Source organism: Vibrio sp. S12_S33 (assembly GCF_963889785.1).
GTDB classification, from domain to species: Bacteria; Pseudomonadota; Gammaproteobacteria; order Enterobacterales; family Vibrionaceae; genus Vibrio; species Vibrio aestuarianus.
This window is the reverse complement of record NZ_CAWPQZ010000014.1, coordinates 1-88,037: the sequence shown is the minus strand read 5'-3', so window position 1 is coordinate 88,037 and position 88,037 is coordinate 1. Positions and strand designations below refer to the sequence as shown.

General features: G+C 42.2%; 80 protein-coding genes, 11 tRNA genes and 3 pseudogenes. 39 read left to right on the top strand and 55 right to left on the bottom strand.

The features are described from left to right. Positions 1-168: 168 nt before the first annotated feature. From AACW06_RS09035 to AACW06_RS09025, 3 genes are all read right to left on the bottom strand, one after another. Entirely contained in the window at positions 169-2,040 is a 1,872-nt protein-coding gene (locus AACW06_RS09035) for a methyl-accepting chemotaxis protein (RefSeq protein ID WP_192074811.1), read from the bottom strand. A gap of 209 nt (positions 2,041-2,249) precedes the next feature. Then, a complete protein-coding gene (locus AACW06_RS09030; RefSeq protein ID WP_192074810.1) occupies positions 2,250-3,332 on the bottom strand; it encodes an AI-2E family transporter in 1,083 nt (360 codons plus the stop codon). Further along, positions 3,333-3,560, bottom strand: coding sequence for a sulfurtransferase TusA family protein (locus tag AACW06_RS09025; protein ID WP_192074809.1), 228 nt, complete (start codon positions 3,558-3,560; stop codon positions 3,333-3,335). A 197-nt stretch (positions 3,561-3,757) separates the two neighbouring features. Here AACW06_RS09025 and AACW06_RS09020 point away from each other — a divergent pair, with 197 nt between their 5' ends. Genes AACW06_RS09020 through AACW06_RS09005 form a run of 4 tightly spaced genes read left to right on the top strand, consistent with a single transcriptional unit; the run spans position 3,758 to position 6,592 of the window. Next, a complete protein-coding gene (locus AACW06_RS09020) occupies positions 3,758-5,212 on the top strand; it encodes a beta-barrel assembly-enhancing protease (RefSeq protein ID WP_443263161.1) in 1,455 nt (484 codons plus the stop codon). Between the two features lie 23 nt (positions 5,213-5,235). Next, positions 5,236-5,586, top strand: a complete 351-nt coding sequence (arsC, locus tag AACW06_RS09015; RefSeq protein WP_192074807.1) for an arsenate reductase (glutaredoxin) — start codon at positions 5,236-5,238, stop codon at positions 5,584-5,586. Next, positions 5,583-6,158, top strand: coding sequence for an NAD(P)H:quinone oxidoreductase (gene wrbA / locus AACW06_RS09010; protein WP_192074806.1), 576 nt, complete (start codon positions 5,583-5,585; stop codon positions 6,156-6,158). The genes arsC and wrbA overlap by 4 nt, the downstream gene beginning before the upstream one ends. Next, positions 6,155-6,592, top strand: coding sequence for a DUF2069 domain-containing protein (locus AACW06_RS09005; RefSeq protein WP_192074805.1), 438 nt, complete (start codon positions 6,155-6,157; stop codon positions 6,590-6,592). Before wrbA ends, AACW06_RS09005 begins: the two co-directional genes overlap by 4 nt. A gap of 91 nt (positions 6,593-6,683) precedes the next feature. On the opposite strand, the gene AACW06_RS09000 is transcribed toward AACW06_RS09005, so the two are convergent. Beyond that, complete coding sequence (locus tag AACW06_RS09000) at positions 6,684-7,904, bottom strand: DUF2066 domain-containing protein (RefSeq protein WP_192074804.1); 1,221 nt, start codon at positions 7,902-7,904, stop codon at positions 6,684-6,686. Between the two features lie 189 nt (positions 7,905-8,093). Between AACW06_RS09000 and AACW06_RS08995 the strand changes: the two genes are divergently transcribed. Next, entirely contained in the window at positions 8,094-9,353 is a 1,260-nt protein-coding gene (locus AACW06_RS08995) for a uracil-xanthine permease family protein (RefSeq protein ID WP_192074803.1), read from the top strand. Positions 9,354-9,399: 46 nt separating this feature from the next. Here AACW06_RS08995 and ybaK read toward each other — a convergent pair whose 3' ends face one another. The 8 genes from ybaK to hemA all read right to left on the bottom strand — a co-directional run bounded on the left by ybaK (position 9,400) and on the right by hemA (position 17,375). Then, entirely contained in the window at positions 9,400-9,876 is a 477-nt protein-coding gene (gene ybaK / locus AACW06_RS08990; RefSeq protein ID WP_192074802.1) for a Cys-tRNA(Pro) deacylase, read from the bottom strand. A 104-nt stretch (positions 9,877-9,980) separates the two neighbouring features. Beyond that, complete coding sequence (ushA, locus tag AACW06_RS08985; RefSeq protein WP_192074801.1) at positions 9,981-11,642, bottom strand: bifunctional UDP-sugar hydrolase/5'-nucleotidase UshA; 1,662 nt, start codon at positions 11,640-11,642, stop codon at positions 9,981-9,983. 399 nt (positions 11,643-12,041) lie between these two features. Then, positions 12,042-12,893 carry a 3-deoxy-8-phosphooctulonate synthase gene (gene kdsA / locus AACW06_RS08980; protein ID WP_176313897.1) on the bottom strand — a complete coding sequence of 284 codons (852 nt, stop codon included), beginning with the start codon at positions 12,891-12,893 and terminating at the stop codon, positions 12,042-12,044. Between the two features lie 23 nt (positions 12,894-12,916). Then, on the bottom strand, positions 12,917-13,726 hold the full coding sequence (locus AACW06_RS08975) for a SirB1 family protein (protein ID WP_192074800.1): 810 nt from the start codon (positions 13,724-13,726) through the stop codon (positions 12,917-12,919). Between the two features lie 18 nt (positions 13,727-13,744). Next, positions 13,745-14,128 carry a SirB2 family protein gene (locus AACW06_RS08970; RefSeq protein ID WP_192074799.1) on the bottom strand — a complete coding sequence of 128 codons (384 nt, stop codon included), beginning with the start codon at positions 14,126-14,128 and terminating at the stop codon, positions 13,745-13,747. Between the two features lie 11 nt (positions 14,129-14,139). Then, positions 14,140-14,994, bottom strand: a complete 855-nt coding sequence (prmC, locus tag AACW06_RS08965) for a peptide chain release factor N(5)-glutamine methyltransferase (RefSeq protein WP_192074798.1) — start codon at positions 14,992-14,994, stop codon at positions 14,140-14,142. A gap of 4 nt (positions 14,995-14,998) precedes the next feature. After that, positions 14,999-16,087, bottom strand: a complete 1,089-nt coding sequence (gene prfA, locus AACW06_RS08960; protein WP_053311917.1) for a peptide chain release factor 1 — start codon at positions 16,085-16,087, stop codon at positions 14,999-15,001. Between the two features lie 28 nt (positions 16,088-16,115). Then, on the bottom strand, positions 16,116-17,375 hold the full coding sequence (hemA, locus tag AACW06_RS08955) for a glutamyl-tRNA reductase (protein ID WP_053311918.1): 1,260 nt from the start codon (positions 17,373-17,375) through the stop codon (positions 16,116-16,118). Between the two features lie 162 nt (positions 17,376-17,537). On the opposite strand from hemA, the gene lolB reads away from it, so the two are divergent. The 13 genes from lolB to AACW06_RS08890 all read left to right on the top strand — a co-directional run bounded on the left by lolB (position 17,538) and on the right by AACW06_RS08890 (position 23,124). After that, positions 17,538-18,152 carry a lipoprotein insertase outer membrane protein LolB gene (gene lolB, locus AACW06_RS08950; RefSeq protein ID WP_192074797.1) on the top strand — a complete coding sequence of 205 codons (615 nt, stop codon included), beginning with the start codon at positions 17,538-17,540 and terminating at the stop codon, positions 18,150-18,152. Then, entirely contained in the window at positions 18,149-19,015 is an 867-nt protein-coding gene (gene ispE, locus AACW06_RS08945; protein WP_192074796.1) for a 4-(cytidine 5'-diphospho)-2-C-methyl-D-erythritol kinase, read from the top strand. The genes lolB and ispE overlap by 4 nt, the downstream gene beginning before the upstream one ends. A 59-nt stretch (positions 19,016-19,074) precedes the next feature. Next, positions 19,075-20,019, top strand: a complete 945-nt coding sequence (locus tag AACW06_RS08940) for a ribose-phosphate pyrophosphokinase (RefSeq protein ID WP_053311928.1) — start codon at positions 19,075-19,077, stop codon at positions 20,017-20,019. 146 nt (positions 20,020-20,165) lie between these two features. Then, positions 20,166-20,756: an aminoacyl-tRNA hydrolase gene (pth, locus tag AACW06_RS08935; RefSeq protein WP_192074795.1), complete on the top strand. Its 591-nt coding sequence runs from the start codon at positions 20,166-20,168 to the stop codon at positions 20,754-20,756. A 10-nt stretch (positions 20,757-20,766) separates the two neighbouring features. Then, entirely contained in the window at positions 20,767-21,858 is a 1,092-nt protein-coding gene (gene ychF, locus AACW06_RS08930) for a redox-regulated ATPase YchF (protein ID WP_192074794.1), read from the top strand. 292 nt (positions 21,859-22,150) lie between these two features. Beyond that, positions 22,151-22,227: transfer RNA gene (locus AACW06_RS08925), tRNA-Met, on the top strand. A gap of 51 nt (positions 22,228-22,278) precedes the next feature. Next, positions 22,279-22,363, top strand: a tRNA-Leu gene (locus AACW06_RS08920). A 25-nt stretch (positions 22,364-22,388) separates the two neighbouring features. Then, positions 22,389-22,463, top strand: a tRNA-Gln gene (locus tag AACW06_RS08915). A gap of 77 nt (positions 22,464-22,540) precedes the next feature. Further along, positions 22,541-22,617, top strand: a tRNA-Met gene (locus AACW06_RS08910). A gap of 45 nt (positions 22,618-22,662) precedes the next feature. Next, positions 22,663-22,747 (top strand) — tRNA-Leu (locus AACW06_RS08905). A gap of 23 nt (positions 22,748-22,770) precedes the next feature. Further along, a tRNA-Leu gene (locus AACW06_RS08900) sits at positions 22,771-22,855 on the top strand. A 25-nt stretch (positions 22,856-22,880) separates the two neighbouring features. After that, positions 22,881-22,955: transfer RNA gene (locus AACW06_RS08895), tRNA-Gln, on the top strand. 84 nt (positions 22,956-23,039) lie between these two features. After that, a tRNA-Leu gene (locus AACW06_RS08890) sits at positions 23,040-23,124 on the top strand. A 134-nt stretch (positions 23,125-23,258) separates the two neighbouring features. Here AACW06_RS08890 and AACW06_RS08885 read toward each other — a convergent pair. The 15 genes from AACW06_RS08885 to AACW06_RS08815 all read right to left on the bottom strand — a co-directional run bounded on the left by AACW06_RS08885 (position 23,259) and on the right by AACW06_RS08815 (position 39,324). Next, positions 23,259-24,401 carry a flagellin gene (locus AACW06_RS08885; protein ID WP_192074793.1) on the bottom strand — a complete coding sequence of 381 codons (1,143 nt, stop codon included), beginning with the start codon at positions 24,399-24,401 and terminating at the stop codon, positions 23,259-23,261. A 643-nt stretch (positions 24,402-25,044) separates the two neighbouring features. Then, a complete protein-coding gene (locus AACW06_RS08880) occupies positions 25,045-26,184 on the bottom strand; it encodes a flagellin (RefSeq protein WP_168521389.1) in 1,140 nt (379 codons plus the stop codon). A gap of 397 nt (positions 26,185-26,581) precedes the next feature. Then, a complete protein-coding gene (gene flgL, locus AACW06_RS08875) occupies positions 26,582-27,775 on the bottom strand; it encodes a flagellar hook-associated protein FlgL (RefSeq protein WP_192074792.1) in 1,194 nt (397 codons plus the stop codon). Positions 27,776-27,785: 10 nt separating this feature from the next. Further along, positions 27,786-29,660 (bottom strand): flagellar hook-associated protein FlgK, encoded by a 1,875-nt coding sequence (flgK, locus tag AACW06_RS08870; protein WP_192074791.1) that lies wholly within the window; start codon positions 29,658-29,660, stop codon positions 27,786-27,788. A gap of 138 nt (positions 29,661-29,798) precedes the next feature. Then, positions 29,799-30,704, bottom strand: a complete 906-nt coding sequence (gene flgJ / locus AACW06_RS08865; protein ID WP_192074790.1) for a flagellar assembly peptidoglycan hydrolase FlgJ — start codon at positions 30,702-30,704, stop codon at positions 29,799-29,801. Positions 30,705-30,714: 10 nt separating this feature from the next. Next, positions 30,715-31,806, bottom strand: coding sequence for a flagellar basal body P-ring protein FlgI (locus AACW06_RS08860; RefSeq protein WP_192074789.1), 1,092 nt, complete (start codon positions 31,804-31,806; stop codon positions 30,715-30,717). 47 nt (positions 31,807-31,853) lie between these two features. Beyond that, entirely contained in the window at positions 31,854-32,633 is a 780-nt protein-coding gene (gene flgH, locus AACW06_RS08855) for a flagellar basal body L-ring protein FlgH (protein WP_168521383.1), read from the bottom strand. A 23-nt stretch (positions 32,634-32,656) separates the two neighbouring features. Next, complete coding sequence (gene flgG / locus AACW06_RS08850) at positions 32,657-33,445, bottom strand: flagellar basal-body rod protein FlgG (RefSeq protein ID WP_053310983.1); 789 nt, start codon at positions 33,443-33,445, stop codon at positions 32,657-32,659. A gap of 21 nt (positions 33,446-33,466) precedes the next feature. Beyond that, complete coding sequence (gene flgF, locus AACW06_RS08845; RefSeq protein WP_053310982.1) at positions 33,467-34,216, bottom strand: flagellar basal-body rod protein FlgF; 750 nt, start codon at positions 34,214-34,216, stop codon at positions 33,467-33,469. A gap of 196 nt (positions 34,217-34,412) precedes the next feature. Beyond that, positions 34,413-35,717: a flagellar hook protein FlgE gene (gene flgE, locus AACW06_RS08840; protein ID WP_168521381.1), complete on the bottom strand. Its 1,305-nt coding sequence runs from the start codon at positions 35,715-35,717 to the stop codon at positions 34,413-34,415. 29 nt (positions 35,718-35,746) lie between these two features. Then, positions 35,747-36,454, bottom strand: coding sequence for a flagellar hook assembly protein FlgD (gene flgD / locus AACW06_RS08835; RefSeq protein WP_192074788.1), 708 nt, complete (start codon positions 36,452-36,454; stop codon positions 35,747-35,749). A 17-nt stretch (positions 36,455-36,471) separates the two neighbouring features. Continuing rightward, complete coding sequence (flgC, locus tag AACW06_RS08830; RefSeq protein WP_192074787.1) at positions 36,472-36,888, bottom strand: flagellar basal body rod protein FlgC; 417 nt, start codon at positions 36,886-36,888, stop codon at positions 36,472-36,474. 4 nt (positions 36,889-36,892) lie between these two features. After that, on the bottom strand, positions 36,893-37,288 hold the full coding sequence (flgB, locus tag AACW06_RS08825; protein WP_053310978.1) for a flagellar basal body rod protein FlgB: 396 nt from the start codon (positions 37,286-37,288) through the stop codon (positions 36,893-36,895). 271 nt (positions 37,289-37,559) lie between these two features. After that, positions 37,560-38,387: a protein-glutamate O-methyltransferase gene (locus AACW06_RS08820; RefSeq protein ID WP_053310977.1), complete on the bottom strand. Its 828-nt coding sequence runs from the start codon at positions 38,385-38,387 to the stop codon at positions 37,560-37,562. 10 nt (positions 38,388-38,397) lie between these two features. After that, the gene (locus AACW06_RS08815; RefSeq protein ID WP_192074786.1) at positions 38,398-39,324 is read right to left on the bottom strand and encodes a chemotaxis protein CheV; all 927 of its coding nucleotides are present in this window, start codon (positions 39,322-39,324) and stop codon (positions 38,398-38,400) included. An 80-nt stretch (positions 39,325-39,404) separates the two neighbouring features. Between AACW06_RS08815 and flgA the strand changes: the two genes are divergently transcribed. The 3 genes from flgA to AACW06_RS08800 all read left to right on the top strand — a co-directional run bounded on the left by flgA (position 39,405) and on the right by AACW06_RS08800 (position 41,054). Next, entirely contained in the window at positions 39,405-40,148 is a 744-nt protein-coding gene (gene flgA / locus AACW06_RS08810; protein ID WP_192074785.1) for a flagellar basal body P-ring formation chaperone FlgA, read from the top strand. 127 nt (positions 40,149-40,275) lie between these two features. Next, the gene (gene flgM / locus AACW06_RS08805; protein WP_192074784.1) at positions 40,276-40,596 is read left to right on the top strand and encodes a flagellar biosynthesis anti-sigma factor FlgM; all 321 of its coding nucleotides are present in this window, start codon (positions 40,276-40,278) and stop codon (positions 40,594-40,596) included. A 32-nt stretch (positions 40,597-40,628) separates the two neighbouring features. After that, positions 40,629-41,054: a flagella synthesis protein FlgN gene (locus AACW06_RS08800; RefSeq protein ID WP_053310973.1), complete on the top strand. Its 426-nt coding sequence runs from the start codon at positions 40,629-40,631 to the stop codon at positions 41,052-41,054. A gap of 69 nt (positions 41,055-41,123) precedes the next feature. Here AACW06_RS08800 and flgP read toward each other — a convergent pair whose 3' ends face one another. Together flgP and AACW06_RS08790 are read right to left on the bottom strand one after the other, a co-directional pair. Beyond that, complete coding sequence (gene flgP / locus AACW06_RS08795; RefSeq protein ID WP_192074783.1) at positions 41,124-41,555, bottom strand: flagellar assembly lipoprotein FlgP; 432 nt, start codon at positions 41,553-41,555, stop codon at positions 41,124-41,126. 9 nt (positions 41,556-41,564) lie between these two features. After that, complete coding sequence (locus AACW06_RS08790; protein WP_053310971.1) at positions 41,565-42,200, bottom strand: FlgO family outer membrane protein; 636 nt, start codon at positions 42,198-42,200, stop codon at positions 41,565-41,567. Between the two features lie 161 nt (positions 42,201-42,361). On the opposite strand from AACW06_RS08790, the gene AACW06_RS08785 reads away from it, so the two are divergent. Together AACW06_RS08785 and AACW06_RS08780 are read left to right on the top strand one after the other, a co-directional pair. Next, a complete protein-coding gene (locus AACW06_RS08785) occupies positions 42,362-43,495 on the top strand; it encodes a flagellar assembly protein FlgT (protein ID WP_192074782.1) in 1,134 nt (377 codons plus the stop codon). A gap of 54 nt (positions 43,496-43,549) precedes the next feature. Next, positions 43,550-43,626: transfer RNA gene (locus AACW06_RS08780), tRNA-Arg, on the top strand. Positions 43,627-43,816: 190 nt separating this feature from the next. On the opposite strand, the gene AACW06_RS08775 is transcribed toward AACW06_RS08780, so the two are convergent. The 6 genes from AACW06_RS08775 to AACW06_RS08750 form a co-directional block, all read right to left on the bottom strand. After that, positions 43,817-46,000: a DEAD/DEAH box helicase gene (locus tag AACW06_RS08775; RefSeq protein ID WP_192074781.1), complete on the bottom strand. Its 2,184-nt coding sequence runs from the start codon at positions 45,998-46,000 to the stop codon at positions 43,817-43,819. Between the two features lie 2 nt (positions 46,001-46,002). Beyond that, positions 46,003-46,944, bottom strand: a complete 942-nt coding sequence (locus AACW06_RS08770) for a HamA C-terminal domain-containing protein (protein ID WP_192074780.1) — start codon at positions 46,942-46,944, stop codon at positions 46,003-46,005. Between the two features lie 250 nt (positions 46,945-47,194). Continuing rightward, positions 47,195-48,739, bottom strand: coding sequence for a replication endonuclease (locus tag AACW06_RS08765; protein ID WP_192074779.1), 1,545 nt, complete (start codon positions 48,737-48,739; stop codon positions 47,195-47,197). A 243-nt stretch (positions 48,740-48,982) separates the two neighbouring features. Further along, positions 48,983-49,225 carry a helix-turn-helix transcriptional regulator gene (locus AACW06_RS08760; protein ID WP_192074778.1) on the bottom strand — a complete coding sequence of 81 codons (243 nt, stop codon included), beginning with the start codon at positions 49,223-49,225 and terminating at the stop codon, positions 48,983-48,985. A gap of 71 nt (positions 49,226-49,296) precedes the next feature. Beyond that, positions 49,297-50,190, bottom strand: a complete 894-nt coding sequence (locus tag AACW06_RS08755) for a hypothetical protein (RefSeq protein WP_192074777.1) — start codon at positions 50,188-50,190, stop codon at positions 49,297-49,299. Between the two features lie 146 nt (positions 50,191-50,336). Then, the gene (locus AACW06_RS08750; RefSeq protein WP_192074776.1) at positions 50,337-51,569 is read right to left on the bottom strand and encodes a tyrosine-type recombinase/integrase; all 1,233 of its coding nucleotides are present in this window, start codon (positions 51,567-51,569) and stop codon (positions 50,337-50,339) included. Between the two features lie 161 nt (positions 51,570-51,730). Here AACW06_RS08750 and AACW06_RS08745 point away from each other — a divergent pair. Next, positions 51,731-51,826, top strand: a tRNA-OTHER gene (locus AACW06_RS08745). A gap of 202 nt (positions 51,827-52,028) precedes the next feature. Further along, the gene (locus AACW06_RS08740) at positions 52,029-52,535 is read left to right on the top strand and encodes a Fe3+-citrate ABC transporter substrate-binding protein (RefSeq protein ID WP_053311008.1); all 507 of its coding nucleotides are present in this window, start codon (positions 52,029-52,031) and stop codon (positions 52,533-52,535) included. A gap of 222 nt (positions 52,536-52,757) precedes the next feature. Here the strand turns inward: AACW06_RS08740 and AACW06_RS08735 are convergent, their stop codons facing one another. From AACW06_RS08735 to AACW06_RS08720, 4 genes are all read right to left on the bottom strand, one after another. Continuing rightward, positions 52,758-53,720 carry an OmpA family protein gene (locus AACW06_RS08735; RefSeq protein WP_192074775.1) on the bottom strand — a complete coding sequence of 321 codons (963 nt, stop codon included), beginning with the start codon at positions 53,718-53,720 and terminating at the stop codon, positions 52,758-52,760. Between the two features lie 235 nt (positions 53,721-53,955). After that, positions 53,956-55,383 carry a glutamate--tRNA ligase gene (gene gltX, locus AACW06_RS08730; RefSeq protein ID WP_192074774.1) on the bottom strand — a complete coding sequence of 476 codons (1,428 nt, stop codon included), beginning with the start codon at positions 55,381-55,383 and terminating at the stop codon, positions 53,956-53,958. Between the two features lie 106 nt (positions 55,384-55,489). Beyond that, positions 55,490-56,092, bottom strand: coding sequence for a YccT family protein (locus AACW06_RS08725; RefSeq protein ID WP_192074773.1), 603 nt, complete (start codon positions 56,090-56,092; stop codon positions 55,490-55,492). A gap of 74 nt (positions 56,093-56,166) precedes the next feature. After that, positions 56,167-57,318 carry a porin gene (locus AACW06_RS08720; RefSeq protein WP_053310966.1) on the bottom strand — a complete coding sequence of 384 codons (1,152 nt, stop codon included), beginning with the start codon at positions 57,316-57,318 and terminating at the stop codon, positions 56,167-56,169. 500 nt (positions 57,319-57,818) lie between these two features. Between AACW06_RS08720 and AACW06_RS08715 the strand changes: the two genes are divergently transcribed. Both AACW06_RS08715 and AACW06_RS08710 read left to right on the top strand, forming a co-directional pair. Further along, a complete protein-coding gene (locus AACW06_RS08715) occupies positions 57,819-60,536 on the top strand; it encodes a heavy metal translocating P-type ATPase (RefSeq protein ID WP_192074772.1) in 2,718 nt (905 codons plus the stop codon). Between the two features lie 2 nt (positions 60,537-60,538). Then, entirely contained in the window at positions 60,539-60,994 is a 456-nt protein-coding gene (locus tag AACW06_RS08710) for a DUF411 domain-containing protein (RefSeq protein WP_192074771.1), read from the top strand. Between the two features lie 67 nt (positions 60,995-61,061). On the opposite strand, the gene AACW06_RS08705 is transcribed toward AACW06_RS08710, so the two are convergent. Further along, positions 61,062-63,713, bottom strand: a complete 2,652-nt coding sequence (locus tag AACW06_RS08705; protein ID WP_192074770.1) for a beta-N-acetylhexosaminidase — start codon at positions 63,711-63,713, stop codon at positions 61,062-61,064. A 438-nt stretch (positions 63,714-64,151) separates the two neighbouring features. On the opposite strand from AACW06_RS08705, the gene AACW06_RS08700 reads away from it, so the two are divergent. After that, positions 64,152-65,012: a TraB/GumN family protein gene (locus AACW06_RS08700; RefSeq protein WP_192074769.1), complete on the top strand. Its 861-nt coding sequence runs from the start codon at positions 64,152-64,154 to the stop codon at positions 65,010-65,012. Positions 65,013-65,072: 60 nt separating this feature from the next. Here AACW06_RS08700 and AACW06_RS08695 read toward each other — a convergent pair. Continuing rightward, a tRNA-Pro gene (locus AACW06_RS08695) sits at positions 65,073-65,149 on the bottom strand. 255 nt (positions 65,150-65,404) lie between these two features. Between AACW06_RS08695 and AACW06_RS08690 the strand changes: the two genes are divergently transcribed. The 3 genes from AACW06_RS08690 (at position 65,405) to rluF (ending at position 67,379) form a co-directional block, all read left to right on the top strand. After that, entirely contained in the window at positions 65,405-65,545 is a 141-nt protein-coding gene (locus AACW06_RS08690) for a DUF3149 domain-containing protein (protein WP_010319399.1), read from the top strand. A 145-nt stretch (positions 65,546-65,690) separates the two neighbouring features. Beyond that, complete coding sequence (gene smrA / locus AACW06_RS08685) at positions 65,691-66,269, top strand: DNA endonuclease SmrA (protein ID WP_053310961.1); 579 nt, start codon at positions 65,691-65,693, stop codon at positions 66,267-66,269. Between the two features lie 93 nt (positions 66,270-66,362). Further along, positions 66,363-67,379, top strand: coding sequence for a 23S rRNA pseudouridine(2604) synthase RluF (gene rluF / locus AACW06_RS08680; protein ID WP_192074768.1), 1,017 nt, complete (start codon positions 66,363-66,365; stop codon positions 67,377-67,379). 64 nt (positions 67,380-67,443) lie between these two features. Here the strand turns inward: rluF and upp are convergent, their stop codons facing one another. Continuing rightward, complete coding sequence (upp, locus tag AACW06_RS08675; protein ID WP_053310959.1) at positions 67,444-68,070, bottom strand: uracil phosphoribosyltransferase; 627 nt, start codon at positions 68,068-68,070, stop codon at positions 67,444-67,446. A gap of 165 nt (positions 68,071-68,235) precedes the next feature. Here upp and purM point away from each other — a divergent pair, with 165 nt between their 5' ends. After that, the gene (gene purM / locus AACW06_RS08670; RefSeq protein ID WP_192074767.1) at positions 68,236-69,276 is read left to right on the top strand and encodes a phosphoribosylformylglycinamidine cyclo-ligase; all 1,041 of its coding nucleotides are present in this window, start codon (positions 68,236-68,238) and stop codon (positions 69,274-69,276) included. 3 nt (positions 69,277-69,279) lie between these two features. Beyond that, a complete protein-coding gene (purN, locus tag AACW06_RS08665) occupies positions 69,280-69,918 on the top strand; it encodes a phosphoribosylglycinamide formyltransferase (protein ID WP_053310957.1) in 639 nt (212 codons plus the stop codon). A 74-nt stretch (positions 69,919-69,992) separates the two neighbouring features. Here the strand turns inward: purN and AACW06_RS08660 are convergent, their stop codons facing one another. Next, positions 69,993-70,838 carry a class II glutamine amidotransferase gene (locus tag AACW06_RS08660; protein WP_192074766.1) on the bottom strand — a complete coding sequence of 282 codons (846 nt, stop codon included), beginning with the start codon at positions 70,836-70,838 and terminating at the stop codon, positions 69,993-69,995. A gap of 55 nt (positions 70,839-70,893) precedes the next feature. After that, entirely contained in the window at positions 70,894-71,469 is a 576-nt protein-coding gene (lpcA, locus tag AACW06_RS08655; RefSeq protein WP_053310955.1) for a D-sedoheptulose 7-phosphate isomerase, read from the bottom strand. Positions 71,470-71,780: 311 nt separating this feature from the next. Here lpcA and fadE point away from each other — a divergent pair, with 311 nt between their 5' ends. Next, positions 71,781-74,225 carry an acyl-CoA dehydrogenase FadE gene (gene fadE, locus AACW06_RS08650; RefSeq protein ID WP_192074765.1) on the top strand — a complete coding sequence of 815 codons (2,445 nt, stop codon included), beginning with the start codon at positions 71,781-71,783 and terminating at the stop codon, positions 74,223-74,225. A gap of 94 nt (positions 74,226-74,319) precedes the next feature. Here fadE and AACW06_RS08645 read toward each other — a convergent pair whose 3' ends face one another. Continuing rightward, positions 74,320-75,570: a TIGR03503 family protein gene (locus AACW06_RS08645; protein WP_192074764.1), complete on the bottom strand. Its 1,251-nt coding sequence runs from the start codon at positions 75,568-75,570 to the stop codon at positions 74,320-74,322. An 8-nt stretch (positions 75,571-75,578) separates the two neighbouring features. Further along, positions 75,579-76,322 (bottom strand): DNA polymerase III subunit epsilon, encoded by a 744-nt coding sequence (dnaQ, locus tag AACW06_RS08640; protein ID WP_053310952.1) that lies wholly within the window; start codon positions 76,320-76,322, stop codon positions 75,579-75,581. Positions 76,323-76,378: 56 nt separating this feature from the next. Here dnaQ and rnhA point away from each other — a divergent pair, with 56 nt between their 5' ends. Then, on the top strand, positions 76,379-76,846 hold the full coding sequence (gene rnhA, locus AACW06_RS08635; RefSeq protein WP_192074763.1) for a ribonuclease HI: 468 nt from the start codon (positions 76,379-76,381) through the stop codon (positions 76,844-76,846). Between the two features lie 6 nt (positions 76,847-76,852). On the opposite strand, the gene AACW06_RS08630 is transcribed toward rnhA, so the two are convergent. Continuing rightward, positions 76,853-77,596: a class I SAM-dependent methyltransferase gene (locus AACW06_RS08630; protein ID WP_192074762.1), complete on the bottom strand. Its 744-nt coding sequence runs from the start codon at positions 77,594-77,596 to the stop codon at positions 76,853-76,855. Between the two features lie 36 nt (positions 77,597-77,632). Here AACW06_RS08630 and gloB point away from each other — a divergent pair, with 36 nt between their 5' ends. The 3 genes from gloB to AACW06_RS08615 all read left to right on the top strand — a co-directional run bounded on the left by gloB (position 77,633) and on the right by AACW06_RS08615 (position 80,721). After that, positions 77,633-78,391 (top strand): hydroxyacylglutathione hydrolase, encoded by a 759-nt coding sequence (gloB, locus tag AACW06_RS08625; RefSeq protein ID WP_053310949.1) that lies wholly within the window; start codon positions 77,633-77,635, stop codon positions 78,389-78,391. Positions 78,392-78,463: 72 nt separating this feature from the next. After that, the gene (locus AACW06_RS08620) at positions 78,464-80,038 is read left to right on the top strand and encodes a lytic transglycosylase (protein ID WP_192074761.1); all 1,575 of its coding nucleotides are present in this window, start codon (positions 78,464-78,466) and stop codon (positions 80,036-80,038) included. Beyond that, on the top strand, positions 80,035-80,721 hold the full coding sequence (locus AACW06_RS08615) for a YIP1 family protein (RefSeq protein WP_192074760.1): 687 nt from the start codon (positions 80,035-80,037) through the stop codon (positions 80,719-80,721). Before AACW06_RS08620 ends, AACW06_RS08615 begins: the two co-directional genes overlap by 4 nt. Here AACW06_RS08615 and AACW06_RS08610 read toward each other — a convergent pair. The 8 genes and pseudogenes from AACW06_RS08610 to AACW06_RS08575 all read right to left on the bottom strand — a co-directional run. Then, a complete protein-coding gene (locus tag AACW06_RS08610) occupies positions 80,711-81,553 on the bottom strand; it encodes an endonuclease/exonuclease/phosphatase family protein (protein WP_192074759.1) in 843 nt (280 codons plus the stop codon). The genes AACW06_RS08615 and AACW06_RS08610 overlap by 11 nt on opposite strands. An 80-nt stretch (positions 81,554-81,633) precedes the next feature. Continuing rightward, positions 81,634-81,972 (bottom strand): nitrogen regulatory protein P-II, encoded by a 339-nt coding sequence (glnB, locus tag AACW06_RS08605; RefSeq protein ID WP_168521350.1) that lies wholly within the window; start codon positions 81,970-81,972, stop codon positions 81,634-81,636. A 108-nt stretch (positions 81,973-82,080) separates the two neighbouring features. Continuing rightward, positions 82,081-82,392, bottom strand: coding sequence for a c-type cytochrome (locus AACW06_RS08600; protein WP_192074758.1), 312 nt, complete (start codon positions 82,390-82,392; stop codon positions 82,081-82,083). Positions 82,393-82,452: 60 nt separating this feature from the next. After that, entirely contained in the window at positions 82,453-83,769 is a 1,317-nt protein-coding gene (gene tilS / locus AACW06_RS08595) for a tRNA lysidine(34) synthetase TilS (RefSeq protein ID WP_192074757.1), read from the bottom strand. A 518-nt stretch (positions 83,770-84,287) separates the two neighbouring features. Further along, positions 84,288-84,494: a hypothetical protein gene (locus AACW06_RS08590; protein WP_192074756.1), complete on the bottom strand. Its 207-nt coding sequence runs from the start codon at positions 84,492-84,494 to the stop codon at positions 84,288-84,290. Between the two features lie 216 nt (positions 84,495-84,710). Then, positions 84,711-85,319 (bottom strand): annotated as a pseudogene (locus AACW06_RS08585) (IS630 family transposase); the annotation flags it as partial. Positions 85,320-85,391: 72 nt separating this feature from the next. Continuing rightward, positions 85,392-86,672: an L-cysteine desulfidase family protein gene (locus tag AACW06_RS08580; RefSeq protein ID WP_192074755.1), complete on the bottom strand. Its 1,281-nt coding sequence runs from the start codon at positions 86,670-86,672 to the stop codon at positions 85,392-85,394. 438 nt (positions 86,673-87,110) lie between these two features. Beyond that, positions 87,111-87,257: pseudogene (locus tag AACW06_RS08575) on the bottom strand (IS982 family transposase); the annotation flags it as partial. A 48-nt stretch (positions 87,258-87,305) separates the two neighbouring features. Between AACW06_RS08575 and AACW06_RS08570 the strand changes: the two are divergent. Further along, positions 87,306-88,037 (top strand): annotated as a pseudogene (locus AACW06_RS08570) (IS630 family transposase); the annotation flags it as partial.

Genomic DNA, 88,037 nt, shown 5'->3' with positions numbered 1-88,037 from the left:
TTCCAAGAAGTGGACGATGCCGATTAGAAACTGGCGACAAGCTCTAAACCGCTTTATGATTATGTTCGAAGACCGACTCACTGAATACATGTAACCCCGATAGTTACACAGAATTATTTACAGGGTCTGCCAGTCGTTATAAGCGACTGGCATTTTTATGACGACGAGCTAAACGATGAATTTATTCATCAGCGCATCTTGTTCTCGTACATTCTCGGTTTGCACCTGCATCGCAACATTCGCCTCTTCAGCAGATTGTGCAACTTGAGTGGATAGATCTTTAATCTTCACCGTATTGGTGTTGATCTCTTCCGCAACTAAGCTCTGCTCTTCTGCTGCCGATGCGATTTGAATATTCATATCGGAGATAGCTTGGATTGCCTCGCGAATACGATTTAGTGCCGAATTAGCACTTTTCGCTTTATCTACCGCATCAATCGCCGTTGTTTTACTTTCATTCATCGCTGACGATACAGAACTTGCACCAACTTGCAGTTGCTCGATCATGTTGCGAATCTCAGTCGTCGATTGCTGTGTTCGTTGCGCAAGCGTCCGCACCTCGTCAGCCACCACAGCAAACCCACGACCAGACTCCCCAGCACGCGCCGCTTCAATAGCCGCATTCAATGCAAGTAAGTTGGTTTGGTCGGCAATATCATTGATTACTTTCAGAATGGTTTCAATATTCGCCGTTGCAGATTCTAATCCTTTCACTTCTTCAACAGCTTGGTCGATGCGAGCAGATAACATATCAATCGACATTGTAGTTTCACTCACAACTTTCGAGCCATCCTGAGTTGCTTCATCGGCTTCTCTCGCTGCAGCGGCTGCACCTTGAGCATTATTCGCAACTTCCGTCGATGTCACGGCCATCTCATGCATTGCGGTAGCTAATTGCTCTAACTCTTCTAGCTGTGCGCGCATCGCATCGGCTGATTCATGAGCTCCTTGTACCGTCAATTCCGTACCACGCATTATCTCTTGACCAATCGCTTTGGATTGCGTGATTTGCTTTTGTAACGTTTCGGTAAAGGTATTGAACCCTAACGCTAGCTCAGCAAATTCCTTATCTGTATTAGTATTCAAACGTTTGGTAAGATCGCCCTGCCCAGACGCAACATCCTTTATCGCCTCATTCAAGATGCTTAAAGGTCGCATCAACACTTTAATAAGGAAGGTCAAGCCAATAATACTCAATATCACACCAATGAGAGTGTAAATAATGGAGCTATTTCTGTGCTTCGTGATGGTGCTAAATACAATAGACTCATCAATGATTGCCCCGATATACCAGCCTTCACTCGGTATCTGAGTAAAATCAACAAAGAAATTCTGCCCATTTATTTCAATGCGTTGAATACCATCTTTAACAGAGACTTGAGGTAGATAAGTAGAGATATTCTGCCCGTTGTTTTTGCTATCAGGGTGAGCAACTGTCATACCATCAGCCGTTACAATGAAAAGGTATCCTGCATCAAATATGTTGACTGAATTGACCAAATCAGCAAGGCCAGCCAACTCTAGGTCATAAAACATCGCACCAATAAATTGATCACCATTAAAAACAGGTGTACCGATTGAAATAATGACATTCTTTGTTGAAACATCGACATACGGTGCTGTAACGACTAATTTTCTCGATGACTTAGCATCGATAAACCAAGGACGCTTGCGAGGGTCATAATCACCACTAGCTTCCCAACCATCATCATTTTCAACCACAACACCATCACTGTTGTACCCCAATCCGACCGCTAAGAAGCTCTTTTTAAGCTTAGGTGTTTCTAATACATTTTTTACATAACCTCGGTTATCCGGATCAAGCTCCAACACTTCCGTCATGGATTGAGCCAATCCCTTTTTACTCTCCATTTCAGAAACAACGGTATTTTTCACCCCTTTAACCATTTCAATTAGGCTATCTGTTACTAAAGATTCAACGTCCGTGCGAACAGTGTTTAATTGCTGAATTGACAGCAAAGAAACGGTAACCAGTAGTAATACAGAAGAGGCTGCGACTATTTTTTGGCTAAACTTCATATATATCCCTCATTGTTACCAATTATTATTGTGGCTAATTGTCATTCTTATTGTGGTTATAGTTATGTATCGCCAAGCCAAATGAAAACTGAAGTTTTTTTACCTTTTATCTACATGAGTTTAATAAACATATCGTATTTGAACAAAAAAAACCCTAACTAATGATAGTTAGGGTCACCTTTTATAAAACTATTTATTTAACTCATTGTTCATACTGAAGCTGATGTGATATCAGGATCTGAATCATCGGTGCTTGGCAAAGCATGCCAAACAGCTTTAACCAATGTCGCTAGTGGAATCGCAAAGAAAACCCCCCAAAAACCCCACAGACCACCGAACACGAGTACTGCCACAATAATAGCTACAGGATGAAGATTGACCGCCTCTGAAAAGAGCACTGGAACTAACACATTACCATCTAAAGCTTGAATAATGCCATAAGCAATGAGCAACGTATAAAACGGTGGGCTAACGCCCCATTGGAACAAGCCTACAATCGCCACCGGTACAGTTACCGCTGCAGCTCCAATGTAAGGAATTAATACCGATAGTCCAACCGCGACAGCCAATAGAACAGAATAACGTAAATCTAGTATGGCAAAGGTCACGTAACTAACCCCACCGACAATCAATATCTCTAATACTTTGCCACGGATATAGTTGGTGATTTGTTGGTTCATCTCCTGCCAAACTCTGGTCGCTAGTTTTCGGTTTCGAGGCAGCAAACCACTCGCTATTCGCAGCATTTCGTTTTTATCTTTGAGCAAGAAAAATAGCAGTAATGGCACTAAAATCAGATACACACCTAATGTGGCTAAGCTAACCAAGGATGCCAAAGAACCTTTAAGTACACTTTCACCCATTCCTAGAGCTTGATTTTTCGCGTTGCTGATCACTGATTCGACAATTTGTAAATTAGCCAATTCAGGATAACGTTCTGGGATAGAAACGATAAACTTCTGTAAACCTGCATACATGTTGGGAATGTCATTGATCAGGTTGCCAACTTGCTGCCAAATCGTCGGAACTAAGCCAAAAATAGCCAGAAGCATTAAGCCGACAAAGAGTAAAATAACTAAGATAACCGAGATTGTTCGAGGAATATTCAAACGACACAGTTGTATCACTGGCCATTCCAAAAGATACGCCAAGACTATCGCGACCAACAACGGCGCAATAAGATGACCAAAGAAATAGATAGTAATGAAACCAAAAAATAGAATGGCAACCAGACTAACGGCATGAGGGTCAGAAAAACGTCTTCGATACCAACGACTTACCATTTCGAACATTTAATCAAGTCCTTTCATTACTTTTAACAAAAAATTACAGGATGCCGTTTCAATCCGGCAAGAAAAACCATTGCTAGTTAAATACTTTTCTATATCTTGCTTAGAACCAGAGTCTGCGATCAAAATAGTCAACTCATCGCCATACTTCATTTGAGCAGTGTGACGTTTCGCAAGTAATAAAGCCATAGGGCAACGCTGTTGACGTAAATCCAGAATATTTGGTTCCATTCTGACGCTCAATGCTTAATATAGGCCTGCTATTGTATCGGTTTTTTACTGGTACGTCAGTGTTTATCCAAACACGAAAACTGGTAGGATCAATCTTGTTTTGTAACCATTTACATTCATGATTTGAAATTGGAAACCAATCACTACTTTCAATGTCTTACAAACAAGATGATTATGGAGTATCACTGAACAATATGATGTTTAAACGCGCTCGTTCTCTACTTTGTCTTTGTGTCGCTGCGGCACTCAATGTGCCGGCAATAAGTTACGCAGACACCATTGAGTTACCGGATATCGGCACCGTTGCAGGTTCAACCCTAACGATTGATCAAGAGCTGATTTATGGTGATGCTTACATGCGCATGCTTCGCAATAGTCAGCCTATCGTTAACGATCCCGTTATCAACGAGTACATTGATAACCTCGGACACAAGTTGGTCGCTAGCGCGAATGACGTCAAAACACCATTTACTTTCTTTATGATCCGAGATCGCAATATAAATGCGTTTGCCTTTTTTGGTGGATACGTTGCCTTACATTCGGGTTTATTTTTGCATGCTCAATCAGAAAGCGAGTTAGCTTCAGTGCTTTCTCACGAAATAGCCCACGTGACGCAGCGACACCTGGCTCGTAGCATGGAAGAACAAGCTCGGCGTTCCCCTGTAAACATTGCGGCGCTGGCCGGTTCATTATTGTTAGCCATTGCCGCTCCTGAAGCGGGTATTGCCGCAATGACCGCAGCAACGGCAGGCGGTATGCAAAGCCAAATCAATTATACACGGAGTAATGAAAAAGAAGCAGACCGTTTTGGAATTGCAACCTTAGCTAAAGCAGGCTTTGAAGCACAAGCCATGCCGAGATTCTTTGGCCGCTTAGCTGATGAATATCGTTACGCGAGCAAACCACCACCAATGCTTCTAACTCACCCTCTGCCAGAAGACCGCATTACTGATAGCCGTGAGCGAGCACAACATTATCCACCACTACGCTTGCAGCCATCACTGGATTATCATTTAACACGTTCTCGGATTGTAGCCCGTTATGCTGGGATTGATGCCGAAGCAGCACTAGATTGGTTTACTCGCACCGAGAAAAAAGCAACGCCAGACCTTTCATCGGCCTTTCAATATGGTAAGGCTTTAGTGTACTTAGACAGTAAACAGCTGGATAAATCAGCCGCCATTTTGAGCAAACTAATCGCCCAAGATCCGAATAATAACTTTTATCTTGATGCTATGGCAGACCTTGAAATCGCTGAAAACCAAGCGGCAAAAGCGCAAATTCTGTTAGAAAAAGCGCTCCAACAAAAACCGAACAATCCAACGCTGATGATTAACTACGCCAATAGTTTGTTAAGACAAAATAAACTCGCAGAAGCGGTGCGAGTATTACAGCGTTATACCCACGACAACCCTAACGATGTCAACGGGTGGAGTTTGTTGTCCGAAGCAAATATCAGTATAGGCAATAGCCAAGAAGATCTTGCTGCGCGAGCCGAGTTACTTGCACTAAGAGCAAACTGGAATAAAGCTATTCAGTATTACACCCAAGCTAGCCAACTCGCCAAATTAGGCAGCCTAGAACAAGCTCGCTATGATGCACGTATCGACCAATTAATGGTTCAACGTGACCGATTCTTATCACTCCAATAATTACAAAATCACTAGGAGAAAACATGTCAGTCGTGATTTATCACAACCCAAAATGCTCAAAAAGCCGTGAGACACTCATTCTACTCGAAGCTCGAAATATTGAGCCAGAGATCGTCAAATATCTCGATGAAACACTCACTGTTGAACAACTAAAAATACTGTATGCTCAACTCGGTATAGAGCAAGTTCGAGCAATGATGCGTACCAAGGAGGCTCTTTATAAAGAACTCGACCTTGGGAATCCATCACTTAGCGACGAGCAACTTTTTGAAGCGATGGTTGCCAATCCAAAGCTAATTGAACGTCCTATTGTCGTGGCTAATGGAAAAGCACGCCATGGCCGCCCACCAGAGCAAGTTCTTGAAATTATATGAGTAATAAAATTGTCGTGCTCTACTACAGTAGACACGGCTCAACCCAGGCACTGGCAAGGCAAATCGCTCGCGGCATTGAATCGCAATCTGGCTGTGAAGCCATACTGCGGACCGTGCCCGAAATTGAAAACCATAGCCACCAACCCAAAGACCCGTACCTCACAATTGATGAGCTCAAAGAGTGTGATGGTTTGGCTTTTGGTAGTCCGGTTTGGTTTGGCAATATGGCCGCTCCGCTCAAACATTTTTGGGATCAAACCACACCGCTATGGGTCAGTGGCGCATTAATTGACAAACCAGCTTGCGTCTTTACTTCCTCGTCATCACTGCATGGTGGCCAAGAAACAACGCAACACAGTATGTTATTACCATTAATGCACCACGGCATGTTGATTGTTGGCATTCCTTATTCGGAACCAACATTACATACTACAACATCTGGTGGAACACCTTATGGCGCAAGCCATGTGGCAGCAGAAAGTGCTCAACTCTCAACTCAAGAAAGTGAATTAGCACGCCATCTAGGACAAAGGCTGGCCACGATTGCAAGCCGATTAAAGGATAGATTATGACGGCAGATATGACGCCACGCACCAAACAATTTCGTTGGTTAGCATTACTAGGAAACTTATCGTTATTGGTATGGGTTGTGTTATGGCAGTACTCACTCTCTCCTCACCAACATCTCAATAATGCCACTTTGGCTATTGCTTGGGGCATTCCCTTGCTATTACCTTTACCTGGAATATTAGCTGGAAAACCATACACTCATGCATGGGCTAACTTTGTTTTAATGCTCTACTTTCTGCACGCACTCACATTGATTTACGTCGATGGTGGAGAACGCTGGTTGGCCGTTATCGAGCTTATTCTTACTTTTGCGGCATTCTTAGGTAATATCCTTTACGCTCGTCACCGAGGCAAAGAACTGGGCTTGAAGCTCAAACGTCTGTCTGAAGTTGAAAAGCAAGAAAAAGCGAACTTTGGCCAACAAACAGAAAAATAACACTTCAAACTTTAGTGGTTTTACATACAAAAAAAGAGCCTTAAATTAGGGCTCTTTTCGTTTGTACATCTCATCAGATTACTGTGTTAAATTACTCACGCCATGAAAAATAAAGTGTATTCTCAACTGGAGGCGTAGGTTGCAAAGTGGATACCCCTTCAGTCTCTTGCAACATTTGCGAATCAAGTACTTGATTATCATTTGCTACGCTTGTATCAGGTTGAGAAACTTCTGATTCAGCAAGAGAAGAGTCATTAATGACAGACGTTATAGCATCGACAACATCAGGCTGTTCTATATGACTGACTACATCGAATTGGTTGGTCATTTCAATTTTATTGACCGTCCCCATCCGTAGCACTTCCTGCTCAAAATCTTGCTCCGTTGCCAGAAGGTGTACTTTAAAGACGATCGATTCCCCTTGAATTCTCAAAATATCAAGCGAAGCAACTGAACTTAGGCTTTTTAATTTTTTTTCTAAGGTGAAGAAATCAACCGCATCATTAATATTACTAAAGCTGGCTAATACTGATGATGAAGACTCACTAGAGACCATCACTGAACTTTTATCTGCATAATAATTACTTAACTGGTCAACCATCTCGGCAACGGCGTTAGAGCCGGAAGCTTGTCCAGAAACTGGAGCCTGAGGGATTTGCACCATTTGCCCGGCTTGTTGATCGTAAAGATTCCAGCGAACATTGTTGCCTTGCACACGAACAACCACAATAGAGTCAGTCGGGTAACGTTCACTTGCTGCACTGATAGGTTGCACAAAGCCTCCCCAAAGATCAGACACTTCAACGCCGGTGATATCGTCAAAATCGCCAACAGGGATCGTAATCGGTAACCCTCGGTTATCTGCCGCTATTTTTAGTTGCTGCATCCTCGGTGTATCAGAGTGCTCCCAAGCAATAGTGCGATCGTACCCTGACTCTTCAATAAGCCATACCAACACATTAGCGCGGTTTTCTGGCCAAAATGGTAGCTGAGCTTGTGTTAATAAAGAACGGATATGTGGGGCACTAAATCCCATTTTGATGGTGGATTGTGAATCGTTTTGAGCATAACTAATTTGCGCTAAATATTGAGAGTGCTGCTTTAAGGCTTTTTGGATAACCTCATTATTCACTGAGCTTTTATCACCGGAAGCTCGAATAATGACTTGCTCCATACCCTTTACTCGAGCTTTATCGTCTGCACTGGTTTGCTCTTGCTCAATAGTGATCTCTGAATGGTATAAATCGACCTTCGTCAAGGCATAAGCGGGGAGAGTCATTAAGCTCATCACCAACATAGCTAAATAGCGCATACTGTTCCTACGATCTGTTTTGTGAATGTCGATGATAAGCAACTATCTCTATCTCGGCAAGGAATCCACTTCAGGATACGGTGATAATTTAAACAAAGCTGATGACTTTCTTTGATCTAGTTTCCATGGCAATCGTTTGCAAAAGTGATAGAATCCTGCAAATTTTTATTTTGCTGCAGGAAAATCATCATGAAAAATGCCATTCAAGGCGCTCAGATGCTCTTCGTCGCATTTGGTGCATTAGTTCTTGTTCCGTTATTAACCGGGCTTGATCCTAACGTTGCACTATTTGGCGCAGGTGTCGGTACTCTTTTATTCCAACTTATTACTCGCCGTTCAGTTCCAATCTTCTTAGCTTCTTCATTTGCGTTTATTGCACCAATTATGTTTGGCATCCAAACTTGGGGTGTGGCAGCCACTATGGGTGGTTTAGTTGCCGCTGGGGTTGTGTATGTCATTATGGGCGCGGTCATTAAAGTTCGTGGCGTTGAGATTATCCACAAACTACTTCCACCAGTTGTTGTTGGCCCTGTAATCATGGTTATCGGGCTTGGTCTTGCTCCGGTTGCTGTAAACATGGCTCTTGGAAAAACAGGCGATGGTGCGGTTCAACTGGTTAATGCCGAAATGGCAATGTGGATTTCCTGCGTTTCATTGATCACGACCATCACCATTAGTGTCTTTGCTAAAGGCTTCCTAAAGCTTCTTCCTATCTGTGGCGGTATTTTTGCTGGCTATCTTTTAGGATTGTATTTCGGTGTTGTTGACTTTACGCCTGTAGCACAAGCTGCCTGGCTCTCTATGCCAAACTTCACTTTTCCTGAATTCAACATCAACGCCATTCTATTTATGATCCCTGTCGCTATTGCTCCTGCGGTAGAGCACGTAGGTGACATGTTGGCAATTTCGAACGTTACAGGTAAAAACTATATTAAAAAACCAGGGCTACATCGCACTATTGCTGGCGACGGTATTGCTACCATCGCAGCTTCCATGCTGGGCGCGCCACCAAACACGACTTACAGTGAAGTGACAGGCGCTGTGATGCTGACCAAAGCTTTTAACCCAGTCATCATGACATGGGCAGCTATCACCGCTATCGTATTAGCTTTGGTGGGTAAACTCGGTGCTCTGCTACAGACTATCCCTATTCCGGTAATGGGCGGTATTATGATTCTGCTCTTTGGATCAATTGCGACCGTAGGCCTCAATACATTAATTAAAAACCACGTTGACCTGCATAAGTCTCGTAACTTGGTTATTGTTGCGGTAACACTGGTTTTTGGTATTGGTGGTATGGCATTTGGTATTGGTGAGTTCAGCCTACAAGGTGTTAGCCTTTGTGGTATCGTAGCGATTGTACTGAACCTTATTCTTCCTCATGACTTGGGCGAAAATCACGTGGTTGATAATGCTCAAATGGAAGAAGATATTGACGCAAAAGGTTAAGCTTCCTTTTGATACGGCCTCGATATCGAGGCCGCTATTTTTTCAATTATTCCTGACACAATTCGACAAATTCCCCCCGCGTAAGCATAGCGAGATCGCTTGGTGCCAATTCTATTTCTAAACCTCTTTTTCCTGCGCTGACACAAATAGTTGGCTGATCTTTTGCACTGATGTGAATAAAGGTGGGTAGTGCCTTTTTTTGTCCAAGCGGGCTAATTCCCCCTACCACATAGCCTGTCGTTTTCTGCGCAATATCTGGGTTGGCCATCTCAGCCTTCTTCGACTTTGCAGCTTTCGCCGCTTGTTTAAGATTCAGTTTATGATCGACTGGAATGATCGCTACGGCAAGGTTCTTCGCTTCACCGTTTAAACAAAACAGTAAGGTTTTAAATACTTTTTTTGGATCTTGTCCTAAGACTTCAGCAGCTTCTAATCCATAACTGCTGTGGTTTGGATCATGCTGATATTGATGGATGGTATGAGGGATTTTTTTCTTTTTAGCCAAATCAATAGCAGGTGTCATGGGGTTATCTCGTGGTTACAACAAACAGCAATAAAAAAGCGATGCCTAAACATCGCCTTTAGTTAAAATGATTGCTGAGTTTGAGTCAAACTCTTTATTGGCTATTACTTATAGACCATTTCACCCATTGGCGCATATTGGTTTACATCAATTGGGCTGTTAGCTTCTAGGTAGTCTTTCAACACTTCAGCATCGACAAAGCCTGTGTTTACATAACCAGGATGGTCAGAAATTTTAGGATAACCATCACCACCAGCAGCATTGTAGCTTGGCACAGTGAAACGGTAGGTTTTGTCTAGGCGCAATTGCTTATCACCAATAACAACGTTTGATACTTTGCCATCTGATACCGTCATTGAGATACCTGCAAATTGAGCGTAGGCACCAGAATCAACGGGCTTAGTTGCAACCACATTGAGGTAATCCAGAACTTCAGCACCAGTCATATCGGTATAAGTCAAGATATTAGCAAATGGCTGTACTTTCAGAACGTCTTTATAAGTTACGTTCCCTGCCTCAATCGAATCACGGACACCACCAGAGTTCATTACTGCAAAATCAGCTTTTGCACGCTCCATATGCGCCGTTGCAATCAAACGACCTAAGTTCGTTTGTTGGAAACGAACGACATTGCGGTCACCTTCCAATTTGCCGTTAGTTTCAGCAATTTTCACGCCTAACTGCGCCTGACCTTGCTCTTGGTATGGACGCAAGAAGTTCAGCATTTCTGCATCTTCAGCGATTTGCTCTTGAATAAAGACGCGCTGGCTTTCACCATTCACTTTAACTTTCTTCTTCAAGTTCACCGGAATCAGGTTATAGCTCACCATGTTTAGCTCGCCATTACGGAATTCGTAATCAGCACGACCTACGTATTTACCCCATTCATGCGCTTGGACAATATAAGTCCCGTTTTGCATGTCTGGCTTACATTCGTCGCCAGGCTTAAAGGTTTTACTGACAACGTTAGGGCCTTCCATACATACAGGCTCTTGCGAGTGACCACCGACGATCATGTCAAGTGAACCTTCATCTAGGTAGCGAGCCAATGCTACATCTCCTGGAGCATTGACACCACGTTGACCATTTTCATAGTGACCCATATGCGTCACAGCAAAAATAAGATCAGGCTTTTCACTTTTCTCAATCTCAGCAATGAGTTTCTTAGCTTCTTCTTTTGGATCTCGGAACTCAATACCACCGATAAACTCAGGGTTACCGATTTTTGCTGTATCTTCCGTCGTCAAACCGATAATAGCAATTTTCACGCCTTGCTTATCAAACATTTGGTACGGTTGGAATAAGCGCTTACCCGTCGCTTTATCGTAAATATTGGCAGACAACATTGGGAAATTCGCCCACTCTTTTTGCTTGAATAGCACATCAAGTGGGTTATCAAATTCATGGTTACCTAACGCCATTGCGTCGTAACCAATTTTGCTCATACCTTTGAAATCAGGCTCTGCATCTTGCAGGTCAGACTCGGGAACACCGGTGTTAATATCACCTCCAGAGAGAAGAAGAACACTGCCACCTTGAGCTTCAATTTCAGAACGAAGATCATCAATCAGCGTCTTACGTGCTGCCATACCATACTCACCATATTTATTTTGCCAGAATCGGCCATGGTGATCGTTGGTGTGAAGAACGGTCAATTTGTAAGTCGTATCCTGTTGCCATTCGTGAGTTGGTTGAGTTGCACAACCCGCTAGGGTTGCAAGAATTGCTGCACTGAGCGCTGTTTTTAGAATAAGGCGTTGTTTCATTGTCATACCTTTGAACTTTAGTTAATCACTGCATGTGAAGGTGTCATTGGCCAACCACTTGAAAAGTCAAGGCTAGCCGCACCGATAAAACTTGAACCAGTTTAAATTAACACGTCACACGTGACAGCTCGATTTCATATTTATGTAGAATTGATCACTATAAAACGATAAAAAAAGTGTAACGGTTCACACTAGTTACACATCATATTCCAATAGATCACAGGCAATCGTTTTACTGATATAGTGGGCAAAAACCGAGGTAATGAGAACGGTATTACAAAATAAACAGACTTAGAAAACATCAGATAAAAAATTGACCACCAGAATGGCGGTCAAAGAATAGGCTAATTGAATACTTGCCTCATGATATGTAGCGTTATCGATGTATAACCGATAGCGCTATTTAATCTCGATATGTGCAAAGCTCTTGATCAAATCATCGAGCGCTTTCATTTGCGCTAAAAATGGCTCAAGTTTATCCAACGGTAATGCTGACGGACCATCACAACGCGCTTTATCAGGATTCGGGTGAGCCTCAATGAAAAGACCAGCAATACCGGTTGCTAGACCAGCTTTAGCTAATTCAACCGTTTGTTCACGGCGGCCTCCAGAAGCTGCACCAGATGGATCGCGCATTTGCAATGAATGGGTAACATCAAAAATGATTGGGCTGCCGTTTGTCACATTTTTCATCACGCCAAAACCTAGCATGTCGACAACGAGGTTATCGTAACCATGACAAGCACCACGTTCACAAAGAATGACTTTGTCATTGCCACACTCAGCAAATTTCTCAACAATGTTGCCTACTTGTCCAGGGCTCATAAACTGTGGTTTTTTAACGTTAATAACAGCACCAGTTTTAGCCATTGCTTCCACTAAGTCAGTCTGACGAGCAAGAAACGCAGGAAGTTGGATAACATCGACAACCTCAGCAACAGGCTTGGCTTGAGCTTCGTTATGAACATCAGTAATGATTTTTACACCAAACGTATCTTTTAGCTCTTGAAAGATTTTCATCCCTTCTTCCAAGCCAGGACCACGGTAGGAATGCACTGAACTGCGGTTCGCTTTATCAAAAGAGGCTTTAAAAACGTAAGGAATTCCTAATTTATCAGTCACTTTTACGTAATGCTCACAGATTTGCATTGCTAAATCACGTGATTCAAGCACGTTCATTCCAGCAAACAGAGTAAACGGTTTATCGTTAGCTACTGGAATATCACCAACGTGGACGATTTTTTGTTCCATCTTATTTCTCTCTTATTTGACTGTTAATGCAGCGTAATCGCTCTAGTGCTTAATGCATTAACTTGGTTTTTTAGTAATTCTGCTGCCGGATCATTTGGGCAGCTATCAATAAAGTATTGGTAATCCGATAGCGCAATTTGATAGCAGTCTAGCTGTTGATAGATAAAACCTCTATCGCGGATCTCGTAAGGGTCATCAGGAACAAACGTCAGTGCTAGGTCTGTACAACGCAAAGCCAAAGTATAGTGTTCTTCCCTTAGTAGTGCGCTTTTAAGTAATGCTAGCCAACGGCCAATGATTGTTGGGTTGTCTGCGACTTCTAAGTGCTTGGGAGTTAGCTTAAAACGAGTGCCTTTATGACCAATGAGCCATGCTTTTAGCGTATGTAAGGACACCGTTTCACCGCTAAAAGGATTAATGTAGATCGGCGCTTCACCAGGCCAGCGCAGTTCTAATAAAAACTGAGTTGGAAAAGTAATTCCCTGTAGCGGAAAGCCTAATTTACTCGCAAAATAAAGCAGTATCGCCCCAAGGCTCACGGGAATACCTTTACGTCGTTCAAGCACTTTATCAATGAAAGCATTTCGCGATTCATAGTAGGTATCACGATCACCAGTAAACCCCCACTCATGATAGAAAAGACGCAATAATACCTCAAAACGCTGTTTTTCATCGCAGACTTGCGCCAAGGCCTGTTTCGCTTCCGTCAATAGACGCACTAGCTCTTGCTCTGCCCATATCTCTTTTGTCTCAGGGTTGACTGCTTTATTTAATGCAAGTGCACCTTCAACCAATTCCATGGCATCAAAATCTTCGTCGAACAATTCAAACATACTGTTGCTCTAATGTTATCAACCGAAAAACATAGGGGTTTTGGTTACGGCAATTTTACCAGCCATTACAAGCCAACCCAAAGCCCCGAAAAATGCGAAACTACGTAGTAACTTATTGCGACCTAATTTCAAGGCAAAGAAACCTAACGCAATGTAGGTTAAAACACAGGTCAATTTCGTTGTCATCCAAGGTGCTGCTGGAGTGAATGGAATGAAACCAGACATCACCACCAAAGCTATCCCTGACAGCAGTAATAATGAATCAACAATATGTGGAAAACGTTTTAGAAATGGGTGTTGCAACCAAGCTGAATTGGCCATCATCAAGCCATAACGCACCGAAAGTAGTAACGCACTAATACCAATAGTGAGTAGATGAAAATGTTTTAATCCTTCGTACATATTATTCTCTCTTATAAACACCGATATTGACCGAGTGTCACTCGATCGTTACCAGCGTAATCCTTTTCTGTCACTACGTTATGATAACCCAGTGATACCAATATCTCTCTTACGGCTTGACCTTGATCGTAGCCATGTTCAAACACCAACCAAGCCTGAGGTTGCAAATAACCACGAGCATATTCGGTAATGTATTTGATGTCAGCTAAACCATTATCTTTGGCCACTAAAGCACTTAAAGGCTCGAAACGTACATCACCTAGAGTCAAATGCGGATCATTTTCTTCGATATAGGGTGGGTTTGAGACAATCAAAGCAAACTTTGTACCGGGCTCAATAGGTTCAAACCAGCTACCTTGTAAAAAAGTGACGTTAGTAATAGCCAAACACTGTGCATTCTCTGTCGCCAAAGCGTGAGCTTCTGGACGTAAATCAACGCCAACCACTCTGCGCCCTGGCAGTTCAGAGGCAAGCGCAAGCGCAATCGCCCCGGTGCCAGTGCCAAGGTCAAGGATATCACCGTCAATCTGATTGCTTTTAGCTAACGCCACCTCAACCAAACGTTCAGTATCCGGGCGAGGAATTAAGGTTGATGGCGCAACCTTAAGCGGCAATGACCAAAACTCACGCTCTCCGACAATATAGGCAATAGGCTCGCCAGCAAAACGACGACTCAACAGCTGCTCGAAATGCTGTTGCTGCTCTGCTGTCAATAGCTTTTCTGGCCACGTTAATAAGTATGAACGTGGTTTGTCGAGCACATGGCACATCAGAACAGCGGCATCGACAGAAGGCGAATCACTGCCGCTTTCTTGGAGTTGAGTCGTTGCCGCTTTCAGAGCAATTTCAATGCTAGGTGTAGACATCGAATTAGTTTTGATCCGCTAACGCAGCAAGTTGATCTGCTTGGAATTCTTGAATGATTGGATCAATCAAACTTTGCAAATCACCTTCCATCACTTCGTTTAAGCGGTAAATAGTTAAGTTAATACGGTGGTCTGAAACACGGCCTTGTGGGTAATTATAAGTACGAATACGGTCACTACGGTCACCAGAACCCAATAAGTTACGACGGGTATCAGATACCTCCGCAGCACGCTTGGCTTCTTCGGCTTTGGCGATACGCGCAGCAAGCACTGCCATCGCTTTCGCTTTGTTCTTATGCTGTGAGCGCTCATCTTGGCACTCAACCACTGTTCCTGTTGGTAAGTGAGTAATACGAATAGCAGAATCGGTGGTGTTAACGTGCTGACCACCCGCGCCAGAAGAGCGGAAGGTATCAATTTTCAAATCACTGGCTTTGATTTCTGGCAGTTCTGCTTCTGGGATCTCAGGCATGATCGCCACCGTACATGCCGAGGTATGTACACGACCTTGAGATTCTGTCGCAGGAACGCGCTGTACGCGGTGACCACCAGATTCAAACTTCAGTACGCCATAAGCACCGTCGCCACTCACTTTAGCGATCATTTCTTTATAGCCACCATGTTCAGCGTCACTGGCCGACATCACTTCAATACGCCACCCTTTTTTCTCTGCATAGCGGCTGTACATGCGGAATAGATCACCAGCGAAAATCCCAGCTTCGTCACCACCTGCGCCAGCACGAATTTCAAGGAAGCAGTTACGGTCATCATTTGGATCTTTTGGTAACAATAGAATTTGTAATTCATCCGTCAGTTTTTCAATCGCGGCTTTGGCTTCCTTGATCTCTTCTTGGGCCATTTCGCGCATTTCTGCATCATCTTCTTTAGTCATCTCTTCAGCAGCAAGCAGATCTTCTTGCGCTTGCTGATAGGCTTGAAAACACTTAGTGACTTCTTCAAGCTGAGAATACTCTTTAGACAAAGTACGGAATTTATTTTGGTCACCAATAACGGTTGGATCACCAAGTAGATGTTGAACTTCTTCATAACGCTCAACAAGGGATTCAAGCTTAACTAAAATCGACGCTTTCATAGTTTCTTCTTTAACTCGGAATGACGGATTAGCGAGGGTCGTCTAGACCCAAACTTTGTCTAATAATGGCCAATTTAGCCGGTTCACCTAACTCTGCCGCACTTTGCAGTGCTCGAGTTGGTATATGGATTAATTTGTTGGTGAGCTTGTTGCTAAATTCAAGTAACACTTTTTCAGGATCTGCCCCTGCTGCCAATGCTTGTAAGCTTTTGGTCAGCAGTTCTTCACGAACTTCGTTCGCGGAGTGGCGGTATTCTCTTATGCTGTCAACAGCCTGTAAGGAGCGCATCCAACTCATAAAGGCTGCACTTTCTTCGCTGACTATCGCTTCAGCTTGAATTGCTTCAACCTTACGCTGCTGCATATTACTGTCGACGATCGACTGCAAGTCATCAACGGTATACAAATATGCATCACTCAAATCACCCACTTGCGATTCAATATCACGAGGAACCGCGATATCGATCAATAGCATAGGCTGATGACGACGAGCTTTGATCGCCGTTTCCACCATCCCTTTACCGATAATCGGTAGCGGGCTTGCCGTGGAACTGATCACAATATCGGCATGCGCGAGATAGTCAGGAATTTCATTAAGAGCAATCACTTCAGCCGCAAATTGATTCGCCAAATTCATCGCTCGCTCACGAGTTCGGTTAGCTACGATCATACGTTTGCAATTATGTCCAGCCAAGTGTTTCGCAACTAATTCAATAGTTTCGCCAGCCCCCACTAACAGCACGGTTGAATCTGAAAGTGATTCAAAAATCTGTTTTGCTAACGTGCAAGCGGCATACGCAACCGAAACAGCGCTGCCACCAATTTCAGTTTCAGTGCGCACACGTTTCGCGACAGAAAATGCTTTTTGGAAAAGTTTTTCAATCGCAGAATCTGCCGCGTTATTGTCGCGCGCATCAGAATAGGCTTGTTTCACTTGTCCTAAAATCTGTGGTTCACCCAAAACGAGAGAATCTAAACCACAGGACACACGCATCAAATGGCGAATCGCCGCCTGCTCTTCATGAATGTACAAGCTCGGTTTTAGCTCTTCAGGACTCACCTGATGAAACTGAGATAACCAATCAATAACCTTACTTTTGCTTGATGATTTCACATCACAATAAATTTCAGTTCGGTTGCAGGTAGACAAAATAACGCTACCTTCGACGCTGGAACTGGATGCCAGCTGCTGTAAGGCATCTGACAATTTATCAGGGCCAAACGCCACTTTTTCTCGCAGTTCTACCGACGCTGTATTGTGATTAATTCCAATAGCAAGCAAGGACATCTATAGAAGGTTCTCAGATTCATGAAATAGAAATAGGTGCGGAATTTTACTTTATGCCCTGTTTTAATGAAAGGGCAACAGGGATTTGTTTTCCCGACTTCGTGAGATCAATGATATAGTAATGCTGTTTTTACCCTTTAACTGCGTAAATAACGAGCATACATGAATCACGTTAAACGACTTATTGTCGCCTTCTTTACTTTCGGCGTTCTCTTTGGCTGTTCAAGCCTACCTGAACAGATAACCTCTGTTGAATGGCAGTCACATCAGCAGCAGTTACAGAAAATCACTCAATATCAAGTTTCTGGCAAGTTAGGTTACATCTCACCACAACAACGACAATCTCTGAATTTTTTCTGGCAAAAGCAGCAAGATAGCAGCCAGTTACGTCTATCTACCTTTCTTGGGCAAACCGTACTGAATTTATCTATCACTCCACAAGGTGCCACCGCAGAAACGTATGATGACCAAGTACTAAGCGCTGTAAATGTCGATGCGCTAGTCTATCAACTCACGGGGTTAGAAATCCCAATTGAACAGTTACAATATTGGCTATTAGGGTTACCCAATCAAGCCGATAGCTACCAACTCAATGACTCAAATACTCTCGCGTTTTTAGATAAAACCATTGCTGCAACACCATGGCATTTAGACTATCAACAATACCAATTTCAACAATTTGCCGACCAAATCATTCCACTACCGAGCAAAATGAAATTAAAACAGACAAATACATCATTAAACATTGTTATCTCTAAATGGATATTGACACCATGATAACCAAAGCGACACGTTGGCCTTCTCCAGCAAAACTTAACTTATTTCTTTATATCACAGGACAAAGAGATAACGGCTATCACGAACTTCAAACTCTGTTTCAATTTCTCGACTTTGGCGATGAACTCACCATCACGGCAAATTTGTCGGGGGAAATTACGCTAACGCCAAACCTTCCCGGCGTCCCATTAACGAATAATTTGATCTGGAAAGCAGCAAATGCATTACAAGAACAGACTAACTGTTCATTTGGTGCTGATATCCAATTAACTAAAGTACTACCGATGGGCGGTGGTATTGGTGGCGGCTCTTCCAATGCCGCAACGGTTTTAGTTGCGCTCAATTATCTATGGCAAACTCATTTAAGTGATGCAGAACTTGCCGAAATTGGCCTGCATCTCGGTGCCGATGTGCCCGTTTTTGTGCATGGCTTCGCTGCGTTTGCCGAAGGTGTTGGTGAAAAACTGACCCAAACTGAACCTGATGAAAAAGTTTACCTAGTGATTCGACCGAATGTCAGCATTGCAACCAAAGATATATTTTCTCACCCACAATTGATAAGAAACACGCCAAAGCGAGAGCTAGCAACGCTTCTTGAACTGCCTTACGAAAACGATTGCGAAAAAATTGTCCGAATGCTGTACCCAGAGGTTGATAAGCAACTTTCATGGCTGCTACAATACGCGCCGTCAAGATTGACTGGGACAGGGTCTTGCGTTTTTGCAGAATTTTCCAGCAAGAAAGAAGCTGAGTCTGTCCTTGCTAAACTTCCTGACACCGTCTCTGCGTTTGTCGCCCTCGGGCGTAACATTTCGCCACTGAAAGAGACGCTGGCTGAATACCAATCGGCCCAATATCGATGAAAAATGTCGATATAAACCCAACCTATTTAAAAACTGGACGCAACCCTGAGGTTTCCACCGTGCCTGATATGAAGCTATTTGCTGGTAACGCCACACCTGAACTAGCCCAACGTATTGCTGAACGTCTATACATCTCTCTTGGTGATGCTACTGTTTCTCGCTTTTCTGACGGCGAAGTTGCAGTGCAAATCAACGAAAATGTTCGTGGTAGCGATGTATTTATTATTCAATCTACTTGTGCTCCTACTAATGACAACCTAATGGAATTAGTAGTGATGATTGATGCAATGCGCCGTGCTTCAGCAGGCCGTATTACTGCTGTCATCCCATATTTTGGTTATGCTCGTCAAGATCGCCGTGTGCGTTCTGCCCGTGTACCAATCACTGCAAAAGTTGTTGCAGATTTCCTTTCTAACGTTGGTGTTGACCGCGTTCTAACTATCGACCTACATGCAGAGCAAATCCAAGGCTTCTTCGATGTACCAGTTGACAATATCTTCGGTACCCCGGTACTGCTTGAAGATATGAGATCTCGCGGTTTAGAAGATCCAGTTGTCGTATCACCTGACCTTGGTGGCGTGGTTCGCGCTCGTGCAACAGCAAAAGCGCTTGGTGACATCGATATCGCTATTGTTGATAAACGTCGTCCACGTGCAAATGTTTCAGAAGTGATGAACCTTATCGGGGATGTTGAAGGCCGCGACTGCGTTATCGTTGATGATATGATCGACACCGGCGGTACACTATGTAAAGCAGCAGAAGCACTTAAAGAGCGTGGAGCAAAACGCGTATTTGCTTACGCAACTCACGCTGTATTCTCTGGTAATGCTGCGAAAAATATCAAGAACTCAGTGTTAGACCAAGTAATCGTTACTGACTCTATTACTCTATCTAAAGAGATGGCAGCAACAGGTAAAGTGACGCAACTAACGCTATCAAGCATGCTTGCAGAAGCTATTCGTCGCATTAGTAACGAAGAATCTATCTCGGCAATGTTTAACTAAACCGCGTTTAGTTACTAACAGAACACATCTATTAAGCACTTCATGCCAAAATGAAGTGCTTTTTTTATCTGTTATTTTCGCGTCTCGCACCATCTCCATTTTGTGCTATCATACCGCGCTTTTGATATTCCTAAGAGATCCTAACCTTGAGTCAACAAATCAAACTCCTTGTTGGACTGGCGAATCCTGGTCCTGAATACGCCAAAACCAGACACAATGCTGGCGCTTGGGTAGTAGAAGAGTTAGCCCGAGTACACAATGTTACATTGAAAAATGAAGCCAAATTCTTCGGACTTACTGGTCGTATTCTAGTTAACGGTGAAGATCTACGTTTACTTATCCCGACAACTTTCATGAATTTATCGGGTAAAGCCGTTGCTGCTATGGCTAAGTTTTATCAGATCAAACCTGAAGAAATAATGGTCGCACATGATGAACTCGACCTACCGCCCGGTGTCGCTAAATTTAAAATGGGTGGTGGTCATGGTGGGCACAATGGGCTTCGCGACACGATTAGTAAACTGGGGAATAGCAAAGATTTCTATCGTCTTCGGATTGGCATTGGTCATCCGGGGCACAAAGATAAAGTAGCAGGCTATGTTTTAGGTAAGGCACCAGCCAAAGAGCAAGAGTGCCTAGAAGCCGTAGTAGATGAATCCGTTCGCTGCTTCGATATTTTACTAAAAGATGGTTTAACTAAAGCACAAAATCGCTTACATACGTTCAAAGCAGAATAAGGTTACAGTCATGGGTTTTAAATGTGGCATCGTTGGTCTACCAAACGTGGGCAAATCAACATTGTTTAATGCACTTACTAAAGCGGGTATCGAAGCTGCAAACTTCCCGTTTTGTACTATCGAGCCAAACACCGGTGTGGTTCCAGTTCCAGACCTTCGTCTTGATGCTCTGGCAAAAATCGTAAATCCTGAGCGTATTCTACCGACCACAATGGAATTCGTAGATATCGCAGGCCTTGTTGCTGGTGCATCTAAAGGTGAAGGCTTAGGAAATAAATTCCTAGCTAACATCCGTGAAACTGATGCTATCGGCCACGTTGTTCGTTGTTTTGAGAATGAAAACATCGTGCACGTTGCAGGTAAAGTTTCACCGATTGAAGATATTGAAGTTATCAACCTAGAACTAGCACTGGCTGACCTAGATAGCTGCGAACGAGCAATGCAACGCCAAGCAAAAAAAGCTAAAGGCGGTGATAAAGATGCTAAATTTGAACTAGCTGTTCTAGAAAAACTTCTGCCTGTTCTTACTGAAGGCGGCATGGCTCGTACGGTTAATCTTTCAAAAGAAGAATTAGCAGCGGTCGGTTACTTGAACTTCCTAACGTTAAAACCGACCATGTACATCGCAAACGTTAGTGAAGACGGTTTCGATAACAACCCGTATCTTGATGCTGTGCGTGAATTTTCTGAAAAAGAGAATAACGTTGTTGTTGCTGTATGCGCGGCCATTGAATCAGAGCTTTCTGAACTTGACGATGAAGATCGTGAAGAATTTTTAGAAGATCTCGGCATTGAAGAACCTGGCCTAAACCGCGTGATCCGTTCTGGTTATGAACTACTGACTCTACAAACCTACTTTACAGCAGGTGTTAAAGAAGTTCGAGCATGGACAATTCCTGTCGGTGCAACCGCGCCACAAGCTGCGGGTAAAATTCACACCGACTTTGAACGCGGCTTCATTCGAGCTGAAGTGGTTGGTTACAATGATTTCATCCAATATAACGGTGAAAGCGGCGCAAAAGAAGCTGGTAAATGGCGTCTTGAAGGTAAAGATTACATCGTAAAAGATGGCGATGTTATCCACTTCCGTTTCAACGTGTAAATAACTCGTTAATCAGTGTTTAACACCCCTTTAAAAGCCAGCAGTTTGTGTTGGCTTTTTTGTTTTTTCTACAAAGCAGACCTTCCCGTGAGGCCTAGTAAAAACAAATAATATTGCCGTATTAGTGCCTGTTTTTGATCACAAACACGTCTCTTTGTTCAAAAAAAGTTCGAACGGCTATTTTCAGAGAATTTATTCAAAAAAACTATTGACGCTCCTAAGCCATATCCGCATAATGCGCTCCGTTCTCAACGTTAAGCAAAACTTAAAAAAGAGAGCAAAAAAGGAAAATGGCTACGTAGCTCAGTTGGTTAGAGCACATCACTCATAATGATGGGGTCACAGGTTCGAATCCCGTCGTAGCCACCATTTCCTAAATGTTTTTTCTGAACTTGCAGAATGAAAACCTTTAGGAAAGTTGCGGAAGTGGCGAAATTGGTAGACGCACCAGATTTAGGTTCTGGCGCCGCAAGGTGTGAGAGTTCAAGTCTCTCCTTCCGCACCATTATTTAGATGAGTAATCATCTTGCAGGGCTATCGCCAAGCGGTAAGGCAGCGGCTTTTGATGCCGCCATCCCCTGGTTCGAATCCAGGTAGCCCTGCCATTTTCAAAAGTGTTGTATTTGAAAAAATATTGGCACTCGGATTGAGATTGTATTATATTGTCTCGCTCCAAAAACATGGCTACGTAGCTCAGTTGGTTAGAGCACATCACTCATAATGATGGGGTCACAGGTTCGAATCCCGTCGTAGCCACCATAATTCAGTTATTCGCGTTAGCGGGTAGCTTATAGATATCGAGCTGCGGAAGTGGCGAAATTGGTAGACGCACCAGATTTAGGTTCTGGCGCCGCAAGGTGTGAGAGTTCAAGTCTCTCCTTCCGCACCATCTCGATGATCTAACAATAATTTGCGGAAATGGCGAAATTGGTAGACGCACCAGATTTAGGTTCTGGCGCCGCAAGGTGTGAGAGTTCAAGTCTCTCTTTCCGCACCATTATTCAGATGAGCAATCATCTTGCAGGGCTATCGCCAAGCGGTAAGGCAGCGGCTTTTGATGCCGCCATTCCCTGGTTCGAATCCAGGTAGCCCTGCCATTATTTAAATGGTTAGCTTCAATACGCTGAACATAACAACGATTGATTGGATTTCCAATTTCCAGTTAATCTACAGAATAAGTTGCGGAAGTGGCGAAATTGGTAGACGCACCAGATTTAGGTTCTGGCGCCGCAAGGTGTGAGAGTTCAAGTCTCTCCTTCCGCACCATTATTAGAAACCCAGCTTTGCTGGGTTTTTTCTTTTTCACTAGATGGATATTCCTGTCGCCCACATCTTCCATTTCAACATTATCCAAGCAAAAAAAAATCCAGCCGTAGCTGGATTCTTCATTAGTACTAGCCTTAACCAAGTAGACCAAGAGCAGCATTTGGTGCTTGTTTCGCTTGAGCCAATACTGAACTTGATGCTTGAGAAAGGATCTGAGCTTTAGTCAGTGCAGTCGTTTCTTTGGCAAAATCTGTATCTTTAATGCGGCTCTTAGAAGCATTCACATTTTCGTTAATGTTATCTAAGTTATTAATCGCATGGCCAAAACGGTTTTGGAATGCACCCAACTCTGCACGGTGGCTATCCACATTTTTTAGCGCGGCATCAAGAATGGCAACCGACTCTTGTGATCCACCAACAGTTCTTACGTCAATATTGTTAACAGTAACATTCTTAGTAGTTGGTGTATCAAGCCCTAGTTCAGCCGCAAGAGAACCCGTAAACGCTACAGAGCTAGTGTCGATATCATTACCATCGGCAAAAACTTGCAGTTTACCGTCTTCATCTACCGATGCTTTAACCATATCAGTCTGACCATTGATATAGGTTGCTAGCTGCTCAATATCATCGCCTTCTTTTGCCGTGATAGCGATAGTTTGAGCATTTCCGTCAGAATCAGTTAAAGCGATACTCAAGTCATTACCAGTCGCGCCAATGGCCCAATCTTTATCTTGACCATTAGTCGCAACAAAACTTGTTCCGCCCATTGCACTGTCATCGCTGCGCATATTGTTCAGCGTTAACATTACCGCTTCACCATTATCAGCACCGATTTGGAATGACTTAGTTGCAAAGGTACCGTTAAGCAGTTTATTACCACCGAATGATGTAGTTTCCGCAATACGGTTTAACTCATCATTAAGTGCCGTCACTTCTTCTTGAATCGCAACACGCTCAGACTTAGAGTTTGAACCGTTAGCAGATTGTAGAGAAAGATCACGCATACGTTGTAGAATGTTCGTAGTTTCGTTCATTGCACCTTCTGCTGTTTGTGCAATTGAAACACCATCATTCGCGTTGCGTACCGCAACATCTAGACCGCGACTTTGTACGTTTAAACGGTTAGAGATCTGTAGACCCGCAGCATCGTCTTTCGCACTGTTGATTTTGAAGCCTGATGATAGACGTTCCATTGATGACTGTTGCGCATTGCTTGCACTGTTTAAGTAGCGTTGTGCTGTCATTGCTGAAACGTTTGTATTTACATTAACCGCCATAGTGGTTCTCCTAATGATTATCCGACGTAGCGTAACTTGGAACGGTTTCCGACGTCTCGGATAACCAGGTAGTTCTCTCAAAGTTACTAGTATTAGCGACTGCTATGACGATTCCTTTAGTAGCGAAATGCATATTTATTAAAAAATAAGCAAGTTGAATAAAAAACGGGACTTCAATGGCAAAAACTTAAGAAATCATAAAAATAGAACTAAAGCTTTGTCGATATCCGTCGGTAGGAATAATGGCAACATACTCAAACAACTTGAAATTGCAGGTAAGCAGCAAGTGAGTTCATTCCTATGAACATAGATAAACTACGTGATTGAGATGAACGAACGTAGCCAACCCTCTGCAGCTTCATGTAGGAAGGGGATAGAATAGGAAAACGAAGAATTCAGAAGGTATTTTAGACAAAGAAAAGCCCCTTTTCCTTTGAGAGAACTGGGGCTAGTTGGTAGTCAGAGCCAATGTGGAGATCAGAGAAATGAACACATTACCGACTGACCGGGGCGCATGGTTATCACATGAAATATAAAGCAGGGTAAATCTTGAGAGAGCTTTATATCCAACAATAATCATGCTTTGCCAAGGATTCCTTCATAACATACCCACGTCTGAGTCGATTAATGAAGGGTCCTAACATTACTGCAATAGTGACATTGCAGAGTTTGGCAACTGTTTTGCTTGGGCAAGAATTGATGTCCCTGCCTGTTGCAGAATTTGTGCTTTTGTCATTTGCGTTGTTTCTTTCGCAAAATCAGTATCTTTAATACGGCTGTTTGATGCTTCAACATTTTCTTGGATATTAGCCAAGTTGTTGATACTGTGACTTAATCGGTTTTGTTTCGCACCTAAGTCAGCTCGTTGTGAATCAACATATTTCAACGCCGCATCTAGAATGCCAACTGCATTTTGTGAACCGCCGACTGATCTAACATCGATATCTTGAACCGTCGAATTCAGGCCAGGTCCGCCATTTAAGCCAAGCTCAGTAGCTAGACCACCAGATATGGTCAAATCACCTTGCAAATTAGGCTCTGCGGCAAAGATTTGCAGTTTACCTTCTTCATCAACCGATGCGGTTAACTTGTCGGTTTGACCATTGATGTAGGTAGCAAGTTCTTCGATGTCATCGCCATCTTTAGCAATAACGTCTAGTGTAATTGCCTCGCCACTTTTGGTCGTGAATTCAAATTTCAAATCGCGAGCTGTGGGCGGTACACCCCAATCTTTGGTTTTCCCTTGGTCAGCCACGAATGATTGGCCCCCCATCCGGAAATCATCGGCTCGTACACTGGTTAGCCCCATGATAATGGCTTCACCTGAACTCGCACCGATTTGGAAGGAAGCTTCGCCAAATGAACCGTTAAGTAGCTTACGACCACCAAATGATGTGGTTTCTGCAATACGGTTTAGCTCATCTTGCAATGCACTCACTTCTTCATTCAACGCCTGACGCTCTGATGCTGAGTTGGTACCATTGGCCGATTGCAAAGAAAGGTCACGCATGCGTTGTAAGATGCTTGTTGACTCATTCATTGCCCCTTCCGCTGTCTGGGCAATCGAAATACCATCGTTGGCGTTACGCATTGCCACATCCAAACCACGTGATTGTGCAGTTAGGCGGTTAGAAATTTGTAGACCTGCTGCATCATCTTTTGCACTGTTAATTTTATTACCTGATGATAAACGTTCCATCGAAGTATTCAGTTCATTAGATGCTTTATTTAGGTAACGCTGAGCGGTCATCGCCGAAACGTTAGTATTTACTGTAATGGTCATAATTTGCTCTCCTAGTGAGTTCGCAAGCTTTTTGCGAAGCGGCCAGCTTTACTCTCATTTGGAAGCACTGACCGTGAATAACTTGCTAAATCCGCTATTTGCCGATTTAAAAACTTGTTGTATCAACTCTGATATAAATAATTCAATTAGTATGCCAACTTTGAAAATATCTGATATTAAAATAAATACTTTTTGTTTTTTAATCACTTATAAGAATATTTCCATCCTATCTTTGTGACTATGCATCTAACCTTTTCTACTTAACAACTGAGTTGCCACTTTCGTTTGCCGCTCTGTTGCCACTTTGCCTTTCGATTGTATATCAGCAATTTTCAGGCCAATTTTTCAACACATTCTATTCTTCGCACATATGGCTAAGCACATAAGGCAATGAAGTTTAGATATAGTTGAACAGGGTTAAATCTTTTGTTTTACCAAAAGCTTGTTGCGAAGCCTGCAATGCGCGGGAGTTTTCATTAAATTCGATCACAGCCTCGGCATAATCGAGATCTTCAAAATTACTCTTCGATTTCGCCAAACTTATTTTAAAATCTTCATGCTGTTCTTCTTGAATATCTAAAGTACTTAAACGTGCACCAATATCAGTACGCACTTTATTTAAGTGAATAAATGCAGCATGAAACTCTTCGGTGATCTGATGTAATTTCGCCGTTGATGACACATCAGAAACCGAGCTTTGGGACAGCGCGATAGCCTCTTTGTAACTATCAAAAAGACTATATGTAGAACGAGGTTCCAAAGAGACAACATCACCTTTCGAGATTTGTCCTTTCACATGAATCGTTAAATCTTGATATTGAATGCCTTTTTGCGGATCAAACTCATCCGCAGAGACGACACTGCCATCTTGTTCTAATTGATAGCCATACTTACCGTTAGGCATATCGACAAAAGTAACTTTGTAGCTAGATTGGTCGTCAGGGTTTAAGTTTGTCGCTCGCTCAAGCAGTAATTCAGACCCCTCTTTTAATTGATAGTCTGGCTCATAGTCGCCAAAAGGATTATCAATCTCCATAAAGACTTTGCTTCCTGGATTATTAAAAGGGACTTCTAAACTATTAGAGATTTTCATCTTTCGCTGATAATCATCGCCGGCATATGTCACGTTACCAGCGTTATCTCTAAAGAACGGTTGGTTCTTGGGCTTAGTACCGCCAAAGATATAGTTACCAGACTCATCCTGAACATTCGCTAAGTTGAGCACATTATTTGAGACTTCTTGTAACTCACGCGCCATCGCTTCTCTATCTTCCGGCGATAACGAGCCATTAATCATTTCCATTACCGTTCGTTTAGCTTGGTCTGCGAAACTTTCCGTATTGGCAATAATCACTTCTTGATGCTCTAGACGGTTTCTGACTAAAACAATCGAATCCAAATACTGACGTAGTTGCTCTTCTTGCTGACCCACATTTTGAATGTAGTGAGTCGCCAGTGGATTATCACTGGCCGATAATAGTTTCTTTCCCGACGCCAATTGAGCTTGGTTATGGTGAACTTTAGACTCTTGGCGACGAATATCGTTTTGCACTGACTGGTAATTATGGAAGCTGGATATTCTAGTTAACATTTATCGCCCCCTATCTAAGTTGCAAAATCGTGTTAAACGTTTCATTGGCCGCTTGCATAATCCGCGATGAAGCCATATACGCTTGTTGAAATTTCATCATGTTGGCGGCTTCTTCATCGAGGTTTACCCCAGAGATAGAAGCGATTCGTTCTTGCGCTGCTTCTTTCTCAAGCCTAGATACATCGGTCAAGCGGGAAGCCGTGGCTAATTGCAAACCAACATCAGTGTTGAGGTTATGATAAATATCTAGCACTGTTGATTCGTTATCATTGAGTTTCTTGTCGGTTTGAATGTTCTGCATTTTGCGCAAGTTGCCGTTATCACCTTCAGAGGGGACAAGATTTGCCGTAAATTTATCATTTGGCAACGCGCCAGGTGTTAACTCAAAAGTAGTACCTAACACTGTGACAGGACTTAATGGTGGATACGCTTGTGGCGAGAGCAATATATTGCCCTTAGTGTCCGTTACTGCAAACTGATCGCCTTGGGGTGACACGACGACTTCAAACTCACGCACATCCCCCGCCGCAAGTATGTTAAATTTGGCCGTACCTTGAGCAAACGTAGTGGAAGCTTCAAAACTTTGAGCGGCAATTGCCGTCGGATCATTGGTTGCCATCTTCATGATTGCCGCACCGTTGCGAGTTGGACGCAGTAAAACTCGCTCCCCTGTTTCTGGCGCATTACGAATATCTATTCGCATTCCATCTAAAAAAATACTGTCACGCACAACCGGAACATTAACCTGCTCACCGCTGGGTTTAGTAGCAACATAGTTACTGCCGTTGAATTGCAGAGAGTACTCTCCGCCTTTCAATAGTGATATATCTTCGATGAAGACCGCTAAATCAGCTTGCGAATTACTGGATGTCACCACACGTGAACGTGCCACTAAATCAGAGTTTACATCAGTAAAAATGGCTCGCCCGACATTGCCACGTAAATCCAAACCTTGGGATTGCAACTTATTCACTTCATAAGAAAATGAGTTAGCCATACGCCCTAGTTCATCCATTACATACGGAATATGTTTGTCACGCATATCAAGCAAAGCACCAATTTTCCCATCAATGTCTTTGGATGTGATCGGTTTAATGCCTCGACCTTCAACCATCGCCAAACGTCGTTGGTGGACATCAGGATACCCATCAATCATTTTTAATTGGCTGGCTTCCGTACCAGATACTAAAGTGTGGCCATTACCGATATGGATATTAAAACCTTCCGCATTTTTTCTTGGTGTCACGGTAACTTTGGTGTACTCAGAAAGTTCAGCTACGAGCTTTTCATGTTGATCCATCAAATCGTTATGTGGACCGGGGGTGCGCATCATTAAACGCTGCAAATCCCGTAATTCAAGGGCTAATTGGTTAATACGCTCGATACCCAGATCCAACCCCTTATTAGCCACATCTGATTGGCGGCGAATGGTTTCATGGAAATCATTCATGTTTTGAGTGAGCAAGTCAGCTTTCTCTAGCACAACTTTACGCGCACCAACATCATTTGGGCTATCGGCAAGGGTTTTAATGGCATCAAACCATTCATTTAAGTTTTCAGGTATTTTTTTCGATGCGACCGAGGAAAGCATTTTCGACAACATGTCTAAATTTTCTTCCACATCCTTTTTGAAAGAGAAACTGGTGGTCGAAAGGTTCAGTTCATTAACGGCAAATTGATCCCATGAGCGGCGAACTTTTTCCACATGTACGCCCATACCGTAGGTTTCACCACCGTATTGACGAGGCGCATTGGTCCCTTGGATCACAGACTGACGGCTGTAACCATCTGTATTAACATTAGAAATGTTATGACCTGTCGTGCTAAGTTGTCTCTGAGCGGTAAGTACACTTTGGGTACCTAAATTCAGAAGATCCGACGCCATACTGCCCCCGAAAACCTAATCAAATCAGTAGTTACTGAATATCTAAATTAGCATTTGCAATATGTATGCCAGATAAGCGGAATTAAAAGAATTGGAGATTGGATATAAAAACAGCCAGTAATACTGGCTGTTAAATGGTTATTCCATTGAGTTTATTTGAGATTTAACCCTTAATACTTTCTCTGCATATTGAGGGTCTGTGGCATATCCAGCATCGTGAATACCACGAATAAATGATTCATCATTTCCGCCATGATTTAGCGCGATTTTGTAACGAGGATTATCATTTAAGAAGCGAACATAATCATTAAAACTGTCTTGATAACTATCGTATGAGCGGAATGCAGCCTTCTCCATCACAGGCATATTGTCGTGATACTCTAGCGTTTGAGTGGCAACTTTATCGCCTGACCAACTGCGATCCGCTTTAATGTTAAAGAGGTTATTACTGCTACCACGTGCATTCTGTACCACTTTTTGCCCCCACCCTGTTTCTAATGCCGCTTGTGCTAACAGTAGTGAAGAGTCGACACCTAGCGATCTTGCTGCTTTTTCCGCATAAGGTTTCATTGAGGTTACAAACGCTTGTGGAGAATCGAATTGACTTGACTCAGCGGTTACTCTATCAGCTTCCATCATCTCTTTTGAAGCTTTACTACGCTCAATACGACGCATCGCTTCTTGGAAGCCATCGTTGGTTGGCTTATCCATTGGTTGCTCAGTCTTACCTTGACTCAGCTGAGCGACAATCATATCTGCAAGGCCTAACGACCCTGAAGCACTAAGCTCACTCGACATTTGCTCATCGAGCATTTGGCGATAAAAGTCTTCATTTTGGCTATTAAACATTTCCGATTTAAAATCAGCATTTGCATCGCGCATTGACTTGAATAACATAGAGGTAAAAATAGCTTCAAACTGTTTAGCTGCAGCCGTTAATGCCGCATTCTCGCTATCTTTATCACCATTAGTGGCTTGCTGACGTAGCTTATCTAAGCTGGCGATATCGTGAATAAAACCAATATCATTCGGATTATGAATCATGTTCCTCTCCTTAGATAATGATCAACTGGCCTTCAATTGCTCCAGCCTGCTTTAAAGCTTGTAAAATCGCCATTAAGTCAGATGGTGCGGCACCCACTTCATTCACTGCTCTGACTAAATCATCTAAAGTTAAACCTGGTTCAAACTTGAACATTTTACCCTGTGCTTCCTTAACCGTAATTTCACTATCAGGAACGATCGCTGTTTGACCACCTGAGAAAGCATTAGGTTGGCTCACATTCAGGTTCTCTTTAATTGCAACCGTCATACCACCGTGAGTCACTGCCGCGGTTTTTAAGCGCACGTGTTTACCAACAACAATGGTACCGGTACGTGAGTTAACAATAATTTTTGCCGAACCATCCGCAGGATCAAACTCGATATTTTCTATGGCAGAAAGAAAGGCCACACGTTGGCCGACATCTCGTGGTGCTCGAATACGCACTGAAGTCGCATCAACGGCTGTTGCCATTTGTGGACCAAGGAAATTATTCACCGCATCAGCCATGCGCTGAGCTGTTGTAAAATCAGATTCAATGAGGTTAAAGGTGATGAAATCGCCACGGCTAAAGGGGCTAGGAACTTCACGTTCAACAATTGCCCCACTTGAAATTAGCCCCACAGTTGGGTTGTTGCCAACAATTTTTGACCCATCAGCACCGCTGGCACTAAACCCGCTCACGACTAAGTTACCTTGTGCTACGGCGTAGACTTGTCCATCCAAACCTTTGAGAAAAGTTTGCATTAACGTGCCACCGCGTAAACTCTTTGCCGAACCAATGGAAGATACCGTTACATCAACCGCCTGCCCTTGCTTAGAGAATGCCGGCAACTCAGCGGTAACAATAACCGCGGCAACGTTTTTAGTTTTAGGCTTCGTACCTGGTGGCAACTGAATGCCGAAGTTTTGTAGCATGGCATTAAAGCTTTGATCAGTAAAAGGCGTCGATTCGCCAGTACCAGGTAGACCTGTCACCAAACCATAACCCACCAATTGGTTGCTACGTACGCCTGCGACTTGAGAAACATCTTTGATACGAGCAGCATGTGCTTGAGTAGCGATCAACAGCAAACTCAAAACAAACAGTGTGAATTTTTTCATGGTTTGGTCACCTTAATTTCTATTTTCTTTACGTCAAAACGTCGACGCTAAAGAGAGACATTAAAGAATCGTGCCAAGAATCCAGGTTCTTGCATATCTTGATTGGTGCCAGTGCCCGCATATTGAATTCTAGCGTTGGAAATACGAGTTGAAGCAATGGTGTTATCAAAGTCGATATCATCTGGACGAATGGTACCACTTAAGCGGATATACTCATCTCCCGTATTGAGAGTTAGCCATTTTTCACCGCGAATCACTAAATTACCATTAGCAAGAACTTCAATCACTTCCACTGTAATAGAACCGGAAATACTGTTACTTTGGTTTGCCTCTGCACTGCCATTAAAATTATTATCATTCTTTAGCGCATAGGAAAAATTATAATCCCCGATAGTGAGATCTTTACCGCCAACCGCTAATGGATCCATGGAGGAATCGTTAGATTTTGATAAATCAGCATCGGCACTTTTTGCCGCTTTAGTGCTCTCATCAAGATTTACAGTAATGATATCGCCAATACCACGCGGTTTAGAGTCATCGTATAGACTATTGATGTGCTGAAGATTAAACAACGATCCCGTTTCAGCCGCATAATGTTCGGGTTTCTGCTTTGGATGGATGGGCGCCCAAGCAGGATCGCCAGCAAGCGGATCAGTACGACTACGTAATGTATCAACCAAACCTGAACTTTCTTCTGATGCTTTGTCACCTTCAACGGCATCAACAACCGTTGTACCCTGTACCGTTTCAGGAGTCTCTGTCGGTGGCTGCAACATGCTACAGCCAGACATCACAGTGATAAAAGCTAGGCTCAATAAACGTTTCATCGTGGCATTCTCTTAGTCAAATATTAAAGCTGTTGGTTAACGAAACTCATCATTTTATCAACCGCAGAGATAACTTTTGAATTCATCTCATAGACACGTTGGGCTTCAATCATGTTGACCAATTCTTCAGTCACATTCACGTTTGAAGTTTCAAGCATCGATTGGCGAACATCACCCAGACCATCAAGGCCTGGAACCCCTTCTTGAGGGTCACCACTGGCACCAGTTGGTAAATACAGGTTTTGACCAATAGGTTCTAGACCACCGGGGTTGATAAAATCAACTGTGGTAATTTGCCCAACAACTTGATTATCTTGTTGACCACGAACTCGAACCGAAACTTCCCCGTCATTACCTACCGTAATTGAGATAGCATCTGGTGGAATGACAATTTCAGGCTCTAAATTGTAGCCTGCTCCTGAAGTAACAATTGCGCCTTCATCGTTCAAGGTAAATTGACCATTTCGGCTATAGGCAATATTACCGTCTGGCATCAAAATTTGAAAAAAGCCATCACCTTCGATCATCATATCAAGGCTATTGGTAGTGGTTTGTGCATTACCATTGGTGTGCACTTTTTGCGTGGCAACCACTTTCGAACCGGCACCTAGCATTAAACCGCTTGGTAACTCGGTATTTTGCGATGACTGGCCGCCAGGCTGGTTGATGTTTTGATAGAATAGATCTTCAAATACAGCGCGACCTTTTTTATAACCGATGGTCGAGGCGTTCGCTAGGTTGTTCGAGATCGTCGCGATGTTGGTTTGTTGAGCATCAAGCCCGGTTTTACTTACCCATAATGCAGGTTGCATAATAATCTCCTTTTGCGCTTATTAGCTCATGCGAAGCAGTGAATCGGACGCTTTGTCCATGTCTTCTGCCGTACTCATCATTTTGACTTGCATTTCAAACTGACGTTGAAGATCTATCAGGCTCGTCATTTCACTCACCGCGTTGACATTACTGCCTTCTAAAGCTCCCTTTAGCAGTTTTACATTGGCATCTGCTTCGAATGCCACATTTGGGTCCTTCGCTCGGAATAGACCATTAGTATCTTTGTATAACGTTTGATTATTAGGGCGAACCAATTTGATACGATCAACAATTTCCATTGCATCAGCAGGCGCACCTTGTGGAAGAACAGAAATGGTGCCGTCATTGGCAATTTCGACTTTGCTCAATGGAATCGGCAATGTGATCGGAGCACCCGTTTCACCTAACACTAGATGACCACTACCGTTCATCAACAGACCATTTTGATCGATATTAAGATTGCCGCTGCGAGTTAAGCCTTCACTGCCGGTTTTATCCATCACTGAAATCCACCCATCACCTTGAATGGTGACGTCGAGATCTCGACCTGTGGTGATAACACTGCCTTGATCGAAACGATGACCCGGGCGCTCTGTCATGCTAAACACACGGCTCGGTAGCCCATCGCCGTATGCTTGCATTGAGCGGGCTTGCGCCAAATCAGCACGGAAACCCGTGGTACTGACGTTTGCTAGGTTGTTCGCTCTTAACTGCATTGCCTGCATGTTTTGTTTTGCGCCACTCATGGCGAGAAACAGTGCGCGGTCCATAATGTGCTCCAATAATCATCGTTCGATCATTAAAAGCAATTGACGTGCCAACTTTTATTTTACCTAAAAGTCAATGAGTTAAATAAAAACAGAGAGGAGGGTATGGGAGAAAACTGCCGCTTATCATTGCTAATGGCAACAATACCAAGTTAACATTGCCGCTAACTTGGTATTCCAGATAATGACCGTTACGGTATTAACGAATCTGTAGGATATTTTGCTGTAGCTGATTATGTACTTCTAGAGAACGAGAGTTCGCTTGGAAGTTACGCTGAGCTGAAATTAAGTCTACCAGCTCTTGCGTCATATCGATGTTTGATTGCTCAAGCGTACCGTTATTGATAGTACCAAACGATCCTTTGTTAGATTCCCCCCAGATTTTATCACCTGAGTACTGCGTAGAATCCCACTGTGTACCGCCTTTCTTATCTAGCCCTTGCTCATTCGGTACACGCACTAAGCCAACACGACCCAGCATAATGTTTTCACCGTTTGAATAAGTACCTAATACACTACCGTTTTCATCAAAATCAATTTTGGTTAAAAAACCTGTGGTTGCACCATCTTCATCAAATTTCGTTAATTGAAATGGAGCAGCAAACTGCGTTGCTGAGTCTAGGCTAAATGATAAAGTTTGGTTTGGATCGGCACCGTTTAGGTCGATAGGGTTAGCCCCTGTGCCTAACGGTTCAGAAACGATATTTTGGCCGTTATTTAGACTTGCCAGCGTACCATCATTATTAAACTTCATCGTATGACCAACATGACCCGTTGGCGTAGATGCATCACCACCCACGATATTCACTGGCTTTTCGCCTGCTTTATCCGACACCGTATAGTACGTTTGCCATGTATTCTCTTGAGTTTGATCTTTCAAATAATACGTGGTGAGTTTATACGACTGACCCATAGAGTCATAAATAGTCGAAGATGTTGAACGGTTGTAAGTTTCCGGGTCATTAAAATCAAATAACGTCGGATCTTTCAGTTCACCATTCGCAGGCAAGTTAACACCAACTTCAATATTCGCAGTCTGTTTTGGTTTACCAAATTCAGCAGGAATGTTCAGTGGTTGAGGCTCATATGAAAGCACATCGCCCGTATCTGGGTTTACCTGATAGCCAAGTAGAAACTCATCGTTCGACGTTACCATGTAGTTGTCTTTGTTCAGGTGGAAAGCACCATTACGCGTCAACTCATTTTGTTGTGGGATGAGACGCTCTTTCGCGACCGCAAAAAAGCCTGTACCAGAAATACGCAAGTCCATCGGGTTGTTGGTATAAATACTGGAACCTTCATGAAATTGCTGTGCCACTTTGTTTGCTTGAACACCGCCACCAGGAGTGGTCTTAGCATTGGTAAACAAAGAATTTGAGTACACATCACCGAACTCCGCACGAGACTCTTTAAAGCCAAATGTGTTTGCGTTCGCAATGTTATTACTGGTTGTGTTCAGATCTAACTGAGCTGCGGATAAACCGCTTAAAGATATATATGACATTCCAAAATCTCCTATCTAGCTAGCGTTTACTACGCTTTGCCAACTTCTAGTACTTCAGCAAGTTTAACTGGCGATGTAAATCCAGCCAGATTGAGCAGTACGTTACCATCACCTTTACCAAGGAGAACACTATTGACGTTTGCATAGGTCGATACCGCAAACTCTTTACTTTCTCCATCCAACAAACCCGAAGCTTTCACTTGGTATTTGCCGCCCGGCAATGGATTACCGTTTTGGTCTTTACCGTCCCATTCAACACGATTGTCACCGGCAGATTTTGCACCGACATCAAAGGTACGAACCAATTGCCCAGCTTCGTTCTCAATTCGGACAAACAAGTTCTCCAAACTTTGAGGAAGCTTAACCATTGCTGCCATACCTTGACCATCTTGTTTAATCCCTGCCGCACCTGGTACTAATACATCACGACCGACCAATGATGATGCTTGCAGAGCTTGGTTTGATGTCATTGACGAGTTGAGACTCTCAAATTGAGTGTTCATCTTGCCAATACCATCGACGGTTGCAAATGAAGCCATTTGCGCAATCATCTGGTCATTGCTAACCGGCTTAAAAGGGTCTTGTTGAGCAAGTTGCTTGGTGAGCAACGATAAGAAATCCTCTTGTTTGAGGTCTTGCTTACCCGTTGTATCTTCAGGCTTCTTTTGGTCTTGAAGACTTTTAAGCTGGTCAACATAGGACAAGCCGCTTTGACCAACGTTATTAATTCCGGCCATACGCTACCTCCTTATCCTTATTGACCCATCTGCAGCGTACGCAGCAGCATTTGTTTACTTGCATCTGCCACTTGTATGTTCGTTTGGTACGAACGAGAGGCAGAAATCATGTTAGCCATTTCTTCCATTACGTTAACGTTTGGCTTATAGATATAACCCTCATCGTTAGCTAATGGGTGATCTGGGTTGTACTCCGCATTCAACGGCTTATCGCTTTCTATAATACCTAATACTTTCACTGGCACATTATGGTCTCGGTTATAACGTGCTTTACTTAACTCAGCGCCAAACACAGCATGACGTGCTTTGTAAGTGTCTTTAGCTGAACTACTCACACTGTCCGCATTTGCAAGGTTACTTGAGGTTGTATTTAGACGAACAGATTCAGCACTCATTGCAGAACCAGTCACATTGAACACATTAAATAGGCTCATCTAATTATTCCCCTTTAATTGCTTTCGTTAAGTTCTTGAATTTACTTCCTAAGAAGTCGAGTGATGCTTGGTGTCTGATTTGATTTTGCATAAACAAGTTACGCTCTAAATCCACATCCACCGTATTACCATCCCCTGTATCCGGCTGGGTAGGAGTTCGATATAGACTTTCCCCAGTCACATTGGTAGAGGCAGAAATATGCCGACCATCCGTACGGTTAAGCCCAATGCTTGCCCCCGAACTTGCCGCCTGCAACGCTCTACTGAAGTCCATTCCTTTTGCTTTAAAGCCAGGCGTGTTTGCTTGTGCGATATTGGTGGAAATCACCTCAGCATTGCGCTCACGGACACCAACAGTGTATTGGTGAATACCTAATGCATTGTCAAAAGAAATAGCCATGTTTACCTCTACAATAAGAACTGACCGTTATCACTTAGATTAAAGCAATTACTGTACCAACTTTTTAAGTGGTAAATTGAATTTAATCTTAGCTACCTTTGCAAAATATAAGCCGCTTTTCTCTAAAAGAGGCGTAATGATACTTGAACAGCGGAAAACACCTCGCTTTAGCGATAACCAACAATCAGGCGCTCAAAACAGAACTCAACACAAACGAAAATCCAAACAAAAAAACCCAGCAAAAGCTGGGCAAGTCTGAGATGAATAACAACTATTTTAATTTATATATGATACCTGGATTACAGCGAACCATATCAAACTTATCTGTTAACCCCGTAAGAGACTCCGACGCCCCAAGCAACAAATAACCACCAGGGTTTAAGTTGTTCGCCATTTGATTAAGCACTTTTGATTTCATGTCCGGTGAGAAATAAATCAATACGTTACGACAAAAAATAATATCGAATTTACCCAATAAAGCATAACTTTCCATCAGATTTTGAGGTCTAAAGTTAACAAGGCGTTTGACGTTATCTTTGATTTTCATGCGCCCATCGCCAGCATCTTCAAAGAAGGTTTTACGACGCTCTGGTGAAAGACCTCTACCTAAAGCAAGGTTGTCATAAATCCCTGCTTTGCACATATCCAACATACTGGCAGAGATATCGGTAGCAGTAATCGAAACACTAGGCAACATCCCCGGTTTACGCTGTTGGGTTTCTAATACCGTCATTGCCATAGAATACGGTTCTTGACCTGATGAACTTGCCGCTGACCAAATTTTTATAGGACGTTTTTTTGCCGCAACTTCCGGCAAAAGACGTTCTGCTAAAACTGTAAAGGGGTAAGAGTCACGGAACCATAATGTTTCATTGGTTGTCATCGCATCAACAGCAGCAACACGTAGTTCACGATTTCTCCCTGTCACTACATCACGCAACAAATCAGAAAGAGAAGTTAACTTGAATTTCGCAACCAAAGGACTTAAGCGACTTCTCACTAAGTACTGCTTGCTGTCTCCAAGTACAATTCCGCACTGAGATTCCAAAAAACGGCTGAAGTCGCGATATTCTTGATCGCTTATAGTTATAGCTGTCATTAATTTCTCTTTAGTTAACTAGTGCAGCTTTCACCGCATTCCCAAGCTCATCCGGGTTAAATTTAGCGATAAATGAATTCGCGCCGACTCGCTCAACCATGGCTTGGTTAAAGACCCCACTCAACGAAGAGTGAAGAATTACATACAAATCTTTTAAATCTGAGTTACGTCGAATTTCTGCAGTTAAGGTATAGCCATCCATCTCTGGCATCTCAATATCTGAGATAATCAATGAAATCTGATCGTAAATAGGCCCTTCAGCAGCCATTTCAATCAGTTTCTCATAGGCTTCTTTGCCATCTTTCACTGAAACCACTTCAAAACCAATTGATTCGATAGCTCTTTGTACCTGTTTACGCGCAACCGTTGAGTCATCGGCAATCAAAATACGGCGCACAATTTCTTTTTCTGCTTCAGCTTGAGTAATAGACTCACCAATTGATGAATCCATAGTTTCGTCGACAGGAGAAATTTCTGCCAGAATTTTCTCTACATCAAGAATTTCAACTAGCTCATTGTCTATATTAGTGACAGCCGTTAAGTAGTTTGCTCGACCAGAACCATCAGGCGGTGGAAGGATCGCTTCCCAGTGCATATTCACAATTCGATCAACTGAACTGACCAAGAATGCTTGAATTGTTCGGTTAAACTCAGCAATAACTACAAAGCATTTATCAAGATCAGTCGTTGGACGTCCGCCAACTGCCAAACTTAAATCAATAACAGAAACAGTTTGGCCTCGAATATGAGCAATACCTTTTACTAAGCGATGTAAATTCGGCATTAAAGTCAATTTAGGGCACTGGAGTACCTCTTTTACTTTAAATACGTTGATACCATAACGTTGGCGTCCCATCAGGCGAAACGTTAGGAGTTCCAATCGGTTTTGACCGACGAGTTGCGTACGCTGATTCACAGAATCAAGAATACCCGTCATAAGCTCATCTCCATCTCAAACTTTTGTGCTAAAAAGTGGTAGTCTACTACAAGCCATGAAGAAACCAGAGAAAAGGCACGATGCATCCACAAATATGCTTACATCTACTTTCCATAACTAAGTGTAGAGCTTTCTATAGAAAATTTTACACATCTATCGGCTTTTTATTGTTTTTCTTTAATCTTTCTGTGCATTCTGCCACTTTAGAGCAAATTGAATCAATTCAACAAGTAGCACAACAGCATATTTTAGATACGGTTGAATGGCCTATCGGTGGAGAGTTAAACACACAAGCTGCCAATATTGATGAGCGCATTTACGCCACCAACTGCCCCTCGCCTTTAATTACATCATCCTCATCAAATAATGGTACCACGAGTAACATTACCGTTCTTGTTGAGTGTACAGAGGATAATTGGAAAGTCTATGTACCAGTCAGGCTGATGATTTCTTTACCGTTAGTTACTGCAGCCGTCCCTATGTCTCGCGGCCAGATCATCACTCAACAAGATGTCACCATGACCATGGTAGACTTACACCGCTTTCGTCGACAAGGTTTTTCTGATACCGACAGAATAGTTGGAGCAAAGGTAAAAAGAAATGTTCGCCTTGGTGATGTGATTGAACAAAATGATATCTGTGTGGTATGTCGACATGAAAGTGTTGTCATTCAGGCGGTAAAACAAGGTATGAGTATCACAACTAAAGGAACAGCTCTCAGTGATGGTATCCTTGGGGAGCAGATAAAAGTGAAAAATGACAAATCAAACCGTATAATAGATGCACAAGTGACAGGAATTGCGGAAGTAACGGTACAATTTTAATACCTTCAGTTTTACAGTGAATGTGTGGGAATTGTTAACGAAGTGAAGCAGAAAAAAGTGCTAAAGTAATTAAATACACTGTCGATATTGACTGTACAGGTTTCCATTTCATTAATAAGGCTCACATATGGCAAGTATTGATAACATACGCTCGGGGCAGACATTAACGACGACAAGTCGTAATCCCGCTCGTTCCGAATCAAATTCGTCTTCATCATCATCCGATGCAGTTTCCCGTTCTTCGCAAAATCAAGACGCGGTGTTACTGAGTCCTCAGGGAAAAGCAATCGGTGAGATGCATAACAAAATGGTGTCGCAACCCAGTTTTGATAATGCAAAAGTAGCAGCGATCAAAGAAGCGATTGCAAATGGTTCATATAAGGTTGATCCTGAAAAACTTGCAGACAATATAATTAAATTTGAGAAAGAATTGGGTGGCTTCGAGTAATCCAAGTTTTTGATTAATTAAGGCAAAATATAATGGCTGTATTGAAAGACTTAGTCGATTTTCAATTGAAAAACGCACTTGAACTCTCTCAGTTACTTGAAAAAGAAAAAGTAGCCATTACTGGCCGTGCCGCCACAGAAATCGAAGCCATTGCTAAACAAAAGATGACCTTAATTGGACAACTGCAACTGACCGATCAGCGAATTGCTAAACATCCTCATATCGAGAGCCTGACTGAAGATGAAAACCTGTCACAACTCGTTGATCAAATTCGTTCAATTGTCCACGACTGCCAACAAGCAAACTTGGTTAACGGTGAAGCACTACAACGTGCTCAATTGAGCTTTAATAAGTTGAATAATTTGATGCAGCAAAGTCATGGCAAAATAGGCATGACATACAATGCTGGCGGTAAAACGCATACCGTATCAACATTAGGTACGAACATAAAAGCATAAATTTAATGCGTTAAAAAATAGAAAAGCGACAATATTTGCCGCTTTTTTTGATCTGGAGAGAGTGTGAAATTAAAAGAGTGTCTTCTGACGTTTTTCAGGAACTTGTTGAACCTCGCCATAATCACGTAATTTATCCATTTTACGAATATCAAGACGTAATTCAGTAACGTAACTGTCGCCAACTTTATAACTTCGTACCACTTCAGCACCACGAATCACACCATCAACCGCTCCAGATGTCAACTCAGTGCCCAAGCGTTGATTTTGCAACTCAGCTCGACCGCTAACTCGCATGCCGTAGACTTGCTCGGCCAACTCACGATACGCATCAATTTTAGAAGCACGCATCGCACGTACTTGCTTTTCCTCTTCACTGCGCCCTGTTTGCTCACTAATGCTGGCATAACCAACGGCGGTAAGCCAATCATCAGCTCTCATTGTTTGCAGTGGCTGACACCCGACCATAACCACTGCAACCAGAAGCAATAGCAATTTTTTCATTGTTATCTCCTATGGACGCAGAATGACCGTGTAAGGTTGCGTGATAGTTGGATCTGAACGAATTAACACACCATCTTGCGTTCGGATACTGTTCAGAGTATCCAAATCTCGTCCTATCCGATCTGCAGGCAAAAAGCCTTGCGCTGTAGCAACTACTACTCGTGATTGCATTCCAACCACACGAGCATTCACCAAAACACCACCGTCTTGTCGCAGCATTGTCCCAGTCAAGATATATTGTATCTCTTGCTCTTGTGCTAGGTCTTTCCAATCACGGCTAAAGGCGAAATCACCTTGTTGAGTCACCTGGATTGAACCTGTGGTTTTAAAATCTACGACTTTAAAGCCACGACGCTGGAACTGATGGATAAAACCTTCAGACACCGAATTTCCTAGCCAGTTAGTTGAATCCATACTTTGTAAATCCACAAATGATGTCACAGCAATGGGCGTACGCGCAGACACACTGGTGTTTGAAACCATCAGATCTTCGGTCATACTCTCAACAAAGAAATCTAACGTGTGACGTGGACTCTCCATTAACATAAACTGTGAACCACTGTATGGCTCTTTTCCGTTATAAATCGGGGCGTAAGCGCAGGCAGTTAGAAAAACTACGGGCACAATCGAAAGCCATTTTTTCATTCTCTTATCTCCAGATATACTGAGGCAACTTTCGCTCCAAACTTTATAAAATAAAAACTGGAACACTCTTTGCTTTTTAAAATTAGTCACTATTTCAAAATGCATTGCCTAAATCAGCTAAGATTCTAAAAGCAAAATTTATACCTAACTGGCAAATAACAATGAAAAAATTTATTTCTGTTTTATTTTCAATGCTATACATAACAAGCTTTACTCAAACGGCAAATGCCGCATGGTATGAAGTGACTGGTACATCAGCAATTGTCTCTTCTGAGGAAGTAGCTCGCCTGAATGCACTAGAAGACGCCATTTATAAGGCGGTAAACTTTGCCGGGGCCGACATTGGTAGTATTAGTAACCTAAGACCACTACTAGAATCCTCACGTAATGAATATCAATTTACTAACCACGAAGTGCGCTACGTATTGGTTGAAGAACATAAAACACGCCAAGGTGTCATGTATGTCAAAGCACGAATTGATATTTATCCTTCGGCAACAGGTTGCCACGTAAGTCAGTATAAAAAGACGTTCTTAGTGGGCAATATTGACCTAGCTTCCCCACAACAAGCCGTTATGGGGCAAATATATAATGTGGGCGATGACTTTGCTCAAGTCATTAATCGTCAGTTGGATCAAGAGTCTCGTAGCTTTGTCTCTGTTGGCACCACTGACTATTTCATTGACAAACAACACTCAGAACGATTAACCATGATCGCAGAGGATACAGGAGCACAATACATTCTTGGCGGTGTCATTACCGATTTAACGGCAACGATTGATCAAAAACTGCTACTTGATGATGTGATTAACCGTCAGTTTGCCATACAGATGCAGGTCTTTGATGGAAAAACGGGTCAAGAGGTTCTCACTCGTAATTATCGTGAAGTGGCCAAGTGGCCTTTTGCTAAAACGAGCCAAGTCGATACGAAAAGCGCACGCTTCTGGGCATCAACCTATGGCAACATGATGCTTCGTGTTAGTCGAAATATTATGTTGGATCTAGAATCTGAACTTTCATGCAAAATTACCTTACCAGAAGTGGTCGCAAAGTTTGGTAATACCATTACCATTGATTTAGGAAGAGTACACGGCGTAAAAACAGGGGATAAATTACAGTTGTGGCACACCGGCTCTTTCATCGACCAAAAAGGGTTACCTCGCAATAAAGTGACGCAAAGTGATATCACACTGACAGTCACAAGAGTGTATGAAAATGAAGCAGAGCTCAGCGTTGACCAACAAAACCTTGCCGCCAGTATCCAAATTGGCGATGTTATGCACAAACAGCTTTAATTTTTAAGTTAGGTGGTTAACTTTATGGAAATGTTGAGTAAACTACCCACCTCAGCTCCCGTAGCTCAGTAGGATAGAGCGGCCCCCTCCTAAGGGGCAGGCCACAGGTTCGACTCCTGTCGGGAGCGCCAATTCCATCAATGGCTAAGCGGTTAGTAACCGCTTAGCCATTTTGCTTTTCTGGATTTTTGTGTAGCAATTGTGTAGCAAATTGAATGTACAAAGATGGAAATTTGCCTACCTATTCACAATCTATTAATCTCCGTCCAAATCAGGCATGTATTACCAAAAACCGAAATCACACAAACAAGAGCATCTAAGTTAAAGGTTTTCCGTTATCTTTTTTCGTTCATAGTCTAATAAATTTGGCATATCAAATAGTTTTCTGCGCCTTATCTCTTCAAGCACTGCATCTTGATTTAAACTATCAGATATTTTAGTTTGCAATTTATCTATAGCTGAACGAGGTACTCCAAATTCCGATAAGATAGCTAAATTATCTTGAATAAAATCATTTTCAATAGAGCTAGCGTAATACAGATAATTTCCAGCTCTTCTCCCTTCTTCTAAACATACAAACTTCTGTATTTCATGTAAAACAATCAACCACTTGGGTATTTTATATTGAAACCAATGTCTTAGAATCTGAAAACTATCGCGAATAGCATCATCAACAATATCCGCTTTGTCTTTATTCTTGTTACTTTCCAATCCAAACTTGTAAGAACACGTATTCTTCACTAGCTCATTTATATTTTTATTCCAACCATAATCAAATGTTATCTTAACTAGTCTAGCTTTTGTCATTGGTCGTAGAGATTCATTCGGCTTAGGTAAATAGTCCCAAGCAAGTCCAAGGCAATACTCTAATTGCGCATAAGTCGGAGTTGAATCCCAGCATATTAGTTTATAATTCCTATGGATATCATCCCTAATTTTTTTAAGAAGGCTTTCTTGACCTTTGATATGAATAGAATTTTTTGAAAACAAAGCCTTCTCTTCCGGTGGTAAAGAATTTATATATTCAAACTGACTAGTTTCTTTATTAATAACTTCATTTTCATCTATATTAATTAAAACTTCATCAGATATAGGGCTCTGCTCAAAGAAAGGAATATCCACATACATTTGATTCCTTTCTGGTATTTCATTAAAATTATATATTACACCGACATAATGCTCCATCATTCTGCCAGCTCTACCCTTGATATTTGAATAATCAAAGAAATCAACTTTAATATCCTTCCCTTTCTTTTCATCAAAGAAAATGACATTTTTAGCACTTGTATTTACACCTTCAATAATAGTGGCCGTGCAGAATAAATGCTTGATTTTACCCAAATTAAAATATTCTATAATAGTGGATGTTATATGCTTCTGTAGAGCACCATCATGAATACCTATTCCTCTTTTCAAAGATTTAATCAAGCTCCATTCTTTAGAAACATTTTTCTCTATCCATTCAATGATATCAATTTCATCACTCGTTTCTTCCACTCCCTTTTCTATAAGATATTGACAATATTCTTTAGCTAAATACCTTGCTCTATAAGGGGATGCACAATATATTAACGAATGCTCTTCTTTTTTATCCCATAGAAGATCAAAAAGTACCTTCTCTTTATATTTTTTCTTCTCACCTCTTTCACCAAACATCCCCTGATGTTCTTCATATACATTACACTCTTCACAAGCAACCAAACTATATTCAGTTTTATAAAAAGTAGCGTTATACTTATCTTCAAAACCTTTTGAAATCCCCTCTACATTTGGACCAAGAAGATAAAACTTAGGATTGAATTTTTTTAATAAGTAATTGAATGCATTATTTAATGTATCAGATCTTTCATCATCTCTCTTAGTACTAAGTTTATAGAACTCATCAATAATTAAAAAATCTACACTTTCAAACATAGAATATTCATTAACTCGTTCGGCAGTAAAAAGAAATATATTACTTTTATTTTTATCTGGTTCCTGAGAAGTTCGCAATATTAATTTATATTGTTCATTGTACTTATTTAACTTTCTCCTTGTTTCATCAAGCAAAGCTAGAGTTGGTTGTATTATAACTATATTCCTATAATCATTTGAAGCAATCACATCCTCTATGAGAAGACTTTTACCAAAACTAGTTGGTGCGCTAACTACTATATTCTTATCTAGACGAAGAATATCAGATAAATATTTCTGCTCATCATGAAAAACCTTACCGGATATCTTACGTGAACTGTTATTTTTATATCTTATTTTTGCACCAGTGGAAGATAGCTTTAGATTTTCCTTTTCTAAATATGGATAAAAACCTATAGATTCAATTAAATCAGCCAACATATCATCTAGAGAATCATTAAATTTATGCCTATACTCCAATATATATATAAGAATTTCCATTCCTTTTTTTTCATTTTTAACAAACATACGAGAGCACACATCATATAACTTAAACGTATCACTTAAAGAGAAATCATCCCTATTTTTTATTAAATTTATAATGCTATCCAAAGCTAATCTCCAACCTGCTGAAGCAAAGATAATTTATTATGAAGCCGTTTGACCAACTCCACTTTACATTTTACAGGAAATAGTATGAGGGTAATATTTACATTTGATTTTAATGGATGATCATTTTTGTCTTCAAAATATTTCTTTAAGTCGTTTATTTCTTTTTTATATTCATAAACAAATTGCTCTGCATTCTCATCATCAAATTTAGTAAATAGATCGCTACTATATGTACACAATAACGGTATATGAATTTCTTTAAGTTTATCCTTCAACTTTGTTGTACTTGATAAAGCCACTTTCCAACGCTTTGAATCATTATTTTCTTCAAAATGCTTTATCTTTTTAGATATAAGGGAAAACTCAGAATCTAAGTAGTCTATTTTTATATGTTCTTTTATATCCTTTATTAATTCAACCAGACCTCTCTTAGGATTTAAATATAACTTAGATTCACCCAACCACAATGATTCGGTTTCCGGTTGAATGTGAACACCATCAAATCCATGGACAGTATGCCCTAAAGAGTCTTTGAAATAAATTTTAGATAACAAGGGAACAGTATTAAAGTTATCTCTCAACAATAAATGTAATATAAGCTCTCCGAATTCACCCCGTCTTAGATATTTATCTGCAACATCATCATCAATATGACCTCCATTTAAATAAATATCTTTAACTTTTTGAAATTCATCGATTTTATAAATCGCATCAGCAGCGTCAATAATTTTACCCAACGTTTGAGTATTGTCAGTACTTGTTCCCTCATGGTATCCAAATGAGAACTCATGTATCACAGCTAGTATTCTCTGTATGAATTCCTTCCATCGATACTGACTAGCACCATCATCAGTCAAATCAAATCCAACTAGATAAGCTCTAAGAGTACTTCCCGATATTTTTTCTTCTATAACGCAACGCGATCCAAATGGTCCATTTTCCATACAATTCCTATAAGGGTCTCATAAATCCAAACTATCAGCACTGTATATAAACACATACATAACCATATGATTTATTTCTAAATTTTTTAACAGTATGCTATAAAATTCAAATGAATGCATGTACGCCAGACCACTTATTTGCATATTGATATCACAAAAACAACCATGTATTTTCATAAAGACAAGTAGCTTACTTCACATAAGAAACTCTCTTTTTTTAAATAAATACACTTATTCACAGAACTCCAAGTTAAAAAGCATGGCGAACGCTTGCATCAATACGCCACTGAAAAACACGAGTGATAATTTCATGTCCAGCTGTAAATACCCCTTTCAACGCTCTCATAAGCTCGCTATCGCAATATTGAATCGTTTTGATTACACCAGTATCTCTATCTACTGAAAGCTCGTAGTAAGGCTTAAATACCTGTTCTTTGCGCAAGCTAAATACGCCGCCCATTTTTTTAGTAAACACTTTCCAGTTGCCAGAGTCTGCCGCTTCAACAATTTCCTTAGCTAATTGGGTAAGCCCTTCTACACACTTCAAACGTCTTAACTCTCGCCATACAGTGACAGAACAACCGCCCAACTGCTGAAATTGACGAATTCCCCAGCAAGACGCCCATGCGTCAACACGGGCTGCCGCATCCCTTGGATCCTCACCATAAACACCATCTTCTAAATCACTACCATCAATATTCTTTGAAATGTATTTAGCTATGTAGCCTGTCGCACTTCCTTTCGACGGGTCAATTTTCACTTCGGTAAAACGGTGTTCAGTCGCGCCACTCTCATCACCATCTTCGCGTAAAGCGTACTCACGCATAATATTTACCATTTCGTCGTAACGGCTAGGCTCAACAAATAAGAGTAAGTGCCAATGTGGTGTACCGTCATGCTGAGGTTCTGCCACACGAAAGCCATAGAATCGGATGTTTAATCGATTCAATTTAGAGCGAATTAGTTGCCAAATATTATTTAGATATTGCTGTCCGTCTAATGGTGTATACCCTTCCCATTTCGGATTTTCATGACCGGATTTTGAATAACTACGGTGATACTTAGACGGGCAAGTAATAGTAAGAAACGTTGCCTCATGTCCTAATTCCTTGGCTAACTCTTCAAACCCTCTAGCTCTCATCATCAATTCGCCTTTACGAATCTTTGGGTCTGATACCCCTTTCTGTGAAAGCTCCAACAGAGAAAAGCTTTGCCCTAGCTCATTCGTAGCAATCGTATTTTCTAAGTAAGCACGCTGATAGTCTTTCTGACGAATTCGAGCTATTAACGTTGGATTTGAGCAATATAAACTCTTCTGCTTATTCACCTGGTTAAGGTGATGCAAAACGGCTTCAATATTTTGTCGTAACGACTTTCTGATTTTTCTTAGCCACCATTTATGGTCTCCATAGCGACTTAACTCCCCGTTTAGACTGTAACTCACAGTTGTCTGATTGATACCCTGCTGTTGAACGAAAAGACGAACCGGATATAAAGCCAACTCATCGTCCAAATACTGACGACGCAGGGCTAACGTAGACTTAGCCAAATGCTTTGCTTTAGCTCTAAGGTCATCTTCTGACAGGTTTAACTCAAGTTTGCTTAAAGGGATAGAAAGCTTTCTAGCAATATTGTCTGTCGTAACTCGAAGGTAGGTATTACGTTCAAACTTACTCGGTTGGCGCAAATATTTGTTTAGCAATAAATGTTGAATTTCTAGCGGAAACGGAGAAAGCCTTTGTTCAACAAAGGCTCTGTCATCACGGTCAACAAAGGTTAGATTAAGGCAACTCATACGGCTGCCTTCCCTTTCGCTGTTATTGAATAAGCATCCCAGCGAATCCCGTAAACTAACTTAGGGATTCCTATAATAAGCCCTTCCTCAACGAGCCTATTTATTGTCCGACTAGAAACTCGAATTGGAAGACGCCTTTTCGGAACAATGTCACCACGTTTCGGACAGTTTTCATCAGAACAGACTTCAAACTTTCGTCCGGTACGCATCCAAAATAATAATGTGATTTGGTCTTTGGTCAGGTTAGGCATAACTTAATACCTCCTGAGACAGATGATCTAACTTAGTATGGCTTTCTAGCCACTGGTCTAAGTCTTCTTTTAGGTAACGGACAGCGCGTCCGATTTTAATAAACGGTGGAGCATCGGTGCGATTCTTACGCTGCCCTTCCATTCTAGCCTGACGTAGAAATGAACGGCTCATTCCGATATAGACAGCAGTTTCCTGCTCTGTGTATGCGCGTTTCCCAACGGTAGCGAGTGACATGTAATGATCTCCTGTTGTTCACTGGAAACCATTAAAACGTGTTAAATCTGCACGTGCAGATTACCGTGCAGCTAGCCATGAAGGTTTTTTCTTACTTCACTAATTAAATTTTGAAAACGCCTGTATGTTATTGTTTTAGTCACATCACCCTGACCAAAGTAACTCAAATCATCTTGCGTTATTTCAAATATCACTTCATCAATATCAAATTGTTTCAAATCACTTTCAAATTCTTTCCGCAATAAATTCCAAATCGTGCTCGAGCTATATTCAAAATTATTTGAAATAATTCTCTCGATTATTTGTTTTATCGGATGTGTTTCAATATTGGGGGAATGTGATGTTACGTGAGCTTTCTCAAGCGAAGTTTCCAACTTTTCAATAAGGCGGTTAAGGTCTTCAAGATCGACTCGAAGAGCATCAGATGTAACCGTTAGCTTACCAGAGCGAAAATAGTCTTTTTGATCCTCTTTAATATCATTTGAATTCTGATCATATGTTCCAGCAACCTTACTTAACATTACGGTCATATTATTAAACATTTGAAGACCTGACTTGCCAACTCCAACTTGTGGATATGCCCAGATCATTCTTTCAGGTTTATTAATTGAAGTAGGGATATAAGGGGTTCTATCATGTTCTACTTTTCCGAACTTCTCTTCGACCGTCCCCCAGCCAAGAATATTTTCCGGATGTTTAATCATCACTAGACTGACCTGTTGGGGCTTGTCACTTTCAGCAAATGACTTTGAAGCTTCCTTAGTTAAGCCAACAATACCTTCGTAACGAAAAACTCCGTAGACATAACGGGTTCCATCATTGGTATGGACTGCCCCCATAGTGTCAGACTTAACGTTAGCAGAAAATGATAGATCTCCCCTTTCAACCAGCTCCAAAATATCGCCTTTGGTGAAAGGGGTTTTCTGTTCTATTTCTTCTATACGTATATAACGACGTTTTATCACGATTCCCCCAACCGATTAGTTTTTCTTCTTAACTTAACGTTACATAACGAACTTAATGACTCCAACGTAACATAACGTTACGTAGAAGCTAAAAACGCTAACCTGTTTACGTTATTTATTTAGCAATTCACCATATCACTAATGACTCATCCAATCAGGTTAACAGCAGCAGCTTTGTGCTCTGGAGCAAGGTGCGCATAACGTAACGTCATTTTGAGATCAGCATGACCTAACAACTCACGAACAGTATTTAGATCGACTCCTGCCATAACCAATTTACTGGCAAAGTGATGGCGTAAATCGTGGAAACGGAAATTTTCAATCTTGGCGTTGCTAAGAACTCTCATCCAAGGTTTCTTAACATCGGTAATAGCCTCTTCACCAGCACCAACAAACACAAACTCAGAATCAAGGTTTTGTGTTCGCCACGTTTTAAGCACCTCAAAGACCGTATTGTTCAACGGTACATTTCGAATCATCTTAGATTTTGCATTCTGTGCCGTTACCGTTAAGTAACCTTTATCGAAAGAAATCTCTCGCCATCGGAGCGAAAGTAGTTCACCTCTACGCAGACCTGTATTTATCGCGGTAATGACAAGAGGCTCCAGATAATCAACATACTGAACATCATCAAACGTAGGAAATAGCACTAAGTTGCGTTCTTTTCTGAATTGGTTTGCTGATTCTCTTTGCCGCCTAACTTCTTTATCCCTCTCTTTTAACGCCTTGAACAAAGCATCTTCTTCGATAACGCTCAGGTAACGTATACGAGTGTTATCTTCTCGAACTAGCTTAATACTCTTGAAATTGTGCTTTTCAATTAACTCCCATTCAACAGCTCGATTCATAGCAGCTTTTAGACGATTAAAGGAATAAGTAATCGTTGCGGGTGATACGCCTTGTTTTCGACGTTCAGTAACCCACTGCTGCAAATCCCATGATGAAATCGAATCTAAGTTCATATCTAGTAACAAGCTAAAAGCAGAAGTGATATTTCTATAGGCTTTATTAGCAGTTTTAGGATTTAGAGCCACCAAATATGGCAGGTAAGTATTTTTGAGGTATGAGCCTAATGTAAGGTTCTTTCGTTCCTCTTCTTTCTTGGCTACTTGCTTCTCTTCTTGAACATTCACACCGCTCACTACTCGACCAGAAAGCTCTTTAGCCTGATCTCTTGCCTGAGCAGGAGTAAGGACGTTGGCAGAACCTATTAAGTAATTATGCTGCTTACCGTTAAAGCGATAGAACAGGTAATAGTTAATATGTCCCTTTGGTGAAATCCGCGCATGAAAACCGGATACCTCCGTATCATTTAGCCTTTTGTCTTCCACCTTGAGGCTTTTGATTGTCGCTGTAGTGATTTTTTTAGTTATCGGCATAAATGACCCACTTTTACTAGAACACCACGCTGTGTATCACATGTGTAGCAAAACGCGATTCCTGTGTAGCAAATATGTAGCAGATTCATTATATTCAGACGAACAAGAATGAACAACAAAAAACAAATAAATAGAATTTTAACGTTTAAATACAAAAGGTTATTTTAATATCAAAGTTCATCACTGTTCATTGAGAAACACTAAAAAAGCCCCTCCTAAGGGGCAGGCCACAGGTTCAACTCCTGTCGGGAGCGCCATATAAAATAAAGGCTAGCCAGTTAACCCAGCTAGCCTTTATTTCATCTCTTGCATCCCAAATACAGCTAACGGCTCTGCTATTCTTACTCAAAACTCACCCAACCTTGATTCAAGCGACTATTATTCATATATAGTGCGCACTACACGTTCCACTTCAAATAATCTAAAATAAATAATAATAGAACTATCGATATGAAGATGATGAAAAAGAGTAACCTGATAACAAATACTGGTCACCGCTTTATCTCTAAGGCGAAAACAGCCTATAAAATTCACATCCACACCCCTGATGATACGGTCTTGCACCGCTCTGTCGGTTACATTCGTATCGGTGAAAAAAAGGGGTTGAAAAAGGCAATTAAGTTAAGAAATGAGTTAGGAATGGAAATGTGGGGTAAACATTGGCGCCGTTTGTTAAAAGATCCTTATCTGATGACTCGCCTTCCTCATAGTTTGGAGCCAAAGATTATCAATAAACCAAGGCCGACTCAGGAGAACCCTGATGCTCGAGATCCTTGCTATATCGCAGCTTGGCGCCACTATGATGATAAAGGTAATTGTGAGTTCCAGAGTGTCGTTTGTTCTATCAACAAACACGGCAAACTTGGCGCTTATACCAAAACCAAAAAAGCATTGCTGGAAGCCTACAAAGATTATCTTGATATTCTGGTTTACATGGGCCGATTAAACAGCATAGATTTGAAATGATACTAATCACGGCAAGTAATCAGAAATAGCATAGGAAAAATACTTGAGGACAAAGCGGAATTTTTTGATAAGTAGTTATTCTACAATCAAAAATTCTAACACCATTATCGAGTATTTTAACAAGCTAGGATGACCAGTGTTTACTACAATTGGCATGACTTAACATTCCGATAATAAAGCCCGCTTTGTCGCGGGCTTTAGCATTATTGATCACAAATAAAGTTAGTTTGTCACTTCGTATTCAAACTCAGGAATAACAATATCGACTCGGCGATTTAGCTTGCGCCCTTCCACTGTATCATTTGACGCAATTGGCTTACTCTCTCCTTCACCTTTCGCTGTGATACGACTTGCTTCAACGCCTTTAGCGATGACGGCATCAGCAACCGCTTGAGCACGTTTTTCCGATAGTTTTTGGTTATAAGCCGCAGCCCCTGTTGAATCAGTATGACCTGTAATTTCAACGCGTGACTGAGGGTAAGTGCTCAAGTAAGTGACGAGCTTATCGAGAATTTCTTCACTTTGTTGAGTTAATGTTGAGCTATCATGCTCAAAGTTACTACCATCTAAACTTTGGAATGGCACACTTTTAACTACAGTTGTCGTTTCAATAACCACAACAGATTCCTCGACCACCTCTTCGACCATCATCGGTTCTGGTTCAGACTTACTACCACCAAATTTATAAGCCACCCCTAAAGTTGCAGAGTTTCCTTGAGCGCGTACAAGATCGTTATTAATATCTGTAATTGCTTGGTATTCCACACGGAATGTTAAATTATTATCGGTATTAAATTCTAAACCGGCTGCGCCTAGATATGAGTAGTCATCTTCACTGCCGTAATCAACATAAGCGCCACCGACTTTGGCATAAAACTCGACCCCATAAGCCAACGGAACACTAAATTTAGGAGCTAAGGTGATCACATTAACTTTATCATTATCAAGACCTGCACCACTGAATTCACCAAGATAATCATAACCTGCTTCTATAGAGAGCCAATCAAGTGCTTGGTAACCCAAGAACACACCAACTGTAGACGAATCATCATCACATGTATCCACCGAACGACAAGCATCATCTAGCCATGATTTACCGACCTTGCCTCCAAGATACACCTCAGCCATTGTGGCAGAAGATGCAAAAAGAAGTGACGCCGAAATAACTGCTGCTAACTTTTTCATATAAATTCCTTCCACGTTATAGTTATTATGATGACTTTACCTAAGAGAAACAATCGCTCTGACCTCAGATAAACTTTGCATCGCAGCCATTACTATAGCCTATGAAAAGAAAGGATGAATAACGAATTAACTTATTTTTATCACTATTTTGTAAAAACTTACAAACCCATCACACTAAATAATTTAACAAAAACCGCAGCGAAGGCTGCGGTTGATTTAATTATCAAGTGAGATATTACTGCACGTTAGCTTCACGTTGCGTAATAAAGTCGAGAGCCATCTTGATACGAGCAACAACGCGCTCTTTACCAATAAGCTGCATAACAGCATCTACAGATGGTGATTGACCACCACCAGTAACGGCAACACGTAAAGGCATACCAATTTTACCCATACCGATCTCAAGTTCTTCACACACTTCAGCAATGACGTTATGTAAGTTTTCTGTTGTCCACTCAGTCAAAACTTCCATTTTATTCAAAGCTAATGTCAATGGCTCTTTTGCTACACCACGTAAGTGCTTTTTCGCGGCGTTTTCATCAAACTCAGAGAAATCTTCAAAGAAATAACGCGACTGCTCAGCAAGCTCAACCAAAGTGTTGCAACGCTCGCCGACCAATTTAACGATCTCTGCCAATACAGGGCCATTATCTCGATTAATACCTTGATGCTCAAAATGCCACTCTAAGTGCTTGGCAACATATTGTGGATCCGAGGTTTTAATGTAATGGTTATTTAACCACAATAGCTTGTCAGTATTGAATGCTGAAGCCGATTTACTGATCGCGTTTAAGCTAAAGAATTCAATCATCTCTTCACGGGAGAAAATCTCTTGATCGCCGTGAGACCAACCTAGGCGAACAAGGTAGTTATTTAATGCTTCAGGTAAGTAACCTTCATCACGATATTGCATTACTGACACCGCGCCGTGGCGTTTTGAAAGTTTCGCACCATCGTCACCTAGAATCATTGCGCAGTGTGCAAACACTGGCACTGGTGCACCTAGAGCTTCATAGATATTGATTTGACGAGGCGTGTTGTTGATATGATCTTCACCACGTACAACATGAGTAATACCCATATCCCAGTCATCAACAACCACACAGAAGTTGTAAGTTGGAGAACCGTCAGTACGACGGATGATTAAATCATCCATTTGGCTGTTGGAAATCTCAATACGGCCACGAATTTGGTCATTGAAAACAACACTGCCTTCTTTCGGGTTGCGGAAACGAATAACGCATGGGTCACCATCTTTCGCCGTGTCATTGACCGCTTTGATTTTAGGGTGATCTGCATCGTAACGAGGCATCTCTTTATTCGCTTCTTGCTCAGCGCGAATTTCATCTAGCAATTCTTTAGATGCGTAGCATTTGTATGCTTTATCTTCCGCCAGCAGCTTATCAACCATTTCGTTGTAACGATCAAAATGTTTAGTTTGGAAATATGGGCCCTCATCCCACTCCAAACCTAACCAAGTCATACCTTCAAGAATCGCATCTACTGCTTCTTGGGTAGAACGTTCTAGGTCCGTATCTTCAATACGTAAAACGAACTCACCACCTTGGTTTTTTGCATAAAGCCAAGAGTAAAGTGCAGTACGCGCACCACCTACGTGAAGATAGCCAGTTGGGCTAGGAGCAAAACGAGTTTTAACCGTCATTTGATTTCCTTAGGGATAAAAATACAGCGGAGAATAGTTCCGCTGCGAATACAAGGATAAAAAGTGACGACATTTTACCACTGACAAGTAAATCTACAATCCTCGATTACTTCAAGTTTCTCAATGCCCACTGCATAAATTCTTGTTGTTGCTCTTTTGAGAGGCTTGAAAACTCATTTTTCAGGTCGGTTGTTCCACTTGCAGTGCTTTTTGAACTATCAGTAATAACGGTTGCATTTTCATTTTGATGATTAAAATCAGCAACTTCTCGTTCGTAATCTCTAAATCCTTGTAGACCATTTTTATTCATTACCAATAATGAATATTCTTTCGTCTGCTTATCTTGATTGGTAAATGAAAACGTCGGTTTTTTTTCGAAAGATTTAGCATCTTCGATCGTTCTCAGGTTGGGATAGTTTAGTGTTAGTAACTCATCACTACCTGTTGAAAACTCGATAATCATAGGTTGAGAATCAAATTTTCTTCGTTTTCCATCTTGAAAAACAATTTGTCCAATAGTGACCACCAACTGATTGGCACCATTTTTTAGTTCTAACTGTTGCGGCTGTATAAAATCATCCGCTTGTACCGCTTGACCATTTAACACTTGCGGGACAATTTCAGATTGAAGTTGAATGGAAGCGGCGAATGCTTGTAAAGAAAATAGGGTAGATAGCCCTGCAATAATAAATCGTTTTTTTAATAACATCTTCGGACCTCATTATTTTTATAAGCCGTCAAAGGGCGGAAACCGCCCTTTAGGATATTTAGCCTTGTGGCTGATTAAAAATAGTATTCAACGCCCACAGAAAATTCTACGTAATCATCAGATTTCCAACGCTCAGTACCAGTCACTTTTCCATCAGCATCTTTATCTTGATAACCATTGGCATAAGACGCTTTATCACCAAAATCGAGTGTACGCGCGCGCACATATAGCACCGCAGATGGGTCGACAAAATACATCACTTGAGCAGAAAGAACATCGTCATCTGTATTGTCTAGCGTTTTACCATTGCGCTCTAACTCAAAGTTTGCTGCGTAACCGAGTTTATATTGCCAGTCACCCGTGGTGTACATCAAACCTGCTGACATTGCATTTTGCTTTTCATCATCACCAGCAGTGGATTTAGCATCCATCATTTTGTATTGAGCAAAGAAAGAGATGCCATTGTCAAACCAACCTTGTAAACCGACTAGGTAAGTATTGTTATCCCATTTAGTACCTTCAGTGGCAATATCACGGTTTCCTTCGTAAGCAGCATCAATTTGTACAGGACCAATTTTATAATGAGCCGCGACACCTGCCCAATAGTCATCACCTTCACCTAAACCAGCCTTATCACCCGCGCCCGCCGCAACATCTAACGAGAAAGCATTACCATACATTGGGGAGTCCCAGCGAACAGTATTTGATTGGCGATCTTGATATTTCGCTCCGCCAATAGAACCACCCCAGTCGAACACATCACCTAAACCTGGGTTCGATGCTGGCCAGTCAACAAGTTCATATAATGGCGTCAACACACGACCGACACGAATTTGCCCCATATTTTCGCTTTCAAAACCTACGAAGGTATCACGCTCTCCCAGACCAGCACCTTCACCACCAAAACTAGGGTCTACATACCCCCCTTCAATTTGCCAAAGGAAAGTTGGACCAAAATTTGCAAATTGTTTTTTACCACGGAAACCAATGCGTGATTCATTATTGAACTGCATTCCACCCAAATTATCATCTTTAACACTATCACCGCTGTCATAATCACGATACGCGGCCTGCATCGCGATAATGCCGTAAACTTCATAGGCAAATGAATCCTTGGTTAAGAATTTTTCAGCAGCATCGCCATTTGCTCCTTCAGCAAAAGCCGCACCACTCATCATTAAACTAGAAACCACTGCACCTAATAACGTTTTTTTGAAATGAGACATAAGATAAACCCCTATATATTATTTTTAAGTTTTTTATCCCCATTCAAATTCATACAGGACAGGAATATGAATCATCTGGAGAACCATTTATGGACGGGGCCAATATGACAAACTTTTTTTTCTCCAAAAAATAGGACAGACATTTCTCTGACAAACTTCAAAATAACCAAAAACAAACAAATATAAATCATTAAAAAACAATTAGTTACATCAACCATAAAAACAAAAAAACGTTAAAATTAACTTTTTATAAGATGTAGTAATAGTGATTTATGTTTTTAAGGACAGTTTTGTGAGTCAATCAACATCGTATTGATCAAAATTTACGGAACTTTATTTACATCTATAAATATCTTTGAAGTCAGTCGCAACAAACTCGCCGTCATATTGAATAAAAAAGTCACAATTTGACGATTTTGTCGAAATGACGCTAGCGCTTGACCTTGCCCTTAAGGGAAGGTTTATGCTACTCGGTAATAGAATGACTCGGGGATCTATCAATGAAACATTTCAGCATACCGCTAGCCGGTCTTAAATGTATGGGCTGCGCTAAAAAAATAGAACGTCAGCTAAAGCAGCAAGCCAATGTAGAAATCCACCAGCTTACCACCACATTGATTGAATTGACGACGTCCGCATCGTTAGATGAACTTATTGATGAAATCGAGTCATTAGGCTATCAAGCCGGTAATCATCTTGAATTTGAATTACAAGGTTTGAATTGCGGTGGCTGTGTGAACAAACTTACTTCACTGCTTAAAGTATCCGATCAAATCACTCGCCTGTTGGTCACTAAAACACAATTGTCTTTAGTGACGACCCTATCAGCTGCCAGTATCCAACAACAAGTAGCATCTCTCGGTTATCAAGCGCTTATAGAAGAAGAAAATCGTGAAGCTGAGCAACAAAGCGCACCAACAGCAGTTGATAACACCAATCTACCTAAACAACCTGATATGTTGGAATACTTTTCAACAGTAAGCATTCACTTACTGATCCAAGGCATGACCTGTGCTAGCTGCGTCTCTTCCGTAGAGAAAGCCTTATTAGCCGTAAAAGGTGTCAAACGAGCTCAAATAAATTTAGCCGAACAAAGCGCATTGGTTGCCACCTCTTCGCAAAATGAAGCCTTGGTGCAACAGTTACTTAAAAATGTAAAAGAAGCCGGATACCGCGCAGAAAAAATGGATGACCCGGCATTACAACAGCAAAAGCAGCAACAACAATTACAAGAAACACTGAAGCACCACCAACGCTGTGCTTGGCTTGGTTTGATGCTCGGTATTCCGCTCATGGGCTGGAGTGTCGCTGGCGGAAACATGATGATCCTATCGACACTTGATCAATGGTTATGGGGAATGATTGGTTTACTCTGCTTGGGGTTGTTGGCAACCGCAGGTCGCCAATTTTTCAGCAATGCTTGGCTGGCCCTAACTCATCGCCGAGCCACAATGGATACCTTAGTTGCACTAGGTACTGGCGCTGCGTGGATTTATTCGATGCTGGTCATTATCGTCCCCAACTGGTTTCCGCTTGCTTCTCGCCATGTGTACTTTGAAGCCAGTGCGATGATCATTGGTTTGATTTCTCTCGGACATTATATTGAAGCCAGAGCCAAAGCCAAAACCACCCAATCTTTGCAAGCACTGATCAACCTTCAACCTCAACAGGCGACATTAATAACAGAGCAAGGGGATAAAACCATCGACGTTGGCACTATTCAGTTAGGCATGAAATTACGTATCAAGCCTGGAGAAAAGGCTCCTATTGATGGCAAAGTGCTCACAGGAGAGTCCTACCTTGATGAATCGATGCTCACAGGAGAGCCAATTCCAGTACTAAAAACCAAAGGAGACGGCATATCCGCTGGCACCATCAATAATGACGGCAGTTTAATCATTGAAGCAACAGGCATTGGTGCACAAACCATGCTGGCGCGAATTATCCAAATGGTCCGCCAGGCACAAAGTAGTAAACCCGCCATTGCCAAACTGGCAGACCAAATTTCAGCCATATTTATCCCCATCGTGGTGTTAATCGCCTTATTTTCAGCCTTTACCTGGTATCTGTTTGGTCCTGACCCCAAGGCAAGTTATATGCTGGTTGTAGCAACCACGGTGTTAATTATCGCTTGTCCTTGCGCTTTGGGGTTAGCAACACCTCTGTCGGTTACAGTGGGGGTCGGCAAAGCCGCTGAAATGGGCATATTAATTCGCGATGCCGATGTCTTGCAGTCAGCCAGTAAAATAACCACAGTTGTTTTTGACAAAACCGGTACCCTAACTCAAGGCAAACCAAGCGTTCAAAGTGTGGATACTTTTGAAATCGACAAGCAACGCTTACTCTCTATCGCCTATTCTATTGAACAACATTCCGATCACCCGTTGGCGAAAGCGGTTTGCCAATTCGCACAGCAACACGCGATTCAACCACTGTCAATTGAACAATTTGTCAACTTAAGAGGCAAAGGGTTAAGTGCAAATGTTCAAGGAGAGCGCATTACCATCGCCTCCATTGCTCATATTCAGTCGCTGGGGATTTCACTCGCCCCCGTTGACGAAACAATTAAACGCTATGCTGCAAAGGCATGGACTCCGATGGTCATTACCATTAATGATCAAATCAAAGGAATGATCGCCATTGCAGACCCGATAAAAGAAGAGGCGGCTCAAGCTATCTCCGCTTTGACGAAACTGGGCATTCACACTGTCATGCTTACCGGTGATACTCAAAGTGTAGCTAATGCCATCGCAAAACAATTAGGGATAAAACAAGTGATCGCTCAGGTGCTGCCCGCACAAAAAGCACAACATATCAATAAGCTACAAAAACAAGGTCAAGTGGTAGCGATGGTCGGTGATGGTATTAACGATGCGCCAGCACTTGCCAAAGCCGACATAAGTATGGCAATGGGCAGCGGCAGTGATGTTGCGATTGAGAGCGCACAAATGACACTGTTGAACTCTTCACCACTGACTGTGGTTAATGCTATCGCTCTATCCAAAGCCACCATTAAAAATATGAAGCAGAATCTATTGGGAGCCTTTGTCTATAACTCGCTAGGCATCCCGATTGCGGCGGGCATTCTCTACCCTGCTTTTGGCTTTTTACTCAGCCCAGTGGTTGCAGGCGCGGCCATGGCATTTTCTTCAATTACGGTAGTCAGTAATGCCAATCGCTTACGACTATTTAAAACGCCCTTTATTTCACAGAGGTGATTATGAAACTAAAAACACTATCCATGACGATGCTAACACTCGCGATGGCGAGCTTATCGGCTCAAAGTATCGCATCAGCAACTGTCACCAATTATAAGTCTCCTTACTGTGGTTGTTGCGGTGATTGGAGTAAACATATGGAACAGCAAGGCTTTACCGTCAAAGAAGAGCTACATGAAAATATGAATCCCATCAAACAAAAGTTTGGCATTACGCAAGAGCTAGCCTCTTGCCATACCGCCGTTATTGATGGCTATATTTTTGAAGGCCATGTCCCAGCCGATGACATTAAAGCATTCCTTGCTAACCCACCGAAAAATGCTAAAGGTTTAGCTGTTCCGGGCATGCCGATCGGTTCTCCAGGTATGGAGCATGGTAATAAAAAAGATGCTTACTCGGTTTACGCGTTCAACGAACAAGGGCAAGCGTTTGAGTTTTCACACCACGCTGGCAACTAGCCCTATATCTTAGAGCTATCAACGAAAAAGCCTTCGGAGATCGGAGGCTTTCATTTAAATGGGGCCGCTATTTGATGCTAGTGACTCGGCTAGCACGCTCACCGTTAGTAGATACCGAACGAATCCACACCTCACCGTTAACCTTAGGTTTTGCTGAATCATCGTAATCTAACCAGCTTTCACCATCAACAGAGTATTGTAATTCGACTCCTGGGAATTGAACATTCATTGCCAACTGACCCGCTTCAATTTTAGCACCAGGGACTGGAAGGCGGTATTCAATGCCCGCTTTATCTAACTTAGCTAACTCGCGTTGACCAATAATATTGGCAAAACGAACCCAATCTTGGTTAAGTTGCGTTTTATTCACTAAATTAGTCTGCTGTGAGTACTCAACGCCAACTTTGTAGTCATTTTCCCACTCAGCCTTATGCCATGCACGTTCAGCAGCGGCAAGTACACGCGGGAAGACCATGTATTCATACTGTTCGTCATTGCGTACTGTTTCAGACCACAATTGTGCCGACAAACCATAGAAAGGTTTCGCTTCAACTTCACCTTTACCACTAAAACCGTTGCCATCACGGTCTAAAGACGTTTCCGCATTTTGTGGCATGTTTTCCGGTGCAAAACCAAACATCTTACGCGTATCCGTGGCGCGTGTTGCCCAGTAATAACCTCGCTCTTTAGGGTCGGCTTCGTATGGCATATCCATATAGACATAGTCTGGGTTAGAAACAATGACGTCATAACCTTTTGCTGACCAATCGTATACTGATGAAGTGCCCCCCCAGTACAGAACGTCCCAGAAGTTTACTCGTTGACCTTCTGTGGCAAACGCATCCGGACCTTCACTATATTTCAGACCATCTTGCCATGCTTGGAAATTAGGGATGCCTTTTTCAGCCACAATCTTAGATACCTGCTCTGCAAAATGACTTGGCAGATGACCGAAGTCGCTCACAGTACCATCAGCGATCAAAGACTGACACTGTGGAGACTGTTGGAATGGTTTATCTTGCTTAGATAAGTCAATGTTACCTTTCCATGCCACTTTGCCTTCTGCATTAATATCTTGTAAGCCAGCGCCTAGCTTAATATTCTTCGCTTCATCACCACCAAAGTGCCATGTAGTGAGTGGAGCGCCTGCTTCTTGGTGCATTGCCGCTACTTCAGAGATTACCTTATCAACAAAGCGAGTTGATGAGTCCATACATGGATTGATAAAACTTTGCTTATCGTAGAACTGAACCGTTGTTACATTGGAGGTATCTTGTGGATCCATCAAGCGATATTCGTTTGCCGCCTCCACATTACCTTGCTCCATTAGGCGCTCAAAGCGTGCTTCCATCGACACTACCGCCGAACGAGCGTGCGCTGGCATATCAATTTCAGGAATCACTTCAATATTGCGAGCCTTCGCATATTTCAAAATATCAATGTAATCGGCCTTGCTAAAGTAACCAGAACCAAAGTTATCCGAGGTTGGCCCTGAGCCAAGTTGAGGAAGTAAACAGCTTTTCTCTTGTAGGTCAAAACAACGATTCGAACCAATATCGGTCAGCTCTGGTAACCCAGGGATTTCTAAACGCCAACCTTCATCATCAGTCAAGTGTAGGTGTAGCTTATTCATTTTGTACGCAGCCATTTGCTCCAAGGTGGCTAAAATAGCTTGCTTAGAATGGAAGTTACGAGCGACATCAACCATTACGCCACGATACTCGAACCGTGGAGCATCTTGAATGCTTATCACCGGCAAAGACTTTTCATTTTGGCTATCAATCAAGCCAAAGATCGATTGAACGGCATAGAAAGCACCAGCTTGGTCAAAAGCCTCAATGCCGATACCATCCTTTTGAATATCTAAAGAATACGCACCCGATTTAGCCATATCCCCAGAAAATGCTGCCGCATCAACTTTAACGCTAACAGGCAATTCCCCATTTAGACTTACACCGAGTAAATCCGCTCTAGAAACTAATGCTGCGTATTGTGCAGAGTCAAAGCCTTCTTCGACAACCTTCAAACCTTGGCTTAAATCAACCGAGCCTTGTCCCACAAAGGTATGCAGGGGTGTCGGAATAAGCGTAGTGGACACATCTTTGCTATGAACATCATTATTTTTTTCAAAGCGAGTGATTGCCGTTGCAAAAACATTATTATCACCAGCAGTTCGCTTAATATTGTTTCCTTCTAAACCTTGTACAAACGAAGCGGTATCTTCAGTATTGAGCGAGGCAATTAACTTAGGCTCAGCATTAGGGCCACTTACAAAAGCGCCAGGCATAAAGTCAGTTTCGAACAACTGCCAATATTCACTAATTAAAGGAAGTTCCACTTCCTCTCCAGCGGCAAACCCATCAAATTTGTCTGTCGGTTCAAGTTTATGTAAATCACCCGTTAAACGAGTAATTTTAAACTGCTCATTTTCAACATCCAGAATAAGGCGGATACTATGGAAATAGATAGCCCAATCTTTTGAATCTACAGCCTCACCATGATTAGTCAGTGTCATATTCACCTTATTACAAGATGCCCATTCCGCACCAAGATCTTGGCAGGCTAGACCTTCATCAGCACCATGGTTGGTTAACACGGTATATTTAATATCGATGTTATTGGCTAATGAGTCGATGACTTGTTGCTCTGAAGATTGATACACTGAACACCCAGATAGGGTGGCAAGGACTGAAACGGCGATCAAATTACGTTTAATCATATGACTAACCTTACACTTAATAGACTGGAATAAAGTCCAAATAAGGGACTTAAAAAAACGTCAGCCAGTGGCTGCTCTACACAATGTCAACAACATACTAGTAGTTATTTCTAAGCGTAAAATAATTAACCATGTCCAGTGATCCGCTTCAAATTTTATAATTTTCAAAAAAATATAAAATCAAATAAATCAATACATTAATAAACACGTTAAAATTACAAGTTCATTTTTGACGTGTTTTTTGTGTATAAAGTGACTGAAATAGAGCTTTATATGACCAATGTCTCGTGATCCTGTTCACAACCACATTCTGGTACCTATTTTATAAAAATGGATAATGGACTAGAAATGTGATCGAAAGCCCAACTCTTAGCGCAGTAAAAACCGTTAAAATACTTTAAAGTAACGTTTTTGACGCAACCTTCGTGACGAATAACTGTGAAATATTTTCTGTTAGTTTTCTCTTTGCTTTTTTCAATAGTAATCAATGCCGAACCACTCTACTGGCAAGCTAAGAAAGGAAATCAAACCCTATTAATTGTTGGATCGATCCATGTAGGGGATGAATCGATGTATCCACTTCCTCAAGCAGTAACACAGTTTTTTGAAAGTAGTGATGGGCTAGTTGTAGAAACTGACGTGAGAAAAATCGAAGGCATTACCTATCCTCCCACGCAACATTTATCTAAAGATGTGCTCAATACACAGCAACTGTCGCAATTAGTTACGGTTGCTAAACAGTTAGGACTAAATGCCGAAAACCTCAAAGACTCTCCGCCTTGGGTAACCGCTTTACAATTACAGCAAGCACAATGGTCCCTATTAGGTTATGTACCGGATGATGGTGTCGATATGCGTCTGATGTACAAAGCAACGATCAATAACAAGCCTATTTTCAGCCTAGAAGAACTGCAATTTCAGATAGACTTACTGACCAATCAACCAGAAGATGGTAAAGAGTTGTTAACCTCAATATTGGATGAGTGGGACAATAATGAGCAAGTTCTACACTGTTTAATTGAAAGTTGGAGTGCAGGTGATCAACATAAACTCATTCAGTTTGCAGAATTAGAACAGATGTCAGAGGAGATGGTGGAAGCGTTCATTACTCAAAGAAATAACGCATGGGCAAATAATCTCGGCTCCAATTATTTTTTACCTAATAAAGATGGTAACTATTTAGTTGTCGTTGGTACTCTGCATTTAGTCGGCAAGCACAACTTACTTGATTTACTCACAACAAAGGGGTTCGCGGTTCAACAGCTTTCAACAAGCCAAACCGCTAGCTGTGATTTCTGAGTACACCATTGCTACACCCCAGATATGACAAAGCCCCGCATTACTGCGAGGCTTTTAATGTGGTCGGTGAAGAGGGATTCGAACCCCCGACCCTCTGGTCCCAAACCAGATGCGCTACCAAGCTGCGCTATTCACCGAGATTGTTCTAAAATTTATGTCCCAGAACGGATGCGTATATTACGGATCTCGCTCACAGACGCAAGCCATTTAATGATTTTTCTATTAAAAAAGAACCATTCGCTCAAAACATCGCCAGCGCAATCAAGGAATGTGACCGATTACACACAACAATAAACATTCTTTTAACCTACGCAACACAATTGATCCAGATCAGTGTCGCCACAATCATGAGCCTTTAACTTGGGGCTTGTCTTCGAAACTTTGGAGGAAACATGGACTTTTGGCTTGATCTCCTATTTGGTAATGCTGTGGGGCTATCTTCAATGATAGTAATCTTTGGCGCTTTTGGTCTGATGCTATTTTACGGCGGTTTCTTCATTTACAAGGTGATGAACGACAAATCTCCTCACTAGATCGCTTAGCCGCTATTGAAAAATAGAATGACGCTATGCACCGGAGCCGATTGCTTGTCTGCTCCGGTTTTTTATTTTCTACTTGATCTGATTCGAGGATCACTGGGTATAATTGCCTATTCCTCTATCGATTCGAGAAGCACCCATGTCTCAGAATGATTTCGATTTATTCCAACAAATGATGGGCGACGTAAAGCCAATTACTCACGATACCGCCGAACTCAAAAAATCACATACTGTCACTGATTCTCAGTTAGCTAAAAGAGAATCGGCCATGACGATAAGTGAAGGCGATCCAGACTATCTTTCGATCGATAATGCTCCAATGCTCAAACCTAATGACATTATCGAATACAAGCGTGACGGTGTTCAAGAAGGGGTTTATCGAAAACTGCGCTTAGGAAAATATCCTATTCAAGCTCGCTTAGACCTTCATCGTAAAACACTAAAAGAAGCGCGAGATGAAGTGGTTAGTTTTCTAAAACAATGCATGGATTGGGATATTCGAACTGTCACCATCGTGCATGGCCGTGGGGAGAAGTCAAACCCACCAGCACTAATGAAAAGCTTCGTTGCCAACTGGTTGATGCAAATAAAAGATGTGCAATGTGTGCATAGTGCTCAAGCTTTTCATGGTGGTTCAGGAGCGGTTTATGTGATGTTGCGTAAGAGCTCCGAAAAGAAAATAGAAAACCGAGAGCGTCATCAAAAACGGCTTGGTTAATTAACGATAACTGCTAAAATACACGCCATCCAAAGCAACACTTCAGTGTTGCTTTCTTTTTTAACCGCCGTTGGGAAACGTTAGGAGAACAACATGTCGCAACAAACTGAAAAACGCCTAAATAAATTCATCAGTGAAACTGGCTACTGCTCACGCCGTGAAGCTGATAAATTGATTGAACAAGGTCGGGTAACGATCAATGGTAAACTGCCAGAGATGGGCACCAAAGTGCAGCCAGATGATGACATTTGCATTGATGACAAGCCACTAAAATCCAAAGAAAAACCTATCTATATCGCATTAAATAAACCGACTGGCATTACCTGTACGACTGAACGTGATATTCCGGGAAACATTGTTGACTTCATCGGTCACCGCCAACGTATTTTTCCTATCGGCCGCCTCGACAAACCTTCTGATGGCTTAATTTTTCTCACCAATGACGGTGATATTGTGAATAAGATTCTACGCGCAGGAAATAACCACGAAAAAGAGTACGTGGTACGTGTAGATAAGCCGCTCACCAATGAGTTTCTAAAGAAAATGGCTTCCGGTGTTGAAATTCTCGATACCGTTACTTTGCCCTGTAAAGTGACGCAAGAAACTAAGTTCTCATTTCGTATCGTGTTAACTCAAGGTTTGAACCGTCAAATTCGTCGTATGTGTGAAGCACTAGGTTATGAAGTGTTTAAATTGCGCCGTGTTAGAATTATGAACATCAGTTTAGATGGTATTCCAAATGGCAAATGGCGTTACCTGTCTGATAATGAAGTGGCTGAAATTCTGGCGATGTGTGAAGGTTCAAGTGGCACTGAAGACGCATCAAAATTAGACGCGCAAGGAAAACGCATTCGCAGAGCAACCGATGCTAAGCTTTACGATAGCCGCGAAGAGAATCAAACCTCAACAGCGCGTCGTAACCAAAAAACGCGAACCTTTAAAGGTCATAATGCTGATGAATATCGCCATGCGCCAAATTCTAAAAAAGGCAAAGGCTCTCGTACTACATCGGCTAGCAATAAGTCATGGAATAATGATGCAAGACAAGGCAGTAACAATGATAAAGCACCCGCTAAACGTACAACGGGTACGCTCGGTCTTAAAAAGTAATCATTAATTTTTAGAATTAAGTAAAACAAAGGGGAGCATCGATATGCTCCCCTTTGTCATTCAATTACTTGGTACCAAAAATCTTATCACCAGCATCGCCTAAACCAGGAACGATGTAACCTTTGTCATTTAGTTTTTCATCAATCGCAGCAGTGTATAGTTCTACATCTGGGTGAGCTTTTTCAAGAGCCGCAATACCTTCAGGTGCCGCCACCAATACTAGGATTTTAAACTGATTACAGCCTTGCTCTTTCAAAAGATCGATCGTTGCGATCATTGAACCACCAGTCGCCAGCATTGGGTCAACGACTAACGCGATACGCTCTTCAATGTTAGAAACTAACTTATTGAAATAAGGCACTGGTTCTAATGTTTCTTCATCGCGGTAAACACCTACCACACTGATTCGTGCACTAGGAATGTGCTCGAGAACACCATCCATCATGCCAAGGCCTGCACGCAAAATTGGCACAACCGTAACCTTCTTGCCTTTAATTTGATCAACTTCAACAGGGCCATTCCAACCTTCAATGGTCACTTTTTCTGTTTCAAAATCAGATGTCGCTTCATAAGTAAGCAGGCTACCGACTTCTGTCGCTAGCTCACGAAAACGCTTAGTGCTGATTTCCCCTTCTCTCATTAACCCAAGTTTGTGTTTAACTAGAGGGTGCTTCACTTCAACAACTTTCATTTCCATCTCCGGCAATATTTAAATAAACCTGCGGATTATACACACATTTTGTATTGGTTTCAGTGCCAATTATAAACAAAAAACTGACGCAAACGTTTTCCTTTTTGTTTTAAGCCCTGTTAGAATAGCGCCGTTTTCATATCCAACTTAAACGAGGACTTCCCCGTGAGCGGTAATAACACATCTCTGAGCTACAAAGATGCAGGCGTAGATATCGATGCAGGCAATGCACTAGTTGAACGCATTAAAAGTGCCGTAAAACGCACTCGTCGCCCTGAAGTAATGGGTGGTATTGGTGGTTTTGGTGCGCTTTGTGAGCTGCCAACAAAATATAAACACCCTGTTTTGGTTTCCGGCACTGATGGTGTAGGCACTAAATTGCGCCTCGCTTTGGATATGAAAAAGCACGACACGATTGGCGTTGATCTCGTAGCTATGTGTGTGAACGATTTAATCGTCCAAGGTGCAGAGCCTCTCTTCTTCTTAGATTACTACGCAACCGGCAAATTAGATGTAGATACCGCAGCGGACGTGGTATCTGGTATCGCCGATGGTTGTGTACAAGCTGGCTGTGCGTTAATTGGTGGTGAAACCGCAGAAATGCCTGGTATGTATGAAGGCGAAGATTACGATATCGCTGGTTTTTGTGTCGGTGTCGTGGAAAAAGAAGACATCATCGACGGCTCAAAAGTGGCGGCAGGTGATGCATTGATTGCGGTAGGTTCAAGCGGTCCCCACTCAAATGGATACTCGTTAGTGCGTAAGATCTTAGAAGTCTCTGGCGCAGATAAAAATGAAGAGTTAGCAGGAAAAAGCATTAGTGAGCACTTACTGACACCAACCAAGATTTACATCAAATCAGCGCTTAAGATGATCGCAGAACACGATATTCACGCAATTTCACACATTACTGGTGGTGGCTTTTGGGAGAACATTCCTCGCGTTTTACCAGCAGGAACCAAAGCCGTTATTGATGGAAACAGTTGGCAATGGCCAATCATTTTCCAATGGCTTCAAGAAAAGGGTAATGTGACAACTCACGAGATGTACCGCACTTTCAACTGTGGTGTCGGTCTTATCGTTGCACTACCACCTGAACAAGCCGATGCTGCGGTTAAATTACTGCAAGCAGAAGGTGAAAACGCATGGGTTATCGGTCATATTGCTGAAGCTCAATCTGGTGAAGAGCAAGTAGAGATCAAATAACCTATGAAAAGTATTGTTGTTTTAGTTTCAGGAAATGGTACCAACTTACAGGCTATCCTCGACGCGTGTGAAACGAAGATTAAAGATGGCAAGGTTACGGCCGTTTTTTCAAACAAAGCAACTGCTTATGGCTTAGAACGAGCTAAAAAAGCAGGTGCAGCAGCGGTACATATTGACCCCAATGCTTTTGATACGCGTGACGCGTTTGATCTCGCATTAATGGAACAAATAGACCAATACGCACCTGATTTAATCATTCTAGCCGGTTATATGCGCATTCTGAGCAGTGAATTTGTTCGTCACTACTTAGGAAGAATGCTCAATATACATCCATCGCTGCTACCGAAATATCCTGGTCTCAACACCTACCAACGCGCGATTCATGCTGGTGATGAAGAACATGGAACCAGTGTTCACTTTGTCACAGAGCAGCTTGATGGCGGGCCTGTTATCCTGCAAGCAAAGGTACCTATTTTTGACGAAGATACGGTTGAAACACTGACGGATAGAGTGCAAACCCAAGAGTATCGAATTTACCCTTTAGTGGCACAATGGTTTGTTGAAGAACGTTTAGAAATGCGTGAAGGTAAAGCTTACCTCGATGGAAAACAACTTGGTATGCATGGCTACGCGTTCGATTAAGTTGAACAAAAAATTAGAAAGTAAAAAGGGTTGCATAACAGCAACCCTTTTTTGTTGAGCAATGAGAATACCATTTAATTCAGAGATTCAATCGCTGCCTGACACCCAGGTTTAGCCGCTGCAAACGGCACATCAACTAACGCTGAGGCATTATTATCAATACACTCACCATAGTGAAAAATCGCATACTCGCTTGGTTTCATTCGCTGCCACATTTCATTCCCCGTCAAAGGTTGTGTCGCAATCACAGAAACCACGTCGTTTGGTGTTGTTTCTTCTTGAAAGTTGATTTCAACATCTTCATCAAGCAAGCTGGCTTTACCAAATGGCGCACGACGGGTGATCCAATAAAGGTGATTCGTACAATACGACATCACGTATTCCCCATCCGAAAGCAGCATGTTAAATACGCCTCTTTCTTTTAATTGGTCACAACATTGCGCAACAAAACGAAACATCCCAACCATGTCCTGTGGTGGTTCTGGATAACGCGCTTCCAATTGCTTTAATAACCAGCAAAATGCCTGCTCACTGTCTGTTTCACCAACGGGGCGATGACGCCCAGTTTCTAACTGCTGGTGATCAGCTAATTGTCCATTATGAGCAAATGTCCAATATTTCCCCCACAACTCTCGCGTGAAGGGATGAGTATTTTCCAAATTTACGCCACCACGATTCGCTTGACGAATATGGCTAACGACCGCCCGGCTTTTTATCGGGTAACTCTGGACCAGCTCTGCAATTTTGGACTGGAAGCTGGGGTTTGGGTCTTTAAACGTCCGAAAACCCTTTCCTTCATAAAAAGTAATTCCCCAGCCATCACGGTGTGGACCTGTATTGCCTCCACGTTGAATCAGCCCAGTAAAACTAAAGCAAATATCCGTCGGCACATTGGCACTCATACCGAGCAATTCACACATGGTTTAACGCACTCCCTTCTTTAAACCTTAGGTTGCATCTGAATAATTCAGATAATTACGCCATTTCTTTTTCGATTAATTGGATAATGATATGGATAATTTTAATATGGATTTCTTGAATACGGTCAGCATAACCAAAATGAGGGACACGAATTTCAACATCCGCCAAGCCCGCCATTTTGCCGCCATCTTTACCGGTTAGAGCAATGGTTTTCATGCCTTTAGCTTGCGCCGCTTCAATGGCTTTCAAGATATTACCAGAGTTACCTGAAGTAGACAGACCAAATAATACATCCCCCTTTGCACCTACCGCTTCAACATAACGAGAAAATACAAAATCATAACCAAAGTCATTACTCACACATGATAAATGACTTGGATCAGAAATAGCGATGCCAGGGTAACCAGGACGATTTTCACGATAACGCCCCGTTAACTCTTCAGCAAAATGCATCGCATCACAATGTGACCCACCATTACCACAAGATAGAACTTTGCCACCTTGTTTGAATGAATCAGCAATCAGCTTTGCCGCCGCTCCAATTTGAGCAATATTATGGTCATCACTGAGAAACTTATTCAGAACGTCAGCAGCTTCCGTTAATTCACTTTTAATCAAATCCTGGTACATAGGTATATTCTCTTTTTAATCTGCTTACAGATGAACTCTTGTTTTAGAGCCAGTAACAAACTTGAGTTTACCCAAACCATTTGCTCTGTCGAGAGTTCCACTTCAAGAATTGTCCTTTTCTGTTCATTCCATACGTAGAAAGTCATGGATACATTGGATTATTTAGATTTTTTGCTCTACATGGATCACTTTTTGAACAATATAAGGTTTTACATTTCATTAATATTCTGATTACAATTACCACTGGTTAGACCACTTTCAAAAATCAAGACGTATAACAAAATACATTCCGTCTTAAAGGGAAACATATTATGGATATCTTGCTCTCTACACTTGGCTTTATCGCTGTACTCGGTATTTGCCTCTACCACAGAACCTCACTCTTTACTGCCTTAACGGCATTAACCGTTACTATGATTGCGTTAACGGTTTTTGACTACGCTGGGTTTATCGGCTGGGTACTTTACCTCGCCGCTATTGCAGTCTTTGCTATCTCTTCTATTCGCCAAAGTCTGATCAGCGAAAAAGCACTGAAACTATTTAAAAAAGTTCTTCCTGCCATGTCACAGACAGAAAAAGAAGCCTTAGACGCCGGTACTGTTTGGTGGGAAGCAGATCTGTTCAAAGGAAAACCAAACTGGGACAAACTACACAAGATTGCCGCGCCAAAACTAAGTACAGAAGAACAGGCCTTTCTTGATGGTCCAGTGAATGAAGTGTGTGCCATGGTCAGCGACTATCAAGTCACTCATGAACTGGCAGACCTTCCTCCTGAAGTTTGGCAATATTTAAAAGATAACAAGTTCTTCGCCATGATCATTAAGAAACAATATGGTGGCTTAGAATTTTCAGCTTATGCTCAATCGCTCGTACTGCAAAAACTTACAGGTGTATCGGGAGTACTTTCATCCACCGTTGGTGTACCAAACTCATTAGGCCCAGGTGAACTTCTGCAACACTATGGTACTGAAGAACAAAAAAACCATTACTTACCTCGACTTGCTGAAGGTAAAGAGATCCCATGTTTTGCGTTAACTAGCCCAGAAGCGGGTTCAGATGCAGGCTCCATTCCTGATTTTGGCGTGGTTTGCAAAGGCAAATGGGAAGGAAAAGAAGTGCTGGGCATGCGCTTAACTTGGAACAAACGCTATATCACCCTAGCTCCTGTTGCTACCGTATTGGGATTAGCTTTCAAATTGCGCGACCCAGACGGCCTATTGGGGGAAACCCAAGAACTAGGTATTACTTGTGCGTTAATCCCAACCCACTTGAAAGGGGTTGAAATTGGTAATCGCCATTTTCCACTTAATGTACCTTTCCAAAATGGCCCCACGCGCGCAAATGATCTTTTCGTACCGCTTGATTTCATTATTGGTGGCCCAAGCATGGCTGGCCAAGGCTGGCGTATGTTGGTGGAATGTCTTTCTGTCGGACGTGGCATTACCCTACCATCAAACTCAACTGGTGGTATTAAAACCGCAGCATTAGCAACGGGCGCGTATGCACGTATCCGTCGCCAATTTAAACAGCCTATTGGCCACATGGAAGGAATTGAAGAGCCATTAGCCCGCCTTGGTGGTAATGCTTATGTAATGGATGCAGCAAGTAACCTAACTGTTGCTGGTATTGATTTAGGTGAGAAACCATCGGTTATTTCGGCCATTGTTAAATACCACTGTACTCATCGTGGCCAACGCAGCATCATCGATGCGATGGACATTGTCGGTGGTAAAGGTATATGCATTGGTCCTTCAAACTTTTTAGCACGAAGCTACCAAGGCGCACCGATTGCAGTAACAGTCGAAGGGGCAAATATTCTGACTCGTTCGATGATCATCTTTGGTCAAGGCGCTATCCGCTGTCACCCTTATGTTTTGGAAGAGATGAATGCCGCTTATTCGCAAAATTCTGACGCAATTGAAAAATTTGATGCAGCTCTCGCAGGACACGTTAGCTTTACTATGAGTAACCTAGTACGCAGCATTTGGTTTGGTATCACCGATGGGTTAGGCTCATCAGCTCCAACCAGTGATGCAACCAAGCGTTACTACCAACAATTGAACCGTTACAGCGCAAACTTAGCGTTACTGTCTGATATTTCAATGGCAGTACTTGGTGGCTCACTCAAACGTAAAGAACGTTTATCGGCACGCCTTGGTGATATTTTAAGCCAGCTTTACTTAAGCTCAGCAACACTAAAACGCTTTGAAAATGATGGTCGTCCGGTTGAAGATTTGCCTTTAGTACATTGGGGGTTACAAGACAGCTTGAAGCAAACTGAAGTCGCCATTGACGAGTTCTTAGCTAACTTTCCGAACAAGGTGATTGGAAAAGTACTGCGCGTGTTGCTAATGCCAATTGGTCGTGTCCGTAAAGCGCCAAACGACAAGCTAGACAGCAAAGTAGCACAGATTCTACAAACACCGAGTGAAACTCGCTCCCGCATTGGCCGCAATCAATACCTTGCCCCAACTGCACATAATGCAGCAGGTAAGATTGAACAAGCACTAGAGGTTATTTTACGTGCAGAGCCGTTGTTCGATAAAGTATGTTCGATAACCAATCAACGTCGCCCATTCTTGCGTTTAGATGAAGTCGCCGCCATTGGTTTGCAACAGAAAATTCTCACAGAGCAAGAAGCACAGCTATTAACTGAGGCGGAAGCTCATCGTTTATACACCATTAATGTGGATGATTTTGCGTCAGAGGAACTCGCCGCAAAGTCACAATACCCAGCGATGGGTGAAGTTGCCTAATTCATGTTTGATAAAAGACAAGGGGCGCTTTCTAAGCGCCCCTTGTCTTGTAACTAAAACAACCTATTTCTAATTTATACCGACTCCGACGGTGTTATTTCTTGGGCATATTCAATTGCAACTCAGGTTGCAGTGCTTTCCTTGCTTTCAGTTTGCGCATGATAAACCATATCAATAGCCCTAAAAGGATTGCCACCATGTTACCGATAGCGATGATCATAATGCTACGACTCGTCGCCTCTTCACGCATTTGAATGATCAGCTCTTCTTGCTCTATCTGACGCTGTTTTGCTTCTTCTTCGAGTTGTAAACGCCGCGTTTCAGCAATATTGACATCATCAACCACACTGTAAGTTCGCTCAGCTATTGGAAAATACAGCGGTCGCTTATTCGAGAGATCGGTAGCATACAATTTACCTGACCAACGATAATTCCCATTATCACCTTCATTGGGTATATCTAGGCTCAGTTTTAATTCATCTTCAGCGGACTGACTTTCAGCAACAAACCGCTCATCATAGATATCCGAATGCTCAATATGTGCCGCAATTGAGCCGGGCTCAATCATCCCTTGCTCGCCTGAAAAAACGACCTGGTGCGGCTCTCCATCAACTCGAGATTGAATAAAAGTGGTTAATATCGGTGCTGGATAAACCAAGACTTCTTGTTCCTGCGCACGTAAAAACACACCATTGCCAGATGTAATTCGCACACGGTATTTGCCAGGTTGAGGAGTAATTGGTAACGCAACGGTGAATACACCATCACCGGGGTATTCATCTAAACCACGGCCATCATCGCTAAACTCACCGATCACATCAGGAATGGGGCGTGCTTCTTTCGCCAACTCATCTTCATTTTCGACATATTTGGTAAACGTGACCTTTAAGTTAACTCTGTCTAAAAAGTCTCGCAACTTAAGCTGCTGGCCATCAGAGCTCAAGCGAGCAGTAAACTTGATCTCCTCACCGTGATAAAGACGATTTGGAAACACATCGGTATTGAGTTGGAGATGAGAAATTAACTTGATGTTATTTTTAGGCGACACTTTACCTATCGCCTGCCAAGGCCCCGGCATAGGTGTATCGATAGAAATAATATCCATGCTAGGTTCTTGATACCAACGCATATTGTCTTCATGTCGCCCCGCATAATACTTTTTACCGTCCGGACGCACCAACACCACAGGCTGAGAAGCGGGTTCGCGATAAATCACAAAAGTAATTTGCGTAATGGTCGGATCAACCCGAAAACGATTATCGAGCAACGATATTGAGGATTCACTCTCAGCAAAAACACCAATACTCCATATCAGCCCTAAACAAGCCGCCATTATCCTCAACATATTTTCTCCTACTGACGCCAAAGGCAGCTTCCGCTCTTCTCTACCAGATCTAATCTTTCTTGGTGTGCTTGTAATTCATCGGCACACGCGTGCAAAACCTTTAGCTTTTTCCGCCCAGCAGCGACACGTTTTATTGACTCTCCTCCCATACTGCCATCACTTTGAGTTCCTGCACTAAATTGCAATGAGGTTTGCCCCCCCGTCATTAACAGGTAGACGTCGGCTAAGATCTCGGCATCGAGCAAAGCGCCGTGCAAGGTACGGTGTGAGTTATCAATACCGTAGCGGTCACACAAAATATCTAAGTTATTGCGCTTACCGGGGAAAATACGCTTGGCCATTGCCAAAGTATCGGTCACTTTACAATATTGCTCAGTCTTACCGATACGTGGATCAAGTTTGCTAAATTCATAATCCATGAAGCCAACGTCAAAGGGCGCGTTGTGAGCAACCAATTCAGCCCCTTTGATGAAATCTAAAAACTCTTGGTGCACCTCTCGATATAGTGGTTTATCAACCAAGAATTCATCGGTAATACCATGAACCTCCACCGCTTCGGACTGGATTTCACGATCCGGTTTTAGGTAGACGTGAAAATGACGACCGGTCAGTTTCCGGTCAATAATTTCCACAGCACCAATTTCAATGATTCGGTGTCCTTCGTAATGAGGACCGCCTTCACGGTTCATACCCGTGGTTTCCGTATCGAGAACAACGATACGTTGAGATTCTGAATTGCTACTAGTATTCATAAGGATATCTATGTCAGACTATGCCGATAATGTGCGTAACCTAATAGTACCAAATCATGACAAAACAAGTGGAAATTTTCACTGATGGATCTTGCTTGGGTAATCCCGGCCCCGGTGGCTATGGCATTGTCCTGCGTTATAAGCAGACCGAAAAGACCTTAGCCAAAGGCTATACACTGACAACCAACAACCGAATGGAGATGTTAGCTGCGGTGGTTGCGTTGCAGTCACTTAAAGAGCCATGTCATGTCATTCTAACGACCGATAGCCAATACGTACGTCAAGGAATAACCCAGTGGATCCACAACTGGAAAAAGCGCGGTTGGAAAACGGCAGATAAAAAACCAGTCAAAAACGCAGATTTATGGCAATTGTTAGACAAAGAAAGCACCCGCCACGAGATTGATTGGCGATGGGTCAAAGGTCACACAGGTCATCGCGAAAATGAAATATGCGATGAATTAGCACGCGCGGCTGCCGAAAATCCTACCGAAGAAGATACGGGTTATCAGCCCAACGAATAAACCATATTACGCTTTATTTTGATTTTGGCTCTTTAAGCGATAGTTCACCCCAACTGGAGAGAAGCGTCGCTTCAAATGCCAATGCGGCTTAATCGGTTTAAGCGGATAAGTCCGTTTACGAGCGACAATAAAGTACAAACTACCAAATGGAGACGCCCAGTCTCCGATACTGTTTTCGAGCCATGTCCACATCGGTTGATATTTTTGCATCGGAAACAATGCGTATTGATCACACGCGATAACTTGATAATTCAAAATACTCAGCCAATCTTTGATGCGGCTTGCCGTAAACATTCTCCCGCTCCAAGGAAGGTTGCGTTTACGCCATGGCATAAAACTAGCTATACCAGTAAAACTTATCGGATTAAAGCCGGTAATAATGATGTAACCATCGTCAATCATCACTCTATCGACTTCTCGCAACACGCGGTGCGGGTCATCACAGTAATCGAGCTGATGCGCCAACATCACCACATCGAAACTCTTTTCTAGAAATGGAAGTTCATAGCTATCTGCAATGACGTTATGTAATGGATTTTTTATATCAAGATTAACTTGATGTTGAATATTGCAGTTGCAACTGGCAAGCTCACAACTAAGACCACCGAGCTTAAGCATATGGTAGCCAAACAATTTTGGGCACCACTCATCAAGCCGAGTTTGAATAGAATCACTGACCCACTGGCCATTTTTAAGCTGAGACCAAGAGTGAGGTTTATCTAACTTCTTTTCGCTACGTGCTGGCTTCATCGATAACCTATTTCACCTCGGTGACTGGAGATACTCATGTTACAGATCAAAAGCATACCCGCATTTAATGATAATTACATCTGGCTGATCCAAAATAGCGATCAGCGTTGTGCAGTTGTCGACCCGGGCGATGCTGCTCCGGTGTTGCAATACCTCACCGAGCATCAATTAACCCTTGAAGCAATTCTGATTACCCACCATCACCATGACCACATTGGTGGTGTGCCTGAATTGGTTCGCCAGCACCCCAATATAAATGTCGTGGGCCCAGTGAATGAACCGATTCCCACTTTAACTCACCCAGTTGAAGCGGGAGACCAAATAGAACTATTTGATGAAGTATTTATGGTGCTAGGCCTCGAAGGACATACAAATGGACACATTGGTTACGTGGGGGACGCAAAACTATTCAGTGGCGACGTACTCTTTTCCGCGGGTTGTGGTCGCGTATTTGAAGGCACTATGGAGCAAATGTTCACTTCACTGAATAAACTAGCCGCATTACCTGAGGAAACTGAAGTGTATTGCGCCCATGAATACACAGCCAGTAATGTGGCATTTGCACTTGCAGTCGAACCTGATAACGATCACTTACATCAGTATCGTGACCAAGTTAATCGTCTTAGAGCTCAGCAACAATCAACAGTGCCAACCACCATTCGCCAAGAGAAATTAATCAACCCTTTTTTACGTACGCAACAAGAAAGTGTGATGAAATCGGTCGCCAATCGCACCCTACAAACCGATCCTCAATCAATCTTTACCGCATTACGTGAGTGGAAGAACGAATTTTAACGATTTGCTGCTTGTCATCGCCATAAAATGACAAGTATTATCAGCTGCCATTTAGTCAAAGGGCTGTTATACATGCGAGTTCAATTTAGCTGGGTGGTAGTGCTGTTATTAGCCGGATGCCAAATCACCCAGCCAGTAGATCAAACTACCTCACCAAACTCCGAAGAGGCCAATAGCCCTCAAGTTCAAACATCCACCAACCGTATTCATGCGAATAAATCGGTGCAACCTGCAAAAGTGCTCCCAAAGGTCGTTACCCCACAACAACAAAAAGATGTATGGCAACGTATTGCGATGCAGCTCTCGATGGATATCCCCGAGCACAAATCCGTTAATTACTACCGTACTTGGTATCTTAAGCATCCTAACCATCTCAAAACGGTTTCTAAGCGTGCTGAACCTTTCCTTTATTTAATTACGGAGAAAATTGAACAGCGCGGATTACCGCTAGAGCTAGCCTTATTACCGATAGTCGAAAGTTCATTTGATGCCTTTGCATACTCGCACGGCAGCGCGGCGGGCTTATGGCAATTTGTACCAGGTACAGGGGAAATGTACGGTTTAGAGCAAAACTTTTGGTATGACGGCCGCCGAGATGTCGATGCCGCCACCGACGCCGCTTTAGATTATCTGACTTATCTTAATAAACGTTTTGACGGTAACTGGAATCACGCAATTGCCGCCTATAATAGTGGTGGTGGTCGTATCTCAAGCGCAATTCGTAAAAATCAAAAAGTGGGGAAAGCTACCGATTTCTTTTCCTTAGATCTGCCAACTGAAACCACAGGCTATCTGCCGAAACTGCTTGCTGTTGCAGACATCATCGCCAATCAAGAAAAATACGGTATTACCATTCCAGCAATCCCGAACAAACCGGTACTGGAATTAGTCGACCCACAAGAGCAGCTTGATCTTGCCATTGCCGCTAACTATGCCGGCATGACAGTGAAAGAGCTACAAAGCTATAACCCAGCCTATAATCAGTGGGCGACTTCCCCAACAGGCCCGTACCAATTACTGATCCCAGTTGATAAAGCGGATACTTTCATGCAAAAAGTGCAACAAAACCGTGGCAAGGGAATGAAACTGGTGCGCTATAAGGTTAAATCGGGAGATAGCTTGAGTGTGATTGCGCAGCAGCACTGCACCACCACTAAAGTGATTCAAACAGCAAACAACCTCACCAGCAATAGTATCCGTACTGGACAATATTTGATGATCCCCACTTCGGTGAAAGATGAAAAAGCTTACGCGCTGAGTGTCAACAACCGCCTAGCCAAAACCCAATCAATGGCGCGAGGTAAATACAAACTCTCGCATACCGTTACCAGTGGTGACAGCCTTTGGAGCATTGCAAAGCAACACAACATTTCTCACCAGTCATTGGCAAAATGGAATGGCATGGGGCCACGAGACACATTAAAAATCGGCCAAAAACTGGTTATTTGGAAAAATAGCAGTGATGGCGCGATTATCCGTACCGTCTTTTACCAAGTTCGCTCTGGCGATACGCTAAGTGGTATCGCGAACAAATTTAAAGTGAAAAGTCATGACATCGTTAACTGGAATGATCTTGCGAATCAAAAGTACCTAAAACTAGGTCAAAAACTTAAACTCTATGTCAACGTTACTAAGGTCAGTGTATGAACCCGTCTAGCAACCCTTTAACCATGTTGGTGGATATATTCCGTTCACCAACCTCTTGTTTCCTTGCCATTTATCAACGAGGAATGTGGGGCTGGCAGCCTTATATCTTTTTGATTTTGAGCCCATTTCTATTCTGGGGTGCTTATTTTGATATCGTCAACTTCGAATGGCTAAAAGCAGCACTTGCACCACAATTGACGGTGGTAAACCCAGTTCAACTAGAGATGTTGGATGCAAATACCTTAATGGCCAGTGAAATCATCAGCGATATGATTGGTCGTACAGTCACGATTTTCATGCTGGCCTTCTGGTTCCATTTAGCCACCAAACAAAGTCAGCACCTACATGGCTTTTGGCGTTGGTTTGCCGCAGGTGCCGTCATCACTTTCCCTGCCGTGTTGGGCGACTTAGCCAGCTACGCTAGCCTACTGCTAAAGCATGGCCAAGTGATGACTTACGCCGCAGACTTAAACAGTTTGAATGGTTTACTCAAGCTACCTCTGACAAACGATTGGTCTCAGTTTGCCAGCTCTTTTCCTCTGCTTTTACCTTGGTATATTGTGCTAGGGTATGCCGCAGTGGGCGCTTGGACTGAACTGGAACGTGGGCAAGCTTTGGCTATATCTGCACTGCCTTGGATCGGTTACTATGTGATTTGGGCGCTCTACATTGTTATAAGCTAAAGTGCACCAGCATAGGGTTATGATCAGAAGCGTCGGTTTGCGGCGCTTTTGCGTTTATTACCGTAAGCCCACGATAAAAGACATGATCAAGTACTAAACCGGTGACAAACTGGATGCGGTTATCAGGGCTAAATATTACCTCTTGCATCCCTGCGCCTTGTAACGCCGTTTTCATCACCGTCATGCGCTGCTCACTCCAACTATTGAAGTCTCCCGCCACAATCACCGGCCCTTTGTGCTCATCTAACTTGCTTATCAAAGTTGATAACTGGTTAGCGTATTCATCTGTACCATAAGTAAAATTAACCGCATGCAAGTTCACAACTGCTAATGATTGCCCGTCACTTAAACGATACAGCGCATAAATGGCCGATTTAGGTAAACGCAACCAAGGTTCAACTTCGGTATAAGCACAGGCGTGACTCGGCATCTGTTTTGACAAATTCAGCACCCCTGCAGACTCACCAAATACACGAAAGGCAGCGGCTTGGTTTCCTCCCCATTGACGTTCGACAATCCAAGATTTCAATGTTTCCGTCATGCTTGCTTCTTGGAGTAATACCAGTTGAGATGATTGGCTGAATTTATCTAGCTCACTGTGCCAATTAACTTTATTTTGCTTATAGATATTCCAAACCAGTAACTCTAGCTGCCCGTTAGCATCAATAACCTGAGCATTGGGGTTGTCGTAGCACACTAAAGGTGATGCACTATTTTGATGATTGATTGTCAGTATTTGCGGCTGGCTAGGGATGGTGAAGATAAAGAAAAAACTCACCATGGCAATAAGAGCAACAAACACAGGTAAGACAATAAGGTATTTTTTCTTCATGATTTTAGCCACGTGATGTGAACCAGAAACAAGAGATAAATAGGAGAAAAAAGGAGCGAATCGCTCCTTTTCTAGATAAATTAAATAGCGTCTTCGTCTTCTTCACCGGTACGAATTCTCACCACACGCTCAACACTAGTAATGAAGATTTTACCATCACCAATTTTACCCGTTTGCGCCGTTTCAATAATAGTCTCGACACAATGGTCTGCTACATCATCACTAACCACAATTTCAAGCTTCACTTTTGGCAAGAAATCGACCATGTATTCAGCACCACGGTACAACTCGGTATGTCCTTTCTGACGACCAAAACCTTTCACTTCAGAAACCGTCATCCCTGTGATACCAACTTCAGCAAGCGCTTCGCGTACATCATCGAGCTTAAATGGTTTAATTATGGCTTCAATTTTTTTCATGTTCATCCCTTAAACTGTCTTCAATGATTGGCATTATCTGCTAGCAAAAAAAAACAATCAATAAAAAGCCCAAGCAATGCTTGGGCTGATTGAATAAATGTATTGAGATTATTTTAAACTTGCGAAGTAAGCCGCGAGGTTATCAATATCAGCATCACTGAGCATGGACGCTTGTGCTTGCATTACCATCGCTAACCCGCCTGTGCGCTCTTTGTTTTTATACGCTTTAATAGAAGAGACAAGATATTGCTCATGTTGTCCTTTAAGATTTGGATAGCCGGGGATAACAGCAATACCATCGGCACCATGACACGCAGCGCATACCGCTGCTTTAGCTTGACCTGCTGCGGCATCACCCGCCATAGCATTACCGCTAAGAAGACCTAAGCCGATAACCACTCCCATTGCGATTTTTTTCATTGCTCCACCTTTATGTCCATATTAATTATGCGTTTTATACGAATTTTGCATCAAAAGCGTTCACTTGTCCCAGCTAAATTCACAATCTTGCCCACTGAAATCACGATCAACAAACAAATTTGCAACCGCAACAACTTGATCACGATACATCAATATCGGAGTTCTACGGCGCAACCAGCTTGGCACACCATATTCCTGAAACAGTTTTTTCAATTTACGACGACCAACGCGCCCCACAGGGCAAGCGCTAAGCCCTTGTGGATCAAAGCTTATCCATAACTCTTGTGGCTTGCCTGCAAGCGCAATCCCACCTTGATTATCTTGCTCCAAAGCTTTTAAGTGCAGTACGCCCAAGCCATCTGGCAACTCAACTGCTTGATTAAGCCCTATAGGCGCGCGCCACTGCGAAACATCTTGCTGAGTTTGGACACAATATAGCTTTTGATCAAAGCGACGAATTTCACTCTCACCGAGTTTCAGACATGGGTTAGCATCAAGGCGAGCTAACGCAACTTGCTGCCAGATCATCGCCAAATGTTCTTTACTTGGCATAGGCTCGCCTAAAACAGCTAACCACATTCGCAATAATTGGCTTCGAGCCAGTTCACTATGTAGTGAAAGGTGATGAATTGATAAGCTCCCATCTGCCATTTGCGCGGTATGCAGAGCCTCTTGCAAAAGTTCTTCTAGCAAGAGTTGTTGCTGAGCGCACAATTGAGCACTGCGAGAAACTGCTTGCTGGAAATGGGGCCAGCGCTGGGTAAGAACGGGGGTCACCAGATGGCGAATAAAATTGCGATCAAAGCGGGTATCTTGGTTGCTCTCATCTTCCACCCACTCTAACTGTTTAAGCTGTGCATAAGCTTCTATTTGTGCGCGAGTTGCACTAAGCAGCGGTCGAACGATAGAGCCATCACCAAACGGCATGCATTGCGCCATAGAAGACAAGCCTTTCGGCCCACTACCACGTTTAAGCGCTAGCAAAAACGTTTCGATTTGATCGTCAGCATGTTGGCCCGTTAACAGTAGATCATGCTTTGTAATGTATTTCGCCAATGCCTGATAACGCGCCGCTCGCGCCAAAGATTCAATGCTCTCTCCGCTGTTTTGATCCAATTTAACGGTTTCTATAAAAAATGGGATCGCTAGCGCTTGCGCCCACAACTGACACTGCTCCGCCCATCGATCCGCATTCTCGCTCAAGCCATGGTGTACATAAACTGCGCAACATTCACAGTCATGACTTTCTTTATACTGGGCAAGTAACTCCAACAGAACACGCGAGTCAACACCACCACTAAAACCAAGTACTAACTTACCTGTCGGTTGGTAATAACGCTTAATGGTTTGCGAAAAAATAGAATAGAGCTCTGTCATAGGGCTTTATGCTCGAAAAAAGTCAGGTGAATTAACCATACATGGGAAGATAAAACTGGTGCTGCAAGCACGAGTTTACCTTGAAAGCGTCAGTCTTGAAATGGCTTTTCAGCTAAAGATGTAAGGGCAGGAGCAACAGAATGTAGCAAGTAACCTTTGGAATAGGTAGTCTTGATACCTTTACCGTTATCATCGAAAAAACTTGCGAAAACCATAGGTGTAACGCGTAAGCGACTAATCACTAACATTCAAGTGACCCCAAACTTTTTTGATCACTAGCGGTTTGTTGACAGGTTCAGCACAAAACTTGAGTAGTCTATTTAATACTTTCCGTTCTAAGTTCTGTATATAAATTGCTCTTTTATCTGACTTTACTTAAATATATTCCATTCGTGGAATAGTAATGATTTTCCAAATAAAAGCACTTGCTATCTTTTATAGACAATGATGTAAGCGAAAAAAATCACTGACAATAAAAAATCATATTTAACCACTTACAAGCTCAAATCTCGTAATATTTATATATCGACAATCCCCTTCCCCCCTTGAAAAACATCATAAATATTTTCATTCAAATAACTTTGTTTTAATTCCACATTCTTATTTAAATTACAAAGACGATCATTATTACCTGCGCTATCATAATCCCAGATCGCGCCAGAAATGGTTATATAGTTATAACTCGTTTCTTGTGCAAAAAAAGGAATGGGAGGTTCAACCTTCAACGTATTAGTTTCTATGTAATTATTCTCACCTCGTTCCCAAACCGTTAGATCTACATCTTGACCATTAATTTTCTCAATTTAAATTTTACCGTAAAGCTCCTATGGTCCTCTGCCACTATCATTATCTTTCACCTGAATTTGAAAGTTAATATATACCCGTTCAACTTGGAGATGCAGGTTTCAAAATCTGAAAGTTATCCGTAATTCTGGATACGAGTGAATTTTTTGCTCCAAAGGATAATGCTCCTTTTTGAGCTTCCAGAAGAAACGAACAATGCTCTCGCTGTTTATCGTGTCATACGTTTCTGTCACCATCGCGCCAATATTTTGAAGTGGTAACGCACCGATAATATTAAGACGAGTTCGACTGCCTGTTGTCTCAATCACTTTGTTTTGGCCTTTTCGTATCCAGCCATAACTGAGTTTTGTTGACTGCGTAGGATGAACGGCGTCCATGAACAACACGGGGTCTTCGCTGTTTCTTAGCGTCTCGTTGTAATGTTCGATAAAGGCTTGCTGCATCTCTGGATCAAACTTGTGCGGCACACCTTTCGGCTTTTTATATGAGAAGCCGTGGTGATGTAGCCACTTGTTCATTCCAGCAACGGTATAACAGATACCAAACTCAGCCTGTACATAAGCGACAATTTGGTGGGTATGAAAGTACGTTTTCTCAGCCAGATGTTCGATAAGTAGCATGGTTTGCCCAGCAGAAAGTCGGCTTTAGCTACCACCATTTTCAGGCTTAAGTTTTTCAGAGAAAACATAATCACTGAGATGACGAGCAACGGTTGATTCGTGAATACGAAGAGCTTGAGAAATCAAGCATCTTCAATGATCACGTGTATAAATAAGGTAACTTTCCATGTGTGGAAAATTACCTTATTCACAAAGATATTATTTATTGACCATGATTTCTAAAATCTGAATGTCTGTTTGAATCATTGAACCATTGGCCAAACTTGAAAGGTTGCGTATAGAATCATCGATGTTATCTGACACAATGCCTTCTTGGCCTGTGACTCGGTTACCATCCAGAGCCATCAGAGTTGCTTTAAAAGCCGCGCCTGCTGAAGAGGATACTTTCATCGCACAACTGGCTTTTGCTCCGTCACAAATTACCCCAGCGATATCACCGATCATGTTACATATTGAATCACTGATTTGTTTGAAGTTACCGCCAAGTAAAAAAGTCATACCTGCAGCAGCACCCATGGCAGCAGTGGTTGCTCCGCATAAGGCCGATAGTTTGTTTTGGTAACTTTTGATATAAATGGCCATTAAATGAGAGAGCATTAGTGCTCTAATCATTTTTTCTTTATCAACTTTTAGGTGTTCACCTACAACAACGACGGGCATAGTTGCTGAAATACCTTGGTTTCCCGAGCCTGAATTGCTCATGGCTGGTTTCATTGCTCCATCCATGCGCGCATCAGAAGCGGCAGAAGTTCGACAGAGAATATCGTTCATCAAGCCTTTTGAAAGTAAGCCTTTTTCAATATTTCGTTTAAAGGTTGCACCGACTTGAAGGCCGTAATCACTTTTTAGGCCTTCAAGTGATAATTCATTATTAAGCTGATAAGCCTGCTCAATAAAACTGATTTGTTCTAACGGAGCATTAAGTGCGAAATCAAAAATATCTTTTGCACAGGCATCCTGCATTGGGTGCTCTTTAGGCGCAGAGTTCTCGTTTGTATTTTGTAAGTTGTTATAAGTGACCATACCATCTTCTTCAATAGAAACTACGTTTGTATGGCTGTCGGCTATTGTAACGGCAACACGATGCTTACTATTGCTCACGATCACTTTGGTGTAGATAACATTTTTAACATCAGCTAACTCAACAGAAACTGAATCTTGTAGTTTTTTTGCTTTAGAAACATCTAAAGGGGTAATGTTTTTAAGTACTTCTAATCCTGCATGCGCATCTCCTGCTATTGCCCCAATAGCTGCAGCGATCGATAAACCAACCATTCCTGTTCCTGGAACACCGACGCCCATTCCATTTTTCATCAGGTTTGGCGATACACTAACTGAGATCGCCTCAATTTCTCCAATAAGTTTCTGTGCTGCGATAGCACTTGCAAGCGCAATAGAAATTGGTTCTGTACATCCTAGTGCTGGTACGATTTCTTTGTTAATTAATTGGATAAACCCATGCCAAAGTTCAGTTCTCATGATTATACCTTTAGTCGCAGTGCCTCAAAGTATCGAGACAAGCAGTAGTGAGTCTTTTCAGCCTGATACGCTAAAAAATAAGGCTGATGTTGTTTTTACTTAATAACTACACAATACGAGATCTCTGAGAGATTTTTTTTGCCTTTTTTTATTCAAATACTCCTATTTGTAGAAAAAAATTCTCTTTTTCGTTTGATTTGGGGGGTTTTTGTTAATCCTGTCACAATTTTTTTGAGTAAAGCATATAGCTAAAAATCGATTTTGATAGATTTGAGTTACGTCAATCATCAGTAAGCGCTCATTACTCAGCATAACTCATCGTCCAATCTCAACGATCTAGTCTTTAGCCAAGTTCCAAGGCAGTAGCGCTTCTATTTGATCAAGAGTTTCAGCGTATGACAGCTGAGTAAGAAGGGGATGTAACCTGAGATCGGTTTGAGCCATCGCCATCAACCCAGACTTTTCAGTATTGGTGATGTTGAGTGATGGCTTTTCTGGTTTTAAACAGTAAGTGATTAAGCTTCCAAGCAAGTTCAGCATGACCCCATGTAAGCTACGATGACGAGAATGTTCTATACCTGCAATCATTGAAGATGCTTGATTTCTCATAAAATCAGGATCATGCTACGCGCCATGAAAATAATACTGACTCCTCAACAGAAACAACAACTCGAAATGATGCACGATTCAACTCGTGATGGTCGAGTGCGTGACCGCATCAAAGCGGTTTTACTCGCGTCTGAAGGTTGGAGTCAAGCTATGATTTCTCAAGTTCTTCGCATTCACGAATCAACCGTAGCTCGTCATCTCAGTGATTATGTTCTCTCTGAAAAACTTAAACCTGAAAATGCTACATCATCACGGCTTCTCATATAAAAAGCCGAAAGATGTGCCACACAAGTTTAATCCAGAGATACAGCAAGCCTTTATCGAACATTACAACGAGACGCTAAGAAACAGCGAAGACCCCGTGTTGTTCATGGACGCCGTTCATCCTACGCAATCAACAAAACTCAGTTATGGCTGGATACGAAAAGGCCAAAACAAAGTGATTGAGACAACATGCAGTCGAACTCGCCTTAATATCACCGGAGCGTTACCACTTCAAAATATTGGCGCGATGGTGACAGAAACGTATGACACGATAAACAGCGAGAGCATCGTTCATTTCTTCTGGAAGCTCAATAAAGGAGCATTACCCTTTGGAACAAAAAGTACACTTAATTCTTGATGGCGTAGCCTATCATCAGTCAAGGCTGGTGAAAAATGCGGTAAAAGTGCTCAATATCGAGCTTAATTACTTACCACCTTACAGTCCAAATTTAAATCCAATCGAGCGGTTATGGAAAGTGATGAATGAGCATG

Bases quoted from the DNA above. Each gene is read 5' to 3' on its own strand.
- AACW06_RS09035 (WP_192074811.1), bottom strand. From the start codon at position 2,040: ATGAAGTTTAGCCAAAAAATAGTCGCAGCCTCTTCTGTATTACTACTG.
- AACW06_RS09030 (WP_192074810.1), bottom strand. From the start codon at position 3,332: ATGTTCGAAATGGTAAGTCGTTGGTATCGAAGACGTTTTTCTGACCCT.
- AACW06_RS09025 (WP_192074809.1), bottom strand. From the start codon at position 3,560: ATGGAACCAAATATTCTGGATTTACGTCAACAGCGTTGCCCTATGGCT.
- AACW06_RS09020 (WP_443263161.1), top strand. From the start codon at position 3,758: ATGTTTAAACGCGCTCGTTCTCTACTTTGTCTTTGTGTCGCTGCGGCA.
- arsC (WP_192074807.1), top strand. From the start codon at position 5,236: ATGTCAGTCGTGATTTATCACAACCCAAAATGCTCAAAAAGCCGTGAG.
- wrbA (WP_192074806.1), top strand. From the start codon at position 5,583: ATGAGTAATAAAATTGTCGTGCTCTACTACAGTAGACACGGCTCAACC.
- AACW06_RS09005 (WP_192074805.1), top strand. From the start codon at position 6,155: ATGACGGCAGATATGACGCCACGCACCAAACAATTTCGTTGGTTAGCA.
- AACW06_RS09000 (WP_192074804.1), bottom strand. From the start codon at position 7,904: ATGCGCTATTTAGCTATGTTGGTGATGAGCTTAATGACTCTCCCCGCT.
- AACW06_RS08995 (WP_192074803.1), top strand. From the start codon at position 8,094: ATGAAAAATGCCATTCAAGGCGCTCAGATGCTCTTCGTCGCATTTGGT.
- ybaK (WP_192074802.1), bottom strand. From the start codon at position 9,876: ATGACACCTGCTATTGATTTGGCTAAAAAGAAAAAAATCCCTCATACC.
- ushA (WP_192074801.1), bottom strand. From the start codon at position 11,642: ATGAAACAACGCCTTATTCTAAAAACAGCGCTCAGTGCAGCAATTCTT.
- kdsA (WP_176313897.1), bottom strand. From the start codon at position 12,893: ATGGAACAAAAAATCGTCCACGTTGGTGATATTCCAGTAGCTAACGAT.
- AACW06_RS08975 (WP_192074800.1), bottom strand. From the start codon at position 13,726: ATGTTTGAATTGTTCGACGAAGATTTTGATGCCATGGAATTGGTTGAA.
- AACW06_RS08970 (WP_192074799.1), bottom strand. From the start codon at position 14,128: ATGTACGAAGGATTAAAACATTTTCATCTACTCACTATTGGTATTAGT.
- prmC (WP_192074798.1), bottom strand. From the start codon at position 14,994: ATGTCTACACCTAGCATTGAAATTGCTCTGAAAGCGGCAACGACTCAA.
- prfA (WP_053311917.1), bottom strand. From the start codon at position 16,087: ATGAAAGCGTCGATTTTAGTTAAGCTTGAATCCCTTGTTGAGCGTTAT.
- hemA (WP_053311918.1), bottom strand. From the start codon at position 17,375: ATGTCCTTGCTTGCTATTGGAATTAATCACAATACAGCGTCGGTAGAA.
- lolB (WP_192074797.1), top strand. From the start codon at position 17,538: ATGAATCACGTTAAACGACTTATTGTCGCCTTCTTTACTTTCGGCGTT.
- ispE (WP_192074796.1), top strand. From the start codon at position 18,149: ATGATAACCAAAGCGACACGTTGGCCTTCTCCAGCAAAACTTAACTTA.
- ychF (WP_192074794.1), top strand. From the start codon at position 20,767: ATGGGTTTTAAATGTGGCATCGTTGGTCTACCAAACGTGGGCAAATCA.
- AACW06_RS08885 (WP_192074793.1), bottom strand. From the start codon at position 24,401: ATGGCGGTTAATGTAAATACAAACGTTTCAGCAATGACAGCACAACGC.
- AACW06_RS08880 (WP_168521389.1), bottom strand. From the start codon at position 26,184: ATGACCATTACAGTAAATACTAACGTTTCGGCGATGACCGCTCAGCGT.
- flgL (WP_192074792.1), bottom strand. From the start codon at position 27,775: ATGTTAACTAGAATATCCAGCTTCCATAATTACCAGTCAGTGCAAAAC.
- flgK (WP_192074791.1), bottom strand. From the start codon at position 29,660: ATGGCGTCGGATCTTCTGAATTTAGGTACCCAAAGTGTACTTACCGCT.
- flgJ (WP_192074790.1), bottom strand. From the start codon at position 30,704: ATGATTCATAATCCGAATGATATTGGTTTTATTCACGATATCGCCAGC.
- AACW06_RS08860 (WP_192074789.1), bottom strand. From the start codon at position 31,806: ATGAAAAAATTCACACTGTTTGTTTTGAGTTTGCTGTTGATCGCTACT.
- flgH (WP_168521383.1), bottom strand. From the start codon at position 32,633: ATGAAACGTTTATTGAGCCTAGCTTTTATCACTGTGATGTCTGGCTGT.
- flgG (WP_053310983.1), bottom strand. From the start codon at position 33,445: ATGCAACCTGCATTATGGGTAAGTAAAACCGGGCTTGATGCTCAACAA.
- flgF (WP_053310982.1), bottom strand. From the start codon at position 34,216: ATGGACCGCGCACTGTTTCTCGCCATGAGTGGCGCAAAACAAAACATG.
- flgE (WP_168521381.1), bottom strand. From the start codon at position 35,717: ATGTCATATATATCTTTAAGCGGTTTATCCGCAGCTCAGTTAGATCTG.
- flgD (WP_192074788.1), bottom strand. From the start codon at position 36,454: ATGGCCGGAATTAATAACGTTGGTCAAAGCGGCTTGTCCTATGTTGAC.
- flgC (WP_192074787.1), bottom strand. From the start codon at position 36,888: ATGAGCCTATTTAATGTGTTCAATGTGACTGGTTCTGCAATGAGTGCT.
- flgB (WP_053310978.1), bottom strand. From the start codon at position 37,288: ATGGCTATTTCTTTTGACAATGCATTAGGTATTCACCAATACACTGTT.
- AACW06_RS08820 (WP_053310977.1), bottom strand. From the start codon at position 38,387: ATGACAGCTATAACTATAAGCGATCAAGAATATCGCGACTTCAGCCGT.
- AACW06_RS08815 (WP_192074786.1), bottom strand. From the start codon at position 39,324: ATGACGGGTATTCTTGATTCTGTGAATCAGCGTACGCAACTCGTCGGT.
- flgA (WP_192074785.1), top strand. From the start codon at position 39,405: ATGCATCCACAAATATGCTTACATCTACTTTCCATAACTAAGTGTAGA.
- flgM (WP_192074784.1), top strand. From the start codon at position 40,276: ATGGCAAGTATTGATAACATACGCTCGGGGCAGACATTAACGACGACA.
- AACW06_RS08800 (WP_053310973.1), top strand. From the start codon at position 40,629: ATGGCTGTATTGAAAGACTTAGTCGATTTTCAATTGAAAAACGCACTT.
- flgP (WP_192074783.1), bottom strand. From the start codon at position 41,555: ATGAAAAAATTGCTATTGCTTCTGGTTGCAGTGGTTATGGTCGGGTGT.
- AACW06_RS08790 (WP_053310971.1), bottom strand. From the start codon at position 42,200: ATGAAAAAATGGCTTTCGATTGTGCCCGTAGTTTTTCTAACTGCCTGC.
- AACW06_RS08785 (WP_192074782.1), top strand. From the start codon at position 42,362: ATGAAAAAATTTATTTCTGTTTTATTTTCAATGCTATACATAACAAGC.
- AACW06_RS08770 (WP_192074780.1), bottom strand. From the start codon at position 46,944: ATGGAAAATGGACCATTTGGATCGCGTTGCGTTATAGAAGAAAAAATA.
- AACW06_RS08765 (WP_192074779.1), bottom strand. From the start codon at position 48,739: ATGAGTTGCCTTAATCTAACCTTTGTTGACCGTGATGACAGAGCCTTT.
- AACW06_RS08760 (WP_192074778.1), bottom strand. From the start codon at position 49,225: ATGTCACTCGCTACCGTTGGGAAACGCGCATACACAGAGCAGGAAACT.
- AACW06_RS08750 (WP_192074776.1), bottom strand. From the start codon at position 51,569: ATGCCGATAACTAAAAAAATCACTACAGCGACAATCAAAAGCCTCAAG.
- AACW06_RS08740 (WP_053311008.1), top strand. From the start codon at position 52,029: ATGAAAAAGAGTAACCTGATAACAAATACTGGTCACCGCTTTATCTCT.
- AACW06_RS08735 (WP_192074775.1), bottom strand. From the start codon at position 53,720: ATGAAAAAGTTAGCAGCAGTTATTTCGGCGTCACTTCTTTTTGCATCT.
- gltX (WP_192074774.1), bottom strand. From the start codon at position 55,383: ATGACGGTTAAAACTCGTTTTGCTCCTAGCCCAACTGGCTATCTTCAC.
- AACW06_RS08725 (WP_192074773.1), bottom strand. From the start codon at position 56,092: ATGTTATTAAAAAAACGATTTATTATTGCAGGGCTATCTACCCTATTT.
- AACW06_RS08720 (WP_053310966.1), bottom strand. From the start codon at position 57,318: ATGTCTCATTTCAAAAAAACGTTATTAGGTGCAGTGGTTTCTAGTTTA.
- AACW06_RS08715 (WP_192074772.1), top strand. From the start codon at position 57,819: ATGAAACATTTCAGCATACCGCTAGCCGGTCTTAAATGTATGGGCTGC.
- AACW06_RS08710 (WP_192074771.1), top strand. From the start codon at position 60,539: ATGAAACTAAAAACACTATCCATGACGATGCTAACACTCGCGATGGCG.
- AACW06_RS08705 (WP_192074770.1), bottom strand. From the start codon at position 63,713: ATGATTAAACGTAATTTGATCGCCGTTTCAGTCCTTGCCACCCTATCT.
- AACW06_RS08690 (WP_010319399.1), top strand. From the start codon at position 65,405: ATGGACTTTTGGCTTGATCTCCTATTTGGTAATGCTGTGGGGCTATCT.
- smrA (WP_053310961.1), top strand. From the start codon at position 65,691: ATGTCTCAGAATGATTTCGATTTATTCCAACAAATGATGGGCGACGTA.
- rluF (WP_192074768.1), top strand. From the start codon at position 66,363: ATGTCGCAACAAACTGAAAAACGCCTAAATAAATTCATCAGTGAAACT.
- upp (WP_053310959.1), bottom strand. From the start codon at position 68,070: ATGAAAGTTGTTGAAGTGAAGCACCCTCTAGTTAAACACAAACTTGGG.
- purN (WP_053310957.1), top strand. From the start codon at position 69,280: ATGAAAAGTATTGTTGTTTTAGTTTCAGGAAATGGTACCAACTTACAG.
- AACW06_RS08660 (WP_192074766.1), bottom strand. From the start codon at position 70,838: ATGTGTGAATTGCTCGGTATGAGTGCCAATGTGCCGACGGATATTTGC.
- lpcA (WP_053310955.1), bottom strand. From the start codon at position 71,469: ATGTACCAGGATTTGATTAAAAGTGAATTAACGGAAGCTGCTGACGTT.
- fadE (WP_192074765.1), top strand. From the start codon at position 71,781: ATGGATATCTTGCTCTCTACACTTGGCTTTATCGCTGTACTCGGTATT.
- AACW06_RS08645 (WP_192074764.1), bottom strand. From the start codon at position 75,570: ATGTTGAGGATAATGGCGGCTTGTTTAGGGCTGATATGGAGTATTGGT.
- dnaQ (WP_053310952.1), bottom strand. From the start codon at position 76,322: ATGAATACTAGTAGCAATTCAGAATCTCAACGTATCGTTGTTCTCGAT.
- rnhA (WP_192074763.1), top strand. From the start codon at position 76,379: ATGACAAAACAAGTGGAAATTTTCACTGATGGATCTTGCTTGGGTAAT.
- AACW06_RS08630 (WP_192074762.1), bottom strand. From the start codon at position 77,596: ATGAAGCCAGCACGTAGCGAAAAGAAGTTAGATAAACCTCACTCTTGG.
- gloB (WP_053310949.1), top strand. From the start codon at position 77,633: ATGTTACAGATCAAAAGCATACCCGCATTTAATGATAATTACATCTGG.
- AACW06_RS08620 (WP_192074761.1), top strand. From the start codon at position 78,464: ATGCGAGTTCAATTTAGCTGGGTGGTAGTGCTGTTATTAGCCGGATGC.
- AACW06_RS08615 (WP_192074760.1), top strand. From the start codon at position 80,035: ATGAACCCGTCTAGCAACCCTTTAACCATGTTGGTGGATATATTCCGT.
- AACW06_RS08610 (WP_192074759.1), bottom strand. From the start codon at position 81,553: ATGAAGAAAAAATACCTTATTGTCTTACCTGTGTTTGTTGCTCTTATT.
- glnB (WP_168521350.1), bottom strand. From the start codon at position 81,972: ATGAAAAAAATTGAAGCCATAATTAAACCATTTAAGCTCGATGATGTA.
- AACW06_RS08600 (WP_192074758.1), bottom strand. From the start codon at position 82,392: ATGAAAAAAATCGCAATGGGAGTGGTTATCGGCTTAGGTCTTCTTAGC.
- tilS (WP_192074757.1), bottom strand. From the start codon at position 83,769: ATGACAGAGCTCTATTCTATTTTTTCGCAAACCATTAAGCGTTATTAC.
- AACW06_RS08580 (WP_192074755.1), bottom strand. From the start codon at position 86,672: ATGAGAACTGAACTTTGGCATGGGTTTATCCAATTAATTAACAAAGAA.